The sequence below is a fragment of the Bacteroides sp. B1-V-101 genome (assembly GCF_023656585.1).
Taxonomy (GTDB): Bacteria; Bacteroidota; Bacteroidia; order Bacteroidales; family Bacteroidaceae; genus Bacteroides; species Bacteroides thetaiotaomicron.
The window spans coordinates 1-101,550 of sequence record NZ_JAMOKH010000021.1; the positions used below are offsets into that span (position 1 = coordinate 1).

71 protein-coding genes, 1 tRNA gene, 1 other RNA gene and 5 pseudogenes are annotated in these 101,550 nt (G+C 41.1%); 22 read left to right on the top strand and 56 right to left on the bottom strand.

Annotated features, from left to right (window positions below; all coding sequences use genetic code 11):
- Window positions 1-893: 893 nt before the first annotated feature.
- Entirely contained in the window at window positions 894-3,365 is a 2,472-nt protein-coding gene (locus NBH01_RS15755; RefSeq protein WP_250700187.1) for a TlpA family protein disulfide reductase, read from the bottom strand.
- A gap of 174 nt (window positions 3,366-3,539) precedes the next feature.
- On the opposite strand from NBH01_RS15755, the gene gpmI reads away from it, so the two are divergent.
- From gpmI to NBH01_RS15790, 7 genes are all read left to right on the top strand, one after another.
- Window positions 3,540-5,054: a 2,3-bisphosphoglycerate-independent phosphoglycerate mutase gene (gene gpmI / locus NBH01_RS15760; RefSeq protein ID WP_048696489.1), complete on the top strand. Its 1,515-nt coding sequence runs from the start codon at window positions 3,540-3,542 to the stop codon at window positions 5,052-5,054.
- 272 nt (window positions 5,055-5,326) lie between these two features.
- Entirely contained in the window at window positions 5,327-6,853 is a 1,527-nt protein-coding gene (locus NBH01_RS15765) for a transglutaminase-like domain-containing protein (protein WP_074857758.1), read from the top strand.
- Between the two features lie 24 nt (window positions 6,854-6,877).
- Window positions 6,878-8,164 carry a hypothetical protein gene (locus NBH01_RS15770; RefSeq protein ID WP_225678915.1) on the top strand — a complete coding sequence of 429 codons (1,287 nt, stop codon included), beginning with the start codon at window positions 6,878-6,880 and terminating at the stop codon, window positions 8,162-8,164.
- Between the two features lie 12 nt (window positions 8,165-8,176).
- Window positions 8,177-10,894, top strand: a complete 2,718-nt coding sequence (locus tag NBH01_RS15775) for an MG2 domain-containing protein (RefSeq protein ID WP_225678916.1) — start codon at window positions 8,177-8,179, stop codon at window positions 10,892-10,894.
- A gap of 138 nt (window positions 10,895-11,032) precedes the next feature.
- Window positions 11,033-11,725: a hypothetical protein gene (locus NBH01_RS15780; RefSeq protein ID WP_008767620.1), complete on the top strand. Its 693-nt coding sequence runs from the start codon at window positions 11,033-11,035 to the stop codon at window positions 11,723-11,725.
- Between the two features lie 186 nt (window positions 11,726-11,911).
- Window positions 11,912-14,650 carry a hypothetical protein gene (locus NBH01_RS15785; protein ID WP_250700188.1) on the top strand — a complete coding sequence of 913 codons (2,739 nt, stop codon included), beginning with the start codon at window positions 11,912-11,914 and terminating at the stop codon, window positions 14,648-14,650.
- A 51-nt stretch (window positions 14,651-14,701) separates the two neighbouring features.
- Window positions 14,702-16,312: an O-antigen ligase family protein gene (locus NBH01_RS15790; protein ID WP_225678918.1), complete on the top strand. Its 1,611-nt coding sequence runs from the start codon at window positions 14,702-14,704 to the stop codon at window positions 16,310-16,312.
- 32 nt (window positions 16,313-16,344) lie between these two features.
- On the opposite strand, the gene NBH01_RS15795 is transcribed toward NBH01_RS15790, so the two are convergent.
- The gene (locus tag NBH01_RS15795; RefSeq protein WP_008767623.1) at window positions 16,345-16,518 is read right to left on the bottom strand and encodes a hypothetical protein; all 174 of its coding nucleotides are present in this window, start codon (window positions 16,516-16,518) and stop codon (window positions 16,345-16,347) included.
- A 98-nt stretch (window positions 16,519-16,616) separates the two neighbouring features.
- On the opposite strand from NBH01_RS15795, the gene NBH01_RS15800 reads away from it, so the two are divergent.
- Window positions 16,617-17,198: a DUF3109 family protein gene (locus tag NBH01_RS15800; protein WP_008763683.1), complete on the top strand. Its 582-nt coding sequence runs from the start codon at window positions 16,617-16,619 to the stop codon at window positions 17,196-17,198.
- 8 nt (window positions 17,199-17,206) lie between these two features.
- Here the strand turns inward: NBH01_RS15800 and NBH01_RS15805 are convergent, their stop codons facing one another.
- From NBH01_RS15805 to NBH01_RS15825, 5 genes and pseudogenes are all read right to left on the bottom strand, one after another.
- Window positions 17,207-17,407 (bottom strand): hypothetical protein, encoded by a 201-nt coding sequence (locus NBH01_RS15805; protein WP_162303099.1) that lies wholly within the window; start codon window positions 17,405-17,407, stop codon window positions 17,207-17,209.
- A gap of 169 nt (window positions 17,408-17,576) precedes the next feature.
- Window positions 17,577-19,538: a DNA topoisomerase (ATP-hydrolyzing) subunit B gene (gyrB, locus tag NBH01_RS15810; protein WP_008763685.1), complete on the bottom strand. Its 1,962-nt coding sequence runs from the start codon at window positions 19,536-19,538 to the stop codon at window positions 17,577-17,579.
- Between the two features lie 199 nt (window positions 19,539-19,737).
- On the bottom strand, window positions 19,738-19,992 hold the full coding sequence (rpsT, locus tag NBH01_RS15815; RefSeq protein ID WP_008767624.1) for a 30S ribosomal protein S20: 255 nt from the start codon (window positions 19,990-19,992) through the stop codon (window positions 19,738-19,740).
- A 42-nt stretch (window positions 19,993-20,034) separates the two neighbouring features.
- Window positions 20,035-20,106, bottom strand: a tRNA-Glu gene (locus NBH01_RS15820).
- A gap of 341 nt (window positions 20,107-20,447) precedes the next feature.
- Window positions 20,448-20,570 (bottom strand): annotated as a pseudogene (locus NBH01_RS15825) (integrase); the annotation flags it as partial.
- Between the two features lie 141 nt (window positions 20,571-20,711).
- On the opposite strand from NBH01_RS15825, the gene recO reads away from it, so the two are divergent.
- The gene (gene recO / locus NBH01_RS15830; RefSeq protein WP_008767625.1) at window positions 20,712-21,440 is read left to right on the top strand and encodes a DNA repair protein RecO; all 729 of its coding nucleotides are present in this window, start codon (window positions 20,712-20,714) and stop codon (window positions 21,438-21,440) included.
- Between the two features lie 4 nt (window positions 21,441-21,444).
- Here recO and NBH01_RS15835 read toward each other — a convergent pair whose 3' ends face one another.
- Window positions 21,445-23,184 carry a PD-(D/E)XK nuclease domain-containing ATP-binding protein gene (locus NBH01_RS15835; protein WP_225694198.1) on the bottom strand — a complete coding sequence of 580 codons (1,740 nt, stop codon included), beginning with the start codon at window positions 23,182-23,184 and terminating at the stop codon, window positions 21,445-21,447.
- Between the two features lie 138 nt (window positions 23,185-23,322).
- On the opposite strand from NBH01_RS15835, the gene NBH01_RS15840 reads away from it, so the two are divergent.
- Together NBH01_RS15840 and NBH01_RS15845 are read left to right on the top strand one after the other, a co-directional pair.
- Window positions 23,323-24,258: a hypothetical protein gene (locus NBH01_RS15840; protein WP_008767627.1), complete on the top strand. Its 936-nt coding sequence runs from the start codon at window positions 23,323-23,325 to the stop codon at window positions 24,256-24,258.
- Complete coding sequence (locus tag NBH01_RS15845) at window positions 24,255-25,490, top strand: acyloxyacyl hydrolase (RefSeq protein ID WP_250700189.1); 1,236 nt, start codon at window positions 24,255-24,257, stop codon at window positions 25,488-25,490. The genes NBH01_RS15840 and NBH01_RS15845 overlap by 4 nt, the downstream gene beginning before the upstream one ends.
- A gap of 47 nt (window positions 25,491-25,537) precedes the next feature.
- Here the strand turns inward: NBH01_RS15845 and NBH01_RS15850 are convergent, their stop codons facing one another.
- Complete coding sequence (locus NBH01_RS15850; protein ID WP_158562587.1) at window positions 25,538-28,234, bottom strand: outer membrane beta-barrel protein; 2,697 nt, start codon at window positions 28,232-28,234, stop codon at window positions 25,538-25,540.
- Between the two features lie 349 nt (window positions 28,235-28,583).
- Here NBH01_RS15850 and ssrA point away from each other — a divergent pair.
- From ssrA to NBH01_RS15865, 3 genes are all read left to right on the top strand, one after another.
- Window positions 28,584-28,981, top strand: a transfer-messenger RNA (tmRNA) gene (gene ssrA / locus NBH01_RS15855).
- Window positions 28,982-29,252: 271 nt separating this feature from the next.
- The gene (locus NBH01_RS15860) at window positions 29,253-30,041 is read left to right on the top strand and encodes a hypothetical protein (protein ID WP_005654492.1); all 789 of its coding nucleotides are present in this window, start codon (window positions 29,253-29,255) and stop codon (window positions 30,039-30,041) included.
- 10 nt (window positions 30,042-30,051) lie between these two features.
- Window positions 30,052-30,510: a hypothetical protein gene (locus NBH01_RS15865; protein ID WP_005654497.1), complete on the top strand. Its 459-nt coding sequence runs from the start codon at window positions 30,052-30,054 to the stop codon at window positions 30,508-30,510.
- Window positions 30,511-30,682: 172 nt separating this feature from the next.
- Here NBH01_RS15865 and NBH01_RS15870 read toward each other — a convergent pair whose 3' ends face one another.
- From NBH01_RS15870 to NBH01_RS16020, 31 genes and pseudogenes are all read right to left on the bottom strand, one after another.
- Window positions 30,683-31,315, bottom strand: a complete 633-nt coding sequence (locus NBH01_RS15870; protein WP_005654499.1) for a hypothetical protein — start codon at window positions 31,313-31,315, stop codon at window positions 30,683-30,685.
- 18 nt (window positions 31,316-31,333) lie between these two features.
- On the bottom strand, window positions 31,334-32,140 hold the full coding sequence (locus tag NBH01_RS15875; RefSeq protein ID WP_005654501.1) for a hypothetical protein: 807 nt from the start codon (window positions 32,138-32,140) through the stop codon (window positions 31,334-31,336).
- 23 nt (window positions 32,141-32,163) lie between these two features.
- Window positions 32,164-32,487, bottom strand: coding sequence for a hypothetical protein (locus NBH01_RS15880; RefSeq protein WP_005654503.1), 324 nt, complete (start codon window positions 32,485-32,487; stop codon window positions 32,164-32,166).
- Between the two features lie 314 nt (window positions 32,488-32,801).
- Window positions 32,802-34,205, bottom strand: coding sequence for a hypothetical protein (locus NBH01_RS15885; RefSeq protein WP_005654510.1), 1,404 nt, complete (start codon window positions 34,203-34,205; stop codon window positions 32,802-32,804).
- Between the two features lie 211 nt (window positions 34,206-34,416).
- Window positions 34,417-35,202: pseudogene (locus tag NBH01_RS15890) on the bottom strand (toprim domain-containing protein); the annotation flags it as partial.
- Between the two features lie 611 nt (window positions 35,203-35,813).
- Window positions 35,814-35,981: pseudogene (locus NBH01_RS15895) on the bottom strand (toprim domain-containing protein); the annotation flags it as partial.
- Window positions 35,982-36,192: 211 nt separating this feature from the next.
- On the bottom strand, window positions 36,193-37,260 hold the full coding sequence (locus NBH01_RS15900; protein WP_250700190.1) for an AAA family ATPase: 1,068 nt from the start codon (window positions 37,258-37,260) through the stop codon (window positions 36,193-36,195).
- Window positions 37,261-37,271: 11 nt separating this feature from the next.
- On the bottom strand, window positions 37,272-37,580 hold the full coding sequence (locus tag NBH01_RS15905) for a DUF3853 family protein (protein ID WP_250700191.1): 309 nt from the start codon (window positions 37,578-37,580) through the stop codon (window positions 37,272-37,274).
- A 222-nt stretch (window positions 37,581-37,802) separates the two neighbouring features.
- Window positions 37,803-38,864 carry a hypothetical protein gene (locus NBH01_RS15910; RefSeq protein WP_005654523.1) on the bottom strand — a complete coding sequence of 354 codons (1,062 nt, stop codon included), beginning with the start codon at window positions 38,862-38,864 and terminating at the stop codon, window positions 37,803-37,805.
- A 2-nt stretch (window positions 38,865-38,866) separates the two neighbouring features.
- Window positions 38,867-40,159 carry a site-specific integrase gene (locus NBH01_RS15915; protein ID WP_007478456.1) on the bottom strand — a complete coding sequence of 431 codons (1,293 nt, stop codon included), beginning with the start codon at window positions 40,157-40,159 and terminating at the stop codon, window positions 38,867-38,869.
- A 202-nt stretch (window positions 40,160-40,361) separates the two neighbouring features.
- A complete protein-coding gene (locus NBH01_RS15920; protein ID WP_129654932.1) occupies window positions 40,362-40,745 on the bottom strand; it encodes a hypothetical protein in 384 nt (127 codons plus the stop codon).
- Between the two features lie 146 nt (window positions 40,746-40,891).
- On the bottom strand, window positions 40,892-41,326 hold the full coding sequence (locus NBH01_RS15925) for a hypothetical protein (RefSeq protein ID WP_074857806.1): 435 nt from the start codon (window positions 41,324-41,326) through the stop codon (window positions 40,892-40,894).
- A 98-nt stretch (window positions 41,327-41,424) separates the two neighbouring features.
- Window positions 41,425-43,104, bottom strand: a complete 1,680-nt coding sequence (locus NBH01_RS15930; RefSeq protein WP_074857810.1) for a BSAP5a family pore-forming toxin — start codon at window positions 43,102-43,104, stop codon at window positions 41,425-41,427.
- Between the two features lie 20 nt (window positions 43,105-43,124).
- Window positions 43,125-44,441: a BSAP5b family pore-forming toxin gene (locus NBH01_RS15935; RefSeq protein WP_118307191.1), complete on the bottom strand. Its 1,317-nt coding sequence runs from the start codon at window positions 44,439-44,441 to the stop codon at window positions 43,125-43,127.
- A gap of 77 nt (window positions 44,442-44,518) precedes the next feature.
- Window positions 44,519-44,893 (bottom strand): BT3441 family protein, encoded by a 375-nt coding sequence (locus NBH01_RS15940; RefSeq protein WP_165360398.1) that lies wholly within the window; start codon window positions 44,891-44,893, stop codon window positions 44,519-44,521.
- A gap of 158 nt (window positions 44,894-45,051) precedes the next feature.
- Window positions 45,052-46,743, bottom strand: a complete 1,692-nt coding sequence (locus tag NBH01_RS15945; protein ID WP_074857876.1) for a BT3442 family protein — start codon at window positions 46,741-46,743, stop codon at window positions 45,052-45,054.
- 636 nt (window positions 46,744-47,379) lie between these two features.
- A complete protein-coding gene (locus NBH01_RS15950; RefSeq protein WP_008763705.1) occupies window positions 47,380-47,829 on the bottom strand; it encodes a GatB/YqeY domain-containing protein in 450 nt (149 codons plus the stop codon).
- Between the two features lie 55 nt (window positions 47,830-47,884).
- Window positions 47,885-49,192 (bottom strand): cell division protein FtsZ, encoded by a 1,308-nt coding sequence (ftsZ, locus tag NBH01_RS15955; RefSeq protein ID WP_008763706.1) that lies wholly within the window; start codon window positions 49,190-49,192, stop codon window positions 47,885-47,887.
- 17 nt (window positions 49,193-49,209) lie between these two features.
- Window positions 49,210-50,661, bottom strand: coding sequence for a cell division protein FtsA (gene ftsA / locus NBH01_RS15960; protein WP_151879314.1), 1,452 nt, complete (start codon window positions 50,659-50,661; stop codon window positions 49,210-49,212).
- 76 nt (window positions 50,662-50,737) lie between these two features.
- Complete coding sequence (locus tag NBH01_RS15965; protein ID WP_008763709.1) at window positions 50,738-51,484, bottom strand: cell division protein FtsQ/DivIB; 747 nt, start codon at window positions 51,482-51,484, stop codon at window positions 50,738-50,740.
- 84 nt (window positions 51,485-51,568) lie between these two features.
- Entirely contained in the window at window positions 51,569-52,972 is a 1,404-nt protein-coding gene (gene murC, locus NBH01_RS15970; RefSeq protein WP_008767640.1) for a UDP-N-acetylmuramate--L-alanine ligase, read from the bottom strand.
- A gap of 203 nt (window positions 52,973-53,175) precedes the next feature.
- The gene (gene murG, locus NBH01_RS15975) at window positions 53,176-54,294 is read right to left on the bottom strand and encodes an undecaprenyldiphospho-muramoylpentapeptide beta-N-acetylglucosaminyltransferase (RefSeq protein WP_016269376.1); all 1,119 of its coding nucleotides are present in this window, start codon (window positions 54,292-54,294) and stop codon (window positions 53,176-53,178) included.
- Between the two features lie 28 nt (window positions 54,295-54,322).
- Entirely contained in the window at window positions 54,323-55,639 is a 1,317-nt protein-coding gene (locus NBH01_RS15980; protein ID WP_008763712.1) for an FtsW/RodA/SpoVE family cell cycle protein, read from the bottom strand.
- A 1-nt stretch (window position 55,640) separates the two neighbouring features.
- Window positions 55,641-56,975: a UDP-N-acetylmuramoyl-L-alanine--D-glutamate ligase gene (gene murD / locus NBH01_RS15985; RefSeq protein ID WP_008763714.1), complete on the bottom strand. Its 1,335-nt coding sequence runs from the start codon at window positions 56,973-56,975 to the stop codon at window positions 55,641-55,643.
- A 471-nt stretch (window positions 56,976-57,446) separates the two neighbouring features.
- Complete coding sequence (gene mraY / locus NBH01_RS15990; RefSeq protein ID WP_008763716.1) at window positions 57,447-58,715, bottom strand: phospho-N-acetylmuramoyl-pentapeptide-transferase; 1,269 nt, start codon at window positions 58,713-58,715, stop codon at window positions 57,447-57,449.
- Between the two features lie 97 nt (window positions 58,716-58,812).
- Window positions 58,813-60,261 (bottom strand): UDP-N-acetylmuramoyl-L-alanyl-D-glutamate--2,6-diaminopimelate ligase, encoded by a 1,449-nt coding sequence (locus NBH01_RS15995; RefSeq protein ID WP_011108839.1) that lies wholly within the window; start codon window positions 60,259-60,261, stop codon window positions 58,813-58,815.
- Between the two features lie 23 nt (window positions 60,262-60,284).
- Entirely contained in the window at window positions 60,285-62,411 is a 2,127-nt protein-coding gene (locus tag NBH01_RS16000) for a PASTA domain-containing penicillin-binding protein (RefSeq protein WP_011108840.1), read from the bottom strand.
- Between the two features lie 60 nt (window positions 62,412-62,471).
- Window positions 62,472-62,828 carry an FtsL-like putative cell division protein gene (locus tag NBH01_RS16005; RefSeq protein WP_008763719.1) on the bottom strand — a complete coding sequence of 119 codons (357 nt, stop codon included), beginning with the start codon at window positions 62,826-62,828 and terminating at the stop codon, window positions 62,472-62,474.
- Between the two features lie 8 nt (window positions 62,829-62,836).
- Window positions 62,837-63,751 (bottom strand): 16S rRNA (cytosine(1402)-N(4))-methyltransferase RsmH, encoded by a 915-nt coding sequence (rsmH, locus tag NBH01_RS16010; protein ID WP_008763720.1) that lies wholly within the window; start codon window positions 63,749-63,751, stop codon window positions 62,837-62,839.
- A complete protein-coding gene (gene mraZ, locus NBH01_RS16015; protein WP_008763721.1) occupies window positions 63,738-64,208 on the bottom strand; it encodes a division/cell wall cluster transcriptional repressor MraZ in 471 nt (156 codons plus the stop codon). The genes rsmH and mraZ overlap by 14 nt, the downstream gene beginning before the upstream one ends.
- A gap of 454 nt (window positions 64,209-64,662) precedes the next feature.
- Entirely contained in the window at window positions 64,663-65,166 is a 504-nt protein-coding gene (locus NBH01_RS16020) for an RNA polymerase sigma factor (protein ID WP_008763722.1), read from the bottom strand.
- 258 nt (window positions 65,167-65,424) lie between these two features.
- Here NBH01_RS16020 and glsA point away from each other — a divergent pair, with 258 nt between their 5' ends.
- Both glsA and glsB read left to right on the top strand, forming a co-directional pair.
- Window positions 65,425-66,243 (top strand): lyso-glycine lipid O-acyltransferase GlsA, encoded by an 819-nt coding sequence (glsA, locus tag NBH01_RS16025; RefSeq protein ID WP_011108841.1) that lies wholly within the window; start codon window positions 65,425-65,427, stop codon window positions 66,241-66,243.
- A gap of 24 nt (window positions 66,244-66,267) precedes the next feature.
- The gene (gene glsB, locus NBH01_RS16030; RefSeq protein ID WP_008763724.1) at window positions 66,268-67,281 is read left to right on the top strand and encodes a glycine N(alpha)-acyltransferase GlsB; all 1,014 of its coding nucleotides are present in this window, start codon (window positions 66,268-66,270) and stop codon (window positions 67,279-67,281) included.
- Here glsB and NBH01_RS16035 read toward each other — a convergent pair.
- Entirely contained in the window at window positions 67,253-68,605 is a 1,353-nt protein-coding gene (locus tag NBH01_RS16035; RefSeq protein WP_225719295.1) for a deoxyguanosinetriphosphate triphosphohydrolase, read from the bottom strand. The genes glsB and NBH01_RS16035 overlap by 29 nt on opposite strands.
- 124 nt (window positions 68,606-68,729) lie before the next feature.
- On the opposite strand from NBH01_RS16035, the gene dut reads away from it, so the two are divergent.
- From dut to NBH01_RS16065, 6 genes are all read left to right on the top strand, one after another.
- The gene (gene dut, locus NBH01_RS16040; protein WP_008767650.1) at window positions 68,730-69,164 is read left to right on the top strand and encodes a dUTP diphosphatase; all 435 of its coding nucleotides are present in this window, start codon (window positions 68,730-68,732) and stop codon (window positions 69,162-69,164) included.
- Between the two features lie 18 nt (window positions 69,165-69,182).
- Complete coding sequence (locus tag NBH01_RS16045) at window positions 69,183-70,937, top strand: tetratricopeptide repeat protein (protein WP_225719296.1); 1,755 nt, start codon at window positions 69,183-69,185, stop codon at window positions 70,935-70,937.
- Window positions 70,934-71,515 (top strand): lipoprotein insertase outer membrane protein LolB1, encoded by a 582-nt coding sequence (gene lolB1 / locus NBH01_RS16050; protein ID WP_225719297.1) that lies wholly within the window; start codon window positions 70,934-70,936, stop codon window positions 71,513-71,515. Before NBH01_RS16045 ends, lolB1 begins: the two co-directional genes overlap by 4 nt.
- Window positions 71,512-72,819 (top strand): murein hydrolase activator EnvC family protein, encoded by a 1,308-nt coding sequence (locus NBH01_RS16055; protein WP_225719298.1) that lies wholly within the window; start codon window positions 71,512-71,514, stop codon window positions 72,817-72,819. The genes lolB1 and NBH01_RS16055 overlap by 4 nt, the downstream gene beginning before the upstream one ends.
- Before the next feature lie 23 nt (window positions 72,820-72,842).
- Window positions 72,843-76,880 (top strand): hybrid sensor histidine kinase/response regulator transcription factor, encoded by a 4,038-nt coding sequence (locus tag NBH01_RS16060; protein ID WP_250700192.1) that lies wholly within the window; start codon window positions 72,843-72,845, stop codon window positions 76,878-76,880.
- 589 nt (window positions 76,881-77,469) lie between these two features.
- Window positions 77,470-78,567 carry a glycoside hydrolase family 43 protein gene (locus NBH01_RS16065; protein WP_008767655.1) on the top strand — a complete coding sequence of 366 codons (1,098 nt, stop codon included), beginning with the start codon at window positions 77,470-77,472 and terminating at the stop codon, window positions 78,565-78,567.
- Here NBH01_RS16065 and NBH01_RS16070 read toward each other — a convergent pair.
- The 15 genes and pseudogenes from NBH01_RS16070 to NBH01_RS16140 all read right to left on the bottom strand — a co-directional run.
- Complete coding sequence (locus tag NBH01_RS16070) at window positions 78,536-79,399, bottom strand: FAD:protein FMN transferase (protein ID WP_008767656.1); 864 nt, start codon at window positions 79,397-79,399, stop codon at window positions 78,536-78,538. The genes NBH01_RS16065 and NBH01_RS16070 overlap by 32 nt on opposite strands.
- 91 nt (window positions 79,400-79,490) lie before the next feature.
- Window positions 79,491-80,840: a 3-keto-disaccharide hydrolase gene (locus tag NBH01_RS16075; RefSeq protein WP_008767657.1), complete on the bottom strand. Its 1,350-nt coding sequence runs from the start codon at window positions 80,838-80,840 to the stop codon at window positions 79,491-79,493.
- 58 nt (window positions 80,841-80,898) lie between these two features.
- Window positions 80,899-82,317, bottom strand: coding sequence for a Gfo/Idh/MocA family oxidoreductase (locus tag NBH01_RS16080; protein WP_016269382.1), 1,419 nt, complete (start codon window positions 82,315-82,317; stop codon window positions 80,899-80,901).
- 57 nt (window positions 82,318-82,374) lie between these two features.
- Window positions 82,375-82,617 carry a hypothetical protein gene (locus NBH01_RS16085; protein WP_008767659.1) on the bottom strand — a complete coding sequence of 81 codons (243 nt, stop codon included), beginning with the start codon at window positions 82,615-82,617 and terminating at the stop codon, window positions 82,375-82,377.
- On the bottom strand, window positions 82,614-83,906 hold the full coding sequence (locus tag NBH01_RS16090; protein ID WP_225679791.1) for a Gfo/Idh/MocA family protein: 1,293 nt from the start codon (window positions 83,904-83,906) through the stop codon (window positions 82,614-82,616). The genes NBH01_RS16085 and NBH01_RS16090 overlap by 4 nt, the downstream gene beginning before the upstream one ends.
- A gap of 101 nt (window positions 83,907-84,007) precedes the next feature.
- Window positions 84,008-85,009 (bottom strand): DUF4973 domain-containing protein, encoded by a 1,002-nt coding sequence (locus NBH01_RS16095; RefSeq protein WP_008767661.1) that lies wholly within the window; start codon window positions 85,007-85,009, stop codon window positions 84,008-84,010.
- A gap of 19 nt (window positions 85,010-85,028) precedes the next feature.
- The gene (locus NBH01_RS16100) at window positions 85,029-87,074 is read right to left on the bottom strand and encodes a RagB/SusD family nutrient uptake outer membrane protein (RefSeq protein WP_016269384.1); all 2,046 of its coding nucleotides are present in this window, start codon (window positions 87,072-87,074) and stop codon (window positions 85,029-85,031) included.
- Window positions 87,075-87,090: 16 nt separating this feature from the next.
- The gene (locus tag NBH01_RS16105) at window positions 87,091-90,210 is read right to left on the bottom strand and encodes a SusC/RagA family TonB-linked outer membrane protein (RefSeq protein ID WP_008767663.1); all 3,120 of its coding nucleotides are present in this window, start codon (window positions 90,208-90,210) and stop codon (window positions 87,091-87,093) included.
- A 24-nt stretch (window positions 90,211-90,234) separates the two neighbouring features.
- The gene (locus NBH01_RS16110) at window positions 90,235-91,647 is read right to left on the bottom strand and encodes an IPT/TIG domain-containing protein (protein WP_225679787.1); all 1,413 of its coding nucleotides are present in this window, start codon (window positions 91,645-91,647) and stop codon (window positions 90,235-90,237) included.
- Window positions 91,648-91,649: 2 nt separating this feature from the next.
- Window positions 91,650-92,267: pseudogene (locus NBH01_RS16115) on the bottom strand (DUF1793 domain-containing protein); the annotation flags it as partial.
- 665 nt (window positions 92,268-92,932) lie between these two features.
- On the bottom strand, window positions 92,933-94,009 hold the full coding sequence (locus tag NBH01_RS16120; protein ID WP_055220891.1) for a DUF4973 domain-containing protein: 1,077 nt from the start codon (window positions 94,007-94,009) through the stop codon (window positions 92,933-92,935).
- Window positions 94,010-94,031: 22 nt separating this feature from the next.
- A complete protein-coding gene (locus NBH01_RS16125) occupies window positions 94,032-96,167 on the bottom strand; it encodes a RagB/SusD family nutrient uptake outer membrane protein (RefSeq protein ID WP_250700193.1) in 2,136 nt (711 codons plus the stop codon).
- Window positions 96,168-96,182: 15 nt separating this feature from the next.
- Window positions 96,183-99,305 (bottom strand): SusC/RagA family TonB-linked outer membrane protein, encoded by a 3,123-nt coding sequence (locus NBH01_RS16130; protein ID WP_234141779.1) that lies wholly within the window; start codon window positions 99,303-99,305, stop codon window positions 96,183-96,185.
- 21 nt (window positions 99,306-99,326) lie between these two features.
- Window positions 99,327-100,832 carry an IPT/TIG domain-containing protein gene (locus tag NBH01_RS16135; protein WP_055220893.1) on the bottom strand — a complete coding sequence of 502 codons (1,506 nt, stop codon included), beginning with the start codon at window positions 100,830-100,832 and terminating at the stop codon, window positions 99,327-99,329.
- A 51-nt stretch (window positions 100,833-100,883) separates the two neighbouring features.
- Window positions 100,884-101,507, bottom strand: a pseudogene (locus NBH01_RS16140) (DUF1793 domain-containing protein); the annotation flags it as partial.
- Window positions 101,508-101,550: the final 43 nt, after the last annotated feature.

Below are 101,550 nucleotides of genomic sequence, written 5' to 3' on the forward strand. Positions count from 1 at the left end.
AGTAAACCGGAGGCAGGAATAATAAATAATAAAGTAAACAGCTGCCAGGGTTAGTAATATTTCTAGTCAACACATAGCAGCTATTAGAGATAAACAAGTCAACCATTATTAGGGAAGTACAAGGAAAGTTGGGATAAGGTGCCGACATTGTTAGTTGTTCACGGCCGTGGTAAGAGTTGCTCACGGTCGTGGTAAACGCTGCTCACGGATGTGATCAGGTCTTGTCACGGCCGTGAACAGGTAAAGATGCCGGTAGCTTAATGGAAGTATAAAGGCATGATGAGCTAAAAGCATTGGTAGCTTATCGTATTTGTGGTATAAGGTCAAGACTCGGATGAGGCGTGATAGGTGTAATAAGTAATAAGTAATAGGTAATAAGTAACAGGTAATAGGTAACAGGTGATAAGTAACAGGTAATAGGTAATAAGATGGGGAGGAAATGACAGGTAATAAGTCATGAAATAGGGGTGAAGTGACAATAAAAAGCATGATTTACGGCTATTATCACCTTATTATCACCCTATTGTCACCAGCTATTATCATCAGAAGTGTATTCATTATCAGCTTGTTATCTCCAAAAGGTGATAAGTGACAATAGAAAAGCATTTTATTTCTAGAGAGTATCTGTCATGCTGAATTTGTCGAAGAGGAAGGCAAAAGTCAATAGTAACTGAAATTGGGCTGACTAAAAAGTCAATAGTATCTTAAATCTCCTCCTTCGGGAAGGAGGAGTACCCGTAGGGGGAGGTGGTAGGTAAATACATAAATTATTGTTATTCAATTATAAAGTATGCCTACCACTCCGGTTTTCAATTGGGAAAGTGGCTACTGACCTTTGATCTTATCCTTAATGTGCATTCTTGTCAAAGTGTCACAACCAGACTCAGTCGGGATTACTGATCATTCTCTCCCTGTCCGGCAGACTCGGAAACGGGGAAGTGCTCCTCCAAATACTTTCTGATTCTATGCGTCCCCAGTTTTTCCTTGGAGATACTGCCATCTTTTAGCACAAGTTCATAGTGCGGAATGCCGTTGAAGCGGAAAAGTTGGCGCAGATAATTGAACTCTGAGTCGGTGACATAATAGCTGGCTTCTCCTTTCAGATTCTTTTCCACGTATTGCTTATATGCACCGGCTGGTGAGTCTTTCTGTCCGGTGATATAGATGAACTCGAACTCCGGATGATCTTTGTATTTTTTGCGCAGGTCTGCCGTCGCTTCTATTCCTGCGCGACAAGGTCCGCAGGTCGTTGCCCAGAAGTCAACGAACAAGACTTTGCCCGGATGATTCTTAATAATGTTGCGGAAAACGTCGGTGGCTTTGCCTTCCGGAAGTTGATAGGAATTGACTTTTTCCTTCGGATGCGTTTTGGCGAACAGATATTCGGCCTCTTCTGCCAATTGTGGGTGAGTGAGCTTTTGCTTGATGCTGTCCACATACTCACGGGCAATGGAACGTGTCTTGATATTCTGCAGGCTGAAACCCAGGTTGCGGACTTTGGCTATTTGCCAAAGCAAAGGATCGGGCACATCATATAGCCGGGCAAGAATGCTGTCTTTCTTATGACCGGTTTTTTGTTCCATCGAGATAAAGTTTCTGTCCATGTCTTGCTCTGACTGCTTGTTTTTATACTGCTTGTCGATGTACTCCAGGACCAGTTTTTCTTCTTTTTCGTATAAGCCTTTCACCTTGTCATTCTCTTCTTGAAGTTCTTTTAAGGGGATTCTGACGGTTGTTCCTGCCAGTTTCTCCTGTTTCAGTCTGATTGCCTCCTGTTCTGCATTCAGTTTTACTCCTTTCTCTTTAAGGAAAGCGAGAAGCGATTCTTCCGGATACGTGTAAGGGATGGTATCCTTTGCTTTCGGTGCATGATAATTATAGGCTGTTCTGAAGGCGTCCATATATTCAAACCGGTTGATAAAAGAGCTTGCATTGGCATCGGCAAGCACTGTTTCATCATTCAGCGGCATCTTTTTCAAGAAGTCGTAATAAGAATCTTCTTCTTTCACTTTCAAGGCTTGGTTGGCTGTATCCTGCTTCGCATAATAATCTCTGCTCATCAGAAAATCGAAGAATAAGCCTCCTGCCTGCAGGTCTGCCTTATTCTTGATCAGACGGGCAGCCTTTGCCGATGGGCGGCAAATCTGAATAAGTGAATCGGCTGTATGCTCCCATCGGGCGACAATCGGCTTCATGTGCTCCTGATATTGGCTGGGAGTCAGTTTGTTGCGTGCGTTGGATAAATCATCGTAACGGTAGGGGATCAGCGCCTTGAATTCCTTCAGCAGATAGGAGAGGGAAGCCGACGGGCCCATGTAGGCTGTATTCTTGATCGGGAAATAATAGTCGCGTGCACGGCTGCGGGCCAGCAATGCTTCCCAGTCGATATACATGGTAAGCGTCTGTCCGGGCTCGATATAGAATGGAATCCAGTTGTTGTCAAGCGTGACCGACTGTTCCACAGGATGTTTGATGACAAACTTGCACAGGAAGCTGCCGTCTTCGTCTATCTGAATCACAGTCGGGTAGTCCTGGCGGGTGATATGGTTGGATAGATAGATGAGACCGGTGTCAAATCCCAGCCGGCGGTCATAGCCGTCGATGTACCCTTGCAGACAGGTGGTGTCTGTGTGGAAGAACTGCTGGAAACCTGTGTCGGCAGCGATTGTCTTTGTAGCTCCCCTTTGCCGGGTATACAGCTGATTCTTTTCTCCGTTCACTTGTATCTGGCAGCTTCCGTCTTTCTGCGGGGTGACCAGCAGGGTACGTATGTTTCCATTCTGCTTGTCCTTGACGGTGATTTCCACCCGTTTCCCTTTCTTACGGATGTTTTCGTTGGTAAATATCCGGTTGTCCATAATCGTAACAGAATCGTAGATACCGTATTCCCAGGTGTTTAAATCATCTGCCTTGAACCAGTTTCCCTTGATTGCCGCCAACGGCGAAACGTTTTTGCCGGAGGACGGTACTAAAGATATGTCATACGTATTTCCTTCCGTATCGCTCGGACTGAGGAGATGGATGACCTGCGTCTCTTCCGGCAGAGCTTCGAAAACGAGCACATAGTCCATCTCGCCCGAATCGGGCATATACACTTCCTTATTGAGCTCAATGCCTTCCGCACTCTTGAACTGGTATTTCTTGCCGGTGGCTGCATCTTCCAGATAACTGTCTCCTTCTTCCTTTATCCACCAGTGCGGACGGAAGATGGCGTGAATATAAACACGCGTGCCATCGGGCGTGCGTTCTATACGGGTGATGTTGCCAATACTTCCCGAACGGGCTTTGAATGGCGGATTGTCGACGGTTTGTGCTGTGAGCATACCCGACAGCATGAGCATCATGCAGAGTAGAATCGTTTTCATAATATTAAATTTTGAATAAATGCGTTTAGTAGTTCCCTATACAAAGAAAGAAAAATATCCATCGCTCCCTCTCTTTTTCCCCTTTAACTTAACATAGATTAAACGTTTACGTAATCATCTTTTTTGTACCTTTGCACCCGAAAATCAGAGTGATAATTTAAATATTGAAATATTATGAGTAAGAAAGCCCTTTTAATGATCCTCGATGGTTGGGGACTAGGCGACCAAAAGAAAGACGACGTAATCTTCAACACTCCCACTCCTTACTGGGATTATCTGATGAACAATTATCCTCATTCCCAACTTCAGGCAAGTGGTGAGAACGTAGGTTTGCCCGACGGACAGATGGGTAACTCGGAAGTAGGTCACCTCAACATTGGTGCCGGACGTGTGGTTTATCAGGATTTGGTGAAAATCAACCGCGCATGTGCTGACAACAGCATCCTGCAGAACCCCGAAATCGTTTCTGCTTTCTCTTACGCGAAAGAAAACGGAAAGAGCGTTCATTTCATGGGACTGACTTCCAACGGTGGCGTACACAGCTCAATGGTTCATCTTTTCAAACTTTGCGACATCTCCAAAGAATACGGCATCGACAATACATTCATCCACTGCTTCATGGACGGTCGTGACACTGACCCGAAGAGCGGCAAGGGATTTATCGAAGAACTTTCTGCACACTGCGAGAAATCGGCAGGCAAGATCGCTTCTATCATCGGTCGTTATTATGCTATGGACCGTGACAAACGTTGGGAACGTGTGAAGGAAGCCTATGACCTGCTGGTAAACGGCCAGGGTAAGAAAGCTACCGATATGGTTCAGGCTATGCAGGAATCTTACGATGAAGGTGTAACGGACGAATTCATCAAGCCGATTGTAAACGCCAACTGCGACGGAACCATCAAAGAAGGTGATGTCGTTATCTTCTTCAACTACCGTAACGACCGCGCCAAAGAACTGACTGTCGTACTGACTCAGCAAGATATGCCGGAAGCAGGTATGCATACGATTCCGGGATTGCAATATTACTGCATGACTCCGTATGATGCATCCTTCAAAGGTGTTCACATCCTGTTCGACAAGGAAAATGTTGCCAACACACTGGGCGAATACATCGCTTCCAAAGGACTGAACCAGCTCCATATCGCTGAAACAGAGAAATATGCTCACGTTACTTTCTTCTTCAACGGCGGTCGTGAAACTCCGTTCGACAACGAAGACCGTATCCTTGTTCCATCTCCGAAAGTAGCCACTTACGACCTGAAACCGGAAATGAGTGCCTACGAAGTGAAGGATAAACTGGTAGATGCCATCAACGAAAACAAATATGATTTCATCGTGGTGAACTTCGCTAACGGTGACATGGTTGGTCATACCGGTATCTACGAAGCAATCGAGAAGGCTGTTGTGGCTGTAGACGCTTGCGTGAAAGATGTAATCGAAGCTGCTAAAGCACAAGGTTACGAAGCTATCATCATCGCCGACCACGGTAACGCTGATCATGCCTTGAACGAAGACGGCACTCCGAATACGGCTCACTCTCTGAACCCGGTTCCTTGTGTGTACGTAACAGAAAACAAAGCTGCGAAAGTAGAAGACGGTCGCCTGGCTGATGTGGCTCCGACTATCCTGAAAATCATGGGTCTGGAAGCTCCGGCTGATATGAACGGTCAGATTTTGATTAAGTAATTTACTTGATACTGTAATAATGAAAGGGGGCACTTCGCAAAGTGCCCCCTTATTTTGTTTCTTTAATTTCACAAACAGCTTGATTTCGTAAGAAAGTTATAACTGCAGTCATTGTGCAGTGAAATTTGTAGTTTATCTGATTTATATTATCCTATTTTTCCTTTCTCTTTCATGAAAAATGTGATTGAATGAAATTCGAACTCTTTTGGTTGATTCTAGTACTCTTCTGAAGGTAAAAACAGTTTCCTTTGTGCAAATATATTTTTTTTACGATGAAAAACATCTACCTATTTATAGTAAGTCTGTTTTTTTTCTATACCGGATGTGACACACAACAAACAAAATATCCATTTAGTGTAGAAACTGTATTAGCGAAAGCTGGGAATAACCGTAAGGAACTTGAAAAGGCATTGGATTATTTTTATAAACAGGGAGACAGTATAAAGATAAAAGCCATAGAGTTTTTGGTGGCGCATATGGATATCCATTATAGTGAAACTTACTATTGGAAAACGTGTGATGGGAAAAGAGTGGATTTTTCGGAGTTCGATTATGCTAATTTGGAAACAGCCGTAAAGGCAATCGATTCAATGAGGAAAAAATATGGTTCCTTGGATTTTCAAGATACTATCATTTACGATGTAAATGGTTTAACCGGTAAATATCTTATTAATAATGTAAATCATGCGGTTGATACTTGGCGGCTATCTGAATATAAAGACATACCTTTTAACGATTTCTGCGAATATATATTACCTTACCGGGTTACGGTAGAGCCTGTAACGGAATGGCGAAAAGAATATTGTAAGAGATATCACTGGTTGACAGACAGCCTTCAGAATAAGCCATTAGAGAATGTGCTTGATTATGCTGCTATCGATTACAAAGATTGGTTTACATTCACTTATGGAAGTGAAACGAGAAATGAGCCTCTCTCCCGTCTAAGTGCGCAGCAATTGTTGTTTCGTAAGAAAGGAGCTTGTGAGGATATAGCAGCTTTGGAAACATTTATTTTTCGTTCGCAAGGTATTCCGGCTGCTTACATATCTGTGCCATTATGGGCAACCTCTGCCGGAGCACATTTCTCGAACACCGTTTTTGATACGAAGATGAAACCGGTGAAGTTGGATGTTACCACACACGCTGTTGTAGATCATCCACTTGATCGGGAACCGTCTAAAGTAATTCGTTATACTTATTCCAGCCAACCTGGCACCTTAGCATCTAAAGAAAAGGAAGAATGTATTCCTACAGGATTTTTACAAAAAACAAACTATATTGATGTAACCCATGAATATTGGGAAACATCTGATGTGACCATTCCTTTGTTTAATGATACTACTCACATTATATATGCCTGCATGTTTAGTATGGGTAGATGGAATGCTGAGTGGTGGGGTGAACGAATGGAAAATTCAGTTACATTTCATAATATGCCTCGTGGCGTGGTTATTCTTCCTATGATATATAAGGAGCATCAACTTATACCGATAGGTTATCCTATAGTAAATGGTTATAACCATCAATTGTATTTAGTTCCGGATTTATTGCATACTATGACTGTTGAAATTGAAGAACAGGACCGCTATCTGCGTTTTCGCCCGGATAAGAAATATGAACTTTTTTATTGGGATAATGCATGGATTTCATTGGGAACACAAGTTGCAACAATGGATGCCGATTGTCTGCAATTCAATCAGGTACCGCAAAATGTACTAATGCTTCTTGTGCCGGAGTATTCTGAACGAAAAGAGCGTCCTTTCATTATTATGCCGGATGGGACACGATATTGGTGGTAATTTGTAATATAATAAAGAAGAAAAATGAAATTAATAAGCACATTTATTGTAATAGTGTTGTTATCTGGTTGTCAAAGCAAAGAGCAGTCTGTTGTCATATCTCAGAATTCTATAAGTATTGCTATGCAAATTTATGCTATCAGCAGTAAAATATCACTTTCTGATGAAAGTATCATGAATTTAAGGACCTTCTTCCAAGAAAACGATAGTTTGGCGGAAATGGAATTGAAAAAAGGAAAATCATTAGATGAGATTGCCCGACGGTATTGTCCGTCAATAAATACAATAGCGAGTTTATTGACTCCGTTAGAAGGGAATGATTATATGTTCTATCAAAAGAATAACGGTCCCCAACTGCCATATATTTCAGATCTACGTACGGTGGTTAAATATAGACAGGAATTGAACTTGTCTCATGTTCAAATTGAGCAACTCTTACATCATAGTGAAGAAATAGAGAAACGATTTGGAGTTCAAGATTACAAATATGATAGTATGGAAAAACAATATTTGGCTGAGATTCTTTCAGAAACGCAATATAAGGCTTTTTTTATAATTAGAAAAACGCAACAAGCTAAGAAAATAGCTGCGCAGCAATGGAAGCAGATACAGGTGCACCAATTATGTTCTAAGACTTGCGATAGTTTAGCTATTATAAAACAATTGTATGAGTTTGAAAGAGAAAAAAGCGGAATATTAGAATATATGAGCAGTAGGGGAGATAATAAAGGATACGATAAAGAGCGTGATCGACTCAATGCACATAAGCCATTACTACTACTTAAGTTGGAAACTATTGAATCGTTTTCTCATAATAAACTGTTGGATATTATTTGTAAACGGGAAGTGACGAAGTTATCAGAACAGCAAATTGAACAGTTACTGGCTGAATATTATCGAATTAAGCAGGCAGAGTACAAAGCTATGTATGAAGACGTACCCAAAAACGGAGAAACTAAATTTGAACGGAGTAAATTGGAAGGAAAATGTTTGATAAATGTTGTTGCTCATCAGCAATTGGAAGATTATTTTAAGTTTGTTTCTCAAAAGAGAGCGAATGAACGGGCTCAAAGATATTGGGATGAATTAAAGAGCTATGATTTTATAAGGAAGAAGGATAGTGTACAAGTAGTAAGTGAGTTGGCAGATTATGAATTGCGTTTGGCTGTGGCTGAGCAATGGATTTCATTGGATAATTCCCGCAAGCATCTATTTGCCAGAGAGGATGTTGTGAATGGGAAACCGGAAATACTGAAGAAAAAGGAAGAATGGGACAAAAAGGAAAAAGAACGTAAAATGGTAAGATTTTAAGATATAAAGAATATGTATAAGATAATTTGTAACCTCATTTTGATTTTATTAGTTGTCAACTCGCTTCCGGCACAGGAAAAAGTATCATTCGATACTATTGCCCATTGCATGACAGAACAGCTTCGTGTCTATCCCAAGGAAAAATTGCACGTTCATATCGATCGTTCGTGCTACCTTCCCGGAGACACTTTGTGGTTCAAAGCCTACATGGTCAATGCGTCTTCTCATATTCCTATTCGGCTGAGCCGATATGTATATGTTGAATTGGTCAATCCGGAGAATGAAACAATAGACAGGGTAAAAATCAGACCGGATGAAATGAATCAGTTTCATGGATACATCCCTATCCCCGAGAATCTGGCCGGTGGGAACTATTCCCTGCTAGCTTATACCCGCTATATGCTTTTTGAAGAGAATCAGCCTGTCTTTAAAAGGGACGTCTGCATCGCCCTGGCAAGCAATTGGGAGACTGCCCACTTGAAAGCGAATATCTTGTCACCTCATGGTGAAATTACAGGTGCGCAACTCCAGCTTTGGGACAATAGCCAGAAACAGATACCCTTGAAAAGAGTGAAAGCCGTTTGTAACAAGGGGAAGCCGGTTTCTGCAAAACTGTATGACGAAGGAAAGATAGAGTTGCGTATTCAAAATGAAAAAGTGACGTCCGAGGCTTGTATGCGAATCGATATGACGGATATCCGGAACAACGTTTTCAGACAGTATGCTGCGATAAGTACAGGAACAGAAGATTATGATGTCACGTTCTATCCTGAGGGAGGCTACTTGTTGGAGGGTACCCCTTGTAGAACAGCTTATAAAGTGCTTGATGTTAGTGGTAATAGTATAGCAGCTACCTTGCAATTAATGGATGAACAGGGAAATGTAATGGCAACAAGTGAAACGCTGCACTCCGGAATGGGAGTATTTACCTTTACTCCGGAAAGTGGAAAAAGGTATATCGTACAAACATCCAACAAACAAGGGGTAAAGAAAGTCTTTGAACTTCCTCCGGTGCAATCATCTGCTTATGGAATTGTCATAAAAGACCATCAAGAAGATATGCAGATATCCATAAATTCCGCTTTACACTCGCCTCACGAGGAACTTCTATTGCTGGCGCATGTACGTGGAAAAATGATTTGTGCGCAATGGTTACTGTCTGATAAAGGCGACATAATCACTATTGCAAAAGATCAATATCCGTCCGGAATCGTTCAATGTCTGCTGTTGGATAAGAATTATAATGTGCTAAGCGAAAGGCTGGGTTTTATTCCTTATCGAAAGGCTATAATGTGTAAAGTGAGAAATGACAAGGATAGCTATGGGAAAAGGGAACTGATTCACACGAATCTGTCGCTTGTTGATGTAAACGGCAATCCTGTAAAGGGTAACCTTTCTGTCTCAATCACAGACGAGTCCATGTCTGTTGCGGATACCACACATTCTATTTTGTCTACTTTGCTGCTTTCATCCGAACTGAAGGGGAGAATTGAAACTCCGTCTTTTTATCTGCAAACGGATAATCCTGAGGCTGAAAAGGCATTGGACTTGCTTCTTATGATACACGGATGGAAAAGATACCGACTGCCGGAGATCATAAAAGGTAACTTTGAGAAACCAGCAATGGAGCCGGAGCGATTTACTTCCTTATCCGGAAGGCTAAAAGATAAGATAGGTGATGGTAAAAGCCGTTATGAAGTTTACGTGAGAAATCTGGAATTCGGACTGAATAAGACGATAACCCCCGGTCCGGATGGTGCATTCCGGCTCGATAGTCTTGAATTTGCGGAAGGTACTCCCATCGGAATGATCGGCCAGCGATTTATACGGAAAGGAGAAACTTACGGGCGTAGTAAAACAGAAATAATTCTGGATAAGGAACAGACATATAATATTTCCGACAGAACAGTTCCACAACCTGTTCTTTCGGAAATGTCCAGTGGTATCCGGCGGGATATAATATATCCGGCTGGTATGAGTAATTATTTCTTAAAACAGGTGACAGTTAAGTCGGATGCACTAAATAAGAGTTTAAATTCAAGGGAGATTGCAAAACTTAAATTAAAGAATGTGTGGGAATTGGCTGAATATTTAGGTATTAAATTTAGTTATCCATTCATTGATTCATTAATGCAAGGACGTTGTCATATTGGTGTCACATTGTGGGGTAGTTGGAAGTGTCTTTATAAAGATATGCCACTTGCATTAATTGTAAACGGCTATATCCCACTTCTGGATCCTGGGATTTTTAACTATTTATCTTTGAGTGATCTTTGCGCGATTCATTTATATAGTATTGGTAGAGAAAAGTTTTTGGGATTATACAGCTATGCACAGAGCTATGAACACCATACCTCAGTGGCCATTCTTGAATTAAAACTTCATTCTGATGTTGATGTTGAATCTTTAGAATATGTTAATGGCATTGATAAACGTATAAAGGGTTATGGCAAACTTGATATTCAAACGGATGTTTATCCCTTTGGAGGATATCAAGAACCGATAGCATTTTATTCTCCTAAATATGAAAAAGGTAATAATAATGATGTGTTGATACCGGATTTTCGCTCTACACTCTATTGGAATCCTAACTTACAAACAGATTTATCAGGGAAATGTAATTTTTCTTTCTATTCCGCAGACAGGATTACCACATATAAAGTGTTGATTGAAGGTATGACAGAGGAAGGAGAAATAGTGTACGAAATAAGAGAGTTGGTAATAAAATGAAACAATAAATTTAAATGTAAAGATTATGCTTTTGCAAGATAGACGGTGGGCTACTGTCTAAGATTTGTATGAGATGCAGATACTTGATTCGGTATGTAAAATTAAATTAGCTCATAACTTATTCTAAAAATCATAAAGATGAAACATAAATTGTTATTAGTACTCTTAACTGCTTTGATACCCTGCCTTTTTATGCAGGGTTGTATTTCTAATTTCGAAGAAGATAATACGGAATTAAGTGAAGAAGATAGAGTAGCAGAAATGTTTAGAGAAGCGGGGTTTAAAGTGGAAAAACTTAGTAGTAAACCAGTTAATCCTCCAATGACTGAAAAGGAGGCATCTCTTTTTTTAGCAGCGTATAAAAATAGGGAACGCTCCGGTTCGATTCAAATACCTTCAGAAAATATAGAGCTGAAGCCAGATGGTCATTTGGTAGTGAAAGTTAAATGTAATTCTGAAAAAAAGAATTTTTCAAGAACAAGAACTGTTTACAAGGAAGAGTTCGATTTTACACATTGGGCAACTTATACAGTTCGAGACATTGAGATTGAATGCTGGCAAGATATTGCAGGATATTGGAAATCCGATAATGTGAATTGCACTTTTACTACTAGAGACCCTGAGTATATATGTGGTTTTCCAGATATCAATCCTAATACAGGCTATAGTAAAGGTAGTCTTTATTTTAGTATAAATATAACTGTTTCTAGATATTCGGGCTGGCAGATTTATTCGGTTGATGAAAATTATGATTATACGCTAATGCTTACATGGCTACCTGTAGCACAAGAGTGGAATGCTAGTCTTAGTTGGCATGAGACTTTTTGGTAATATGACTTGTATTATAACTTCTTTAATGAAGGAACTTAAGAGATTATATTCAATTTGAAGTTTTAAAATTCTCTTTATTTACATTGTATCGAATAAAGAATTAGGAGGTTTAATTTCAAGTATCCTATTCATTGTTTGGTATATTTAATGGAATGATTGTTTTGGTCGTTGGTTAAACTGATTATTATGAAGGATTTAATAAATAAATATAAGAAAATCTGCTGCTTTGCCCTGATTTCATTGACCGTCCACTCCCTGTCTGCACAGACAATAGTATCATTCGATACTATTGCCCATTGTATGACAGAACAGTTTCGTATCTATCCCAAGGAAAAATTGCATATTCACATCGACCGTTCGTGCTACCTTCCCGGAGACACTTTGTGGTTCAAAGCCTACATGGTCAATGCGTCTTCTCATATTCCTATTCGGCTAAGCCGATATGTATATGTCGAACTGGTCAATCCGGAGAATGAAACAGTGGGTAGGGCAAAAGTTAGACCGGATGATATGAATCAATTTCATGGATATATCTCCCTCCCCGAAGGTCTGCCAGGTGGAAAGTATGCTCTTCTTGCTTATACCCGCTATATGCTTTCGGAAAAGAATCAGCTGGTATTTAAAAGGGAAGTCTGCATCGCGATGGCAAGTAATTGGGAGACTACGCACTTGAAAGCTTGCAGCAAAACATCATCACATGAAGAAAATACAGAATTGCAACTTCAACTTTGGAATAACAGGCAGGAGCAAATCCCGTTGAAAAAAGTGAAAGCTGTTTGCGATAAGGGAAAAGCAGTCTCTGTCAAACTGGATAAAGAAAAAAAAATAGAGCTGAGCATTCGCAATAAAAAAGTAACTCCCGACGCATGTGTGCGGCTGGATATGACCGATGTCCGAAACAATACTTTTCGACAATATGCCGCTATCAGTACGGGGATGGAGGATTATGATGTCACTTTTTACCCGGAGGGGGGACACTTGTTGGCAGATACGCCTTGTCGGACTGCTTATAAAGTGCTGGATGTTAGTGGCAATAGCATAGATGCCACCTTACAATTGATAGATGAACAGGGGAATGTGATGGCAGAGAGTAAAACTCTGTATGCCGGAATGGGTGCATTTACCTTTACTCCCAAAAGTGGAAAAAAGTATAGCGTGCAAGTGCTTAATAAACAGGGTATAAGAAAAATCTTTGAACTGCCACAAGTGCAGGAATCAGCATACGGAATCGTTGTGCAGAGTCGAAAAAAAGATATACAGATATCCATAAATTCCGCTTTACATTCACCTCACGAGAAACTTCTATTGCTGGCGCATGTACGTGGAAAAATGATTTGTGCGCGATGGTTACTGTCCGATAAAGGCGACATAATCACTATTGCAAAAGATCAGTATCCGTCCGGAATCGTTCAATGTCTGTTGTTGGATAAGAATTATAATGTATTAAGTGAAAGGCTGGGTTTTATTCCTTACCGGAAGACCATTGTGTGTAAAATGGAGAATGATAAAAACAGTTATGGAAAAAGAACACCGGTTCGCACGAGCCTGTTGCTTACGGATATGAATGGCAATCCTGTAAAGGGTAACCTTTCTGTTGCAATCACAGACAAGTCCATGGCAGTTGCGGATACCACACATTCTATTTTGTCTACTTTGCTGCTTTCATCCGAATTGAAGGGGAGAATTGAAACTCCGTCTTTTTATTTGCAAACGGATAATCCCGAGGCTGAAAAGGCACTGGACTTGCTTCTTATGATACACGGATGGAAGAGATACCGATTGCCGGAGATTATAAAAGGAAACTTTGAAAGACCTGTAATGGAGCCGGAGAAGTTTACCTCCTTATCAGGAAGGCTGAAAAATGAGAAAGGAGAAGGTAAAAGCTGTTATGATGTGTACGTGAGGAATTTGGAGTTCGGTCTTAATAGGGTAATAAAACTTGGTCAAGATGGAGCGTTTCGAGTGGATAGTGTTGAGTTTGCGGAAGGCGTTCCTATTGGGATGATAGGCAAGCGGTTCATACGGAAAGGTGAAAATTATGGGCGTAATAAGGCAGAAATAATTCTCGATAAGGACCAACTGTATATTCTGTCAGACAAAACAGTGCCACAGCCGTTTCTGTCAGAAATATCCGGTGGAATTCAGCGGGATATGGTGTATCCGGTTGGTATGAGTGATTATTTATTAAATCAGGTGACGGTTAAATCCAAATTACTGAATAAGAGATTGACCTTAAGGGAGATAGCAAAGTTTAAATTTAAGAATATGTGGGAATTGGTTGACTATATGGGAGTTAAATTCAAATATCCATATTATACCTCAACAATGAAAGGATCTTGTAAAGCTTCTGTGAAGATAATGAATGCTTGGGCATGTTTTTATAAAGATATGCCTCTTGTGTTAATGATAAATGGTAACATGCATTCCAATGCTGGAATTCTTAATTATTTGTCATTGAGTGATATTCAAGTTATTTCTTTAAATAGTATTGATAGAAAAAAAATCCTAAAGCCTTATTTGTATTTATGGGAATATGAGCAGCATACTTCTGTTGCCATTCTTGAATTAGTACTTTATCCAGGCGTAATATTGGATCCTTTATTACATTTATGTTCTATTGAACAACGATTTAAGGGCTATGGCAAGCTTGATGATATTCAAACGGATGTTTATCCCTCTGGAGGATACCAAGAACCAGTAGCTTTCTATTCTCCCAAATATGATAAAGGCAATAAGGATAATGCGTTGATACCGGATTTTCGTTCTACACTTTATTGGAATCCTAGCTTACAAACAGATTCATCAGGAGAATGTGATTTTTTATTTTATTCAGCAGATAAGGCTACCACATATAAAGTGGTAATTGAGGGCTTGACAGAGGAAGGAGAAATGGTGTACGAAACAAGAGAATTTGAGATAAAATGAAATAATAAATTTAAAGTTGAAAATAAAATGTGATGATAATACTTTAACAAAATGACTGGAAGGAGACTGCTGCCTAAGATTGGTATGAGATATAAGGTTCTCTATATACTGGCATTTCTTTTATGTGCCAATTCTCTATTCTTGCAGATAGAGAGTCCGATTATTACTATAGGGGATAAATGGTATGCTTCCATTATCCTTTTATTACTATTTCTAATAGCAAACAGTACTTTTAGTATGTCCTCTTTTTCATGGAGTCTGAATAAGTTACTGCCATCTTTCTATATCATTGTTCTTCTATCTGATGTTGTTTTAGCGATGCATGGGATATTGCAATATACTCATATTATTCCATTTCATTCTTATTTAGGTCTTAGTGGCAGTTTCGATAATCCTGCCGGATATGCCGCTTCCCTTTGTGCTGGATTTCCTGCAGTGTTTTATATTTATATGCATTATTGTTCAAAACTAATAAGGGGGAGTGTTATTCTTGCCGGGCTATGTGTTATAATAGTTGTTGTATTGTCCGGTTCACGAACAGGGATATTAAGTATTGCGGTAATGTGTATTGTTTGTTTTTTACAGAAAACAGAAATAGGTTCTCGAAAGAAATATTTGTTGTTACTTTTATTACTATTTCCGGTATTTGTAACTTTGCTGTATTTCTTTAAAAAAGACTCGGCAGACGGTCGTCTGCTCATTTGGAAATGTTCCGCGCTAATGATAAAAGACAACCCGGTTACAGGATATGGAAGTGGAGGCTTTTTGGCTAATTATATGAATTATCAGGCTGAATATTTTGCGCGAGATACTGATAGTAAATATGCGATGTTAGCAGGTGATGTTAAACATCCATTTAATGAATATATATTGTTGGTTGTAAATTATGGTCTAATAGGTTTTCTTCTTTTTCTTACTTTTGTTTATTTTTTGTGGAAATGTTATCGACGTAATTCTTGTCTCGAAACTAATATTGCAACCGTTTGCTTGATAGGCATTGCTGTTTTTGCTTGCTTTTCTTATCCGCTATCTTATCCTTTTGTATGGGTGATGATGATATACAGTATATATGTTATTATTTTTCACGCCGGATATATAGCTAAATATCCTCAATGGCTTCGGAGAAGTATGTGTCTGTTGATAATCGGTTTGTCATTGGCGACTTTCATTTATATAACCCGACATATACTCTATACCACAGCATGGAACCGCACGGCTAAATTTTCATTAATAAAGCAAACAGATATGACTTTTGCTCGTTATAATGAGTTGTTGCCTAAATTAGGAGACAATTATTTGTTTCTCTATAATTATGCTGCTGAACTTAATTATGGAAAATATTACAATCAAAGTCAAGAGATGGCAGAGCAATGTAGTGAACTTTGGGCTGATTATAATTTACAATTGCTGATGGCTGATAATTGTATAAATACGACTCAATATGATAACGCTGAAAAGCATTTGAAGTTAGCTTCTTTGATGTGCCCGGCTCGATTTGTCCCATTGTATGAATTAATGAAGTTGTATCAGTTGAAGGGGGAAGAAAAGAAAACAATTCAAATTGCAGAAATTATTTTGAAGAAAAAGGTGAAAGTACCATCTTCTAAAGTAGAATGGATAAAAGAGAAAGCAAAAAACTCTGTAAAGTCCGTCATCCATTAGTTTGACTAACATTCATAATGTCTCTAGTTTTTTTAGTAATTGTCTTTTCCATCAATGAGTTCATCATTTTCAAGTCCTTTGATGAATGCTTTTTCTCCTTCTCTACTTAGGTCGATTGTTTTACCCAATGTAGGGTTAAATTCTTTCCAAGTTTGCTCCCAGCAGTTCGAAGAGACAATTAATAATATCCAGAATAGTGCTCTCATAGATGATTTTTTAGTGTTTACTACATACAAATGCAGTAATTTAAAATCTCTTTTACTACTTTTTCGTACTTTTGTGGGCTTAACATAAGAATGAAATTATGATTCAGATAGAAGATGTAGTAGTGAGCTTCGATGTCCTTCGGGAAAAGTTCCTTTGTAATTTGGACGCCTGTAAGGGCGAATGTTGCATTGAAGGGGATGCAGGGGCGCCTGTAGAGTTGGATGAAGTGGAAAAGCTGGAAGAGGTTCTGCCGATAATATGGGAAGAGCTGTCGCCGGAAGCACGTGCTGTCATTGAGAAGCAAGGAGTGGTATACACGGATCAGGAAGGTGATCTGGTGACTTCTATTGTTAATAATAAGGATTGCGTCTTTACTTGCTATGACGAGAAAGGATGTTGTTACTGTGCCATCGAAAAGGCTTATCGGGATGGCAAGACGGACTTTTACAAACCGGTATCATGCCATCTCTATCCCATCCGGATTGGAGATTACGGACCTTATAAGGCGGTGAACTATCATCGTTGGGATGTGTGTAAGGCGGCTGTGTTGCTGGGGAAAAAAGAAAATGTGGCTGTCTACCAATTCTTGAAAGAACCTCTGATCCGTAAATTCGGCGAGAAGTGGTACCAGGAACTGGAAGTCGCAGTGAAGGAATTAAAGGCGCATGATATGATCTGATATTTCTTTCATTTCCTCGACTCTTTGTGTTTGGATCGTATCAGAAGAAATAATAGGCAGATCATAGCTACGATAATGCAAGCCGGAGTAATCCATGCCTCCGGATGGATAATAATCAGGAACAGGCAAGTGACAATCACACAGGATGCCAGAATTCTGAGATAGAGCCTGATCTTGGCAAATACAGGATTTGGGGTAGTCGTTTTCATAAGTGTCCTCCTTCATTTTCGGCAAGATAGTGATTTTGACCGGAAAAAGATTTAACTGTTAGGTTTTATTAAGACATAGAAAAGCGCCGACACGGAGGATTTTCCTTCGCTTGCCGACGCTTCTTCGTTGTAAGATGTGAGGTTGGTTTATAAAAACGTAATATTAAAATTATGTATCGATATTCGCATATGTTGCATTCTCTTCGATAAACTCGCGGCGCGGACCTACGTCTTCACCCATTAGCATGGAGAAGATGTAATCGGCTTCGGCGGCATTATCGATGTTTACTTGCTTCAGCATACGGTTGTCGGGGTCCATTGTTGTTTCCCACAACTGCTGGGCGTTCATTTCACCCAAACCTTTGTAGCGCTGTGTATGAACCGCATTTTCCAGACCGCCGCCATAGGTATCGATAAACTTCTGGCGTTGCGCGTCTGTCCAGCAATACTCTTCTACTTTACCCTTTTTGCAGAGGTAGAGCGGGGGAGTAGCGATGTATAGATAACCGTTCTGAATAATCTGCGGCATATAACGGAAGAAGAATGTCATGATCAGTGTGTCGATGTGAGAACCATCGACGTCGGCATCGGTCATGATGATAATCTTGTGATAGCGCAGCTTTTCGATGTTAGCCTCTTTGCTGTCGTCTTCTGTTCCGATAGTGACACCCAGTGCCGTATATATATTGCGGATTTCATCGCTTTCCAGTGCTTTGTGATACATCGCTTTTTCGACGTTCAGAATCTTACCGCGTAGCGGAAGGATGGCCTGGAACATACGGTTACGTCCTTGCTTGGCAGTACCACCTGCCGAGTCTCCCTCGACGAGGAACAATTCGCATTTTGAGGGGTCTTTATCCGAACAGTCGGCCAGTTTACCCGGCAGACCGCCTCCGGACATCGGAGACTTGCGTTGTACCATTTCACGGGCTTTTCTTGCTGCGTGGCGTGCTGTGGCAGCAAGGATTACCTTGTCTACAATCGTTTTTGCCTCCTTTGGATGTTCTTCCAGGTAGTAAGCCAAAACTTCACCGACAGCCTGGTCTACGGCACCCATTACTTCGTTGTTACCCAACTTTGTTTTGGTCTGTCCTTCGAACTGTGGTTCGGCAACTTTAACGGAAATAACGGCAGTCAGACCTTCGCGGAAGTCGTCTCCCGATATTTCAACTTTCACCTTTTCCAGCATCTTGCTGTCTTCGGCGTATTTCTTCAGCGTACGGGTCAGTGCACGGCGGAAACCGGCAAGATGCGTACCTCCTTCGATTGTATTGATATTATTGACATAGGAATGTACATTTTCGGAGAATCCTGTATTGTACATAATGGCTATTTCAATAGGTATTCCCTGCTTCTCAGAGTTCAGATAGATAACGTCGTTGATCAAGTGTTCACGTGAAGACTCGATGAAGCGTACAAACTCTCTCAGCCCTTCTTCGGAATAGAATACTTCACTCTTGAAGCTACCGTCTTCTTCATTCACTACCCGACGGTCGGTCAGTGAAATGCGGAGACCTGCATTCAGGTATGCCAGCTCACGCAGACGTGAAGCCAGTATTTTATAATCATACACCGTTTCGGTAAAGATTGTATCATCCGGCCAGAATTGTTGGCGGGTTCCTGTAATATCCGATACACCCACTTCTTTCACAGAATAAAGCGGCTTACCAATTTCATATTCCTGCTGATAGATTTTACCATTGCGGAATACCTGTGTAGTCATGTGTGTTGACAGTGCATTTACGCAAGACATACCTACACCGTGCAAACCTCCGGAAACTTTATACGACCCTTTGTCGAACTTACCTCCGGCGTGCAGAACGGTCATCGCTACTTCCAGTGCCGACTTCTTTTCTTTTTCATGATAGTCGACCGGAATACCACGTCCGTTGTCCTGTACGGTGATTGAATTATCTTCGTTGATTGTCACTTCGATGTGGTCGCAATACCCGGCCAGTGCCTCGTCAATGGAGTTATCAACGATTTCGTATACCAAGTGGTGAAGTCCCTTTATGCTGATGTCACCGATGTACATCGCAGGGCGTTTTCTCACTGCTTCAAGACCTTCCAATACCTGGATGCTATCCGCAGAATAAGACCCGTTATTGGGAGTGATTTGTTCTTCGCTCATAATTGCCTTTCTAAGTTATAATAACAGAGCAAATATAGTGAAAATTGTCGAGTTGGCGAAGTTTCGGAGGCGAAAAATGCAGAATAAAAGCGGAATTAGTGAATGGGAAAGTAATCTGATATTCAATGGTTTATAAACACAAAAGGCCGAACTTAAAAGTTCAGCCTAAATGCTATATAGAATTGTTATTTTTCTATTATTAAGCGAGCTTGTTGATGTAAAGAGCCAGCTTAGATTTCAGATTGTTAGCTTTGTTTTTGTGAATAACATTTGTTTTAGCTAACTTGTCCAACATCTTGGTGATGCCAGGATACATTGCAACAGCTTCTTTTTTGTCAGTAGTTGCACGAAGTTTTCTAACAGCATTTCTCATGGTCTTACCATAATATCTGTTATGAAGTCTTCTTGTCTCTTCTTGTCTGATTCTCTTCAGTGATGATTTGTGATTTGCCATTTCGACTAATCTATTTTTTTAGTTCTTTATTCTTTTTACTTGTAGCCCGTGGGGGAATCGAACCCCCCTTTCAAGAATGAAAATCTTGCGTCCTAACCGATAGACGAACGGGCCATCCTGTTGTTGCATTTCTGCTTTTTGCTCTCTCGAATCAGTGTTTGTTTCTCGATTGCGGATGCAAAGGTAGGAACTTTTTTGAAACTGACAAACAATTCATGAAAAAAATATGTAGTTTTTTCTCTTTTTTTCTGTATGGTGACTCTATAGTGCTTGATTTTCAATAAAATATGAGATTGCGATTTTTCGAAAAAAATATCTTCGTCTATAAGACTATGAATAATGTGCTATATTTACACCTTATTATATATAAAGGTTAAGGAGTATAGTTGTGAATTATGAGAAAAGTAAAGTGTTTATAGATATAGCCAGGTGTATTATTTGCACCTTCTGCTTCATGTATAAATCAGAATTGCATTTTTGTATACATGTGCCGTCGAGTAACGACCCTCTTCTTGTAGATTCCGGATGTATGCTTTTGCGCATCCGGTAAAGCTGTTTTTATTACTTTTTCTTTTCATACTCTTGTCTATATTTACTTGTTCTTCAGGGAGTATAACAAAAATAGCAATCTTTTTTGTTGTTAACGCCTCTAAAAAGCTCCCGATTGCCAAACATTTTTTTGTAGTTTTGTTCCGGAATGATAAAAAGAGGAGTGCATTATGCTGCAAAAGACGAAAGGAATAGTTCTACATACGCTTAAATATAATGATACTTCTATCATTGTAGATATGTACACGGAGTTATCCGGGCGGACTTCTTTTCTCGTTCCTGTACCCCGTTCGCGGAAGGCGGCAGTCAAGTCAGTGCTCTTCCAGCCTTTGTCTTTCATTGAGTTTGAGGCGGATTTCCGTCCGAATGCTACTCTCTATCGGGTAAAAGAGGCGAAGTCTTTTTATCCTTTTACCTCCATTCCTTATGACCCGTACAAGTCTTCAATGGCACTTTTTCTGGCAGAGTTTCTGTATCGTGCTATCCGTGAAGAGGCTGAAAACCGTCCGTTGTTCGCTTATTTGCAGCATTCTGTCATTTGGCTGGACGAATGTCGCGAAGGGTTTGCCAATTTCCATCTGGTTTTTCTGATGCGTCTTTCCCGTTTTTTGGGGTTGTATCCGAATCTGGAAGATTATCACACCGGTGATTACTTTGATTTGCTGAATGCCTGTTTCACTTCTACTCGTCCACAGTTGCATTCTTCTTATATTAATCCCGAAGAGGCTGGACGTCTTCGCCAGCTGATGCGCATGAATTATGAGACGATGCATCTATTTGGCATGAGCCGTGCGGAACGCACTCGCTGCCTGACGATTATGAATGATTATTATCGTTTGCATCTGCCGGATTTTCCTGCATTAAAGTCGCTGGATGTGCTGAAAGAATTGTTTGATTAGCAGTTTATACTTCTTCCACTCTCACCAGTTTCCAGCCTTGGAATACTAATGCGATACTCTTTAATTCTGTAGTCCCTTTGTCTTGATGAATCCATTCGCTTGCTGCATACTGTTTCAGTTGTATTTTGGCATTGGACAGCAATTTTTCTATCTCGGTGTCAGAAGCATCCCGTTTTGCATATTTCACTTCGATACAGTAGCTGTATACCATGTCGGGAAGTTGCAGCAGGCGAGGTTGCAGAAAGATATCCGCATATCCTTTGTTGCTTTCATATTCGGGACGGGCAATATAATAATGTGTCAATCCGAGGTAAGCCAAAATAAAGGTTTTTACATAAGCTTCACCTTCTATGAAGTCGCGAACACTGCTTTGGGCATTCAAGCGGTCGGCAATGTATGTGAAGCAATTTTCCCATTCTCCTTTGTATGCCATTCGTTTCATTCGGTCCACCAGCTTATCTGTCTCCAGATATAGGTCGGCGGAATCTTTGTAGATGTCTGCCATGTAACCGTAAAGTTGTTCGCGCACTGCCCAGTTGGGGACGCTCAGTATGGGCTCACCCATTTCCATTCCGCTGATGGTTAGCATGCCGTAATAGTAGAGTAGGCTTTTAAAGTTCCTTGTTTTAACGATGTCCTCGGCTGGAAAACTATCGATGATAATTCCGGTAGTAGAGCCTTTCTCAACAATTTCTTGTACGACGCTCGCATTCTCACCAAAAGTTTTGTCTACGTGGATGAGGTGGCGCAGCTTGTTGTAGTCGGTGCGGATATTAGCATCGAGCATGTTGTTGGGAATACGTTTATTCAGTAGGTAGCGATTCATGAAGTAAAGCACCATGTCTGAGTTGTACATAGGCGGTTCGTCCAGTGAGTCTATGGAGAAGCAATAATTATCGTACCATGGTTTCATGATATCTATCAGTTCGTCCGTAGAATGGGGAAGTTCTATGCAACTCTTGTAGTAATCTATCAAGGCGCGTACTTCGTATTCGTTGAAACCTATCATGTTGTTGAATGCGGAGTTACTGCTATAATTATCCGCAATGTTGAATCCGCTGGTAAGGTCGTCTATTGTTACTGGGCTTACGCCTGTAAGGAAGATGCGCTCGATCACTGAACTTGAATAGTCTTTTACCACTTTAAGGAAACTACGGAAGAATCCGCTGCCATGAGTGATGCTGCGATAACGTTCATTACCATAATCTACCAGAATATTGTTGGCAAAGTTATCGTACTCATCAAGGATAAGATATATCTTTTGTCCCTTGTTTTGGGCGCTTTGGCACAGTGATCCCAATAAGGCATCTCCTGTTTTTAATTCATGTAGCTTTTCAACGGCTTCTTTCCCTAACAGATGAGCGTTTCGTTCTGCAAATCCATCCATTACGATTTTGCAATAGGTGTTGAATGTTTCTTCCAAACGATCCATATTGGCGGCTACACTACTGAAATTGAGTGTAAGCACCAGATATTTGTTGCGATCAGGCGTAGGATGCTTGCCTATATAAAGATTACCAAAGATTTTTTCGAATTTATCTTTTTGGTTGATGTCGTAGTATAAACCGAGCATGTTTAGGAAAAGACTTTTTCCGAAACGGCGAGGGCGAACAAAGAAAAAGAAGGAGGTCACTTTTTCTACTTTGGCGATATATTGTGTTTTGTCTACATAGTAATAGTTTTCAAGAATTATTCTCTCGAAGTCCGTCATCCCATAAGGTATTTTCTTTATTACTGCATCCATAATTGCTCCTTCTTTAATGTTGAGAGCAAAAATAGTTTATTTTCCTTTATGTGGCAACTAAAACAGGGTAGATAATAACTCTCTTCTAAAAATATGTATTACTTTTGTCGTCAACAAAATAACTAGATAACGACCGACATGAAAACAATCGTAAACTTAACAGCATATATTCTTATTCTATTAGGACTTTATAGTTGTAACGATGATGTATTCGTCGACGACTTCCGGACTTCCGATACCGAATTTACTTTGGACGGGAATGGTGATGAGGTAACTATTCGTTTTGCATCCTCCAATTGGGATTTGGTTTGGATGTATACTTACGATAGTGACTTTACCCATCAATATGAAGTTTATGATGCCGACGACAATCTGATAATGAGAAACCAGGATGCCTACCTGAAAGGATTAGGTAAGATTGTATGCAATGAAAAGCTGACCGATTTCATTATTCAACGCAGTAACCCCAAAGAGCTAAAGATAACAGTGGGCGAAAACGTCCGCAACGACTACTTTAGATTCATGCTTGTAGTGAGCAATGAGTATGAATCACAAGAAATATATGTTCAAATTACTCCGTCGGACAAATATGTGTTCGACCATATTTCTTATTCTTTAAATGCGTATTATAGTGAAAGAAAAATAGAGGAAGAAGTGAATATTGTACGATCTAATTTTGAGAATACTCCCTCTCCATTGCACTTGATAGTACAAGGGATTCGCCATAAAGTAACGTTCAGAAGCGATACGTCCGAGGCTTTCCAACTACTGGGAGATGGTAATCTGACAGTAGAGATACCAAGCATAGAGAATGGGTCTTTGGTGATGAACGGGGTACAGGCGCAATATACTTCTATGGAGCAAGAATTTCCTTTTCCCGATATATATAGAGATATTTTTATCCCGGCTAATACCACGCAGCACATCACCTTAATGCAAGAGTATGAATGGTTTGAAACGGAATATACCCTTTATGCCATTCATCCTAAGACCAAGAAGCAACGAGTCATAACTGGTATGTTTCAAAGCACCATACCTACGGATAACTACGTTAAACAAGAGAATATCAAATGAGTAGAAATATGAATACCAGACGGTCTCTGTATATAATCTGCTTGCTGCTGCTCTCAGCAGTCGGCTGCAAATTGGATGCTCAGACAGTAGTGAAACCTGTCCGACAAGCGAATGACAGCACCAACCATGCCCTCATCCATCAGATCGGTTTTGACGTTCGTCCGGGCTATGTAGCTCCGACAAACAGTTTCCTCGAAGGCGATAATGCACAACGGCAGAAAATTGATCGGTCACTTTCCCTGCACTTGAAGTATGCTTTCCAGTTCAGCAAAGATTCTTATTTGGGGAGGTTGTATCCTCATGCTTATCAGGGCATCGGTGTTTCGCATAATACATTTTATAATTCCGCTGAACTGGGAAATCCAGTGGCGGTATATGCTTTTCAAGGGGCGCCTATTGTACGACTTTCATCCAGTTTGTCGTTGGATTATGAGTGGAATTTCGGTGCTTCTTTCGGTTGGAAACAATATGATGAACATAGCAATTGGTACAATGACGCTATCGGTTCTAAAATCAATGCGTATATCAATTTGGGCTTTGTCTTGAACTGGCAGTTTTATCCACAGTGGAAACTAGCAGCAGGGGTAGACTTCACTCATTTCTCCAATGGAAATACGCGTTATCCCAATGGAGGTCTCAATACTATCGGAGGGAGAGTCGGCATTGTACGTACCTTTAATGCCGAAGATAAGGCGTCCGGAGCAATTGCTCCCAAACGTCTTTACATAAAGCCACACGTCAGCTATGACTTGTTGGTATACGGTGCCACTCGCAAAAGAGGATTCGTTAAAGAAGGTATCCCCACTTTGGTTCCCGGTTCGTTCGGTATTGTAGGTCTCAATTTTGCCCCGATGTATAATTTCAATAACTATTTCCGGGCAGGACTTTCTGTGGATGCGCAATTTGACGAGAGTGCTAATATTAAGGACTATAAGCTAGTAGGAACTTATGGGGACGATATAAAGTTTCATCGTCCTCCATTCCGCGAACAATTTGCGGTGGGGTTGTCTCTTCGGGCAGAACTGGTGATGCCTATTTTCTCCATCAATGCCGGTATCGGACGAAATATGATATATAGTGGCGATGATACGGAAGGTTTCTATCAAATTTTGGCTCTTAAAACTTATGTCACCCGCCATTTATTTCTGCATGTGGGATATCAGTTGAGTAAGTTTAAAGACCCCAACAATTTAATGTTGGGGATTGGATATAGATTTCATGATAAGCGGTGAAACAGTGGTCTCCGTTTGTCTCTTGATTACTCTTTCTGTTGATAAATTTATTTTCTTAATTGGATGTTGAAATTATATTTGAAGGAACATAATATGTATCCTGATATTTGTTGGGCGCGATATTCATAGAAGCTGTCTGCTGTTACATTTCGGATATAGTGTTTCTTTTGTTTTAATATATCAGCCCAATAGAATGATAGTTCTGCCGATTTGTTTTCTAAGAATAGCCATGTAATGCCTAAATTCCATAGCAACTCAGTTTTATTATTTTTATCAATGGCTGTACCATTGCGATATGTATAACTTATATTATTGGAAATCTGAAGATCTTTGGGTAGATTAACAAATCCATTTACTATTATCTTATAATCTCTTGAATAGACTTTACTGTTTTGTAATGAATTTTGGGATTGACTGAAATAATGCTCACCTGTTAACTCCATATTCCCCCATTGCGGACGATAAGCCAAACGAAGTTTACTTGATATATTAATATCATGTGTTTGGCTATGGTTAGATTCAATATTGTCAGAACTGGTAATCAATGAAACCTGGTTTCTGTATATCGCGTTTTCATTAAGGTTTAAACTGAAATCGCCAAAGGTTTTGTTCCATTGCAAATAAATATTGCTATTCCAGTTTCCGTTAATGTTTATTGGATAGGATTCTCGTTTTCCTGTCGTAGCATCAAATGTGTTTTTTTGTGCGATATCGTTTGTAATACTTTGGTAACTGATGGAAGAATAAATACCTGAAGTTGTACTCATACTTAAGCCGATGGAGTGGGTAAAAGATTGCTTTAAGTTGGGATTACCTTTTATAACGTTGAGTGGATTACTTGTGTTTAAGACAGGTAAAAGAATTGTCAAGGGAGGCTGATTTGTCATTCCGTTATAATTAAATGATATACTGAATTTATTTTTATTCCATGTTGTTGATATTGAAGATAGAAAGTCTGATGAATGAATAATCGTATCGGTACTTACTACCCCTGTCTTTTGATGTATGTTTCGTAGTAATGGTGAATATGTTATGTTCGCATTTATATTCCACTGCTGTGAGTTGTAAAATAGTTGGAGACCTATATTGTGAATATAAGTTTTGCTTTTGCTATTATTACTCAAACTGTCTATATAATTTTGTCTGTAATCCAAAGGAACCTGATTAATTGCTGTTGCAGAGGATTCTCGGTTTGATAAATCAAACGTATTTCGTTTAGAATCTTCTTTTTTGACGTCAATTCCATATGAATATGTCAATATAAAATCTTCCTTTATAGAATGTGTTAAAGATAAAGAAGTATTCAATGTCTTATTACTTAATGGAGATTCAATGTATTGGCTTTTATTTGAAGGGGATTCCATATCGGTATTCACTGTTGTTTGGTAATAATGTATATTTGAATTAGTAAAATCCTCGTTTCTGCTTTTTTTAGGATTATGCAGCATATTAAAGTTTAGCCTTAAATGTTTGCTTATATCACGGTAAATGAAGATTTGCCAGTTGTAACTTTGGTTCTTATTTCTTGATAGCAAATCATATATGCTGGAGTTTATCTTATATTTTTCTGGAATCTTACTATAATCTTCGTTGGTGGAGTTTATGGGGTGGTTTAGGGTAACTGTGTTATTATTAGCAATAGTATTAAAATAGTCTTTGTTGTATGTGATATCAAATAAGAAATATGTCTTTTTATCAGGTTCCCATTCTATACCCAAGGATGAATATAATGAGTTGTTTTTATTCACATTTTCTATTTCTCCTAATGAGTAAAGGTTCTCACTTGGCAAATACTGCTCTGTGTAGTTCTTGGATTGTTCTCCACTTTTGTTGTAGTTATAATTAATATTGCCAGATATATTAAGTTTGTCACTAAATTTGTGTCGTACATTCATACCTAATGAGTGCGAAATATTATTTTTATAGAGAGAGTTTAAATCTTTATTTGTAGTTTGTAACAATAGAGATAAGTTATCTCCATTTTCTTTAAAATAATTGGCTTGACCTTCAAAGTCCTTCTTTCTATGGGTGCCATAGCCGGCTTTGATTGAACTTAATAAAGAGTTATTGAATTCATCCTTTGTCTGTAAGTCTAAGATATAATATTCTTCGTTCGTGCGCCTAAATGTTTTGTTGTCTTGCTTATTGTATATTCTTATTTTACTTATAAACTTTGCGGGTAAGTTATTTAAAGCCATTTGCGTGTCTTTATTGAAAAAAGTCTCACCATTTACATTTATTTCCTGAATGATTTTTCCATTATATGATAGTTTCCCATTCTCTGCATCATATAATATACCAGGTATTTTTTTAACGAGTTCTTGCAGATAGGCATTTTGTGGAAGCATATATACTGCTGTATTAATAATCGTAGTATCTTTTTTATGCTGCATTTCCGCTTGCTTAGCTGATATGGTTATTTCGCTTAATGATGTAATTGTATCCGCCAGAATGATGTCACCCAATTGTATGGGGGATGTTTTTTTTAGTTCATAATACTGTGTACGCATGCCAGTATATGATACCTTTAATAGATACCCAGTATTTTCTTTAATTGGATATTCAATCCTGAAATCTCCATTTTTATTGGTAGTATTACCCTTAACAAATGCAGAATCTGGTAAGTTTAATATAACTATTGAAGCGTATGGCAGAACTATCTTATGTACGTTATTCTCAATTGCATAGACATGCCCAGAAACAATGCGTGTATTGTTTTGTTGAGCATATACTGATATCGTCATGCAGCATATAAAATACAAAGTTAGTTTAGCGGTGCGGGTTTGCATTTATTCGTATATTCTTTGATGCAATATTACAATAAAAAAAGTGTAATTCAATAAGGGAGCGATAGAAAAGCTACCGCTCCCTCCAGCTCCACAAATAAGATTGATAATCAGATTGTTACAGGATTTACACCCCGAAATACACCCTAAAATAAAAAGTGATAGTCTGATTATCATTCTTTATATCAAGCACTACCTACAAGTCTTAAATAATTTAACTATTATGATGCCTTGTGGTATTCTATTATATTTTTTGCTGTTTTGTTTGTTCTTATCAAATAAATACGTAACTTTGAAATATCATTTTGGGCTTGACTGGAATTGACAGCGAGTTGGAATGGTATGTAAGCATGCAGTGGGTCGGTAATTTCCACTTAAATCTCAGTTATCAAAATTTTATCTGGCAACGAAAATTATGCTCTCGCTGCTTAATCGAAGTATAGTAGATTAGCTTTATTTCTGCCAAAGTGGTGGAAACGAGATGTCGCTCAAAAGCTCTTGCTCCGAAGCGTTTGATAAAGCGGCACAGCAAAATCGGGGATAGTTTGAGTTCTTCTCCATAGCTCTTACGAAATATTAGGAGATAAGGCATAGGTTGGTGGCTTTGGTCTTGCTTATGCTCGAAAACCGAAGGCAAAGATAAGCATGTAGAAAGCATATGGTTTCCTCGTTTGGACGGGAGTTCGATTCTCCCCAGGTCCACTTTTGATGAGCGGTAAGTATATCATGAAAACTAATGGTGTTTTCTGTATTGCTTGTTGTTTTGTACCTTGAGTTTTTGTGAATACCCCGATTTTGTTACTCCATTCCATCCCCTTTGAAATTTTAAAGTATTAAATAATCTAATCCTTTCTGTAAGCGATTTAAGTTGTTTTTCTAAAATTGTTATTTAAAAATATATTAACATGGATGATTAGTTGCTTATAAATAGTGACAGTCTTCCTGTTTTGTAATAACCTTAAAAATCAGATCTCTTATGGAAAAGAAAATTTTGTATTTACTTACATGCGTTGGGCTATGTTGGTCTTCTTGTACTAATGAGGTTGATGAATTTATAGGTAATGTTGAACCAAGCACCCGTTCAGTTTCAACTGCCTTAAACGCTAATTTGGCATCGTTATTTACAGGAGGAGCTCCGACATTAACTTCTGCTGAAATTAAAGAAGTTAATGATGCTTATGCAAAAATGACCAGTATAAATTGCTATAGAAATATAGATGAAGCAGTACGCAATAAGACTTCTTATGCTGGAACTATCTTTTTGGATGACACATATGCGTCGGCATATTTTAGAAAAGGAAGTTTAGCTTTTCCTCCTTATGGTATCTTAGCCAGCAGCATGGAACATGAGTTTATTCACATGTATCAAAGAGATGTTCAGGGTAAAAAAGTAGATACTGATAAGGAAAAAAGAGATACAGGTATGATGGAATTTGAATTAGCCTTTTATCAAGGTATTATTAGATATATTCATGCTGGGTATTCTTGGACTTTTAAAGGTGAAGATGGTGACCCTTCATATCAATCGTTATGGACTTCGGGCTTGACTGACCCTTCTTTAATACCTCAATATGAAAGAGAATTTCAAACGTATGTTGCTTCTATATGTGCAAATGGGAAGCCTACATCTATAGATATTAATGAATTCGTAAAGTGGAGCAATATTTTTGGAGAATATAGTAGAGGATATAGTGGAAAAGGATATAAGTTTGGCAATTACGACTATGGTACATCATGCATTAATTCATTACTCAAACTTTATTAAATTTACTGTTATGAAAAAGATATTGTTTTTTTTATTTGCTTTTCTTGCATTTCAATATACTGTTGCGCAGTCAATATTTGAAAGAAAAAGTATCGGTAACAATGTGTATGTATCTACAAATACAAGTGAGAAAAAAGCTGAGTCTATCCGAAATTTCTCATTTGCAGAAGAAAGTTTATATGCACCTCCGGTAATTTTGCAAGGATCAGTTTTTTTAGATGAAATTTGTAATAAATATAAGTCTCAAGGTGTAAAAGGTTGGATGAATATTTTTTTGTATTCGGATTTAAATGGCTGTATAACTGATATTACATTAGCTTTTCCTGAAGGCTTAACAGTTACGGATGACGATGTTTCTCTTATACTTTCAACTGCCCAAAAGAAATGCAAATTACAGTTCCCGATAGAAGGTATTTATAAATATAAAGATTGGGCTATTTATGATTATGTCTTCTATTTGACGAATTAGTTATTTTTGATAAACCAATAGAACAACCTTCTTGAATTGTAGTTACCTAATTAAATAGAAGAGTCGTATCAAGCTCGTTTATGAGTAATGATACGACTCTTTTGTTTTTACCATTGTGGAATTATACTACCCAATTTCACTAAAAGAGTGAATTTCGCTATATTAGGGTTGTTTAATTTGTAAATTCCAGATAAGGTACAGCATGGATAGTAAGTTTGTTCTTGTAGCAATAATCTTTTAGTGCTTGAACCGTATATTCAATTTCGGAATCATCACCACGAAGCGGAACGAATGTAAGCGTCTCATCTCCTTTACATTCCAGCATGATGCGGTTGTCCTCTCCGTCAATTGTGATTTTCATTGGTATCAAGACTCCATTGTTTTTCACCATCCCAACAATATTGTAAAGATCCCTTGTTCTTTCCTTCAAACATAAGTCATTGTAAAAATAGAAAGTCTTCCCGGTTTGCAGGGTGATTCCTCTCGTTGTCTTAACTACATAGCCAACGGTCAATCCGCCATTTTCTTTAACGAATAAAGTGCGATAATGGTCTATGTGGTCTGTACCAAAGGATGGGTTGTCAGGATCTAGTCTGCCGTGCGCATTGAATATCACTTTTTCTTCCGACATGTTATACAAATCAGAGTTAATAAAAAGTTTATTGTCACTCACTATAACTTCTGTCTTTGAAGTTTCTTCTGTTTGTTCGGTTTCGATTGATGCTTTTTGTTTCCCACCGCATGCGGTAACTGACAAAACGGCAAATGATGCTATAGCGATAATAGTAAATGTCTTAATATTCATTGTTTCTTGGTTTTAATATTAGAAATACCTAAATGTAACTAACTTTCCTGTGATAAATGGAAACAATCTCAAGTCTTCAAAGCCTATTATGCCCGATATAAAATCTTCTCCGTCTTCATGCATTAGAAATGTCTTATTATATATCGAACAACTACTCACATAGACGTCTTTCAGCATTGATGCCTTGATATAGAAATTAAAGGGACATTGTCCCGGTTGTATTTCATAGTCCTTTGGTTTCGCAGTAACATACGCTTCTTTGATGACATTGTTTTCTATCCCTTCTCTGTTTTCTGCCTGAAACGCAATCCCTTCATCATTTAGAGACTCGCACAGAGGGGTTATCTCTGCCATGATACGCTTTCTGTGCGCTAAGCGCATTTCATTCAGCTCTTTCATTAGGAATCCGTCTTTTTTCAATCCTTCGATAAGGGCTTTGCATTGTTCTTCATTATCGCCATAGCCTGATTCTATGAGTAGTTTTTTCATTGCGTTTTCATCATTGCCCTTGTTATACATCACCCCGAATGCCAGTTTTTGAAGCGTATTGTTTATCATGTCGTACTGTTTGACTTTTTCTTCGAATACGGCATCTTCTTCATAATAATATTTCGACCATTCTTGAAGCTCTGTAAAGGGTGTAAGCCCTTGGAACTTTCTGTTAGACTTGCAAGCGGCTTCATATTCTTCTTCTGTTTGCCACGGCAGCCCATACCTTTCGCGTACGGCATCTTCAGGCGATTGTAACACTTTACTTCCATTACTACAACTGCTTACTAAAACTATTACAAATAAGCCGATAATCGAATAGCAAAACTTTTTCATATTTACTCTTTTTTATTGGGTTATTAATTGTCTATTTTTACATGAATCGGCATGTCATGATCCATATCTTCATGTTCATAATCGCTATGTCCCCCATTGTCGCCAAAAAAAGTTATCCATATCCATAGAATAAAACCGATAACAGCACCTATAATCATGGTAGAAATGCCAAAGATTTCTTTTATGCCAAATATCCAAAATATCAACCAAAAGAAAAATGAGCCAACTCCACAAAATATGAGTATAGGAAGAACATATTCCTCGAATAAAACCCATAAATATATAGCCGCATGAAATAGAAGCCAAATTCCTAAGATAACGGCAATTCCAATAAAAATAATTTCCATAATAAAAGAGAATTGGGTCTTGCAGCTTCCTTGAGTACCCTTTAGTTTAAACCACGAAGCGTGGAACTGCAAATGCCCACGTCCTAAGTTAGAGGTCCTGAGAAAACCTTGTAGTACAGATATGGTGATAGCAGCCCACGCTATAGCGTGAGAACCACTATGCTATCCTTGTACTACGTTCGAAGTTTCTCAGGTTTCTAACTTACAAGATAAGCATAACGCTTCTTCAAAATTCTAATATGTCTGGACAGAGTTACCTCCATCCGCTTGCAAAGATAGTCAATTTTATTGAAATCCAATCAAATACTATCAGATTACATTCTGAATCCTTTGGATTTTTGTTCTTTCTGCACTGAGTTACGCAGATGCTGCTGTAACTTCTCCCATTGTTCCTTGAACCATTCGCTGATTGGCTGTTGGTTTATAGTCAGCATCAATTTATTCTTATTGATCGGGCTTCGTTCAATTTTGAAAATTACATTTTTTGTTTCAAATCTCTGTCTATATTCTTCGGAATAGATTTTTCCACTACATCTGAGAGCTTCCCTTTTGTATAAAAGAGAATCAACCATCCCCTTGGTAAAACCAGTGACATAGCATAATTTTTCCATTCTCAGCATTTCTTTGAGCAATGGGAACCAGCATAATGCTTTTTCGAGAATGGTATTCAATCGTGATATTTCCTTGTCTTTAGCTTCAAGCTCTTGATTATGTATTCCCTGTATATTACGAATCTGTTTGCCGTGCTGTTCCTGCATTTGCTGCATCTTGGCTTTTAATTCATCAATGCTCTTGTCACGTTTGGCAATTTCATGACGTAAATTCTCGTTAGATTGTTCCAAATCTTTTAATTTACCGCTTCCGAAAAGAGAACCTACACTGCTGGTTATGGCTGTGGCTACATCGGTAGCTGCACTTTTGAGTTTGTCCGTACGTATCTCTGCTTTTACCTGTTTGAGTTCCTGCTCGGCGAGGCTTACCTGTTGCTCCTTGTGTCGCTTGGTTTCCTCTATACGTTGCAGTTCGGCTTTCTGTTTCTCAATGATAAAATCGTTCCGTTCCAAATGCTCTTTACCTGTAACAGCTTTTGCCTGCCCACGTTCCATCAGGAGAATATCGGAAGCAAGGGTCTGCATAGTTGCCATATCCTCGTCATTGAGCTTTCGGCTCTTCCCGGTTTCGTGGTTCATCCAGTCGAAAACGATATGGGCATGATAGTTCGGCTTGAACCATCTGTTACCGACTTGGAAGCACTCTTTGTCTTCCGCTTCCGGCTGACCGTTCAGCCAATGCCCTTCGTCTTTGTGCAGGAAAATCTGTAGCGGAGTGATGCCCCAGCGTCTTTGACACTCTTCACCGAATTTGCGTACATCAGCCAGTGTGGTGTCCGGTCTGATAAGCAATACTCCTTCACGGATGGGTGAACATCCCGCCACCTTGATAATCTTTCCATTCTTTCCCTTGCGTTCCCTTTCCTTTTCCTGCATGGCACGTCCGGTCTTTTCCTTGACCATCCGCTTGATATTGTCATAGTGCGTCCGCAGTTCGGGAGTGCCGAAGTCGGGATTTATCCACTGTTCGTTATCGGTGGAAAGTTCGGGAACGACATAGATTCTGGACTCCCCGATATTACGCATATACTCGGCAGTCCTTCGGTTGTGCGCCTCGCTCGATGCGATGTTGCAAGGCTTGATATGTATGCTTGATTTTGTTGCCATAGCTTCTTTTTTTTTGTTTGCAATTGATTATTCTGCTCGCTTTCGTAGAGGGGTTCTTAGGGGTAACCCATAAGCGGAGATTGCAAAGAGAGGGTCACTCTTTGCTCGGGGTTCTCAGGGGTGAAACGCCCTGAGTGGGTCATTAGGGCAAAGCCCTAATCCCCTCGGGAGAGCCCACAACTACGAAAGCGGAGCGTGTAGTTATAGTGGGCTATAACCGGAAGCCGTTCTTCTTCTCCGGTGATTGGCTGCGCACCCCTTTGGCGGACTGGAGCTGCCTTTTTCTTTCAATCTGTTTCTGTAAGTATTCGTTCAAGTCCTTGCATCCGCTGTAAATCTGCGAAGCGTCCCGGATGTACCGGTCTCTGCCGTATTCCATGCGGATTTGCCGGAGTGCTTCCATTCCTGCATGGTCGTTGTCGAAAAAGCAGTGGATGCGTTCGTAATTGCCCAACGGATAGAGAGCCTTGTTTATATTCGATACGGAGTTCAATACAATGTAGTCCTGCCCGTCCAATTCCGGATAATTCGGGCAGCTTTCCTGTCTCAATGTCAGAAAGGAAAGGTAGTCCATGAAACCCTCGAACACATAGCAGGCAGTCCTTGCTTTTCCCGCCTGTCTGATGTGGGAGATTTCCTTGGGGGCGATGCAGCCCTTGAAATAGGGGTTACGAACCTCAAACCCACCCGAACCGTTAGGGAATGCGATGGCAAAGTAACGCTTGCCGTTGTGGGTGTAACGGGCTTCACTACATTCTCTTTTTGCCAGTTCCAGATTTATTCCTCTACCTTGTAAATAGGAAAGCAGGGCAGGAGACGATAGCGGTACTATCTCCAGCTGCTGGAAGCTCGGACCGAAAGAGTCTTGCTTGCCAAAAGAGAAAGATACCGGGTGTACATGCGGTGTTTGTTCCGCAATCCGCTCCAGCAGGTAAGGTACATGGTCGGTAGCATACAGGTGTGCAGCCAGTTCAATGATACCGCCCCCTTTCCCTAAACGTAGGCTCGGTACAGAACGCCTTACTGCCTTTCGGCAGTAGGTTTTCCCGTACCTGCCCCCAAACCGTACTTGCATGTCTCCACGCATACGGCTCTCCGTTGATAACATGACTTTATTTAGCATGGCTGTGTACTACGGAAGCTCCGTTCCCATGTCAGATATTCAGGGTCCTATGCCCATAGCCTTACGGCATTCTGATTTAGGGAATCCCCATTTGCTTTCACAATAACTGTTTGGCTCGGCAGACTGTCGGATGCGACTTACGTTCCTATTCCACTTATTGTGGTTGCTCTGAAGCCAGCTCCTGCTCCATTGTAATTTCGGTTTACATGGGGTGCTTCAGCCCGACGTGAATCAAATACCTTTCGTCGGGGCTGGTACGTGTGCAGCAGAACTATCGTTCAACCAATCAGGCTTCATCCTTGTGTCTGTCTTTTCCTCTCGCCATGCAGTCGCAGCTTGGTATTTAGCTGACTAATGACTTTACCGACATGCTTTTGTCACCTTTGGATTTCTCCTCCAGCTAAGTCGTTGAGGATAGGTCTGTTGAACTCTAACCTAATCTCTTGCCATAGAGATATTTATTGTGTAGCCTATATGGGCGCATCGAAGTCGTACCACTGGTTGCGTTCGGTGTTCACTTTGAAGGAAGCCTCTGTTTCTTCCCTCAAGGGAGATTTGTACCAGAGGTTGATACCCTGCTGTTTGACGGGTGAATAACCCAGGCTGTGCAGGTAGTCAGCCAGATTGATTTGTTTTGCAGTCTCGATGTTCATAAGGAAATCGTTTTTAGTGAGTACTTTGATTATTTCTTTTTTTGCCCGCAACTCTTAAAACTATGCGGTCTGTACAATCACTTCACTAAACTCCTAATATATAGCCCCCCGGAATAAAGTGAAGCGATTAGTCTGTTTCTGAAATCACTTCACTAAATTGTCGTATATATAGGATACGGGAATAAAGTGAAGTGATTTTCGATGTAGCCGGTTAATAGTGGTAATCGGGCTTGAAGGAATACTTCCTGCCGTTTTCCTGTACTATCATCCGTTTGTTGCGCAGCATGGTGATAAGTGCCACTGCATTCTGGTGATTCAGCCTAACCCCCTCTGCCAGATAAGTCTTGATTAAGGTGTCTTCCAGCTTCTTGTAGCCGTATTCCTCTTTCAGTGCAAAAGCGGCTTCCAGTGCGGCACGGTGCTGCGGTTCTGAAATATCCTTGTAAGGGTCAAACTTTTCCACCGAGGGTCTTCCCGGCTTCCTTACTTCCGGCTTGTAACCTTCCGCAAGTTCGGGCAGGGCTCGGTCGTTGATGCGGAATGCAAAAGGCTCGAAATCCATCGCCCGGATGTGCATGGCGGAAACATGGCTGATGTCGCTGTTCCCCTTGTCCTTTTCCACCAGCAGGACTGTTTCTGCCTTGTTGTTCAGTTCCGTACCGATGTGCCCTCTTGCGTTCTCATCCCCCTTGTTCTGATGCAGTATCGTATGGATATGAATCTGCCTGTCGTCCGTCCACTGCATCAGCTTGGATATGATGCGGGTGGATTCACCGGGGCTGTTGATGTCGTACACCATATCCCGGATGCCGTCTATGATGACCAGCCCAATATCCGGTGAGTGGTAGATAGCCTGTTCTACAATGCTGATGCGCTGTTCCGGGGTGTATTTTCTCAAAGCGAGAAACTCCAGATAACCGCTGTCCCTGTCGTCGGGCAATCCTGCCATCCGCAGAATCCGCTTCATCACTTTCAGGCAGTGGTAGGGGCTTTGCTCCGTATCTATATAAAGCACTTTCCGCTTTTCCTCGGGCAGTTCAGCCGCATATCGTAACACGGTACTGTTCTTCAATGCAGCGGCTACGATAGCCGATACATTGAAGGTTTTCTTGCTCTTGGCTTTGCCGATGGATGCGCTGAAATTGCCCAGCGTCCCGATGACAGAGCCGTGTACTTTCAGAATTTCGGGGGCTTTTTCGTAGCATCTTGACAGACTTAGCCGGGATTCCTGCCAGAGGATAACGGCTTGTTCGGGTGATATTTCTTTTATATAGTCCATAATCACCTCCTTTATCTGCGTCCTCCGGTTTTCTTTCCAGCCAGTTCCAGTGCCAGTCCCGCATCCACAATAATCTTGCGTCCAATCTGGGTAATGGCTTTGTCTATCTTTCCGCTTTTCTTGATGCGGTTGGCTGTGGGCAGGCTGCATCCGAAAAGCTTGGCTATGCCGAGTATGCCGTACACGTACTTTCTTTCCGTGTCGGTGGTTGGCTGCGGTTGCGCCTCTGCCTGTACCGAAGCGTGTCTGCTTAAAAAAAGGAACTCTTCGCCTGTCATCTGCCAGACGGGTTTCACTAACAGTTCTTTGAGATTGTTCATCGTCCGTATGATTACTTGTTTGACAATAGCCCTGCGCACAGGCTGTTTTTTTCTGTTCTCGAACGATGCAAAATTAGGTAGGGTTTTGAGTGGTAAGTATGTGGATGATATAAACGGATTGTTTTGTTATATCGCTGAATATCAAGAAATAAAAATACCACTCAAAAATTATTTTGAGTGGTATAAGTGGTCATGTCGTAAAATATATTGGAATATCACGGGTTATCGGAATATTCCGTCCATTTCCTTGGCGAACTTTTGGTTGGGAATACTGGGTAAATCGGAGACGGGTTCCCTGTACTTGGACTTGTAATAGTCTTCATCAATATCCAGGTGTTTCAGGATGGCTTCCTTCCATTTGTCCTTATCCTGCTCTGGCAACTGCTCCTTCATCAGGGAAATCAGATAGCATACCCGTATCTTTTCCCTTGGCTTTATTTTCAGTACGCACTGGCAGGGATGCAGATTCATGCAGGCATAGAAATCCGGTGCGGTAATGTCTTCAAACTGTTCCCCTACACAAATTTCATGAATGAGGGAAATCAGTTTCATGCTGAAATATTCAGGCAATCCGGCAGTCGTAGCTGTAGCCGATGCGGTTGCCGTTTCTGTTTCTGGCTGGCTGTCTGTACGGCTCTGCCTGTCTGCTTCGTTCGGTTGGTTTTCTTCGTCCGGTACATATTTGGTCAGGATGCCCATGAAGTGTAAGCTAAGCAGGTAGATGTCGTCGCAACGGTTTTTCATGTATTGCCGGGCTTCTTTCCAGAGAAGGGTTTGCTGCTCATAAAGATGGTCCAGCTGGGCTTTCTCCCTTTCATATTCAGCCTTGCAACGCTCATATTCTCTTTCCGCCAGCTTTTCTTCTTCGGGTGTATGCTCTCGGTAGCCAATGGTATCATAGCGGTTGTTGGCTTCGTTCATCGGTTTGCGTAGCCTGTTTACCACTTCCATCTCTTCCTTGATGGCTTCCTTGTAGCTGTCTGCGTATTGGTTGCATACACGCATAATCACTTCATCATGGGGAAGGCTGTAAGCTTCATAAAGCCGTGTGTATTCTCTGACTTCCTTTTTCAGACTTTTCAGCAGCAGGGTACATGGTTCTGGCGGTGTATGCAGCACCAGTTCAAGGATAGCTTGCTCAAAAGCCTTTATATCGCTCCATTCCGAGTAGAAATCAACGATGAATTTCTGCTTTTCAAAAGAGAAAGTATGGCTTACAATCCAGTCTTTGCTGATTCTGTTCAGCTCTCCGTATTGGGGTATGAGGGTTGTTATCGTATTCATGTTTATAGGAGATTAAATTTGTTCATTGCCTGAATTTTGATGTCGTCTGCTATGTCAATGTAAGGTTTCATGGCTTTGTAGTCGCTATGCCCTGTCCATTTCATGACCACTTGCACCGGAATGCCCAGAGCCAAAGCATTACAAATAAATGTGCGTCTGCCAGTATGGGTGCTCAACAAGGCATATTTAGGTGTGACTTCGTCTATTCGTTCATTTCCCTTGTAGTAGGTTTCCCGTACAGGTTCGTCTATTTCTGCCAGTTCTCCTAACTCTTTCAAATACTCGTTCATCTTCTGATTACTTACCACTGGCAATGCTTTATTGTTTTGGAAAGGAATATCTTTATATTTTTCAAGAATAGCTTTGCTGTGGTCATTCAGCTCAATAATAAGGCTGTCAGCCGTTTTGATGGTGGTAATTTCTATGTGTTCCTCTTTCACGTCGCTGCGTTTCAAGTTATACACATCAGAATGCCGAAGACCTGTGAAGCAACAAAATAATAAAACATCCCTTACTCTTTCAAGGTATTGTTTGGCAGCAGGTATCTGGCAGGCTCTGATTTTGTCCAATTCATTCCGGGTAAGGAATATTACTTTTTTCGGTGCACTTTTCATTTTGGGCATGAATTTGTCATAAGCGGTGTTTTGATGATACCCTTTTCGGTTAGTCCAACGTAAAAACCATTTCAAGAACTTGATTTGCTTGGCTATGGAAGTGTTGCGCATATCTTTATCACTGCGTAAGTAATCTATATACTCATTGAAGTGTCTTTCCGTCCAGCTCTCAAATGTCGTGTTCGGATCAAAAGTTGCGATGTGCTTTTTTACTGTTGCAAACTTCTTTAGAGTAGAGGATGACCAGTCATTTTGTTTGCTGCATTCGGCAACAAACTCATCAAAGATTTTCATGAAGTCTAATTTCACTTCCTCTTTCTCATGATGGCTCTCTTCCTTTTCTCCTTTCATTTTTAGATTGAAAGCCTCTTTGATTTGTGCAGGGGTGGGCATTATGTCTTGTACTTCGAACTCCTTGAACACATTCTGTATCTCGGTGTATTGACGCAGTAGTTCGGTGTTGATTTCTGATGCGCTTTGTTTCAGCTTATTGGTACAGCCGTTTCTTACCCGTTGCTTGTCTGCATCCCATTTCTCCATATCAATCCGATAGCCTGTTGTAAACTCAATCCGTTGGCTTGCAAAAACGACACGCATACGGATGGGTACATTTTGAGTGATAGGAATGCCATCTTTTTTACGGTTTTCCAGTGCGAAGATGATATTTCTCTTGATGTTCATAAACTGGGTGTATTTGAAAAGTTACACCCAAAAGTACACCCAATAATTGAGATATGCAATGATATTAAGAGATATTTAGATAGATGATAGCTAAATATAACTATTTAATAATCTGATGTTTGATAGATTATGATATTTTATAAAAAGGTTCGAGAGACTCCCTACAGTTAATTCATGGAGCAATTTGTACTAGTACACTGTTTTACTTTGTTACCTTGACGGTTGAGCCGGAACTAACACCCTGTTCTGTACATTTTCTTCCCATATCAAGGAGCTGACCTCTGGAGTTATAATACTTGTAATTCTTATAAGTGCCAGTAACTTGTGCAGCTCTTGCCCATTCATATGCTAGGGCTTCGAAGGTCATATTCATTGTTTGAACATTGACCTGCATGGTACCGCTATGATTTCCATCACCTGTTTGGTTATTAAATCCTACCCACATCATAGCTTTGGGCTTTACGTCTTGATCGACTTTCTCAGATTTAACTTCTTTAGCTGCCGCATTATTATTTGCTGCGAATGAATTAGCAGCAAAAATAGCTATAGCTGCTAACATACTGAACATAACAAATCTTGTTTTCATTTTTTTGTTAATTTAAAATGTTTGTATAAACTAGTAGGTGGCCTCCTTACTTTTCATTTATTTTCTTGTGTTCAACTGTATTTTTCGATAATAAGCAAAGTATGTAGTGTCCTCATTTATAACTTCAAACTATATCTTTTAAAGAATCAGTCTACCCTCTCCAACTCTATTGTCGCTATTTTATCTTTATCAGGACTAGCTTCATTTTGTATAAGAGTTATGTGATTTTTGGTACAACTTTTAATTACCCAAGGAGCCCCGGCAAGTTGAAACGCAATATCATTAAATGTAATATAGCTCCCTTCTATCGTGTAGGTAATATCAAATTGATCATAATCTTCCCAAATCACTTTTCCTTTTTGGGTATCTACGAATTGTATACCGATACCTCTATTTTTCAAACTCCATGTGGCACAATGTCCGGTGCCACGCCATGAAGTTTGATAGAGAGCTTCGGGAGTGAGTTGCCCCACTTGTTCCTGCTCTTCATTGTCTTGATCATCACAAGCTATAAAGCAAAAAGTCACCAAAAACAAAGCGAAGAGCATCAATAAAGAAGACTGTTTTATATTATATTTCATGCCTAATTAAGTTTTTCAGATTTTTCAAATTTTTCAAATAGTTCATATATTAACATGATTCCCTATTTTTACATACACAAGCATCTGTATCCAACTCTTTACAATCCTATAATTGTATACAAATTAGCCAGTGTTGCCATTGAGATTCTTTTCTCAGTTAGATTTGAAACCCAAGTACTCAAGCCATATACTTCTAGCATACTTTCATCCCCATCGTCTGCAAGAAAGGAAAAACAAAGTTTAGTAGTTGGGTCATATAAATATTCCATATTAGTTGTTTCATTATAATACTTATAAAATCCATTCTCATTAAAATTTTCCAGTACTATACATAGTGGGGAACGAAACATAGGATTTAAACGTTTAGTTGTATTATAGCTTATCTGAATATCGGAACTAAAGTATTTGGATTTTTCCTCTGCTATTGCTTTCGCTTTTTCAAGAAAAACATTGTTGTCTTCATTCTGTTTTAATTCTGCATCCGTAGCATTACCATTACTTAACACAATCTGATCACCTTGCCTTGTTACCAAGACAGCAGCAACCTCATACAAATTATCTCCTGAAGTTGATGTTTTCTTTAATATCCTTGTAATCATAATAGACGGGGTATAAAGTCTCGTAACTGGAAGAAGAATGTTCTTGGATGTATCATCAAAGCGTCGCTGAAAGTTTCTCTCTAATACGAAATCAGACATTGGGAATAACCCTTCTTGTGTTAAATCAATTACAGTATGATTTTTTGAATCGTTAAGTGATTTTCTCCAAGACTGCAAATCAATATTAATATCTTTGAGTGACATTGTAGTATTTATCGCACTCTCTTCATTCTGAATACCGCCCAAAGTTTTTACTCGTAAAAAAATATCTTGCTTCTTGTAAACTGTTGAATCAAAATTTCCATTTTTTCCATTAAATCCAAATGAAGCATTAAGCGAATCACCTTCATATGTAAGTGAAGCCGTAATACTAGTATCCAATGATTTAGTCCGTTGCTCAACATTAGTACTTGATGCTGCATTTCCCATATATTGAGCAAAAGCTCTCCCACCAGTATAATAACCAACGACAACAAGATCTCCATATGAATTAATGACAGAGGATATAGTAGAAGTATATAAATTGTTAATGAAGGATCTTCTTAAAAACTGTCTAGCATAAACTTTTGTTGAGCCACTTGAATTTAAGAGCATAAATTTGCCATGTGCAAATAATATATTCATTTCTCCATAAGTCTGCTCCATCGTTTCATTAATAAATGTTCTAAAGGTTTCGACTGTGGTTCTCTTTTTTCCAATAGAAAATAATCCTAAATTTAAAGAAAATCCAGTTTTAATCGTTTTGCTTTCAGTTGAAAAATGTGTGTAATCATCAAAGTTATAGTATGTATAAGACGATTGGTCATTCCAATTAGGGTATTTTTCATCTACATATGACTCATCATAGGCTTTTATAGCTTCAATATTAAGAATGGAATGTGTGAAATTATCAAAATCACTTGGGATATAATTTCCATTGTATAATTTATAACCATAGCCTAGGAATTTATCAGACGAACCAATTGTTGCATTATTTCTTGTTAGCCCTTCTTCAAAAGTAGGTGCTTTAGTAACAACCTCTGGAAGGTTGGGATTGCGCTTTTGTATAACAACATCACCTTCTGAATTTTCAGCTTCGATTGCGGACATTTGCGATGTAGGCAAATCTAAGTTGTCTGAACAAGCTATAAAAAACGGAATGACAGCAGATAATATTATTATATAAAAAAATGTTTTCATGATATTTGTTTTTTTATTAATTATCTGTTTTCTAATAGTTTTCTTCTGTATTCATCGTTTGGGGTTACTACAATTTTATCAGCTTTAGCTTTTGACGTAGTGTGAATTATCCCATTCCAAGTACCCTTAAATTTGACTTCTCTTTCGTTGACTTCTCCTGGCTTCTTATAAACCATAGTGATTGTATAGTCAGCCTTAACGCTATATTTCTTTAAATATGTGGTCACTTTTACTAATGATGGCTCATTGACTGTTATAGGGATCTTGACAGATAGTCTTTTGGGTATTTCATACATTGTAGAAAAATAAGGTGCTTTAGGCATAAATACTGTTGTGTCAACTGCTTCTCCAGTACTAAAGTTGCCGGGTTTTATAAATTGGCCAGCTATAATAGCAGGACGGAAAAATAATTGATTAGGCTTAGACATTGGAATTTTCAAAGATCCTTTTTCTGAATAGGTTGAAGTATCTTTTACGTCTTTCACTGCTGTAATCGTAATATTAGAAGGTCCTAAAACTGGCTCTGTTTGTCCGTTCGACTCTATTTCAACAGGGTCTAACAGTGTTACGACAGCTGATTCACTATCAAATGCAATCTCTTTTACATCAAATCCATTCACAAACTCTAATAGAAACTCTTGCTGTGGCTGTTTACTATATTTGGCATATCCTAGCTGTCCGTTGCTTTTGGCCTCCATCGAGTAGCAAAAAGAGCTCCAAGGGTTATTAGGATCTGTCATTCCAAAATATGTCTGATTTTCAATTGCAAAATATCCTTTATATGAGGATGGTATAAGATCCCAGCTCCCTGTACTAATATCATCCGTGTCCCATACAACAACAAGTTTATTATCAGGATTACTGTTATATTGGCCACAAACTAACGGTCTTTTATAAGCATCTGAATAAATTAAATATGGTATGCCACTACTAGAAGGCAGTATTCTTAAATAGAACTTAGAATCATTACTTGATGAAAGGTATAATTCTTTTCTTAATCCTTGGGTTGCAAAATAAGGCCGGTCGGTAGTTCCGCCTCCACGAACTTTTAAAGAAAAAGGCAATTCTCTAATAGCCCACATATTTGAAGAGTAATACTCATCCATTTCAGGATAATATAAATTGGCTCTTGTCTGTGGCTTTTTTAATGAATCTGTGTTAGAAAAAAGGCATATTGAATCATTTGATGTAATTGATTTCGAACCAACCATGGCCTCTGCCATTTGGGGAGAATTATCCAGAGCCTCTAAATTTTGTTCACAAGAAACAAAACCTATGGTCATTGTTCCCATAATCAATTGGCTTAAGCCCACAATAAAATAATTTAATTTTCTCATAAGAATATATTTTAATGGTTAAGTTGTAAATGAACAATAAAGTTCACGTAAATTATTGTCATTATATGTGTTGATGTCTACTCGATTTCAAACTCTCCAATGAGAGTCACATCTTTTTCTATATAGAGAAGTTCATATTGCCCCGTCTCGAAGCCACTCACATCTATTTGATAGATTTCCAGGTTATCAGGAGTTGTCATATCTTGAAACACAATGTTTCCATTCTTGTCTTTAACCTGAAACGTGACTGGCTCGTTCGGTTTTTCAAAAAACTGCACTTCGATGTTATGACCTTCGAGAACTGCTTCTATGGGTATAAAAACAACTGACTTCTGGCGTTCACTCCATCCTTTAAAAACTAAAATTTTGCTTTTGTGTGTTGATAAAATATTGGCTTCCATCGTTATGAATGAAAGGGCAATTAATAATAATGTAATACTTAGCTTTCTCATATCTTTAAATGTTTTCTGCAAAGTTATTAAAATATGAGGGACTAAGTATGAGAACTACTAGTTTTGATATGGACAGGCGGTGCCTGATAATCAGTCACTTACGATTTAGATATGTACTATGAACATGACATCGGTAATATCTCTATAAAATATGGATATTAATGCATATTCTTAATCAAATATTCATATAATGAAGAATTAGTCGGGAATGTGATATTGAGTTTCAGTTTAAGTCTGGAACGCTTTTTACTTACGGAATTGGGGGCAATATTTAATAGTTTTGCTTCTGTATTGGTATCGAATCCAAAAAGGTACAAACAGCAATATTGAAAATCTTCTTCCGGTAAGTTCGGACCTAAGCTATATATATAATTATAAAGTTCAGGATATATGGTTGTTATTTCATTTGTAATGGCTTTCCATCGTTTTTCCGTTATGAGCGATTTATTATTTCCCGGTATGTTTTGATTCCCCAATTTTGTTAGTTCTTTGTATAGAGGTGAATCTATAAGTAATTTATTTTGTAGTTTTCTATAATTGGCAGATAAACGAACGATGTCTTCTTGCAGCTGATCATAATTTTCGTCTTTTTCTTTGAATGTATTTAATAAACTTCGTTTCTTTTCAAGCTCAAGAGAAAGTGTGTATAGGTTTAACTTCATCTTATCTAATTCTTTTTGCTGTTTTAAGATTTTCTCTTTTGCTTGTTTTCTGTATAATAAATAACCTATAACTATTAACAGCAGAGCTGCAATGCAGATAACAGAAACTATGATGTAGTTCTGTTGCTTCATTTTTAGGTTATCTACTTCTTTGCTGATTTTCAGGTGATTATATTTATGTTCTATGTTCAGTATCTTAGACTGGATGTTGCTATATACCGTAGAATCTAATATATTAGTATAGTCTTCCAGATAAGTGAGTGCTTGCTCATATTTTTTTTCTGACTTGTATATCTGGTAATATAGATATTTAATACTATAAGTATAAGTAGGATCATCTTGTGGAATCTTTTGCAGGAGTTCTTTTGCCTGATTTAAAGAGTCAGATGCTATGTATAAGCTAATTAATGCCATGTAATTAGGCATTTTTTCTCTTCCTTCCAACGCTTTGTAGAAGAACTTTTTAGCTTTATCGTATTTGTTATGCATTACATATATGTTGCCCAGAGTGTTTTCGATTGAAGCTTTTACATCTTTATCCTCTGAAGTCTCGGTGATAGAATCTGCCATAAGCAGAATTTCAAGGGCACGGGATATTGAATCAGTGCATGCGTATTCACGCCCCATATCTCTTAGAGCACAAGCGTAGCTATCAGTGTTATTTTCTTTTTTGAAATTGTCGGCAGCCATTTCGTATTTTTTGATAGCTTCTGTTCGCATGGCTTTCTCTCTATATAAGTCGCCTATATAGCTATATGTATACCCAACTAAATTATAGAGTTTGTTCTTTTCTCCAATCTCTAACGCTTTAGTATATATAGACATTGCTTTGTCATAATCCCCGTCATTTGCATAGGAACGTCCTAAATAAATTAAGATTTGTACTTGTTCATTGGATTTACCGTAGGATGAATACCAAGTGTTAGCTCGCTCGAATTGATAAGATGGCAATAGGGTATTAAAGATTTCGTCAGTGACTTTGGCCGATAGCATGCACCAGCGTGCAAAGGTTTTATCATCCAGTTGTTCCGGAGATGCTATGTTTTCCAGTATGCTTGATGCGCTATCAGGATTTACTTCTATGATTTTTTCAACCTCATCCAGTTGTTTGTCCAAAGTGGATTGTTGTTTGCTGCACCCTACTAATAAGAATGTAGATAGAATAGTTATCAATGTACTGCTTTTCATCTGTTTGTCGTAATTTAGTTCGTTATAGATACTATTCAAAAAGAATGTTTTGCCTGTCGTCAAAGCAGGAATGTTATCTTCCTATTGTTACAAAAGTAAGAATTTAATTTATATAATGCCATTTATTATGTTTTTATTCTTGTAACTTGATGTCAAATAGGTAATTTCATAAATCAAGAAGTTATTGTTTACCGCTCTTTTAGATGCAAATGATCCTATATTCTCCTGTCTTTCAATTGGTATTATCATATTATCTCACCGATATCTTCATCGTTCTACCCGGGTGATATGATCATCGCACTTAGGTGAACTGATCGTGTCACAGTAGTAGACAGTTCGTCCTACCCGGGTGGAACGATGAAGATATCGGTAAGAAAACATGCAGATGTAGGTATCAAAAGAGAAGGATATAGGTAGCAGCATAACATATGAAGCCTTAAAAACAATGAGAGATACCCTTGAAGTGGATGAGAGATACGTGAAAAATAGCTGTTTGAATGAAGAAAAGAGTGAGAGACACCTGTTTGAAAAGGATCTCTCACTCTTTATATTGCTGATTATCTACGGCTTATCTTAATGGAATGAGACCGTGAGACCAAAAAGTTTTTTTTATTTCTGGGGAGGAGGTGTGGGGGCTTATCCCAACAACTCTTTTACTTTTGCAGAAATAGCACGGCCTTCTGCCAGTCCTGCCAACTTCTTGGAGGCAACTCCCATCACCTTACCCATATCTTTTCCGCTGGTAGCACCTGTTTCGGCAATGATTTCCTTCAATGCAGCTTCCAGTTCTTCAGCAGTCATTTGTTTGGGCAAATAAGCTTCCATTACGGCAACCTGTGCCAGTTCTCCGTCAGCCAGATCCTGGCGTCCCTGTCCGATATAGATTTCGGCAGAGTCCTTACCTTGTTTCACCAGTTTCTGAATGATTTTCAAGGCAGCTTCGTCTGTCAGTGTATCGTTGGCTCCCGGAGCTGTTTTAGCTTCGATGAAGAATTTCTTTATGTTTCTTAAAGTCTCCAAGGCAACTTTATCTTTTGCCTTCATTGCGTTTTTAATGTCTTCGCTGACTTTGTCAAATAAATCCATGATGATATTTATATTTTAATTATTTACAATTTGTAATAGCAAGGGGAAGAACCATCTAGAAAGTGATTACTCCGTCATTGTCCGTAGCCTCTTCCATGGCAACTTCCTCTTCAAGAGCCGCTTTCGTCTTGATCTTCAACAGCTTCGTTTTATCGCGCGTGTAAGTAGGAGATTCCTCTATCATGGCGATGATGTCGTCGTTGTCCAAATCTTCGGTATTGAAGATATAGATATGGCGACGGCTGCGCAGGCTTTTCTTTCCGATGCCGGCACTTTCACCGTATGCCTTGCGGATACGCTCTTTATTCTTCTCCTTCTCTTCTTCAAGCTGCAACTGGCGTTCTTCTTCCTCCTGGCTGCGGGCTTCGTGCAGTGTGTCCATACCGGGCACGTCTTCTACACCAAATCCGGTGGCGAGTACGGTGATCTTTACTTTGGTGTCCAGAGAGTTGTCTACGGCGACACCCCAGATTACTTCCACACCTTCGCGGAACTTGCTCATGAACTCGTGTATCTCGTTCATTTCTTCCATCATCAGTTCGGACGTGGGACAGAAGGATACGTTCAACATCACCTTTTTAGCGTTGAAGATGTCGTTGTTGTTCAGCAACGGAGAGTGGAGGGCATCATCGATAGCTTTGGTGACACGGTTCTCGCCTTCTCCGAATCCGGTACTCATGATGGCTACACCACCGTCTTTCAGGATGGTCTTCACATCGGCAAAGTCCAGATTCACCGTACCACGCATGGTGATAATCTCGGCGATACTCTTTGCAGCGATGGAAAGCGTATCATCGGCCTTGCCGAAAGCATTCATGAAGGTAAGGTCGGCATATATTTCGCGCAGGCGCTCGTTGTTGATGACCAGCAGGGCATCTACGTGCTGGGCGATACGTTCGACGCCGTCCAGTGCCTGAATGATTTTCTTTTCTCCTTCGAAAATAAATGGAATGGTGACAATACCTACTGTCAGAATATCCATCTCCTTCGCAATGCGGGCGATGACAGGGGCGGCTCCGGTTCCGGTTCCTCCTCCCATTCCGGCAGTGATGAATACCATCTTGGTGCCGTCGTTCAGCTGTTCTTTGATATCGTCAATACTTTCTTCGGCGGCGTCGCGTGCCCGTTCGGGACGGTTGCCGGCTCCAAGTCCTTGTGTGATGCTACGGCCCAGTTGCAGTTTCACCGGAACGGGTGACTCGGCCAATGCCTGGTTGTCCGTGTTGCAGAGAACGAACGTTACGTCATGTATGCCTTCCCGGTACATGTGGTTCACAGCGTTACCGCCACCGCCACCTACACCAATCACTTTGATGATTTTCGGTGAGTCGGTCGGGAAATCGAATTGTACTATCTCGTCCATATTATTGAATTTTGAATTTATTTCATATCGTCGTCAGAGAAGATTTCCTTGGTCAGGGAGTCGATCTTGCGTTGAATCCAACTGGGACCGGCTTCTCTCTTGCGTCTTTCTTTCTCTTCTTTCTCCTTCTGCTTGCGGAGTCTTTCAGCTTCCTTGGCGGCTGCCCGTGCTTCTTTCTCTTCCTCTTCTTTCTTGAGGCGTGCCAGTCGGGCTTGCTCTTTCAGTTCCTGATCGTCCTCAAACATATCTACGGTCTTGTGAATTTCTGGCTCCGGTCGGGGAGTGGCGGGAGTGACCGGTATCTGGGGAGCGGTTTCTATCAGGCAGCAGTTCTGGTTGCCTTCGAACAGAAGTCCGAACAGGGTGTTCTGCGAACCGTCCTTCTTCAGTATATTGCTGGGAGCGTGAACGGTGTTGCGAGGCAGTTTCGCCATTCTCATCTTTTCTATCTTCGAGCGTCTGCGAAGCATTTCTTCCAGATTCTTTAGGTTGGCGGCTCCACCTGTGAGGATGATGCCGGCCAGCAGTTTGTCTTCGTAGCCGGAGATTTGAATCTGGTTCCATACGTTGGCGATGATTTCCTCGGCACGTGCCTCGATGATGTTGTTGAGCTTGCCCAGTTCGACTGTGCGGCTTTCATCTTCGAGCTTGCAGGTGGCGGGCTCTTCGCTTTCGTCTTCTTCGTATAGGGCGTCTCCGTAAGTTTTCTTCAGACGTTCCGCTTCTTCTTCCTCCATTTGCAGGGTGGTGATGTCGCGGGTGATGCTGTTTCCTCCCAGCGGCAGTACTGTCAGGAAACGGAGAATGTTGTTTTTATAAACCGAAATAGTGGTGGTATCAGCTCCGAAGTCGATGAGTGCGCAGCCCGAACGGCGTTCGCTCTCGGTCAACACGGCATTGGCTGTTACCAGTGGCGCGATCAGTTGGTCGGCAATATCGATCTTTGCCTGCTGGAAGCAGTGTTCCAGATTCTTCCGTACGGAAGAGCGGGCGACGATATTGAGGAAACGTCCTTCGATGTGGCTTCCTACCAGTCCCACCGGGTTGGCTTGCAGATTATTGCCGACTTTGTATTCTTGCGGCGCTACGTCCAGTATATCCATATCGACTACCGGAATCGCTACGTTCTCATCGCCGATAGCGCTTACCAGCTCTTCCGAGATAATCGCTTCTTCTTCGAGGTCGCGACTTACTACGTTGCGGACTGTGCGGAGGGATTGTCCGCCAATGCCTACGTATACCTTGGCGATTGAGTTTTTCAACTCACCTTCCAGTCTGTTGATGATAGAAGTCAGGCTTTGTGCTGTCTTGTCCAGATTGAAGATCACTCCTTTGCGGATAAACGTTGAAGAGTCTTCCTGGGCGTATGCCAGTATCTGCATGCTTCCGTCACTGTTCTTTCTTCCGGCCACACCGGTTATCTTCGATGAACCAAGTTCAATAGCGGCGATAAATTCTGTTGTTGCCATCTCTTTATTTACAATTTAATTATTTTCAACTTTCTATTTTGAGAGCTTCATCCCATCACCTGTTACCTGTTACTTATTACCTATTACTCTCTCTCTTCGTACAGATAATCTGGTTGCTGAATTCAAGACTGATGCGTGAATATTTGTTCCAGCCTACCTGATTGAGTCCTTTTTGGTAGAATTCTTTCAGGCGTGCCAGTTTGTTTTCAAAGTTTTCAAGTTTGCCGAGATAGACGAGGTGGTCGCCTACACGAGGTACCAGTTCGATGTTGCGGTCGGGCAACACATGGATTTGTTCTATCTGGGCGTCCCAGAACTTATTGTTTTGCAAAAATACACCAAACTTATATAAATCCTTCATTGCAAACGACTTTTCTACGTTTCCGGTGACAATTGCCCGATGTGCGACGCATTTTGCTTCCGGCGGCATGACGGTTCCTTTATTATCAAGGTAATAATTCTCTCCGTTGGCACTCATGATGCGTAATATCGGTATACGTTGTGTCACTTCTACGCAGACTTTGCCGCTGGGCGTCTTGTAGCATTCCGCTTCGTCGATCAGTGGATGCTTGCTCAGTTCCCGTTCCAGCGACTTGGTAGAGATGCGCTCCATCTTTTTCCCGATAGGGTAGATACCTTTATGCTGGAGGATGCCTTTCACTTCTTCTTTGGTGATGAAGCCGGCATAAGTGGTATCCTTGATGACCAGCTCTACGTCACGGCAGGTCTGGTCGGCAGGCTTGCGGTTGAAAGCGGTGATGGCTATGCCGAGGTAGGCGATAAGCATCAACATGACGATAGATAGAAGGATTCTCTTTACCATAGTTTTTATTTAATTGAGAATTGAAAATTGAAAATGAAGAATTGAGAATTGGCTGCGCGACTGTATGATGTAGCGTAGAAATTCTTAGTTCTTCGTTCTTCGCTCTTCGTTCTTCATTTTTTCCAGTTCTTTCTTTATTTCGGGGACATAATTGTCTATGTCTCCGGCTCCCAGAGTTATTAATACTTCAATGTTTTTATCTTTCAGAATGTTCAGTATTTCTTCCTTTTTGCACATACTTTTTTCGATGCCCGGACGGAGGTTGTCGTATATCAGCTTGCTGGTGACACCGGGGATCGGTGTCTCGCGGGCCGGATAGATGTCTACCAGAATGACTTCGTCCAGTAGCGACAGGCTATCGGCAAAGTCCTGATAGAAGTCGCGGGTACGGGTGTACAGGTGCGGCTGGAAGATGGCTGTGATCTTCTTGTCTTTATAGAGTTCGCGGATAGACAACACGCTCTGTTTGATTTCAGAGGGATGATGGGCGTAGTCGCTCAGAAAGACTACCTGGTCATTCTTGATCTTGAAATCGAACCGGCGGTCTACACCGCGGAAGCTGTTCATTCCTTGTCTGATCTCTTCGTCGGTCACTCCGTTGAGGTGGGCGAGTGCCATGGTGGCTACACCATTCTCGATGTTGATGCTTACCGGAACTCCCAGTTGGATATTGTTGATACGTGTGTCGGGGGCAACGAAGTCGATGAAGATTTCACCGTTTCCGATGCGGATATTCTCGGCGTGGAAGTCTCCTTCGTCACGCGAATAGGTATAGACACGGACTCCGGCCTGTACTTTCGGTTGTAGTGAGATACCTTTTCGGATAATCAGTGCACCGCCCGGCTGGATCAGTGTTGTATAATGTTCGAAGCTTTCGAGGTATGCCTTTTCTGTTCCGTAGATGTCCAGATGATCGGGGTCTGTGGCAGTGATGACAGACATATAAGGGGACAGCCAATGGAAAGAGCGGTCGAACTCGTCTGCTTCGATGACGGTATAAGGGCTTTTCTGAGAGAGTAGCAGATTGGTGCCGTAATTCTTGGAGATGCCTCCGAGGAAAGCGGTACATTCTATGTGCGATTGGTGGAATAGGTGGGCGGTCATGGTAGAAGTGGTTGTCTTGCCATGAGTGCCGGCTACACACAGACCTTTGCTGGAATGAGTGATCGTTCCCAGTACTTGCGCGCGTTTTTGTATTTCGAATCCGTTGTTGCGGAAATAAACCAATTCTTCGTGTTCCTGCGGAACGGCGGGGGTCAATACGACTAAAGTGCTTTCTTTGTCTTTGCAGGCTTCCGGAATCAGTCGTACGTTTTCTTCGTAATGTATTTGTGCGCCTTCGGCGATGAGGTTTTCAGTCAATGGAGTCGGGGTGCGGTCGTATCCGGCTACCACTTTTCCTTTGGAAAGGAAATAGCGGACAAGCGCACTCATACCGATGCCTCCGGCACCGACAAAGTAGACTGATTTGATCGTTTCAATATTCATTTCTTTATACTGTTTCTTTTTATAATTCTTGTTCCAAGTAACATTTCAAGTTTTAATCAGAGTCGGTACTACCTTTAATTGGGGATGCCCCCAAAAGTCGGTAGTATTTTCATTCTCCTCCTTCTGGAAGGAGGAGATTGGAGATTCTACTGACTTTTTAGTCAATCCTAATTGGGATAGTTGCGATTTTTGCATTCCCTCAACTAGTTTTCTGCTTCTGCCAGCTTGATTACTTCCTGCGCGATGATTCGTGCAGAGTCGGGCAAAGCCAACTTGGCTATATTCTCACTTAGTTCTTTCAGTTTCCGGTCGTCAGCTACTGTGTTCAGGGCTACGTCCATCAACTTTGCTTCTGCTTCGCTGTCTTTTACGTAGATGGCGGCTTGTTTGTCTACCAGTGCCAGTGCATTCTTGGTCTGATGATCTTCTGCCACATTGGGCGAAGGAACCAGAACCACAGGCTTGTGCAACAGACAAAACTCTGAAATAGAACCGGCTCCCGCACGTGAAATCACTAGGTCGGAAGCTGCGTAAGCGGCTGCCATATCCTTGATGAAGTCCGTCACGTACAGATTTGGAAGTTCTCCTGCTGCCCGTAAGGCTTCTGTCACCTGCGGATAGTAATATTTTCCGGTCTGCCAGATGAACTGTATATCGTTGTTTTCTTTTATTGTAGCTAAGGCTGCAGTCAGCGTATTGTTAATGGTACGTGCGCCAAGGCTACCGCCTACAATCAGAATTGTCTTCTTATCCGGCTGCAGATTAAAGGAACGTAGTGCCGCGCCTTTTTCCGGCATATCCTTCGTCAGATTCTGGCGAACGGGATTTCCGGTCATTATAATCTTATCGGCAGGAAAGAACTTTTCCATTCCATCATAAGCGACACAAATAGTCTTTGCTTTTTGTGCCAGCAACTTGTTGGTGACTCCGGCATACGAGTTCTGTTCCTGAATCAGAGTCGGCACTCCCATCATTCCGGCAGTTTTGAGTGTCGGTCCGCTGGCGTATCCTCCTACGCCTACCGCTACTTGTGGGCGGAAGTTTTTGATGATGCTGCGCGCTTTCCACTGGCTTCGTGCCAGTTTGATCAGTACGGATACGTTTTTCCATAAATGTTTGCGGTCAAAACCGGCTATCGGTAACCCGATAATCTTATAGCCTGCATCGGGAACCCGCTGCATCTCCATACGGCCCTCGGCTCCCACAAATAAGATTTTCGCGTCCGGTCGCAGCTCTATTATAGCGTTGGCGATAGATACGGCAGGGAAGATATGTCCTCCTGTGCCTCCACCGCTGATGATAATTCTAAGTTCTTTCTCCATAATAATCCTTTTTTCTATCCGTTCATCTTCATTTACTGCTATCATGTTCATCCTCAAACTTGGCATCGCTGTTCAGAATCTGTGCAGTAGGTTCGGCGGCGGCTTGTGCTTCTGAAGTAGCTGTTCCGGTTTCTATCTGCATCTGAATCTGTGCATCATGCGCTTTCTGTTCTTCCAGATGAGCGGTATATCGGCTCACGCTTAATATCATTCCGATATAAGCACAGTTGATCAGTGTACTTGTACCTCCCTTGCTGACCAAAGGCAGGGGTTGGCCTGTTACGGGGAACAGTCCCACGGCAACCATCATATTCAGTATCGCCTGCGATACCAGAAGCAAAGCGATACCCATGACAAGGAAGGCGGGGAAGGTCCGTTCGCACTTTTGCGCGATGCGTCCCGCCCGCATCAGCAGACAGAGGTAGAGGAATACGACAAATATACCTCCTATCAATCCCATTTCTTCGATGACAATCGCAAAGATAAAGTCGGAGAATGCCTGACTGAGGAAATCACGCTGGATGGAGTTTCCCGGTCCTTTGCCCACTACGTGACTGGTAGCGATGGCAATACGGGCATGGGCGATCTGTGCGTCTTTGTCTATATCGAATTTGGCTGCGGGCACTTCGTCTTTATCAAAAAAGCCTTTGATACGGTTCTGCCAAGTCTCTAGACGATGAAGTCCGGGGGTATTGTGCAGCGTTTTGGCAGGGATGGCAACTACCGTACCTACGCCGAGTGCGACAATCAGCACAAGTCCTCCTGCCAACAGAAGGAGTTTCTTTGCCGCTACCCGTCCGATGAACATCATCATGAATACGACACCGAACAGCAACATGGCTGTTGACAGGTTTTCCGGAGCAATCAGCAAAAGGACCAGTCCGGTAAGGATCATGATGTATTTAAAGGCTTTGGGGTTGGCTCCTTCTTCATCCTGCCTCTTGGACAGGATGAACGAAACGGCAATGATGACAGCCATCTTTGCCAGTTCCGAAGGCTGGAATTGCAGTCCCATAAAGGTCATCCAGCGGGCTGCCCCATTGACACGGTCGCCTGTAATGATACCCATCAGCGTGACGAATGCCAGCAGAACGAGGGAAATCGGATACAGGAAGACGGGGAATACCTGGAACCATTTGTAGGGGACGTTATGCAGAAATACCACTACTACGGCACCCACCATCAGGATGATGGAGTGCTGTGTTATCGGTCCCCAGTGGTCGCCGCTTTTGTACGTCAGCGTCGATGCTGCCGAAAACACCTCGATAATCGAGATGAGGCAGAGACAGAGGAAGATAATCCAGATTACCTTGTCGCCTTTAAATATGCTCTTTAATAAATCCATTTTATAATTCTCTTACATATTTCTTAAACTGATCGCCGCGGTCTTCGTAACTCTTGAAGAGGTCGAATGAGGCGCAGCAGGGGCTTAACAATACGGTTTCTCCTTTCTTTGCCAGTTTATAGGCTGCTTCTACTGCATCCTTCATTCCGGTCTGCACATCGGCTACGGGCAGTCCGAAACGGTCGAAAAAGGCGTGCAGCTTTTCGTTGTGCAGTCCCAGATAAACCAGTGCCGAGCACTTTTCACGTACCAGGTCTTCTATTTCCGTATAGTCGTTGCCTTTGTCTTTGCCGCCCAGTATCAGTACTGTCTTGGTGGTCATGCTTTGCAGGGCATACCAGCAAGAGTTGACATTGGTCGCTTTTGAGTCGTTGATGAAGTCGATACCGCGTACGCGCGCTACTTTCTCCAGGCGATGTTCCACTCCCTTGAAGTCGGAGAGCGCCTTGCGGATATTTTCTTTAGTGATACCTGCCAGGTTTGCCGAGATACCGGCAGCCAGCGAGTTGTAAAGATTGTGCTGTCCGGTCAGTGCCAATTCCTCCTGTTCCATGTTGAAGGCGATGGGCTCGGTAATCTTCACTTCGTGATCTTCTACGTATGCGATGGCTCCGTCTTCCTTCACGGCTGCGAAAGGATACAGATGAGCTTTCAGACCGTGCTTTGCCAGTTCCTGTTTGATGATCGGGTCATCGTTCCAGAAGATGAAAGCGTCGTCCGTTGTCTGGTTCTGCGTAATACGGAATTTGGCATCGATGTAGTTCTGCATACAATGGTCGTATCGGTCCAGATGGTCCGGAGTGATATTCATCAGTACGGCAATATTGGCACGGAAGTTATACATATTGTCCAGTTGGAAAGAGCTGAGTTCGATGATATAATAGTCATGATGCTCTTCGGCTACTTGCAAAGCCAGGCTCTTGCCGATATTTCCGGCCAGTCCTACATTCAGATCTGCACTCTTAAAGATGTGGTAGATCAGGGAAGTAGTCGTTGTCTTTCCGTTGGAACCGGTGATACAGATCATTTTTGCATCGGTATAGCGTCCGGCAAACTCGATTTCGGAGATAACCGGTGTACCTTGGGCTTTCAGTTTCAGGATCAGCGGGGCGTCATTCGGGATACCGGGGCTTTTAATCACCTCATCGGCATTCAGAATGAGTTCTTCGGTATGATGTCCTTCCTCCCAGGCAATATGGTGGCTGTCCAGAAGGTCCTTATACTTATCCTTGATAGCGGACATATCCGAAACAAATGTTTCAAATCCTTTTACTTTGGCGAGTACGGCTGCACCAGCGCCGCTTTCACCGGCTCCTAAAATTACAATTCTTTTCATTTACAATAATGTGCTTTTGTTTTCCGACAGGCAGACTCTTCTCTCTTCCTTTTCATCTTTTCTTTTTCGCTCGTCGGCTGCGCACATCTTTTTAAAGTTAATAATCGGGTTAATACTCTCAACTATATTAATGTTACAAATATCCTGCATTGGTCAATCAGTATTCTCGGCTCCCTCTCCCTCGGGTAGAGGTTGACTAAAAAGTCGGCTCTATCTCCATTGGGGATGATCCCAAAGTCGGTAGTATCTCTATTCTCCTCCTTCTGGAAGGAGGAGTGGTCGAAGACCGAGGTGGTAGGAGAAATAATGTTTATTCCTATTTTTTTGTAAATGACATGATTACGCATTCACCTACCACCTCCCCCTACGGGTACTCCTCCTTCCCGAAGGAGGAGATTTGAGATACTACTGACTTTTAGTCAGTCCCAATTGGAGTTACTTTTGACTTTATCGTTTGCAGTCTGTTTGTTCTCATCTTATCTTTAATGTAATAATCGTTATCGCTGCCAGTACAATCGTTACAATCCAGAAACGGACGGTAATCTTTGATTCGTGAAATAGCTGGTCGGGCTTCGTGAACTTCACCGTACATCCCGGTTCTACCAGACTCATCGAAGTACGGAAATGATCGTGTATCGGAGTTCGTTTGAACAACCGCTGTTTTACTCCCTTCCGCTTACCTATCTTATAGTAGAAGCGTTGCAGTATGACTGACAGATTCTCTACCAGAAATACACCGCAGAGAATCGGTATCAGCAATTCTTTGTGGATGATAATGGCAAATACGGCAATGATACCACCGATAGTCAGGCTGCCTGTGTCTCCCATGAATACTTGTGCCGGATAGGCGTTGTACCATAAGAAACCGATCAATGCACCGATAAAGGCACAAATGTAGATTACCAGTTCTTCCGATCCCGGAATGTACATGATATTCAGATAGCTGGCAAATTCGATGTGTGACGATACGTACGCCAGTATTCCCAGCGTGGCACCGATAATGGCGGAGTTTCCGGCTGCCATACCGTCCATGCCGTCATTCAGGTTAGCCCCGTTCGAAACGGCGGTTACAACGAAGATCGTAATGATCACGAACAGGAACCATCCGGCTGTCTGTGCATGTTCGCCCATAAAGCCCACGAGGTCGGCATAATCTAAGTTGTTACTTTTAAAGAAAGGAATAGTGGTTTGGGTAGATTTTAAATCATTGGTTCCGTGAATCACTTCCATTTCCTGTCCCGGTGTATGAACCTCGATGTTCTCGCGGATAACTACATCCGGACTCAGATACAGGGTTAAGCCTACAATCAGCCCCAGACCCACCTGACCGATGATTTTGAACTTACCGTGCAAGCCTTCCTTGTCTTTCTTGAATATTTTGATATAGTCGTCGGCAAAACCGAGTGATCCCAGCCATACAGTGGTGATCAGCATCAATATCATGTATATATTATCCAGCTTACCCAATAGCAGGCAAGGTATAAGGATGGCTACAATGATGATGACACCTCCCATGCTTGGTACGCCTACTTTGTTGACACCGAACGGGTCGGTCTTGGCGTCACGCTGTGTTTCCGTGATTTGCTTCTTTTTAAGCAGATTGATGAATTTGTCTCCCCATATACTCGATATAAGCAATGCGAGGATAACAGCCATCAAAGCACGGAATGAGGTGTAACCGAACATTCCCGCTCCGGGAAAATTAAGCTTGTGCAGCCATTCAAACAGATAGTATAACATCTCTTTTCTATTTACAATTTATAGCCTGCAATTTACAGTTTCTCATTGTTGCCCCACGCTTGATAAGATGCTGTCTATTGCAAATAATAATATGTTGTCAATTAAATATTTCCTTCAAAACTTCCTTGTCGTCAAAGTGGTGTTTCACTCCTTTGATTTCCTGATAGTTTTCGTGCCCTTTTCCGGCAACGAGTATCACGTCTCCTTTTTCTGCAAGCATGCAAGCCGTGCGGATCGCTTCTTTCCGGTCGGCGATGCTGAGCGTTTTTTTCATATCTTCCGCATCCAGTCCGGCAAGCATATCGTTGATAATCTCCTGTGGCTCTTCAAAACGCGGATTGTCCGATGTGATAATCACCCGGTCACTGGCTTTCGCTGCTTCCTTTGCCATGATGGGGCGTTTCCCCTTATCGCGGTTGCCGCCGGCACCTACTACGGTGATCACTTTTCCTTTGCCTTCGAGTACTCCATGAATGGCGTTCAATACATTCACCAACGCGTCCGGAGTATGTGCATAGTCAACGATGGCCGTTACCCCTTTCGGAGAACGGATGGCATCGAAACGTCCGGCTACCGGATGGAGCGTACTGAGCGCAAGAAGTACATCTTCCTCTTTTTTGCCCAATAATACGGCTGCTCCAAATACCGCCAACAGATTGGATGCATTGAACTTGCCGATAAACTGAACGGCCAGCTCATGATTATTGAAATCGAGCAGCATTCCTTCAAAATGGGATTCTATGACCCGGCCTTTGAAGTCGCTGAGGCTTCTTAATGAATAGGTGTAGACCTTGGAACGTGTATTTTGTGTCATCACCAGCCCGTTCTTATCGTCAAGGTTGGTGAGGCTGAAAGCGTTTTTAGGCATATCGTCAAAGAACTTTTTCTTTGCCTTCAGATAGTTCTCTACCGTTTTGTGATAATCCAGATGATCGCGCGTCAGGTTCGTAAAGATGCCTCCCGCAAACTTTAATCCGCTGATACGTTTTTGAGCGATGGAATGTGAACTGACTTCCATAAAGACATACTTGCATCCTTCGTCTGCCATTTGCCCCAACAAACGGTTGAGCGTGATAGGGTCGGGGGTGGTATGTTCTGTCGGAATCGGCTGATCGTCGATATAGTTGCAGACAGTAGAGATTAATCCCACTTTATATCCGAAGTAGCGGAATGTATTATATAATAAGGTGGCGATGGTTGTCTTGCCATTTGTTCCCGTCACACCGACCAGTTCGAATTGTGAAGTCGGATTACCGTAGAATGTCGTTGCAATCTTTCCTACTGCATCTTCGCTGTCTTTCACTTGGATATAAGTGATTCCTGCTACGGGTTCCTCCGGTATATCTTCGCAGAGGATGGCAGTCGCTCCCTTCTGAATGGCAGCGGGGATATAGGCGTGACCATCGGTCTGCGTGCCGCGCATCGCCATAAACAGCTGTCCGGCTTCTACCAGACGGGAGTCAATGTTGACTCCGGTGATCTCTATCCTTGAATCTCCGGTCACTTGCACCGGCTGGATTGCTTTCAGTAACTCGTTTAATAACATATCTGTCCTACTTAATTTAATTCTTAATGCAACGTAAGCGTAATCGTCTGCCCTTTTCTTGCAACACTGCCGTTGGCTATCGACTGGCTTTTTACTTTCCCGACTCCCACCAGATTGACTTTCAATCCTTTGCTTTCCAATAGATAAACAGCATCTTTCGCTCCCATGCCTACGACGCTTGGCACGAAGTTCTGCATGATACCCCGGCTTTCAAGAACTACCGCCTGAGGGGCGGGATGGGTGCTTCCCCATACTTCTTTTCCCGAATCGGTGATTTTTCCCTGTATCTTTATATTCAGTTCTTCCAGTACCCGTTGCGTTTCCCTCATTTCTCCTGCCTTAACGTTCGGGATGACTACCGTATTCGTATCAATGGCACTTGTGAGTGGCAAGCGCAGGTCTTTGGCATACACTCTTTCTGCGATCTTGCTGAATACGCTACCTGCCATCAAACCTCCCGAAGCGGGCAAACCGGGTTTCTGGATCGAAACAATCATACTGTACTTCGGCTCTTCCGATGGGAAGTATCCGCAGAAGCTGACGAGATAATTGGTTCTTCCTGTCTTGTAGCCGGCTGCTCCCTGCGAAACCTGTGCTGTTCCGGTCTTACCGGACACATGGAACTGCTTGCTTCCTGCCGGTTTGGCAAGTCCTTCACCTACCACTTTCCGCAGGATTTCCCGTATTTGTGCCAGCGTCTTGTCCGAACAGATCTTGGGATTGATGATTTCCGTCGGATATTCCTTTATCACTTCTCCGTCTCTGACGGCGGCTTTTACAAACTTCGGACGTATGGATACTCCGTTATTGGCTATTGCATTATAGAATGTCAGAATATTGATCGGTGGAACCTGCGTTTCATAGCCGATGCTCATCCATGGCAAAGTCGTTTTTGAAAAATAGCGTTCTTTCGGACCACGAATATTCGGCTTTCCTTCTCCGGATATTTGCAGGTGGAGTGGCTGGTCGATGCTCATCCGTTTCAGTCCGTCCACAAACTTCTGCGGGTTGCTTCCGTAAAAGTTCTCGATGATGCTGGAAGTTCCGACATTGGACGATACTCCCAAAATCTCGGTAACAGTCAGTTTGCCGTATCCGCCTCGATGCCAGTTGTGGTCTTTCATGACACGGCCATGCATCGGCTTTTGTCCGTTGCCGGTGTCTACGATATAGTCCGGAGTGATTTTTCCGTCTTCCAGAGCTACCATGATAGAGGCTGTCTTGAAGGTAGAACCTGGTTCGAGCATATCGCTGATTGCATTGTTGCGTACTTCATAATATTCACCGTCTCTGCCTTGCGTCATATTGACGATGGCTTTTACTTCTCCGGTTGCAACTTCCATCAATACGACTACACCCACGGTGGCGTTCAATTCTTTCAGCTTGTCTACCAATGCTTTTTCGCAAATATCCTGCATACCTACATCGATGGTGGTGATCAGGTCGCAACCGTCGATCGGGGCGACATCGACAATGTTCAGGTATTTGTTCATCACCTTTTGGCGGTGAGTTAGCCCGTCACGTCCTTTCAGAATCGTATCGAACGCGAGTTCTATACCGTTCTTTGCTCCTTGGGCTGTATCGGCATATACATCTCCCAGGGTACGGGCTGCCAATGAGCCGAAAGGTTTCTTGCGCTGATTATATGCCAACTCCTTGAATCCTCCCTTATAGCGGTTCAGACAGAAGACAGGCAGACGTTTCACCTCTTTATATTGTATATAAGAGATACGCTTCGGGTAGATCAGGTAGTTACGGCTTTTGGCCTGACGTCCTTTTTGAAGGTGTGCCTTGAATTGTGCCGCACTTTTGTCGGGGAATATCTTATGCAGTCCGATGCAAATCGAATCCATATTGGCTTTGAGGATGGAATCCCGACGTGCCTGATCCTTCTTTCTTCTTTTTTCGTCCTTTTCACCGGACATAAAGTCCATGTAGATTCTGTATTCAGGCAGTGAACTTGCCATCAGTTTACCGTCAGAAGAAATAATGTTTCCGCGGTTAGGTTTCACCGTCACGTTTTCTTTTACGAAACGATCGGCTACATCCTGCCAGTACTGTCGTTCGGCAAACATGGTCACGCCTGCCTTGACGACAATTGCTACTCCTATCAGTGCCATGATCAGAATGACAAAGAAGTAACGGGTCATTATATTTTTCTTATTTACTGCCACAGTGCTTATTCTCTTTTAAGACTCTCCACTTACACCTTATTTAATAAGGTAAGGCGGGTTGGTAGAGGTCTGCAAATCACTTTCCTTGTTTGATATATACTCTTCGATGCGTGACTGACGGCTTTTCTCCATCAGCTCCGAACTACGGGTCAACGCATCGTATTTAATGTCGATTAATTCTTTTTTCAACCGGTCGATCTCGATCTGTTGTTGCTGGCTCGCATAGCGGTTATGGATGTAGAAGATGATGAATACCATAATCAGCACCAACAGCTTCGTCTGCCGGCGGAAAAAGTCTGTGGCGAGGATATCTCCTCCCAGAATACTTTTCAATGAGGTGCGTTTTTTCTTTTTGCCCTCTTCTGCTTTTTTGTTTACTGCTTCTTCTTCCATATCTGAGATTATTTCTTCTCTGCGATTCGTAATTTGGCACTTCTCGACCGTGGATTTCTTTCTATCTCCGCTTCATCGGGGACAATCACTTTATTGTTGACCAACCGGAACGGAGTTTGCAGGTTTCCAAAGAAGTCGGTTTCCGCTTTCCCTTCTACGTTTCCTGTTTTCATTATATTCTTCACCATGCGGTCTTCCAGTGAGTGATACGTGATCACTACAAGGCGCCCCCCCGGTTTGAGCGCTTCGGTGGCTGCTGCCAGCATTTCTTTCAGTGCTTCCATTTCCTGATTCACTTCAATGCGGAGTGCCTGAAATACTTTCGCCAGTTCTTTCTTCTCCCGTTCGCGTCCGAAAAGCGGCTTGATGATTTCCAGAAACTCGCCGATAGTCCGGATAGACTGTCCGTTTCTGGCTTTTACGATGGCGGATGCCAGTTTGCGGCTGTTCTTCAGTTCACCGTACAGATAGAAGATGTTTGCGAGCCGTTCTTCTTCGTATGTGTTGACGATGTCGGCGGCAGTTAGTCCTGCACGTTTGTTCATGCGCATATCCAGCGCTCCGTCAAAACGGAATGAGAAGCCACGCTCGCTGTCGTCGAAATGGTGGGAGGACACGCCGAGGTCGGCGAGGATTGCGTCCACCTGTTCGATGTCATGATACCGCAGGAAATTCTGCAAATAGCGGAAGTTGCTGCGTACAAAGGTGAAGTGGGGATCATTGACGATATTCCGTTCGGCATCCTCGTCCTGATCGAATCCCAGCAGGCGCCCGCCTTCTCCAAGGCGTGAAAGAATCTCGCGCGAATGCCCTGCTCCTCCGAAGGTAACGTCTACATACGTTCCGTCCGGATGAATATTCATTCCGTCAACGCTTTCCTTTAGCAGTACGGGTACGTGGTATGTCAACTCATCTTTCTCCATCTTGTCTATTTTCATCGTTCATAATCTCTTCTAATGCTGCACCGAACTCTTCGGGGGACATGAACGGTTGTTCTGCCCGTTCTTTGGCCCAAATCTCTATCTTGTTGTCGATACCGATAAAGCGTATATCTCCACGGATATTACAAATCTGTAAGTAACGCTTCGGGATCAGTATGCGTCCGTTGCTGTCGGGCGTAACTACTTCGACGTCACTCACAAACTGTCTGAAAATGAGCTGGTGTTTGCTATTCCATTTGTTCAGCCTGCTTCGGAGTTCATTCAGCTCCTCGTTCCACACGCTCTCGGGGTACAGTGTCAGGCAGTCCTGAAATACGTCTTTACGCATAATAAGTCTCTCTTCGGAAGCAGCTTGCAGTTGCTTCCTGAAAGTAGCGGGGATGAACACTCTTCCTTTGGCGTCCGCCCTGACTTCAATATTGCCTAAAAAACGTATCATTTACCTTATTATAATAAGAGAGCGTAAAAGTAGGAAATTCCCCACAATTCCCCACAATTTTCCATAAAAATCTTTTAGATAAGTTTTCAACCGATTGTTAAATGCTTATTTACTTGAAAAAGATGCGGTTTGGGAAATGCTTTATTAGTGGGCGAAAACGGAAAGATGCGGCGCTTTTTTTGTTTGTATTGAGGAAGAATCTTTTTTATCGAAAGAGAGGCTTTCTTTCTTTGCGAGGGAGGTTTGCACGACACCCGGGTCTCGGTATGTATGACACCCGGGTGTCAGGACGTACAACACCCGGGTGTCAGTATGCTCGACATCCGGGTGTCATATAGGAGGGATTAGTAAAAAAGGCAGAAGGTATGGCAACTCTTCTGCCTTAAACTAACACAATTAAAAATCTGCACTAAAAATATCTAACTTGGAATTGATAAATAATATAGTTAAAGGTTTAGCGAAAGTCTTTCAGTTCTTCCTGCAATTTCTGGCGGGTGAAGAAGATACGGCTCTTCACGGTGCCCAGCGGGAGGTTCAGCTTTTCAGCGATTTCGCGGTACTTGAAGCCGGAAACGTGCATAGCGAACGGAACTCTATATTCTTTCGGGAGCGCGTTGACTACCCGATGCATTTCTTTCAGGTCGTACGTTCTTTCCGTACTTTCAAAGCCGGTGTCTTGCGGCAGGTTCAGATGATAAAGATTATCGGTCTGATCGATGAATGTCTGGTCGCGAACTACTTTACGGTAGTTGTTGATAAAGATATTGCGCATGATGGTATACATCCATCCTTTGAAATTTGTGTCGGGCATATATTTATCCTCATTGTCTAATGCTTTGAGTGATGTCTCCTGCAACAAATCGTTTGCTTCTTCGCGGTCGGTTGTCAGTTTGTATGCGAAGCGGAGTAACTCATCCTGTACTCCTACTAAATCTTTTCTGAAGCTTAAACTTTTCATATACGTTGCTTTTAAAAAGTGAATATTCGTTTGTATTTTTCGATGGTGCAAGTTTACGGCATTTCTGATAATGAGATAGGGTATGAACCGACAAAATTTAGGGGAAAAACTATCCGCGGATAGTTTTTAGGTGGTATTTGATAGTTTTTGGGTGTTCTTTTTTCAAGTTGCAAACTTAAATCCTGCATTTTCTGGCAAATTATTGCGATTAATAAAAAAGAACCGTTAATTTTGTGGCATCATTTTTATTTGAAAAGAATGACTGATGACTCTTTATTTTTAATCGATGTCGATAAGATACTTCGGACGAAAGCTCCGAAGCAATATAAGTACATCCCTAAGTTTGTGGTTTCTTATCTGAAGAAAATAGTTCATCAGGACGAGATTAATGTGTTCCTGAATGAATCGAAAGATAAACTGGGAGTGGATTTCCTTGAAGCATGCATGGAGTTCCTTGATGCGAAAGTGGAGGTGAAAGGTATAGAGAACCTGCCGAAAGAAGGATTGTATACCTTTGTGTCCAATCACCCGCTGGGAGGACAGGATGGAGTGGCTCTAGGCTATGTGCTGGGGCGCCATTATGACGGGAAAGTAAAGTATCTGGTGAATGACCTGCTGATGAACCTTCGCGGTTTGGCCCCACTTTGTGTTCCTATCAATAAGACAGGAAAGCAGGCAAAGGACTTTCCCAAGATGGTGGAAGCCGGGTTCCAGTCCGACGACCAGATGATCATGTTTCCTGCGGGACTTTGCTCGCGGCGTCAGAACGGAGTGATCCGTGATCTGGAATGGAAGAAGACATTCATTATAAAAAGCATACAGGCGAAGCGGGACGTAGTTCCCGTTCATTTTGGTGGCAGAAACTCTGATTTCTTCTACAATCTGGCGAATGTTTGTAAGGCACTGGGTATTAAATTCAATATTGCTATGCTGTATCTGGCGGACGAGATGTTTAAGAACCGCCACAAAACCTTTACTGTCACTTTTGGAAAACCGATTCCCTGGCAGACTTTCGATAAATCGAAGACTCCTGCGCAGTGGGCGGAGTATGTGAAGGACATTGTATATAAACTGTAACTGATAGAACACTATAACAAGAATATGGAAGAGATTATTAAACCGGTGAGCAAAGAACTGCTGAAAGCAGAGTTGACGGAAGATAGACGCTTGCGAATGACCAATAAAAGTAATAATCAGATTTATATTATTACCCATCAGAATGCACCTAATGTGATGCGTGAAATTGGTCGTTTAAGAGAAATTGCCTTTCGTGCTGCGGGTGGAGGAACGGGCCTGTCGATGGATATCGACGAATACGACACGATGGAACACCCATATAAGCAGTTGATCGTATGGAATCCGGAGGCGGAAGAAATATTAGGTGGTTACCGGTATTTGCTTGGAACGGATGTGCGCTTTGACGAAGCTGGGGCTCCGATTCTGGCTACTTCTCACATGTTTCATTTCTCGGATGCGTTTATAAAGGAATATCTGCCTCAGACCATTGAGTTGGGACGCTCTTTTGTAACGCTGGAATATCAGTCTACACGTGCTGGCAGTAAAGGTCTGTTTGCGTTGGATAATCTGTGGGACGGATTGGGAGCGCTGACAGTGGTGATGCCGAATGTGAAGTACTTCTTTGGCAAGGTGACCATGTATCCCAGCTATCATCGTCGTGGACGCGACATGATTCTATACTTCCTCAAGAAGCATTTTAATGACCGGGAAGAGCTGGTTACACCGATGGAACCGCTGATTCTGGAAACTTCCGACGAAGAACTGAGAACGTTGTTCTGCAAGGATACCTTTAAAGAGGATTATAAAATATTGAATACGGAGATTCGCAAGCTGGGTTATAATATCCCGCCGCTGGTCAATGCCTATATGAGTTTAAGTCCTACCATGCGTATGTTCGGGACGGCTATCAACTATGAGTTTGGTGACGTGGAAGAGACCGGTATCCTGATTGCTGTAGATGAAATCCTTGAAGACAAGCGAATCCGGCACATCCAGACCTTTATAGAAAGTCATCCGGATGCGCTGAAAATGCCTTGTGAGAGCGAAGGGGTGTTTACTCCTAAGGTAGTTACACCGCAGGAAGGCTGTTGCCATTAATTTTCCGGTAAAGATCGAGCGCGAAGACATCGGTCATTCCAGATATATAATCAAGTACCGCCTGTATTCTTTCGTAGAGTATGGGCGATTTTATATTGTATTGGTCGGAAACGCGGTTGGTTAAAAGCTCGGAGTAAGCCTTTTCTTTTCCCGGTAAGGTGACGGCATCTACCATCAATTCCAGCAAAGTGCTGATGATGCGGAAGCCTGCCAGCTCGATGTCCAGTACATCTTGCGAACGATAAATTCTTTTCAGTGATATTTCCGCACAATGATTGTAAGCGGCTGCCGGACCTTCGGAGATATGCTTGATGAGTGCTCCTTCGAAAGTTCCTGCCAGTATTTCCTGCTCGTGTTCCAGAAAGACGCGGGTGCACTCGCGGACTAACAGACCGATAACAGAAGAACGCAGATAGGCTATCTGTTCATTGATATCATTGACTATTTGGAAAGTACTTCGGAGACGGGATTGTCGGTCTTCGGAGAAAAACGCCATCAACAGCTCCTTGGTCTCGTCTGTAGTGATAATCTTTAGTTTATGGGCGTCTTCGATATCCATCATCTGATAACAGATGTCATCTGCTGCTTCCACCAGATACACTAGCGGGTGTCGCGCATACTTTAACGGCTGTTCGCTAAGCTGGATGAGTCCCAGTTCGGTTGCGATTTTGCGGTAGCTTTCTTCCTCACTGACAAAGAAGCCGAACTTGGACTTTTTGCCTGCAAGGCTCGATGAAAAGGGGTATTTTACGATGGAGGCAAGCGTTGAATATGTTAAAACGAATCCTCCTCTGCGGCGTCCTTCGAACTGGTGAGTGAGGATGCGGAAAGCGTTCGCATTTCCTTCGAAATGTGTCAAATCTTCCCATTCCATCGGAGAAAGTTGCTCTCCGTCCGGCTGCTTTTCCTGTAGTCTTTGTCCTTTCCCTTCTGAAAAGAACGTAGAGATAGCCCGTTCGCCGGAATGCCCGAAAGGCGGATTGCCTAAGTCATGTGCCAGGCAGGCGGCCGATACGATTGAGCCGATTTCCGGCAGGAAGGAACTTTCCAGTTCCGGTTGGCGTTCCAGGATTGCTTTGGCTACATCGTTCCCCAAAGACCGTCCTACGCAAGATACTTCAAGGCTGTGCGTCAGTCGGTTGTGTACGAAGATACTACCGGGCAGCGGGAATACCTGTGTTTTGTTCTGCAGGCGGCGGAACGGTGCGGAAAATATGAGGCGGTCATAGTCCCGTTGGAACTCGGAGCGGTTCTCTTGCCGTTCTTCGTGAAATTCTTCCATTCCGAAGCGTTTGGCTGATATTAGTTGCTTCCAATTCATCATTTTATTTACTATTTGGCTGATTACAATTTGCAAATTGGTTGTTACCACATTATTTAACTGCAAACTTAACTAATTTTCAGTTCAAAATGTGTATTTTCGCCCGTTAAATAGTAAATGTGCATTTATGAACGTTCAAGTTATCAATAAATCGAAGCATCCGCTTCCGGCTTACGCCACTGAGTTATCTGCAGGAATGGATATCCGTGCTAATCTTTCTGAACCTATCACATTGGCGCCATTGCAGCGTTGCCTGGTGCCGACAGGAATCTATATTGCTCTTCCACAAGGATTTGAAGCTCAGGTTCGTCCCCGTAGTGGGCTGGCCATCAAAAAGGGTATTACCGTGCTCAACTCTCCGGGAACGATTGATGCGGACTATCGTGGAGAAGTCTGCATTATTCTGGTCAATCTTTCCTCCGAACCTTTTGTGATCGAGGACGGGGAACGTATCGCCCAGATGGTGATCGCCAGACATGAGCAGGCGGTATGGCAGGAAGTGGAAGTGCTGGATGAAACAGAACGCGGAGCAGGGGGCTTCGGACATACAGGACGAGGATAAGTACCATAAAAAGAGAAAATGAACAAGAAAAATAGTATATGGCTTTTGGTTGCTGTATGGACATTGGTTTCGTGCGGAACGGTGAAAAGTACAAGGGAAAAGCCAGCTGTCGCTTTGGCGCAGTCTTCATTAACGCCCGAACAGCAGCGAAAATATGATTATTTCTTTCTGGAAGCTATGCGCCTGAAAGAAAAGAAGGATTATGCGTCCGCTTTCGGATTATTGCAGCATTGTCTGGATATTCATCCGAATGCGGCTTCTGCGCTTTATGAGGTTTCGCAGTATTATATGTTCCTTCGTCAGGTGCCGCAAGGGCAAGAGGCGCTGGAAAAGGCTGTGGCGAATGCGCCGGATAACTACTGGTATAGTCAGGGACTGGCATCTTTGTATCAACAGCAGAACGAACTGGATAAGGCTGTCACCCTGTTGGAACAGATGGTGGTACGTTTTCCTGCCAAGCAGGACCCGCTTTTCAACCTTTTGGACCTGTATGGCCGACAAGAAAAGTATGATGAAGTCATCTCTACTTTAAACCGTCTGGAAAAGCGTATGGGTAAGAATGAACAGTTGTCCATGGAGAAGTTTCGTATTTACCTCCAGATGAAGGATGACAAGAAAGCATTTCAGGAAATAGAAAGTCTGGTGCAGGAATATCCGATGGACATGCGTTATCAAGTCATCTTGGGGGATGTATATCTTCAGAATGGCAAGAAACAGGAGGCTTATGACGTTTATCAGAAGGTGCTGGCGGCGGAACCCGATAATCCGATGGCTATCTTCTCGATGGCTTCTTACTATAAACAGACAGGGCAGGAAGAACTCTACCAACAGCAGTTGGATACACTGTTGCTGAATAAGAAGGTGACTCCTGATACCAAAGTGGGCGTCATGCGTCAGATGATTGTGGAAAATGAACAGGCCGATAAGGACAGTACGCAAATCATCGCTTTGTTTGACCGGATCATGAAGCAGGAACAGGATGATCCTCAGATTCCGATGCTTTATGCGCAATATCTGTTGTCCAAGAAGATGGAGTCGGAGTCGGTTCCCGTCTTGGAACAGGTGGTTGACCTGGACCCTACCAATAAAGCTGCCCGTATGATGCTGATCGGTGCTGCGGTAAAAAAAGAAGATTATAAGCAGATTATCAAAGTCTGCGAGCCGGGTATTGAAGCGACTCCGGATGCGCTGGAATTTTATTATTATCTGGCTGTTGCCTATAATCAGGCGGAGAAACCGGATAGTGTGATAAGCATCTGCAAGAGAGCGCTGGAACATACGACGGCTGACAGTAAGAAAGAAACCGTCTCGGAGTTCTACTCTATTTTGGGGGATATGTATCATACGCAGAAGCAGATGAAGGAGGCTTATGCTGCCTATGACTCGGCACTGGTCTACAACCCTTCCAATATTGGCGCACTGAACAACTATGCCTATTACCTGTCAGTAGAGCGTCGTGATCTGGATAAAGCGGAAGAAATGAGCTACAAGACCGTAAAGGCTGAGCCAAATAATGCCACTTATCTGGATACGTATGCCTGGATTCTCTTTGAAAAGGGGAATTATGCGGAAGCTCGCATTTACATCGATAACGCCATGAAAAGTGAGGGCGGTGATGAGAGTGATGTAATTGTAGAACATTGCGGAGATATCTATTATATGACCGGAGATGTGGACGGCGCGCTTACCTACTGGAAGAAAGCACTGGAAATGGGTAGTGAGTCGAAAACATTGAAACAGAAAATAGAAAAGAAAAAATACATTGCAGAATGAAGAGAATCGCTTATTTTTTGTTGATTGCAGTCGTATTGGTAGGTTGTAAGAGTTCAAAGCGTCTGACGGCGACAAAGGTGCCGGAAGTTACTGCTTCTGAAGCTGCTATTCCCAGCTATCTGGCTTCCAGACTTCAGCTGACGATTCCGAGTAAAGGCGGAAGTATGTCAGTGGGCGGTACTATGAAGATGAAGAGCCGTGAACGGGTACAGATTTCCTTGCTGATGCCTATTCTCCGTACGGAATTGGCACGCATCGAGGTGACTCCTACTGAAGTATTATTCGTCGACCGGATGAACAAGCGGTTTGTACGCGCAACCAAAAAAGAGCTGAAAGAAATATTATCGAAGAACGTAGAGTTCTCCCAATTGGAGAAATTGCTGACTGACGCTTCTAAACCCGGAGGAAAGACTGAACTATCCGGGAAAGACTTGGGAATCCCCAAACTGGAGAAAGCGAAAGTACAACTCTATGATTTTTCGACCAAAGAACTTTCGATCACTCCGACAGAAGTTACTTCCAGATACCGTCAGGTTTCTTTGGAAGAATTAATGAAAATGCTGGTAGCTTTATTATGATAAAACGTCTCTTTGTAATTCTGGTAAGCAGCCTTTGGCTGGCAATTCCGCTTTCTGCTCAATCGAACAAGCTGATTCGTGAGCTGGAAGGTAAGCGCGGTGCACTGCAGAAGCAGATCGCCGAGACGGAGTCGATTTTGCAGAATACAAAGAAGGACGTAGGCAGTCAGTTGAACGGACTGGCGGCACTGACGGGACAGATTGAAGAACGGAAACGATATATCCTTGCGATCAATAACGATGTGGAGACTATCGAACGCGAATTAGTGTCATTGGACCGGCAACTGAACAGTCTTGAAAAAGACCTGAAAGAGAAAAAGAAGAAGTACGAAGCATCTGTTCAGTACCTCTATAAGAATAAATCGATTGAAGAGAAACTGATGTTTATCTTCTCCGCCAAGAACCTGGGACAAACGTACCGTCGTATGCGTTATGTGCGTGAATATGCCACCTACCAGCGTCTGCAGGGAGAGGAAATATTAAAGAAGCAGGAGCAGATACGGAAGAAAAAAGCGGAACGCCAGCAAGTGAAAGCCGCCAAAGAGGGACTGCTGAAAGAACGTGAGAACGAAAAGGCGAAACTGGAAGCTCAGGAGAAAGAGAAGCGCACACTAGTGGCTAATCTGCAAAAGAAACAGAAAGGTCTGCAAAGCGAAGTGAACAAGAAGAGACGGGAAGCCAATCAACTGAATGCCCGTATCGATCGGTTGATTGCAGAAGAAATAGAACGCGCCCGCAAACGTGCCGCGGAAGAAGCCCGCCGCGAAGCGGCAGCCCGCAAGAAGGCGGATACAAATGACAAAGGTGCCTCCGAAACCGGAACGGCTGCCAAACCGAAGTCGGAGCCATTGGACGCTTTTACGATGAGCAAGGCAGATCGTGAACTGTCCGGTAGCTTTGTTGCCAACCGTGGGAAACTTCCGATGCCTATATCCGGACCTTATATCATAACCAGCCGCTATGGACAGTATTCCGTTGAAGGACTCCGTAATGTGAAGCTGGATAATAAAGGAATTGATATACAAGGAAAGCCGGGGGCACAAGCCCGTGCCATCTTTGATGGTAAGGTAGCAGCCGTGTTCCAGTTGAACGGACTATTTAACGTCCTCATCCGGCATGGTAATTATATTTCCGTTTACTGTAATCTGTCTTCCGCTTCGGTGAAATCCGGCGATACGGTGAGTACGAAGCAGTCTATCGGACAGATATTCTCTGATGGCGCGGATAACGGACGAACGGTACTGCATTTCCAGTTACGCAGAGAGAAAGAAAAGTTGAATCCGGAACCCTGGTTGAATCGTTAATCTAAACATAAGACACACTTGGTATGAAGTTAACAAAGATACTGATACTTTTACTGGCCTTCTGGCTCGAACCATTGTCTGCATCTCCCTATTTCTCCTTCAAGAAATATCAGGTGGAAGATGGCTTGTCACATAATACGGTATGGTGTGCTATACAGGATAGCTATGGATTTATCTGGCTGGGCACCAGTGACGGACTGAACCGTTACGACGGTCGGGGCAATAAAGTTTATCGGAATGTATTGAACGATAAATTCTCATTGGAGAACAACTTCGTTGAGGCACTGATTGAAGAAGATCAGAATATATGGGTTGGAACGAACTCCGGACTGTATATCTATGACCGGGCAACGGACCGTTTCTCCTATTTTGACAAGACTACTCAGTATGGCGTATACGTCAGCAGTGAAATCAAGAAGATTGTAAAGACGGAGAACGGACTTCTCTGGATTGCCACCTTGGGGCAGGGACTTTTTATTTATGATCCCAAGACCGAAGTGTTGACTCAGAATAGTATTCAGACCTCTTTTGTCTGGGATGTCTGTCAGAGTTACGATAAGAAGAAGGTGTATGTTTCTTCGCTACAGGAAGGACTGCTTTGTTTCGATGAAAACGGCAAATTTCTGCAATCATACCGAGTCTCATCGGACGTGAACTCTTCCGATAGTTACAAAATAAACTGTGTACTCGATGTAGAGGGAGAAGTATGGCTGGGAGCAGGCAACAATTTGTTGGGGAGATTGAACCGGCAGACCGGAACGGTTGAGAATTACATGGCTCCTTCATTGAACTTCGGGGCAGTTCGCAGCCTGCTGAAATATACGGAAAATGAACTGCTGGTAGGCACCGATAATGGACTCTATCTATTCAACCGCGAGTCGAAAACCTTCCTCCGTGCAGATAATCCGGCTGATCCGCGAAGTCTGAGTGATCAGACTATAAACGGCATGATGTGGGATGCGGAAGGTGCTCTGTGGGTATTGACGAACTTGGGAGGTATCAACTATATGTCCAAGCAGACCAAGCGTTTCGATTACTATTCACCCGCCTATCTGTCGGGGATAGCGGGAGCAGGAGAGGTGGTAGGCCCATTCTGTGAAAATAAAGACGGAAATATCTGGATTGGTACTCAGAGTGGCTTATATTTCTTCAATACCGTTACACGGGAGCTTTCGGAATATCATATCGGTGGTGTAAAGAGTCAGAAATATGATATTCGCTCTTTGATGTTAGACGGCGATTGTCTTTGGATCGGTACGTATGCGGAAGGAATACGTGTGCTTAATCTGCGTACCGGTTCGATAAAGGAATATACACACTCGCGCGGAATCCCCAATACCATTTGCAGCAATGACGTACTATGCATATATAAAGACCGGAAAGGGGAAATCTTCGTCGGAACAAGCTGGGGCTTATGCCGGTATAATCCTGATGCCGATAATTTCATGACAATCACCAGTATCGGTTCCATGATTTCCGTGGGCGATATATATGAGGATATGTATAACAACCTGTGGATTGCAACGACCAACAGCGGCGTGTTCTCCTACAATACCCTGAGCGGACACTGGAAACATTTCCAGCACGAACGGGAAGATTCGACCACCATTACCAGTAATTCGGTGATTACGGTATTTGAAGATAACAAAGGCGTGATGTGGTTTGGCACGAATGGGGGAGGATTATGCTCCTTCGATCCCAAAACAGAGGCATTTATTGAGTTTGATTCTGCGCTTCCCAATAAGGTGATCTATTCTATTGAACAAGATCAGACAGGAGATTTCTGGATATCCAGCAATGCAGGGATATTTAAGATTAATCCGATTTCTAAAGCTCATTTCCGACAGTTTACGATTAATGATGGTCTGCAGGGAAATCAGTTTATGGCACGTTCTTCTTTAAAGTCTTCTGAAGGTAAACTATATTTTGGCGGAATCAACGGCTTTAATGTTTTCCAGCCGGAACGTTTTGTGGATAATTCCTACATTCCTCCGGTATATGTGACTGATATCCGTTTATCCTACCTGAATGACGAACAGGAAGTGAAGAAGTTGCTTCAACTGGGGAAACCGATTTATATGGCTGACAAGATAACCTTGTCTTATGAAAATAATAGTTTCACGATTCGTTTTGTGGCGCTAAGCTATGAAGACCCGGCACGAAACCGATATTCCTATATATTAAAAGGAGTAGATAAAGAGTGGATTACCAACTCCGAGAACAACTCTGCTTCTTATACCAATCTGCCTCCCGGAGAATACGAGTTCGAAGTGCGTGGCTCCAATAATGACCATCAGTGGAACGAGAAGACGACTACTCTGCGGGTAGTGATTACTCCCCCTTGGTGGCGTAGTTCTTTCGCCTATTTTATTTATATTCTCCTGTTGATGGGCTGGATTGTCTGGATTGCATGGCGCTGGAATCTTCGCGTGAAGCATAAGTACAAACGCCGGATGGAGAAATATCAGATTGCTAAAGAACAGGAAGTTTATAAATCAAAGATCGGCTTCTTCATTAATCTGGTACATGAGATACGTACCCCTCTCAGTCTGATCCGATTGCCTCTTGAAAAGTTGCAAGAGATAGAACATGAAGGAAAAGAAGCTAAGTATCTGTCTGTAATAGATAAGAATGTAAACTATCTTTTAGGGATTACCAATCAGCTGCTCGACTTCCAGAAGATGGAAAACGGAGCTTTGCAACTGAATCTGGTAAGTTGCGATATTAAGGAAATAGTGAATGATGTATATAGTCAGTTCACCAGTCCTGCCGAGTTAAAGGGAATTGAACTGGTATTGACTCTGCCCGAGCAGGAACTGGTATCAATGGTCGATCGGGAAAAGTTGAGTAAGATACTGGTGAATCTGATGGGCAATGCGATAAAATATGCCCGTACGCGTATCGATTTGAAACTCGTGACAACTGATGCGGGATATGAGATATATGTGAGTGATGACGGTCGTGGAGTACCGGATGCCCAAAAGGGAAAGATATTTGAAGCCTTCTACCAAATGCCGGATGATAAAGTCGCTACCGCCACAGGTACCGGTATCGGACTGGCTTTTGCGAAATCTCTGGCAGAAGCCCATCAAGGCAGCCTGCGCCTTGAAGATAACGAACCGCAAGGTTCCTCGTTTATATTATCTCTTCCTTTAAACGAAAAGAAGGCAGAAGAAGCTGCTGATATCGTTGAGGTTCATTCCGAAAACGAAGGTTCGGCAGAGAATATTCCTTCAGAGTTCTCCGGAAAGAAATTCACCGTATTGCTGGTAGAAGATAATGTCGAACTGTTGAATCTGACGCGTGACTCGTTGGTTGCCTGGTTCCGTGTGCTGAAAGCTCCGAATGGTCGTGCGGCACTTGAGATACTCGAACAGGAGAGTGTAGACGTCATCGTCAGTGATGTGATGATGCCGGAAATGAACGGGCTGGAACTCTGTAGCAAAGTGAAATCGGAAATCGACTATTCACATATTCCGGTCATCTTACTGACGGCAAAAACGACGCTGGAATCTAAGGTGGAAGGACTGGAATGCGGAGCCGATGTGTATATTGAGAAGCCATTCTCTATCAAACAACTGCATAAGCAGATCGAGAACCTGCTCCGGTTGAGGCAGTCTTTCCATAAGCTGATGGTTAGTTTGTCCGGGAATGCCAATCAGGCCTCGGCAGAACTTGCGATGACTCAGAGAGATTGTGAGTTTGTTGCCAAGATACAGGAAGTGATTGCCGACCAGTTGGCAGACGAGAATTTCTCCATCGATACTCTTGCAGAGCAGATGAACATGAGCCGTTCCAACTTCTATCGGAAGATAAAAGCATTGTCGGGAATGTCGCCCAATGATTATCTGAAGGCCCTCCGTATGAATAAGGCAGCTGAGTTAATTCAGGGCGGTACACGTATTTCCGAGGTTGCGGCACAGGTTGGATTCACTTCCTCCTCTTATTTTGCCAAGTGTTTCAAGGCACAATATGGAGTTCTCCCGAAGGAATATGTCAATCAGTTGTCTGCTTCCGATACAGCGGCAGAAAGCACTCCGGATGCTGATTCTACCATTTGATTTGTCATCAGATGTATGAAAGAAGCATGCAGGGCTTGACAAACCGTTTTTTATGTTGTATATTTGTAAGTGAGAACCGGAAGTAAATTCGATAACATTGATAATATAGACGAAAAATGAGTAATAATAAGTACAATATAATAACAGATTGCAAGCGTTTCCATTTCGGATAATGCTTGCCGGATAGTCTGATACAAGCTAAGGGCTGCGATTCTTTATGGGAATTGCAGCCCTTTTTGTTGCTTAAAATTAATATTTGTTGCTGAAATAACGATGCTCGGGTTTATAATAAACTTGGGGGACGTTTATAATAAACGATGAACGAATTTATTAATAAATGATTCGGAAGAAGTATATAAACGGTTAATATATTTCGTGTGAAAGTGTGTAATGATGCCAAGAAACTTTCTGTTTTTATTATTAATGGGTAGTTTGTCTTTACATTCTCTTTTTTCTGTTTTCCTGTCATCAGCAGGATGTGTCACGATGTAATGACGAGAATGATATTCCAAACTTAATTTTTATTTTCGCTTTATTAACTATTAATGAAAAAAAAGTCTTTTCTTTGTATCATCTTAAAAATGAAACTATGAGAATCAATTTATGTTTGTTATTATTCCTTGTTTTGCTGAACATCTCTTGTAATTCCAAACGGGCGGGAAAAAAAGAAGATGTTGAAAAAGATACTTATGCCAATCCATTATTTATGGAAGGGGCTAATTCAAGCGCGATTTACCATAATGGTAAATATTATTATACCCATGAAACTAATGAGCAAATATATCTGTGGGTAACCACCGATATTACCGATATGGCTCATTCCACTTGTAAAGAGGTCTGGGTGCCTAAAGATCCTTCGAATAGCCATAACCTTTGGAATCCGGAAATACGGAATATCAATGGTAAATGGTATATCTATTTTGCTGCCGATGATGGAAATACAGATAATCATCAGATTTATGTGATTGAGAATGATTCTCCTGACCCTATGCAGGGAGAGTTTCGCATGAAAGGAGCGATCATGACCAATCCCGATTGGAACTGGGGAATACATCCCTCAACTTTTGAACATAAAGGGGAGCTTTATCTTCTATGGTCCGGGTGGCCTAATCGGAGGATAGGCAGTGAAACACAATGCATCTATATTGCCCGCATGGAAAACCCCTGGACATTGGCTACGGAAAGGGTTCTGATTTCGAAGCCGGAGTATGAATGGGAACGGCAGTGGGTAAATCCGGATGGCGGGCGGACTGCTTATCCGATTTATGTAAATGAAAGCCCTCAGTATTTTCATTCCAAAGATAACCGGACTGTCATTGTCTATTATGCGGCAAGCGGTTGCTGGTCTCCTTATTATTGTACCGGAATGTTGACTGCCGACGCGGATAGTGACTTGCTGAATCCGGCTTCCTGGAAGAAGAGCCCCGTTCCTGTATTTCAACAGAGACCGGAAGATGGAGTGTATGGCCCGGCTAACCTTTCCTTTCTTCCTTCGCCTGATGGAACGGAATGGTATATATTGTATCAGGCAAGAAGTGTTCCTAGCGGTAATACGGGAGAGTCGGAAAGTCGCAATCCACGATTGCAGAAGATAGGATGGGATGCTGATGGAATGCCGGATTTGGGAGTCCCTTTACCGGTGAATACTCCGTTACCTAAACCATCTGGCACAGTTCCAAATCAATAACTCTTTTGGGGAGAAACTCGCTCATTATTAACTCGCGCTGTTTTTGATTTGCTACGAACAGGCTGGTTGAGAGAATCTCACCGGTGGTTCCATCATCCGTTACTACTGTCACTTGTCTTACTCCTTCCAGTGGTTTGCCACTTGAAGGAGAGATAATGTGTTTGCGATCATCCGAGTTGTTTCCGGAGGTGGTTAAACATTCGTTATTAAGGAGTATGGATTGAGTTTTATGGTTTTTTGTAGTACTTGCCTGATCGTCAAAGCTGACTTTCCATCCTGTGCCAACCGGATGATTGCCTAGAGCGAGTACAGAACTGTTTCCCATATTTATTAAGGCATTTGCTATGATGTGAACCTTTAATATTTCTCTTATTTTGTCGAGAGCATAACCTTTAAGAAATCCGGAAAGGTTTATTGTAGTACCTGCTTGTTGAAAGAAGACACTTTGTGCTTCGGGGTATAAATGAATGGAGTGTATGGTATCTTGATTATAATTATCTGAGTGGATAGTAACATCGAAACATCCTAAGGTTTTTTTATGATATTCTGTGCACAATGAAATCATCCTGTAAAGAGACTGACTGATCATAACAGGAGCTGTGGAAGCTCTTTGATTGACTTGCGATAATTCACTGGAAGGGTCATAATAATTTGCAATTCTTTCCAGTTGTCGGAGAGTGTCATATATACTATTAACTACAAGCATTAATTCATTTTCTGATTTCTGGCAGCAGAGTATTATATCTACGCGTGTATGCATGGATAAAAACCAAGCATAAAGCAAACCGTCATCACCATGTGTCTTGTATAAGTGTTGAATTGTATGCTGCATTTTGTTTTATTGAAATATTAAGAGGGCATGCCACTTTGTGCATGCCCTTCTACTCTTGATTTTATGTTAGAAATCGGCTTTTCAGTGCAAGTTATTTCAGCTCTTTGATTTTTACATTTTTAAACCAGACTTCGTCTCCATGATCTTGAAGAAGAATATTGCCTTCTGCGGAATTACCAAAATTAGGCCAGTTTTTATATTTACTGTAGGCAACCAAAGCATTCCACATGTCAGTATTGCGAGTATATTCGATCAGTTTTACCCCATTCAGCCAGTGTTCTACGTGGTTATCTTGCACAATAATGGTGGCGGTATTAAAATCTTTTTTGTTGAAAGGCTTCTTCTCTGGAGCCGGAATAAGATCATATAATGAACCCAACTTTCTGTTGCCTTTTACTCCAAGTTTAGCATCTGGATGTTTGTCATCATCAAGAATTTGAAACTCACAGCCAATAGCAGAGCCTTCTCCTTTGTTCAAATCAGGGTTGACAAAGTATTTAACCCCGCTATTTGCGCCTTCGGTAATCTTGAAATCTACCGTGAGAATGAAGTTTTTATATTTGCGGGTAGTTACGATATCTCCACCATTAGCTGATTCTGCTCCTCCGCTCTTCATCACTTTCAGAATTCCATCTTCCATCTTCCATCCTTTTTCCGGGAAAGCATTCAATTTTGCTCCTCTCCAACCATTGTTGGTTTTACCATCCCAAAGTAGGGCCCAACCCTCTTTGGCTTCACGTGGAGATATGGTGTTGGCAATCATATTTCGTTCGGGCGCTTCTTCCGTTTCAGGTGTCTGGTAACGTTCTACATCCGTTGTACAAATACGGATGTCTTTCCAGCTGACAGTTTTACCTTCTTCGGAAGCATTACCTATTGCGTGTACTTGCAATGCAATAAATCCGCTAGGTGTCATATCATCCCAGATATTGGCACAAGGTACTCCATTAATCCAGGTACGGATAGAATTTCCGATAGCTTCAATCCTGGCTTTATTCCATGCATTGTTTTTAAAAGCGGTTTTTGCAGCCGGATTCAAAGTCAGTGGATACAACCAGTTTCTGCGTGCTTCATCATAGATACCTCCTGACCAAGCTCGCTTAGACGGGTCAATTTCAAACTGATAACCGTGCACACGACCATTCTGATAATCTTTCTTGCTTTCACTACGAAGTTGTACTCCTGAATTTAATCCGTCATCAATTTTGAAATCAAATTCAAGTATGAAGTCTCCATAGTTCTTGGTTGTTGCCAGAAAAGTATTTGGAGTTCCCATTTTAGAAATACCCACAATGGCACCATCTACGATTTTATACTCGGCTTTGCCATTTAGTTTTTTCCATCCTTTCAGGTTTTTGCCGTTGAAAAGAGGTTCCCAGGTCTGCGCAGATAATGAAGCCGCACAGAATAAAAGTAAAGTAAATAAGAAGTTCTTTTTCATTTTTAATGTTATTCTTAGTAAATTGTTTATAGCTGGTTTAATGGGTGGTTATGTTCATTTATAATTTATAAAATTCGTCCCAACCTTTGCGTGGAGGTATCCCTGTCAGCATTGCATTGGCAAACTCGTTATTTGTAATTTGTTTGGTACGGCTGTCGAAGAACAGCTGAGTGTTGAGGCGTTGAGCCATTACACCAAGTGAGAATACCTGACTTAGCACTCCATTGATTTCGAATGGAGAACGTGTTTTTTCTATACCGTTACATGCCAATAAAAAATTCTCGAAATGATTGGACGGGCTCTTTGGTATTTGGGGTAGCTTGTCTGCCATCTCTTTGGCTTTTTCTTCGGGAATGATGGATAAGGTACTTCCATGACTTCCTCCTTTAAATGTCAGGTCTTTTGTATAAATGATCTTTCCAGGATTCAATTTGGCGGCCGGAACATCTCCTTGGTTAGTCGTGGGGATATTAGGGTCTAATCCTGATACTCCGTAACCGGCAGGAATAGGAGGGAGGTTGTCTAGTCCGTCATACCAGGTGATATCTACGGGTGGCATCCCTTTGCGTTGTGGGAAGCGGAAAAGAATAGTGGAAGAATAAGGAAAGAAATAATCATTATGCCCTTTTTCATGCAATAAAGTTACTTCATAGGGCAATCCTAATTCCAAAAACTCATGAACGGTATCCAGAATATGTGCTCCCCAGTCTCCTAAAGCTCCCATTCCGAAGTCATACCAACAGCGCCATTCTCCCTGATGATATTTTTCATTGTATTCATGATATGGAACAGCGCCGAGCCATGTATCCCAATCCATGTCTTTCGGAAGTTGCTGTCCTGAGGGGAGTTTATAAATGTTTGTATCCCATTTATGCCAACGCCGTACGTTATTCATGTGTGCAGTGACGGCGGTCACGTCTTTAATAATTCCGGCATCCATCCAAGCTTTGAACTGGAAGTAGTTTGCTTCAGAATGTCCTTGGTTTCCTACTTGTGTAGCCAGATTAGGACGTTTGAGCGCTGCTTGCATCAAAAGTTCCGCTTCATAGAAAGTACGTGCTAACGGCTTTTCTACATATACGTGTTTGCCAGATGCCAAAGCTAGCATGCTAATCGGAAAATGAGAGTGATCTGGTGTAGCAATTGCAACGGCATCAAATTCTTTTCCCGCTTTATCAAACATCTGGCGGAAGTCTCTGAACTGTTTTGCTTTGGGATACATGCCTATTACCTTTTGTGTATGTTTGGCACCCATGTCTACATCACAGAGGGCAACTACTTCTACCATGCCGGTCCGGGCAAAATCTTCAATAATTTGCTGCCCGCGGTTACCGATACCTACATAAGCTATCTTCACTTTTTCGTTTTTGTTTTTTGAAGATGACAATGTTTGTGCATTCAATATTTCACCAGCTCCTGCTGCCAGTCCGGCAGAAGCCATTGTCATTGTTTTCAGGAAATCTCTTCGTGTTACCATAATTTCTTCATTGATATTGATTAAGTATTCTGTTGATTATATGTTATAAATCTGTTATTATTCTTTTTTCTTTTTGAATAGTGCTGTTATGCCATAAAAGAGGATACGTAAAAGGCTCCAGATGATATATAGCGCTACAGAAAATATGAGCACATAAAAAAATGAAGTTATCATCTCCGTCAAAGGAGTATTATACGTAAATATAGAGTATAAATTGACCAAATTGGCAATAATAAAACACAGGAACAGTGTAATCAACTCTGTTTTCTTTCGTCGAGCGGTCAGGATTGTATCTTTCATACTGCTTCGGATGTTTTTGATTGATGATTCAGATAATTAATTTTGTATTCATCAGGGAAATATAGTGTTTTTTCTTCCTGTAACGCTTGGTGACCCAATAGGCAGAGCATACTCGCATAATATCCTTCTTCCGCGATTCTTGCGGGTTGTTTGCGAGTAATAACAGCTTCTACAAAAGCTTCCAATAACAAAGAAGTGCCATCGCTCTTAGGACGTTCTCCGAGGATTAATTCTCCTTTGTTTTCGTTAGCCGTTTCCGGAGCCCAACTGGTACCTGCGAAAGGCAGAGTGTCAAATAATTTATTTTCCCAGTCGTTTATCATTTGCAGAAAACCGGGTGCCGGCGGGATACTTTCAAAGTAATATTTACCTTTTTCTGGTTCAACAGTTCCGAGATTTCCCATGATTTGCTCTTCCAAACCATAAAATTGATTGGAAATAACAGAATCGAATGTCATTTTTACGCCATCATCGAATATATATAGGCAACTTACATTGTCGTATACTTCCCGACCGTCTTTCCAGTATGTAATAGCTCCATGTCCCATCACTTTCTCTGGGAGTTTATTCAATGCCCAACTTCCTATTTGTAATTGATGGCAGGCCAGTTCCGTCATTAGTCCTTTTGAATATTCTTTATAGAGTCGCCAGTTAATTTGTCGTTCTAAATTAGCAGAAGGAACTGGGCGTCTCCAGTCTCCATTTCTGTACCAGAATGTGCGGATCGCATTTATTTCTCCAAATGTGCCGGCATGAATCATTTCCATAGCTTTGATATAACGAGGATCGAACAGACGCTGTTGACCTGTGAAGAATATTTTTCCCGTACTACGATGTTTATTGTACATACGGAAACATTCTTCCATTGTAAAACCAATTGTTTTTTCACAGAATACATGTTTACCGGCATCAAAAGCATCCATTACAATTTTACAGTGCGAACTGAGAGGAGTCGCTACAAGTATAGCATCTATGTTGTTGTTTTCCAATAGCTCACGATAGTCACCATATACTTTTGCTTTGGGAGCAAGCTTCAATGCTTCATCTATCGAAGGCTGGTAAATATCGCAAAGTGCTACGATATCAACTTTAGGATTTTGGACTAAAAAGCTCATAAGGAAGCGACCTCGTGAGCCTGGTCCAATAACCCCCAAACGACATTTTTCATTGGAGGTGTTCACGGCTTCTGAAAAGGCAGAAAGCCAGGGACTTGCTGCAAGAAGAACTCCAGCTCCGGTCATTCCGATATTCTTCAGAAACTCTCTTCTGCTAATTTGCGTATGTTTCATTTTGAAGTTATTTGATTCTCAGTATTTTATTCTGTATGCAAATATAGAAAGAAGAGTAAACTTTCTATAAAATTCACTCTTCTTTTTATTAAAATTGGCATTTACCATTCAATTGCCTGATCTTCGTCTGGTATTTGAGTATTTATTTTACGTTCCATCGTTAGAGATCCCTTTACAACATATTCAAGCGGATAACCCGGAACTGAAGTATAATCTGTAAACTCATATTCCAGATTGTTGATTGTTACGTAAATATGTTTTAGGTAAGGTCGTGTAGCATCCATCTCTTCTTCAACCGTATAGGAAGGTTGCCCTTTCACTACCAGATTTATGTCCTCATTATCAGAAGAAATCTTCAGCTTACGTGTTTGAAGATCTATTTTCTCTTCTGTAAATTCAAATTTAATTTTGTAATATTTCCGATCCAAGCGGTCAATGTCTATAAGGCCCGCATAGAAAAATATAGTTTTGTCATCTATTACATAAGAAGTATGGTATTCCGGAACTATAGCCTCTTTTTCGTTTCCTTTAAAATATACTTTATACGCAGTAGCACTATATTGCCCGGAATAATCATTGAATGGGGAAATACGTAACATCGCCCTCCTATAAAATTTGCGGGGATTGGCCTGGTAGTTGTGTGATGGATCGTTGCTCTGAATAGCTAACGGCAATACCCATTTGTCTACCTGATCTAAATCTTTCAGGGCAAAATCGATAGGCAGTAAGCTTGTACATTCGCCTGCCGGTATCTGTACTGTTTCCGGGAACTCGTAATACTTGTTTTCCAACGGTTTAAAGAAAAGTTCTTTACGGCTGCCGAAATGTTCAACATTCAACACATCCAATGTGTCAAGATCCAATCCCACATGCACATTCAAGTCTTTGGAATTCATGGTTGACCCGCTGACTATCAATGGGAGTTGGTATGTTACTTTCCCTTCCGGCTTGTAACGTATGTAAATAGGAGTTACTCCTTGTGCGTTGACTGGTGCCTTGAAAGATACCATTTGCACATATTGTTCAGATTCCCATTCATTATTGCATGACGCACATACTATCAGTACAGTCATGGCTAAGAGTAAATAATATATCTTTTTCATTTTTTTCAAGTTTATAAGATTATTCCGGATAAGTCCAGCCTGGATTTTGAGTTAAACGTTTGTTGCGCTTTAATTCAGTATGATTGATTGGCCAAAACCACATTTTGCGTGAGAAGGTTGTTGGTAATGAAGGTACTGCTACCGGTGTATGGAATACATCTGCCATTTCTTTAGTTGCTAAAGTGTTACACCCATAAATTGGAGTTGATTCTTCTACCGGAGCATCTAGCCAACGACGTAAATCAAAATAGCGATGTCCTTCTCCCATCAATTCAATCTGACGTTCACGTTTTAACTTTTTGCGGAATTCGATAGGGTCATCATATTCTTCTTGGGTATAATCAGGAACTCCTGCACGAATACGTATAGGACGAATTCCTTTTTTCATTTCATTGATATCGCGTTTGATCATATGAGTCTTATTACCATCCCAAGAAGGTATGTCGTATTGCCCGTTTAATTCGTTCAATGCTTCGGCATAAATCAACAGAACTTCTGCATAACGGATAGCCGGTTCTACTTTCTTTTTAATAAGTTCTTCATTGTTGTCTCCTTTACCCATATCATCCGGGTGTACAAATTTTTTAACTCCAATGCCGGTACGTAACCAAAACATCGAGTTTGTATACCCATTACCGTCTCCACGGTAATAGAAGACTTGTATGTTTTGAGGTTCTCCTGCATTTTTATTGCTGTTCAACAAATTCCAAACATCACCATTGTAGGCTACTGAAGCATAGAAACGGGGCTCACGATTAGCATACTGTAAAGAGACGCCTTCTGACAAAGGTTTGTAACGACCTGCTTCTACGTCTTCTTTCGTCACATAGCCGGACATGCGTTCCGAACCGTCGCCGCGGTTGATTTCTTTATCTTTACCGGGACAATCAGTTCCATCATTCATATAATATGCGTCACATTGTTTCTGTGTAAGTCCGTGTGTATTCCATCCTTTAGCAACACGTGGTAGCTGATGTATTACCATGTTATTAATGCTCTGGTCACCAGTATTCTGCCCACGGGTAAAAATTAATTCTTTATTCTCAAAAGCACTGACTGTTCCGTTGAATATAGCACGATAAGATTCGAACGGATCGATGTCTTTCCACCCATTCGGCCAAGCTTGTTCTGAGAATTCAGGGTGGTATGGAGGAGCAATCGTTGCAGGAAATGCAATATCCCCTTTGTCTGTAGCATAAGAAACAAACAGCGTGTAACGGTTCAATTCTATCACATCCTTGGCAGCGGCAGCAGCTTTCGCCCACTTAGATTCATCGTAAGCTTCTGGTAACAGTCGATTACCTTGATCATCTACCAGTTCTGAAGCAATATCAGCAGGCGTTTGTCCATTCATTAATGGGCTGGCAGCATATAGCAGAACTTTGGCACGAAGAGCTAATGCCGCACCACGGGTGGGGCGAGCTATTTCTTGTATTGCACGGTCTAAAGGGAGAGCTTGCGCAGCCAGAACTAATTCATTTGTGATATAGGCCACACATTCGTCATACGTATTACGCGGTTGTGCTACTGCATCATAATCTTCCATGTAGTCAATGCCTTGATCCGGCACAATAGGAACAGGACCGAACAAGCGCAACATAATCCAGTAGAAATAGGCTTTCAAAAAGTGCGCTTGTGCTTTGTTGTCAGCAATTTCTTCCGCTGTATATTCCGTATTCATGTCTATATTGTTCAAATATATAGAGGCTTGGCGAATGCCTTTATAACATTTGTTCCAGATTTCTGCACTTTCTCCTGCTAAACCTCCTTCGTTATATTCACCGTTTTTCCATGCTTTATATCGGTCATCTCGATCACCGAAATACATGTCATCAGCAAAACAGAAAGGAACATATCCTTTACTGGCTACATCGAGAAGATGGTTATCTCCCAAAAAGAAGTATGCGCGTGCCAGCCATTTGTCAGAATAAGCTCTGCTTGTAAAAACATCTTCTATTGACATACGCTCATCAAATAGATAATCAGAGTCCAAGTAATCGGAACATGAACTGAGGGTAAATCCTATCCCTATTATAAATGATAAAATAATGTATATTTTCTTCATAATGTCATTGCGTGTATTATAAATTAACGGATATTCCTAAAGATAAATTTTTGCTGAGCGGATATCTCTTTCCATCCGTACTTCCCATTTCCGGGTCCCATAATTTGAATGCAGACCATGTGAGTAAATTGGTGCCAACAAAGAAGATACGGACAGTGTTAAAATGTACCTTATTTACCAGCTGGGTTGGTAGCGTATACCCTACTTCTACAGTCTTTAAACGTAGATAAGACCCGTTGCGTAACCAATAAGTAGATTGCTGATAGTTATTAGAATTAGGTCCGTAGGATAGTCGGGGATATTCAGCATTCGGATTCTCTGTAGCTGGATCACCAGATATATCTGCTGAAATCCAACGATTGGAATTAGCCATCTCTGACAGGACATTTCCCCAGCCATCTCCCAACTTGAACATATGGACTGTTGAGCCATCGATAAAATAAGTTGATTTTCCGGCTCCCTGAAAGTGCAGATTCACATCTAGACCTTTCCAGTTTGCAGCTATTCCGAATCCATAAATAAGATTAGGTTTGGTCGTTGCACCGATTGCGACTTGGTCATTACCGTCAATTTTACCATCACCATTCACGTCTTTATATTTAATATCACCAGGCATTACTTTATAACCATCGAAATCTTGTACCGGACTATTACGGATATCATCATAGTCTTTAAACAACCCTAAAGATATCAATCCTCTTGCTTGATTTACACGATGTCCTTTTTGCATTTTATACCAGTAGTAGTTGTTTTCTTCATCTCTATCTACTATTTCATTTTTGCTATAAGTGATATTACTACGTATTGTTAAGCCAACAGCTCCCAGTTTCTGGCGGAAAGTGAAATGTCCGTCAAAACCTTCAGAAGTCACTTTTCCAACATTGGCACTAGGATTACTTTCTAAACCGACTATCCCCGGCAAATATTCGCGTAACATATAGATTCCTTCGCGTTTCTCATTAAAATAGTCAACAGAACCGGATAATTTGTCATTGAAAAAAGAGAAGTCAATACCGAGGTCATGCTTTGTTGCAATTTCCCATGTAACGTTAGGCGAAGATAAAGAAGAATAGCGCATACCGCCATAATATCTGTCAAACGTGTAATCTCCAAAGTTGTATCCACCAGTGTCTACAGTTTTGTCACCATCTTTTTTAGTCATTGTTTCAATATCATAAAGGTAGGGGAAACGAGTATTTCCCAAATTGTCGTTACCTACTTTACCGTATGAATATCGAATTTTGAACATGTTCATCCATTTAAGATGTTTTTTTATCAAAGACTCCTCAGCTATGTTCCAAGCTCCTGAGATGGCAGGGAAGAAACCAAACCGATGTCCTGCTGCGAAATTCTCCGAACCGGTATATCCGAAATTGAAATCAATGAAATAACGATAATTCCAGTTATAGGTAAATCGTCCTGCCAATCCTTGATTACGTCTGGCAATACCTTGTTTAAGATCGTCTCCAAGGCCTACCGTTTTTATTTTTGAAGACTGGTTATATTTTAATGTTCCTCCTAGATGATGATGTTTGAATCCTCGACTATAATGTAACTCTGCTTCAAAGAATTCATTTCTAAGGCCATCGGAACCGCTCTCTTGAAACATCTTTCTTTCTTCAGCTACACGGTCATAATCGAGGGTTCCGTCTGTTGCGCGGAAACGTTTTGCCTTCCACTGTTCCGGCCATTTTCTGCGGTTAATCCAGTTGTTATTTTCTGTGTCATATCCGAAGCGTCCCACGAATCTAAGTCCTTTGGTGATGAAATCAAGTTTCTGCTCTAAGGTTACATTAGTCTGGATATTATTCTTCCAGTTTTCCCGATAACCAGTCATTGTAGCTTGAACCCATGGATTAAAGCGATCTCCATTGTCATTTCCATAGGCTGGTACGTATCCATTAGAATATAATTTAGGAACCATAATGGCATTATATCCCATAAGAGCTGTCCAAATAGCATCACTGCCAACTCCTGAGTCATTGGCCTTTTGTAATGAACCTGAAACACCGACTTTTAATAGAGTTGATTTAGTGATGTCTATATCTACATTCATGCGGTAATTCCAACGACGAAAATTTGCATTTGTATTGTAATCTTTCAAAGCTTTATCTACTTTGTACATACCTTGTTGGTCAAGATAGCTTCCTGATACATAGTATCGTGCTGTATTACCACCACCGTTCATGCTTAGTGTGGCACGAGTGCTCCATGAACCTTTTCGTAGTAATTCATCTATCCAATTAACATTGGGATATAAATCAGGATCTAGTCCTAAACGGAATATTTCCAATTCGTCCGCTTTATATAGCGGCTCAAGATTACGTGTGATTTTAGCTTCATTTGCCATGGAAGCATATGTGTATCCATCTACAAAGTCAGGAACTTGGGTGAGCATATTGTAGAACGTTTCCGCTTTTGCACTGATATTAATTTTCCCGGCTTTACCGTGTTTGGTTGTGATTAATACTACTCCATTTGCACCTTTGGAACCGTAAATAGCAGTAGCTGATGCATCTTTTAATACGGAAAAAGATTCGACATCTTCTACATTTATTTCATCCAGACTACGTTCGAATCCGTCAACGAGAACTAATGCGGAATTACTGGCTCCGAAAGTTGAAATACCACGGATCCAGAATTCAGAAACACTACCCGGCTTTCCGGAAGTTTGCATCGCTAAGATGCCCGGTACATTACCTGCCAGGGCATTAGCCATAGAACCTGAGGGATTTGCTTTTAAGACATCTACATCCACATTAGTAATAGCACCTGTTACAGTCAATTTCTTTTGGGCACCGGTACCGGTGATTACCACCTCGTCAATCTCTCTAGCACTTGCTTCTTTCATTGTGACATTGACAGTTCGTTGCTCTTTGACTAATACTTCTACTTTTTCAAAGCCTATGTAGGTAAAAACCAACTTGTGGTAGGGTGGCATTTTAATACTGTATTTTCCATTCAAATCAGTAATGGCACCTAAGCCGGGTATATTACTTATTGATACATTAACCCCAATCATGGGCTCTTTATTTGTATCAGTTACGACACCTGTTACTACAATGCTTTCTTGTGCCAAAGCACTGGTAGAAAGTCCAAGCAACAACATGCATATAAATAAAAAGTTTTTCATCATATAAATGTATGTGTTAATCATGTATTATTCTTCGTAGCCAATTTTGCGAATACGGCGGTTTTCACGGTCACCTATAAAGAAACATTCTCTTTCTTCATCGTATACGATTCCTTCAGGATGATTGAAGCGTGCTTCTTGGCGTAAATCACCATCATTATATCCGGAAGTTCCATTACTGCCTCTACCAGCAAATGTCGTTACTCGACCTTGTGGTGTTAAGATACGGATACAGTGGTTTTCTCTATCACAGAAATAAAAGTCATATTCATCGCTGCTCCCTTTGTATGCTGGATTCTTTACGAATGTACCTTGTCGGGGAGCATGCATGCGGGCTTTTTTACCAACTCCATCTACCCAATCTTTGGCACCCTGCTGACCACAAACAATATATGGGGTGGTAAGGCGCTTTGTCTTCCAGTCATAATCAGAACGTAAGATGTAATGTTGATTAACTACTACAATGTATGCATAGTTTCCGCTAGGGTGGAATTGGATATGAAACTCCCATCCACTATCTTGTATCGTAAACAAAGGGGTAGTTTCCTGAGTTGTAAAATCATATCGAAACACTTGACCAGCATTCCATGAATTGAAATATAATTCTCCATTTATAGGATGAGTTTCTGCACCATTACAGTTTTGACCTTTTGTCAATTCTGTTATAACTTTGAATCCTGATTCACGTGTAAGAATATAATTGTTCGGTCTATCATTATTATTTTGGTCATTGGTAATAATCATGCTGTCAGCTTCATGTGTCCAGCAGATGGTACGTACTTTGCTTAATCCACTATATACGGTACTTACATATTCTTTTTCAAAGTCAATCAAACGGGTAGGGTGCTGTTCACCCACTAGATATAAATGATTGTGATTTTTGGGATCAAAGGACAACCAAACAGCACCTCCAAAGCCACCACAATCATCAAAAGGTCCATCTTTTAAATCATATTTGGTGTTTCCATCATACATTGTTCCTAGAAATGTTGTAACAAGCATCTTCTTTTGATATACAAACTTCTCATTGGCTTCTGTATTTGCAATTTCTTCACCTTCATCGTTGAGAATACTTAATTTAATATCTCCATCATAAGCTTTAGCTGGCACAACACAGTAGAGGCTTTTTCCTTTTGCTCCTACAACTTTGGAGTCTTGTCCACCGATAGTTACCTTTATTTTAGAAATATCACTTCCGAAGTTCTCTCCATACAAGAGCATTCGAGTTCCAAGTCCTCCTTCTTTTGGACTGAATTCAGAAATGACAACAGGCTTATTCGGATCAAAATCTCCTGTTGCGTCATCATTATCTTTGCAACTAGCAAAGATAAGTGTAAGTAAAGCCAGTACTACCCATTGAGTGTACTGACAGCAACTTTTGGTCTTACTTTTCATTTTCATAATACATTGGATTTTATTGGTAAAAATATTTGTATTCATTTTTACAGATTATTTGAATTCTTATTCACTAGTACTTTCATCCAATATCCTCCGATTACAGAACGAGCCTTAAAACCAGTCATTTTGCCTGTTTTCGTATCATGCCAATCACTGATGGGTACCCGTGAAGTAGTTTCATTGATATATTTATAGAGAGGATTTATGAACTTTTCAAAAGTAGCCTGATCCGGAGACATAGTTGCAGTCCAAATTATCCAGTCAGACTTAGTATACTCTTTGCGGGAGTCCAATGGCAATCCATAAGGATTCTGTTTCGTCAAATAGTAACTTACTTCCTTGTCGATTACATTATTGGGGAACAAATTCAGATTCCACATCTTGTCCCAAATCATATTATATTTCTGACTCCAGGTATTCTCACGGTCGAAAGCAAGGCGGTAATGATCACCTTCATTTGCCATTTCTTCCCATTTCACCGCCATTTTCTTGGCTATACCTGCATATTTCTCTGCAACATCATATAAACCAAGTATATGCGCCATTTCGCTATATCCGGCTACACCCATGATCGCTTTTACTGAAAGATTGGCATTATGAGCCCAATGACCGGCGAAGTCATCCGTGCATAATTGGTTCTCCGGGTCCTGTCCAAACCGTATATTTCCGGGTTAATACGTTGAATATCAGATTGCTATCCATATGCAGGGTTGTGCTTGTGTTGTACTTATGCGGTATACAATATATTTTAAATGCTATTTTCTTATAGAATTTCTTTGTTATTTTTTAGCTAGTCTCTAATATATCCTCTAACGCTTTAAGGTAAACTATATCAACTTTTCACCTATTCCAGATAGGGGCCATTGGGCACATTTTTAGTTTGCCTTTTTAGAATATTATTAGTCTAATTATGGTTTAAGATTTGTTTATCCAAAGCAAAATACAAATTATGGAGATACTTTATAGTTCATATAGAATCTTTCCTAATAACATCTTGATATTATAATCGAATAGATGGGGTCAAAAGCCTATAAGATAAATAACTATATTTCTGTTGCATGAATGAACCTGTATTCTTTACAATTAGTAAATTATATCTTTTCAGAATATAAAATAGAGTTAATCTTGCAGCAAGTAAGAAGTTTATATTATTGATACTTTGAGATTAATGATCTAGAATAGCTATACTAGTTAGGATATAATTATATATAAATAAGGCTGTTAGAAGTTTATATATATTCAATTTTAATATTCTAAAAATAGAAAGAGACTGTTCTCCAATTGAAGGACAGTCTCTTTTAAAATTAAGCTTAGTTTATTGCATTAGCTACCACTCAATTGCTTGATCTTCATCTGGGATCTGAGTATTGATCTTGCGTGACAAAGTCAGAGTGCCTTTCACATGGTAGCGAACTGATGTTCCTGCAACAGCTGTATAATCAGAATAATAGTAATCAATATTATTAATTATTACATAACGATGTTTCAGATATGGACGAGTTGCATCCATTTCTTCTACAATACGAAAAGAAGCTTGTTTATTAGGATATAGTTCAAAATTCATACCGTTTTCATCCGTGTCGCCTGATAAAGTAACCATTCCACTTTCTCCTTCTTCAAATTTAGCAAATATCTTATATTTTTTTCGATCTGTACGATCTTCGTCAATGTTTCCTGCATAGAAGAAAATCGTATTTTCATCTACGACATAGCCTTTAATTGAATTTTTTGTGATTGAACCATTCTTTTGTTCCTCTTCTTCTGCTTTTTCAGGATCCGTATTATCAGATGCGAGATAATTATTTAACAACGTTCCGGAATAAACTCCTGAATAAGCATTAAATGGATAGATTCTCAATATCGCTTTTGCGTAATTCTTGCGTGGATTTGCTTGGTAATTATATGAAGGATCGTCTACTACGGTTAATGGGAGTACCCATTTCTCTGACATATCAATATTTTTAAAATCAAAATTAATATTCAATAGGCCAACATCATTTCCTGCTTTAACCTCCATAGTTTCAGGAAAAGTCACGTATTTATAGTCTTTCCCCATCATATCTTCATAATATAAATCTGTACGACTCATAAAACGCGAAGCATTTAAAGTATTCAGCGTATCTGCATCGTGAGCAACGTGTACTGTAATGTTTTGCTGATTAGTCAATGAACCGCTTACTATTACTGGAAGTTCGTAATTAGAACGTCCTTCACCTCCTGCAACATATTCTCCTTCTATGTTTTTGCGACTGTATGGAACATAAATTTCAGTTACCCCTTGATCATTTAGTGGTGAACGAAAGCCAATATAGTGTTCATATTGCTCTTCTGCCCATTCATCATTGCATGAAACACTTAATATAGCAGTTGCAAATACTGCGATTAATATATATATATTTTTCATATCTTTAATTGTATTAATAGGATTAATCATAATATGTCCAACCAGGAGCTTGCGTTAGACGTACGTTATGCTTCAATTCATCATGTTTGACTGGCCAGAAGTACATTTTAGGAGCAAATGCAGTTGGAAGGTCAAATGTAGCTACAGGAGTATGAAACTTATCCCGATTGTCTGAGTCCATTATAACATTGCATCCATAAGTCAATACAGTTTCTTCTATTGAAGCATCCTTCCAACGACGAAGATCAAAGTAACGTTTGCCTTCACCCATCAATTCGATCATACGTTCACGTTTCAAGGCTATACGCATGAGTTTCTGTGTTTCATAAGTCGCCGATGAATAATCGGGTAAACCTGCACGAATACGCACCGGATGGATTCCTTTTTGCATTTCTTCTTTCGTACGGCTTATAGTATAGGTTGTGGTTTCATCCCAAGAAGGAATATTGTATGTTGCACCATCTGACAATTCATTTAAAGCCTCTGCATAAAGTAACAAGATATCAGCATAACGAATAGCAGGTTCTGGCTTTTCTGTGTAATTTTTTGGATAGTCAGTTGGTTTTACAAACTTCTTAATACCAATGCCAGTGCGTAAATGATAAGCATTATTCATATATCCATCACCTGTTCCACGATAATAAAACACTTGCCTATTACGATGAGATTCTTGAGGATCATTCAAATAATACCACATTGATCCATTATAAGCAACGGAAACATAAAAACGAGGTTCGCGATTTACATATTGTAAAGAAACTCCCACCCCTGGCTTTTGCTGATCATCAGGCTTTCCGACTTCATACAATCCTCCTAACTCAGGATATTTATTATTTTTGAGGTCTTCAACTGTTGTAAATTCAGTTTCACGAGTACGACTATCTGTACGCTCTTCATATCCAGGAACCCCTGCATACATTGCATTCATACCTCGACAATTACTACCATCTGCCATATAATATGCATCTACCATCTTTTGTGTTAGTCCATGTGTATTCCATCCACCATCTTCTTTAGGCATCTGATGAAGAACTAAACCACTGATATTAAAATCATCACTGTTGGTGTTTTTACTTGATCTTGTGAAAAGTATTTCTGAGTTACTCGCAGCAGATACAGTTCCATCAAATATATTTCGGTAAGACTTCAGTGGATCAATATTAGCCCAGCCATCAGGCCAGTTTTTAGTTGCAAAATCAGGTCCTTCTTGTGGTGTTGGTGGAGTTATAGTAGGACGATCGTGAGGACCATTGTTTGAAGTTGACTTAGATACATGATATAAATCATACTGTCCTGTTTCCATCAGATCTCGACAAGCCGCAGCTGCTTTTGCCCATTTTTCTTCACTATACTCAGGTGACAAAAGACGACGTCCCTGATCATCTACCATTGCTTGAGCAAACTCATCATTATTGCCATTTGCAAGTGGACTAGCAGCAAAGATTAGCGCATAAGCACGTGTTGCTAATGCAGACCCTTTGGTTGGACGGGCTACATTTTCATCATCCATACGTCTATAGTATTGTAGCTCTTTAGCAGCCTGTATCATTTCGGAACTAATAAAATTAGCAACTTCTTCATATGAACTACGTGGAGTTGCAATTTTATCATAACTTTGTGTATAATCTACTCCTTCATCTGGGACTATGGGAACTGGACCATATCTACGTAGCAGTAGCCAATAGTAATAAGCGCGAACAAAACGAGCCTGACCCTTATAATCAAGAATCTCTTCAGCAGTCATTTCTTTATTTATATCAATATTGTGAATAAAGACTGAAGCCTGATAGATACCTTTATAGCATCTTTCCCATGAACCATTCCAATTATTTTCGCCATATTCCCCTAACTTAAATTTCTTATATGATAATTCGTTTTTAGTTGGATCATAAGTTTCATCACGGTCACCATAATACATATCATCTGCAAAACAGAATGGATTAGTTCCAGGATCTTTACTTACTACTTCTGCATTGTCATCTCTCAAGAAAGAATAAGCATATGCCAACCATTCTTCCACACGTTGTTTGTTAGTAAAAACAGATTCGATAGTTGTGCGGTCTTTGAAGTATTTATCCGAATCTAGATAATCAGAGCAAGAAGACATTAGTCCTGCACCTGTTATCATCAACATTAATATACATATTTTTTTAATCATAATCTCATATTTATTTTATAAGTTAACAGTTAATCCCATTGTTACGGATTTAGTTAATGGATATTGTTCACCATTAGTACTACCCATTTCAGGATCCCATAATTTGAAACTTGACCATGTCAATAGATTAGTTCCTGTCATGAAAATGCGGATATTACTAAGATGGAGTTTGTTAACAAACGATTTAGGAAGTGTATATCCAACATCTACATTTTTTAAACGGAAATATCGACCATTACGCATCCAAAAAGTAGAATTTCTGAAATTATTTGAGTTTTCTCCATAACTTAAGCGTGGATAAGATGCATTTGGATTTTCATTTGCTTGTATACCAAGGGTAGCAGCAGTCTCGGAATCTACCCAACGGTCGTCTATTAGATCTGTGAGAATATTTCCCCAATCACCTTCGCTAAAAGCCCTAACAGTTTTTCCATCTATACAAAAGGTTGACTTACCAGATCCTTGAAAATGTAGATTAACGTCAAAGCCTTTCCAAGCAATGGAGGTACCAATACCATAAATCAAATTCGGACGTTTTGTTGCACCAATAGCTACTTGGTCACTATCGTCAATTATACCATCCCCATTGATATCTTTATATTTGATATCACCTGGCTGTACAGCAGTCCAAGTTTGTTTAGGACTATTGCGTATATCATCATAATCTTTAAACAGTCCTAATGCCACCCAACCTTTTTCTTGATCTACACGATAACCACGTTCATACTGATAAGGATAAACTTTATTTTCTTCATCTTTTTCCAATACTTCGTTCTTACTGTATGTCATATTGCCACGAACAGTAAAGTCTACATTACCGATTTTCTCTCTAAATGTGAAATTTCCGTCAAATCCTCTAGAACGTACTTCTCCTACATTAGCTCTTGGTTTACTTTCTAAACCTGTAATAGTAGGCAGAAAGTTTCGAGTCATATAAATGCCCGTACGTTTCTCACTAAAATAGTCTATTGTAGCCGAAAATTTATCATCAAATAAAGAGAAATCCACTCCAATGTCATCCTTAACAGCAATTTCCCATGTTATATAAGGAGATGCTACCTGCGTATAATGTATACCATTGAACTCCCTAGGGTAGGACATGGTTCCCCAATTATATACATTGGTGTTCTTTCCATCGCCATCTTTAATCCAATCAAGAGTATATAGATAAGGGAATCGTACTTGCTTATTGTCCTCTACAAGATTATCATTACCTACTTTACCATGTGAATAACGTACCTTGAACATGTTCAACCACTTTAGATTTTTCTTGATAATTGGTTCCTCTGCAATGTTCCATGCAACAGAAAATGCTGGAAAAAACCCAAATTGATGTCCTACTGCAAAATTTTCCGAACCATTATAACCGAAATTGAAGTCTGCAAAATAGCGATAATTCCAATTGTAAGTAAATCGACCGGCTAAACCTTGATTACGACGGGCAACAGTGTTTTTAATATCCGTACCTACTTCAACCGTTTGTTTTTTGCTATCTTGTGTAAATCTAACCGTTGCACCTAGATGATGTTCATTGAAAGCACGATCCCAACTCATTAGCAAATCCAAAAACTCTCGACGGTCACCTTCTCCACCACTTATTACATACATATCTTTGGCACTATACATTTTATCATAAATGATTTCACCGGTTTCTTGTTTACGTCCATTGGCTTTATAAAGGTCTGGCTGACGAAGACGACGAATATTACTTTTATTATTAGTATCGTATCCGAAACGTCCAATAAAACGTAAACCTTTGGTGATGAAATTAAAGTTTTGCTCTAACGTCACATTTGTTTGAATATTGTTTGTCCATTCCTCATTATAGCCAGTTTGTGTCGCAAATACCCATGGATTCATGCTATGTTCATTACGATGCGAAATAGGTGTCTTCCCGTCAGAATAATATACTGGTGAGTTTATTGCATTATAACCGAAAAGCGATCCCCATAAATCCTCATCTCCTAATCCCGGGCTATTGCGTTTAGTCAACGAACCAGATACGCCTACCTTCAAAAGGGTTGTTTTCGTTATATCAATGTCTGTATTTAAGCGATAATTCCAACGTTTGTAGTTAGCGTTCGTATCATAATCCTTTTTTAATGTATCGTCAGTTTTATACATTCCTTGGTCTTCAACATAGCTTGCTGAAACATAATAACGCGCAGTTGTTCCACCGCCATTGATATTTAAATTGGCACGATAACTCCATGCACCATCTTTCAGAATTAGGTCTGACCAATCAACGTTGGGATACATATCAGGGTCAAGTCCCAAGCGCATAATTTCTAGTTCTTCTGGTTGATAAACTACTCCTCTATTACGAGTTACATTAGCTTCATTCATTAAATTGGCATATGTCATACCATCTACAAATTTTGGCGTCATGGTGCGAGTATTATAGGACGTTTCTACTTTAGCGTCAATATTCACTTTGCCAGCTTTGCCATGTTTGGTAGTAATTAATACAACGCCATTAGCTCCTTTTGAACCGTAAATGGCTGTAGCAGAGGCATCTTTCAGAACAGTAAAAGATTCTATGTCTTCAATATTGATTTCATCCAAATTGTTACGTTCAAACCCATCAACTAGAATGTAGGCACTGTTACTTGCTCCAAAAGTTGAAATACCACGAATCCAAAATTCAGAGGTGTTTTTTCCCGGTTGTCCAGAGGTTTGTCGAGCAATAATACCAGGAACATTACCTGCTAATGTATTGGAAAGATTGGATGAAGAATAACGTTTCAGATCTCCCACATTTACATTAGTGACAGCTCCAGTTACAGTTAGCTTCTTTTGAGTTCCCATACCTGTTACAACAACCTCATCTAATGCACTAGCTGCCGCTTCTTGCATTTTTACGTTTACTACACGTTGTTCCTTTACCAGTATTTCTACATTCTCATAACCGATATATGTGAATAGTAATTTGTGATAAGTTTCCATTTTGATACGATAATGTCCATTTATGTCGGTTATAGTTCCCATACCTGGCATATCTTTTACTGTGATATTCACTCCAATCATCGGTTCACCGTTCGTATCAGTGACAGTACCAGTGACGGTTACGGTCTCCTGTGCATAAATGGCTACAGAGAATCCGATCAACATTAAAAATGTTATTATAAAGTTCTTCATACTATTGAATTTATCATAAAATTAATTATTCGTTTCGTCAGCATTTGTTTCTTCTTTTTCCATTGAAATTGTGCGAATTTTGCGACCTACAGTATCTAATATGTAGAATGTATTAGTCCCTGGGTCATAGGTAAAACCTGTCGGATCGCGGAAACGTGCTACTTCACGTAAATCACCATCTTCAGTCCCCCAGAAGTTGTTATCTGTAACTGAAGTGCTATTTCCACGTCCCGCATAGGTCTTTACAATGCCTTCTGGAGTCATTAAGCGAACGCAGTGGTTTCCTTTTTCAGTAAAGTAAAAATCGTAATGATCTGATCGTCCTTCTTTTACATATTCATCATTCAAAACAAATACTCCTTGATCTGGAGTGTTCATACGAGCATCAGTACCAACTGCATCTACCCAATCGGCTTTTCCTCTTGCGCCAGCTACAACATACGGGAAAACGAATCGTTTATTAGCTTTGTCATAATCAGTTCGTAAAATATAATGCTGATTGCGAACAACAATATAAGCATATTCACCTTCAGGATGAATATAAATGCGGTATTCCCAACTAGGATCAGCAACAGTATATAGTAACTGAAATTGATCGTTTGATACGACTTTAGGATCCCAAGCTAACCCACTTTTAATTGTTTCAAAGTAGTCATTTAAATCCAAACGGTATAGTTGCCCTTTATCATAACTATTGAAATACAATTCTCCATTTTTAGGGTGTATTGAGGCACCATTACATTGTTTATAAGCAGCTAATTCCTGTGTATTACAGTCATTGTCAAAAGTCCCTTTTGAGTTACGTTCAATAATGTAAACACTTTGGCTTCTTTCTTGCTGACCATCAAAATCTACAGCTACAATCATATATTTTTTATCAATAGTGAAATCGAGACTGCGTAAACGGCTATTCGGCAAACTGGAATTGTTCATTGGTGAAGAAAGTGTGCGATTTTCTAAATCTATTAATTGTATTTCTTTCTTACCATCATAACATACATATAAGTGATTGGGATTTGCTGGATCAAATTTTAAAAATCCATCATTACGGAAACCTGCACAAGTTTCAAATGGGCCATCTTTCCAACCTTGATCATCATTATTATTTCGATAACCGCATAACGTTCCGACAACCATCTTTTTTTGGTAAACAAAAGAAGTACTTGCAGTAGCCACTTGTACATTTTCTCCTTCTCCTACTGAGACTTTTATTTCTCCAGAGAAAGCACCTGAAGGTACAAAACAGTAAAGAGAAGTCCCTTGAGTACTAATGATTGTAGCATCTTTACCACCAATATTAACCTTTACGAGTGAAGGATCTGCTCCAAAGTTCTCACCGTAAATAACTATCTTTTGGTAAGCTCCTCCTTCTTTAGGTGTGAAATCCGATATAACTACAGGTTTCGATGGATCGAAAGCTGCTACACTCATTTTATCATCATCTTTACAGCTTATAATGCAAAGAGCAATAAAAGTCAACATCATCCACTGAATGTGCTGACAGCAACTTTTTGTGTTACTTTTCATTTTCATAATACTACATTTGAATTTAAAGGTAAAATATTCATTTTCATACATTTAATTATTTAAGACTTTATCTAGTAATACTTTCATCCAATAACCGCCGATTACTGACCGGGCTTTAAAGCCTACCCATTCACCGCTATCTGTGTGATGCCAGTCGCTGATGGGTACCCGTGAAGTAGTTTCATTGATATATTTATAGAGAGGGTTTATGAACTTTTCAAAAGTAGCCTGATCCGGAGACATAGTTGCAGTCCAAATTATCCAGTCAGACTTAGTATACTCTTTGCGGGAGTCCAATGGCAATCCATAAGGATTCTGTTTCGTCAAATAGTAACTTACTTCCTTGTCGATTACATTATTCGGGAATAAATTCAGATCCCACATTTTGTCCCAGATCATATTATACTTCTGGCTCCAGGTATTCTCACGATCGAAAGCAAGACGGTAGTGATCACCTTCATTTGCCATTTCTTCCCATTTCACCGCCATTTTCTTGGCTATACCTGCATATTTCTCTGCAACATCATCTAAACCAAGCATATGCGCCATTTCGCTATATCCGGCTATACCCATGATCGCTTTCACCGAAAGATTGGCATTATGAGCCCAATGACCGGCGAAGTCATCAGTGCATAATTGGTTCTCCGGGTCCTGTCCAAACCGTAGATATCCTGTCTAATATTCTATAAATAAGAAAGTTACATCGATTGATATTGTA

Excerpts from the sequence above, each read along its gene's own strand:
- NBH01_RS15885 (WP_005654510.1), bottom strand. The coding sequence starts at position 34,205 with ATGGCAACAAAATCAAGCATACATATCAAGCCTTGCAACATCGCATCG.
- NBH01_RS16100 (WP_016269384.1), bottom strand. The coding sequence starts at position 87,074 with ATGAAGAAAATATACATTATTTTATCATTTATAATAGGGATAGGATTT.
- lolB1 (WP_225719297.1), top strand. The coding sequence starts at position 70,934 with ATGAAGAGAATCGCTTATTTTTTGTTGATTGCAGTCGTATTGGTAGGT.
- murG (WP_016269376.1), bottom strand. The coding sequence starts at position 54,294 with ATGGAGAAAGAACTTAGAATTATCATCAGCGGTGGAGGCACAGGAGGA.
- NBH01_RS16130 (WP_234141779.1), bottom strand. The coding sequence starts at position 99,305 with ATGAAGAACTTTATAATAACATTTTTAATGTTGATCGGATTCTCTGTA.
- NBH01_RS15995 (WP_011108839.1), bottom strand. The coding sequence starts at position 60,261 with ATGTTATTAAACGAGTTACTGAAAGCAATCCAGCCGGTGCAAGTGACC.
- dut (WP_008767650.1), top strand. The coding sequence starts at position 68,730 with ATGAACGTTCAAGTTATCAATAAATCGAAGCATCCGCTTCCGGCTTAC.
- murD (WP_008763714.1), bottom strand. The coding sequence starts at position 56,975 with ATGAAAAGAATTGTAATTTTAGGAGCCGGTGAAAGCGGCGCTGGTGCA.
- NBH01_RS16125 (WP_250700193.1), bottom strand. The coding sequence starts at position 96,167 with ATGATTAAAAAAATATGTATATTAATGTTGATGATAACAGGTGCAGGA.
- ftsZ (WP_008763706.1), bottom strand. The coding sequence starts at position 49,192 with ATGGACGAGATAGTACAATTCGATTTCCCGACCGACTCACCGAAAATC.
- NBH01_RS15770 (WP_225678915.1), top strand. The coding sequence starts at position 6,878 with ATGAAATTAATAAGCACATTTATTGTAATAGTGTTGTTATCTGGTTGT.
- NBH01_RS16045 (WP_225719296.1), top strand. The coding sequence starts at position 69,183 with ATGAACAAGAAAAATAGTATATGGCTTTTGGTTGCTGTATGGACATTG.
- NBH01_RS16065 (WP_008767655.1), top strand. The coding sequence starts at position 77,470 with ATGAGAATCAATTTATGTTTGTTATTATTCCTTGTTTTGCTGAACATC.
- NBH01_RS15845 (WP_250700189.1), top strand. The coding sequence starts at position 24,255 with ATGAGTAGAAATATGAATACCAGACGGTCTCTGTATATAATCTGCTTG.
- NBH01_RS15775 (WP_225678916.1), top strand. The coding sequence starts at position 8,177 with ATGTATAAGATAATTTGTAACCTCATTTTGATTTTATTAGTTGTCAAC.
- NBH01_RS16135 (WP_055220893.1), bottom strand. The coding sequence starts at position 100,832 with ATGAAAAGTAACACAAAAAGTTGCTGTCAGCACATTCAGTGGATGATG.
- recO (WP_008767625.1), top strand. The coding sequence starts at position 20,712 with ATGCTGCAAAAGACGAAAGGAATAGTTCTACATACGCTTAAATATAAT.
- NBH01_RS15875 (WP_005654501.1), bottom strand. The coding sequence starts at position 32,140 with ATGAAAAAGTTTTGCTATTCGATTATCGGCTTATTTGTAATAGTTTTA.
- NBH01_RS15935 (WP_118307191.1), bottom strand. The coding sequence starts at position 44,441 with ATGAGAAAATTAAATTATTTTATTGTGGGCTTAAGCCAATTGATTATG.
- glsB (WP_008763724.1), top strand. The coding sequence starts at position 66,268 with ATGGAAGAGATTATTAAACCGGTGAGCAAAGAACTGCTGAAAGCAGAG.
- NBH01_RS15980 (WP_008763712.1), bottom strand. The coding sequence starts at position 55,639 with ATGGATTTATTAAAGAGCATATTTAAAGGCGACAAGGTAATCTGGATT.
- NBH01_RS15790 (WP_225678918.1), top strand. The coding sequence starts at position 14,702 with ATGACTGGAAGGAGACTGCTGCCTAAGATTGGTATGAGATATAAGGTT.
- NBH01_RS15925 (WP_074857806.1), bottom strand. The coding sequence starts at position 41,326 with ATGAAATATAATATAAAACAGTCTTCTTTATTGATGCTCTTCGCTTTG.
- NBH01_RS15755 (WP_250700187.1), bottom strand. The coding sequence starts at position 3,365 with ATGAAAACGATTCTACTCTGCATGATGCTCATGCTGTCGGGTATGCTC.
- rpsT (WP_008767624.1), bottom strand. The coding sequence starts at position 19,992 with ATGGCAAATCACAAATCATCACTGAAGAGAATCAGACAAGAAGAGACA.
- NBH01_RS16120 (WP_055220891.1), bottom strand. The coding sequence starts at position 94,009 with ATGAAAAATATATATATATTAATCGCAGTATTTGCAACTGCTATATTA.
- NBH01_RS15945 (WP_074857876.1), bottom strand. The coding sequence starts at position 46,743 with ATGAAAAGCAGTACATTGATAACTATTCTATCTACATTCTTATTAGTA.
- rsmH (WP_008763720.1), bottom strand. The coding sequence starts at position 63,751 with ATGGAGAAAGATGAGTTGACATACCACGTACCCGTACTGCTAAAGGAA.
- NBH01_RS15950 (WP_008763705.1), bottom strand. The coding sequence starts at position 47,829 with ATGGATTTATTTGACAAAGTCAGCGAAGACATTAAAAACGCAATGAAG.
- NBH01_RS16005 (WP_008763719.1), bottom strand. The coding sequence starts at position 62,828 with ATGGAAGAAGAAGCAGTAAACAAAAAAGCAGAAGAGGGCAAAAAGAAA.
- NBH01_RS15785 (WP_250700188.1), top strand. The coding sequence starts at position 11,912 with ATGAAGGATTTAATAAATAAATATAAGAAAATCTGCTGCTTTGCCCTG.
- NBH01_RS16085 (WP_008767659.1), bottom strand. The coding sequence starts at position 82,617 with ATGAAAGATACAATCCTGACCGCTCGACGAAAGAAAACAGAGTTGATT.
- NBH01_RS16095 (WP_008767661.1), bottom strand. The coding sequence starts at position 85,009 with ATGAAAAAGATATATTATTTACTCTTAGCCATGACTGTACTGATAGTA.
- NBH01_RS16105 (WP_008767663.1), bottom strand. The coding sequence starts at position 90,210 with ATGATGAAAAACTTTTTATTTATATGCATGTTGTTGCTTGGACTTTCT.
- NBH01_RS16070 (WP_008767656.1), bottom strand. The coding sequence starts at position 79,399 with ATGCAGCATACAATTCAACACTTATACAAGACACATGGTGATGACGGT.
- NBH01_RS15930 (WP_074857810.1), bottom strand. The coding sequence starts at position 43,104 with ATGAAAACATTTTTTTATATAATAATATTATCTGCTGTCATTCCGTTT.
- glsA (WP_011108841.1), top strand. The coding sequence starts at position 65,425 with ATGACTGATGACTCTTTATTTTTAATCGATGTCGATAAGATACTTCGG.
- NBH01_RS15870 (WP_005654499.1), bottom strand. The coding sequence starts at position 31,315 with ATGAATATTAAGACATTTACTATTATCGCTATAGCATCATTTGCCGTT.
- mraY (WP_008763716.1), bottom strand. The coding sequence starts at position 58,715 with ATGTTATACTATCTGTTTGAATGGCTGCACAAGCTTAATTTTCCCGGA.
- NBH01_RS15905 (WP_250700191.1), bottom strand. The coding sequence starts at position 37,580 with ATGAACAATCTCAAAGAACTGTTAGTGAAACCCGTCTGGCAGATGACA.
- NBH01_RS15910 (WP_005654523.1), bottom strand. The coding sequence starts at position 38,864 with ATGAATACGATAACAACCCTCATACCCCAATACGGAGAGCTGAACAGA.
- NBH01_RS15795 (WP_008767623.1), bottom strand. The coding sequence starts at position 16,518 with ATGAGAGCACTATTCTGGATATTATTAATTGTCTCTTCGAACTGCTGG.
- NBH01_RS15880 (WP_005654503.1), bottom strand. The coding sequence starts at position 32,487 with ATGGAAATTATTTTTATTGGAATTGCCGTTATCTTAGGAATTTGGCTT.
- NBH01_RS15900 (WP_250700190.1), bottom strand. The coding sequence starts at position 37,260 with ATGGACTATATAAAAGAAATATCACCCGAACAAGCCGTTATCCTCTGG.
- NBH01_RS16020 (WP_008763722.1), bottom strand. The coding sequence starts at position 65,166 with ATGAAAAGTTTAAGCTTCAGAAAAGATTTAGTAGGAGTACAGGATGAG.
- NBH01_RS15835 (WP_225694198.1), bottom strand. The coding sequence starts at position 23,184 with ATGGATGCAGTAATAAAGAAAATACCTTATGGGATGACGGACTTCGAG.
- NBH01_RS15860 (WP_005654492.1), top strand. The coding sequence starts at position 29,253 with ATGGAAAAGAAAATTTTGTATTTACTTACATGCGTTGGGCTATGTTGG.
- NBH01_RS15850 (WP_158562587.1), bottom strand. The coding sequence starts at position 28,234 with ATGACGATATCAGTATATGCTCAACAAAACAATACACGCATTGTTTCT.
- NBH01_RS16110 (WP_225679787.1), bottom strand. The coding sequence starts at position 91,647 with ATGAATACAAATATTTTTACCAATAAAATCCAATGTATTATGAAAATG.
- mraZ (WP_008763721.1), bottom strand. The coding sequence starts at position 64,208 with ATGATACGTTTTTTAGGCAATATTGAAGTCAGGGCGGACGCCAAAGGA.
- NBH01_RS15840 (WP_008767627.1), top strand. The coding sequence starts at position 23,323 with ATGAAAACAATCGTAAACTTAACAGCATATATTCTTATTCTATTAGGA.
- ftsA (WP_151879314.1), bottom strand. The coding sequence starts at position 50,661 with ATGGCAACAACAGAATTTATCGCCGCTATTGAACTTGGTTCATCGAAG.
- NBH01_RS15940 (WP_165360398.1), bottom strand. The coding sequence starts at position 44,893 with ATGAGAAAGCTAAGTATTACATTATTATTAATTGCCCTTTCATTCATA.
- NBH01_RS15915 (WP_007478456.1), bottom strand. The coding sequence starts at position 40,159 with ATGAACATCAAGAGAAATATCATCTTCGCACTGGAAAACCGTAAAAAA.
- NBH01_RS16055 (WP_225719298.1), top strand. The coding sequence starts at position 71,512 with ATGATAAAACGTCTCTTTGTAATTCTGGTAAGCAGCCTTTGGCTGGCA.
- gyrB (WP_008763685.1), bottom strand. The coding sequence starts at position 19,538 with ATGAGCGAAGAACAAATCACTCCCAATAACGGGTCTTATTCTGCGGAT.
- NBH01_RS16080 (WP_016269382.1), bottom strand. The coding sequence starts at position 82,317 with ATGGTAACACGAAGAGATTTCCTGAAAACAATGACAATGGCTTCTGCC.
- NBH01_RS15920 (WP_129654932.1), bottom strand. The coding sequence starts at position 40,745 with ATGAAAACAAGATTTGTTATGTTCAGTATGTTAGCAGCTATAGCTATT.
- murC (WP_008767640.1), bottom strand. The coding sequence starts at position 52,972 with ATGAATATTGAAACGATCAAATCAGTCTACTTTGTCGGTGCCGGAGGC.
- NBH01_RS15765 (WP_074857758.1), top strand. The coding sequence starts at position 5,327 with ATGAAAAACATCTACCTATTTATAGTAAGTCTGTTTTTTTTCTATACC.
- NBH01_RS15965 (WP_008763709.1), bottom strand. The coding sequence starts at position 51,484 with ATGGTAAAGAGAATCCTTCTATCTATCGTCATGTTGATGCTTATCGCC.
- NBH01_RS15800 (WP_008763683.1), top strand. The coding sequence starts at position 16,617 with ATGATTCAGATAGAAGATGTAGTAGTGAGCTTCGATGTCCTTCGGGAA.
- NBH01_RS16075 (WP_008767657.1), bottom strand. The coding sequence starts at position 80,840 with ATGAAAAAGAACTTCTTATTTACTTTACTTTTATTCTGTGCGGCTTCA.
- NBH01_RS15780 (WP_008767620.1), top strand. The coding sequence starts at position 11,033 with ATGAAACATAAATTGTTATTAGTACTCTTAACTGCTTTGATACCCTGC.
- NBH01_RS16035 (WP_225719295.1), bottom strand. The coding sequence starts at position 68,605 with ATGATGAATTGGAAGCAACTAATATCAGCCAAACGCTTCGGAATGGAA.
- NBH01_RS16090 (WP_225679791.1), bottom strand. The coding sequence starts at position 83,906 with ATGAAACATACGCAAATTAGCAGAAGAGAGTTTCTGAAGAATATCGGA.
- NBH01_RS15865 (WP_005654497.1), top strand. The coding sequence starts at position 30,052 with ATGAAAAAGATATTGTTTTTTTTATTTGCTTTTCTTGCATTTCAATAT.
- NBH01_RS16000 (WP_011108840.1), bottom strand. The coding sequence starts at position 62,411 with ATGACCCGTTACTTCTTTGTCATTCTGATCATGGCACTGATAGGAGTA.
- gpmI (WP_048696489.1), top strand. The coding sequence starts at position 3,540 with ATGAGTAAGAAAGCCCTTTTAATGATCCTCGATGGTTGGGGACTAGGC.
- NBH01_RS15805 (WP_162303099.1), bottom strand. The coding sequence starts at position 17,407 with ATGAAAACGACTACCCCAAATCCTGTATTTGCCAAGATCAGGCTCTAT.
- NBH01_RS16060 (WP_250700192.1), top strand. The coding sequence starts at position 72,843 with ATGAAGTTAACAAAGATACTGATACTTTTACTGGCCTTCTGGCTCGAA.